The following is a 115,343-nucleotide window of genomic DNA, read 5'->3' on the forward strand; positions in this document are numbered from 1 at the left end:
CGCGCGGCCTTCGGTGCGAAACGCCAGGCGCGCCATGCCTGTGCCGCTGCGGCCAGCCACAGCAGCAGGCCCAGCACGCCGGTTTCAGCCAGGATTTCCAGCAGGATCTGGTGCGCGTGCAGCGCCGGACCGTCCCCCCATACTTCCTGCGCTTCCGGGCGCGGATTGCACTCCGGGTACGCGTCGCGGAAACCGCGGGCGCCTACGCCGTTGATGGGATGTTGTTCGATCATGCAGCCCGCCGCCGCCCAGATCTGTGCGCGTCCGGACAACGCCTGGTTGACGCCGTCGCTCTCGCCTTCCCACGCCATCGCGGTGCGCTCCAGGCGCTCACGCACCTGCGAGGAACCCACGCCCAGCCCGATCGCCACCACCAGCCCCATCGCCACACAGGCCAGCAGCGTGCGTGCGCCAAGCAGGCGCCAGCCAGAGAACACCAGCACCAGCGCATAGGTGAGCCACGCCGCGCGCGAACCCGCCAGTACCAGCACCACGCCCAGCGCCGCAGCGGACACCATCCAGCCCCAGCGCCCGAACCGCGCGGCAGCGGCAAACAACAGGAACGGCGACAGACTCGCCAGCACCTGGCCGAACTTAAGGTTGCACGGGCCCAGCACGCCACTCAACCGGTCCGCCGCCGCCATTTCCGCCGGCGGACACAGGCCATGCCCACTGATCGCCCATTTCAACTGGTCCATCGACCAGAACAGCGGGCTGGTGCCGAACGCCGCCTGCGCCAGGCCATCCAGCGTCCAGATGCCGGTGATGACCGCAATGCCTTTCAAGGTCAGCGCGCGCCGCTCCGGTGTGCCCACTGCAATCGCCACCAGCCACATGAAAGGCAGGTAACGCAGCCCGGCCGCGGTCTTGCGCCACGCCGTGCCGGGGTCGATCGCATCGAATGCGGAAAATGCCTGCGGCAGCCAGTAGCCCAGGAACAGGATGCTGGTCAGCGCCCACGCCGGGCTGCTGAGCATGCGCTGCTTGCCCTGCAGGCGCAGCTGCACCATGCGCGCTGCGGCATAGATCGCCCCCAGCCCCAGCACGGTTTCGGCAATGCCGGGCAGCGGCAGCATCGCCACGAAGGCGATCACCCACCACGGCGCCCAGCGGCCCGCGCGGAAGCCCGGTGAACCCGGCGCCTTCAGCGGCTCAGCCAGCGAGGGAGGTATAGAGCTGGAGCGTGTCACGTTGCATCGCCTGCAGGGTGAACGGAATACGCGAAGGCAGCGCCGGCGGCTGCGCCAGCAACTGCAGCGCGCGCGCCAGCAGAGCGTCGGCGTCGCCCAAGGGTACCGCGCCCGACGGCTGGAGGTGTTGCAGGAGCTCGCCCACGCCGCCGTGGTTCCAGCCCAGTACAGGTCGGCCCACCGACAGCGATTCGACCACGGTGCGGCCGAAGGCCTCCGGTTTGTCGGACAGCTGCAGCACCAGGTCGCTGGCTGCATACGCTTCTGCGATGCGCGAGGTGGGTGGCGTCATGAGCACCGCGTCTGCGACGCCCAGACTGCGCGCCTGCGCCTCAAGCTCGTCCACGTAGCGTTCGCGTCCCGGCTCACGGGTACCCGGCATCCACAGCTTCGCCGGCACCCCGGCAGCATGCAGCCCGGCCAGCAGCGTCAGCGCGTGGCCATGCCCCTTGAGCCGGGTGCCACGTCCGGGCAGCAACAGCAGCGGCGCATCACCGGCCAGGGCCGGATGCTGCGCGTCCACCGCCAGCCGTGGGCGCCGGTCCTGCCGGCCCACGCGCGGGAACTGGGCCACGTCCACGCCACGCGGAATCACCTGCAGGCGCTCGGCCGGCACGCTCGGGTAATGGGTGAGCACGAACTCGCGCACGGTATTGGATACGCAGATCACCCGCTCGCCACTGGTCATCACCGCGCTGTAGCGGCTGGGCGAATTCAGCCCATGCACGGTGGTGACCCAGTGCGGGCGCGTGGCGGCAGGCAGGTTGCGCACCGCATACAGGCCCAGCCAGGCCGGCAGCCGCGAGCGTGCATGCACGATGTCCGCGCCGGTCCCGGCCAGCAGGTTGCGCAGGGTGCGCACGTGGCGCAGCGTCCACAGCGACTTGCGGCCGATGTCCAAGGTGAGGTGCTCTGCGCCGCTGGCCAGCAGCGGTTCCACCAGCCGGCCACCGGCCGACACCACGATCGCGCGGTGCCCGGCCGCGACCAGCGCGGCGGCAATTTCCAGGGTGGAGCGCTCGACCCCGCCGGAGTGCAGCGCCGGCAGCAGCTGCACCACGGTCAATCGGCGCATGTTCAGTGGTGCCTGCTCAGTCGGCCAGCACGAACACCGAACCGCAGTACGGGCACGCGGCTTCGCCGTTGGCCTCGTCTTCGATCGGCAGGTACACGCGCGGGTGCGAGTTCCACAGCGCCATTTCCGGCGTCGGGCAGCTCAGCGGCAGGTCGCTGCGGTGCACGGTGTAACGCTTTTCAGCATTGGCGGGCGCGGTGGCGGTATGGCTCATGGCGTGGACACGAAAGGGATTGCGAGGGCCACGATTCTAGCACCCGGGGGCCACCGCGCGATGCCGCCGGTCCGGCGCCGCGCCGCCGCCCGGAAATCCCGACATGCGATTTTTCCGGGTTTAGATCGAACTAATTTCACTTGCGGAGCCGCGCCGGGTGTTGCAGGATCGGACGCGTTCCGATCAACCACCCGATCGCATGGCCCGTCCCCCGCCGGACCTGCATCGCTTCGACTGCCCTCCCCGGGCGGCCGGCGCGCTGCTGTCTGCCGAAGTCGCCGATGCGGGCTTGCCCTGCCGCCTGTCCCACCCGGGAGATCCCTGCATGACCCTGCCGCACCCCCGTCCTGCCCGCCGCGCCCTGCTTCCGCTCGCGCTTGCCCTGGCCTGCTCGCCCGCCTTCGCGTAGGGCCTGCAGACCTCGTTCGAGCCGGGCGAACCGGCCCCGCAGGCCAGCACCAACGGCGTGCAGGTGAAGATCGGCGCCGGCCCGAAGGCGCCGTACGCGGCCAAGCCGGGGGTGGGCTACAGCGGCCTGCATGCCCTGCACTACGCAAGCGCCGGCGGCACGGCCAGCACGAAGCTGTTCGCCACCGACGTGACCGTCGACGCCGACACCACCCTTTCGTGGCTGGTGCTGCCGGAGATCGTCGGCGACGACACCGTGGCCTCGACCTATGTCTCGCTGGACCTGGTGCTGGATGACGGCAGCCGCGTGTCGGCCACCGACGCGCGCGACCTGCACGGCATCGCGCTCGGCGCCAAGGCCCAGGGCGACTCCAAGACGCTGTACCCGCAGCAGTGGGCGCACAAGTCGGTGCGGCTGGGCGACGTGCCCGCGCTGCGCGGCCGCCGCGTGGTCGGCGTGGAGCTGGCCCTGGCCAGCGCCGCGAACGCCCCGGTGTCGGGCTGGATCGACGACGTGCGCCTGGACAGCCTGCCGCGCACCGCGCCGGCCCGCCCCTCCGACTGGGTGCTCACCACCCGCGGTACCCAGGCCAACGGTACCTTCTCGCGCGGCAACAACTTCCCCGCCACGGCGGTGCCGCACGGCTTCAACTTCTGGACCCCGGTCACCGACGCCGGCGCGCTGAACTGGCTGTACCGCTGGAACGAGCAGAACAACGCCGCCAACCGCCCGCAGCTGCAGGCGCTGGCCCTGAGCCACCAGCCCAGCCCGTGGATGGGCGACCGCCAGACCTTCCAGGTGATGCCCTCGGCCAGCCGTGGCGTGCCTGAAGCCGACCGCGCCAAGCGCGCCCTCGCCTTCGACCGCGACAACGAAAGCGCGCGCCCGTACCGCTATGCGGTGCGCTTCGACAACGGCATCGCCGCCGCCATCGCGCCGACCGACCATGCCGCGCTGTTCCAGTTCGACTTCCCGAAGGAGGGCGACGCCAACCTGCTGTTCGACAACGTGGACGCACGCGGCGGGCTGACCCTGGACGCGGCCACGCAGACCCTGTCCGGCTATACCGACGTGCGCAGCGGCCTCTCCAACGGCGCCACCCGCATGTACGTGGTGGCCAGCTTCGACAGGCCCTGGCGCAGCAGCGGCCGCATCGACACCGGCCGCCCGACGGGGTACATCAAGTTCGATGTCGGCAGCGACCGCCGCGTGAACATGCGCATCGCCACCTCGCTCATTTCGGTGGAACAGGCCCGCCACAACCTGGCCCTGGAGCTGTCCAGCGCCGACACCCTGGACAGCGTCGCCGCGCGTGCGCAGGACGCCTGGGACCAGCGCCTGGCCCGTTTCGACATCGGCCAGGCCAGCGACGACCAGAAGACCACGCTGTACTCCAGCCTGTACCGCCTGTACCTGTATCCCAACTCGGGCTTCGAGAACGCCGGCACCGCAGCAGCACCGGACTGGCGTTACGCCAGCCAGGCCAGCGCCGAGGACAACAACACCGACGGCAGCGCCACGCGCAGCTTCGCGCCGATCCGCGACGGCAAGGTGTACGTCAACAACGGCTTCTGGGACACCTTCCGCACCACCTGGCCGGCCTATGCGCTGTTCACCCCGGACGATGCCGGTGCGCTGGTGCAGGGCTTCCTGGAGCAGTACCGCGCCGGTGGCTGGGTAGCACGCTGGTCCTCGCCGGGCTACGCCGACCTGATGGTGGGCACCAGCTCCGACGTGGCTTTCGCCGATGCCTACCTCAAGGGCATCACGGGGTTCGACCCGGACGAGGCCTATAAGGCCGCATTGAAGAACGCCACGGTGGTGCCGCCGGACCGCCATGTCGGCCGCAAGGGCATGGACCGCTCCACCTTCCGTGGCTACGCCAGTGCGGATGTGCATGAAGGCATGTCGTGGACGATGGAAGGCGCGCTCAACGACTTCGGCATCGCCAACATGGCCGACGCGCTGGCCAAGCGTGCCGGCACTGCCGCCGCGCGTGAGCGTTACGCCACCGAAGCCGCGTACTTCCGCGCGCGCGCCGGCGTGTACAGCACGGTGTTCGACCCGGCCGCCGGCTTCTTCCAGGGCCGCAATGACGACGGCAGCTGGCGTGTGGATGCGAAGAAGTACGACCCGCGCGTATGGGGCCACGACTACACCGAATCCAACGGCTGGACGTTTGCCTTCACCGCCGCGCACGACGGCGAAGGCCTGGCCGGCCTGTACGGTGGCCGCGCCAAGCTGGCCGAGAAGCTGGACACGTTCTTCAGCACGCCGGAAACCGCAGACCCGGCCTTCTCCGGTTCCTACGGCGGCACCATCCATGAAATGACCGAAGCGCGCGACGTGCGCATGGGCATGTACGCGCACAGCAACCAGCCCTCGCACCACATTCCGTGGATGTACCTGTACGCGGGGCAGCCGTGGAAGACCCAGCAGCATGTGCGCGAGATCCTTTCGCGCCTGTATGTGGGCAGCGAGATCGGCCAGGGGTATCCGGGCGATGAAGACAATGGCGAGACCTCGGCCTGGTACGTGCTGGCCTCGCTGGGCCTGTACCCGCTGCGCATGGGGTCGCCGGAGTATGCGATCGGCTCGCCGGCGTTCAAGCACGCCAAGGTGGAGCTGCAGGGCGGCGCGGTGCTGACCGTGAATGCGCCGAACAACTCCGACCGCAACATCTACGTGCAGTCGTTGAAGATCGACGGCAAGCCGTGGACGAAGACGTGGGTGCCGCACGATGTGATCGCCAAGGGCGCGACGCTGGACTTTGAAATGGGCCCGGCGCCGTCCACCTGGGGTACCGGGGCGGATGACGCGCCGCGTTCGTTGACCGCGCGCGGTGAGCGCCCGGCGATCCTGCATGACCTGCTGGGCAAGGGCGCGCGGGCGACGGCGGAGAATGGGCGCGAGCTGGCGGCGTTGATCGACGATGACGCGGGCACGGTGGTGCCGTTCGGTGGCGCGGGCACCGTGGTATTCACCGGGGTGGCCGAGGGTGCGCCGACGATGTACACGCTGACCAGCGGCAATTCGCCGATTCGTGGGGCGAAGTGGACGCTGGAGGCACGCACGGCCGGTGGCAAATGGGTTGCGCTGGACCAGCGTACGGGTGAGACCTTCGAGTGGTCGCAGCAGACCCGGCCGTTCCGGATTGCCAAGCCGGGCCGGTACGCCGAGTACCGGTTGCGGGTGGAAGGGTCCGGGCGGGCGCAGTTGGCTGAAGTGGAGCTGTTGGCGCCGTGATGCGGTAACCGGGGGTCTTTCCAACGATGGATGGACCCCGGTAGAGCCACGCCCTGCGTGGCTTTGCCGGGGCCTGACCGAAATGCAGCCACGCAGGGCATGGCTCTACCGTGCGGGGAGGAAACCCTTCGTTACCGCGCGCCTACCAGGCCGGCGTACAACGCGAACAACTGCTTGAAGTACCGCTTTGCAGGACGAATGCGCATGGCGCCATTCCAGGGGGAGGAAGTGGTCGGGCCCGGGGTGGCAGGATCCTTGGACCACTGCCAAGCCGGGCCGCGTGGGCATATTGGGCCAGCGCGAGGTTGCATCCGGGTTACGGTGCGGCTGCGGAGACATGGCAGAACGTCAAATGCAAAAGGGATCGGTGCGTCGCACCGATCCCTTCTTCAAGGTCTACCGACCAGCGGTCGGTAGCCACCGCGTAAGCGTTTCGCTACGCGAAACAGGAACGTGCGCTGCACGTTCCACGCTGGAACCGAAAAAGGCCTTACGCCTTTTCCGCCTCCAGCGTCTTCCTGATCTGCGCATCCACCGCCGCAATGGCGGTCATGTTCAACACACGGCGCGAGGTCGCGCTGGTGGTGAGGATGTGCGCCGGCTTGGCTACGCCCATCAGGATCGGGCCGATCGCCACGCCGTCGGTGAACACGCGCACCAGGTTGTAGGCGATGTTGGCCGCTTCCAGGTTGGGCAGCACGAACAGGTTGGCGCGGCCCTTCAGCGTGCTGTCCGGCAGCAGCTTCTGGCGCAGCGCTTCGTCCCATGCGGTGTCGCCCTGCATCTCACCGTCCACGTTCAAACGCGGGTTGCGCTTGAGCAGCAGGGTGCGCACGGTACGCATCTTCAGCGCGTCCCTGGAATCGTGGCTGCCGAAGTTGGAGTGCGACAGCAGCGCCACCTTCGGTTCGATCCCGAACAGCTTCATGCGGTAGGCCGCCTGCAGCGTGGCTTCGCAGATCTGCTCGGCGGTGGGGTCTTCCTGCACGTGGGTGTCCACGAAGAAGAACACGCCCTGCTGGTTGATCACACCGGTCATCGCCGAGGTCGAGGTGACCTTCGATTCCAGCGGCAGCACGCTGCGCACATAGCCCAGCTTCTTGTGGAAGCGGCCGACCACGCCGGTCAGCATGGCGTCGGCTTCGCCGCGCGCCACCATCACCGCTGCGATCAGGGTCGGGCGCGAACGCATCAGGTTCTTAGCCGCCGCAACCGTCACGCCACGGCGGCCGGTGAGGTTGTGGTAGTACTGCCAGTACTCGTTGAAGCGCGGATCGTCGTTGATGTTGGTCACATCGAAGTCGGTGCCTGCCTTCATGCGCAGGCCCATGCGCTCGATGCGCGACTCGATCACGTCCGGGCGGCCGATCAGGATCGGGAAGGCCAGGCCTTCGTCGACCACGTTCTGCACCGCGCGCAGCACCACTTCCTCTTCGCCTTCGGCATACACCACGCGCTGCTTGTCGGCGCGCGCACGGTCGTACACCGGCTTCATCATCAGGCTGGTGCGGTACACGAACTGCGCCAGCTTCTCGCGGTACGCGCCCATGTCGGCCACCGGACGCGTCGCCACGCCCGAATCCATCGCGGCCTGGGCCACGGCGGCCGACAGCTCCACCAGCAGGCGGCGGTCGAACGGGCGCGGAATCAGGTAATCGCGGCCGAAGCTCGGGGTTTCATCGCCATAGGCCGAACCCAGGTCGCTGGCTTCGCGGCGTGCCATCGCGGCGATCGCGTGCACGCAGGCGATCTTCATTTCTTCGTTGATCGCGGTTGCGCCGACGTCCAGCGCACCGCGGAACAGGTACGGGAAGCACAGCACGTTGTTGATCTGGTTCGGGTAGTCCGAACGACCGGTGCCGATCAGCGCGTCCGGGCGCACGCTGCGCGCCACTTCCGGCATGATTTCCGGGGTCGGGTTGGCCAGCGCGAAGATCACCGGGTCCTTGGCCATGGTCTTGACCATGTCCGCGGTGAGGATGCCCGGGGCCGACAGGCCCAGGAAGATATCCGCGCCGTCGACGATCTCGGCCAGCGTGCGCTTGTCGGTGTCGCGCGCGTAACGCTTCTTTTCCGGGTCCAGGTCGGCACGGCCGGTGTGGATCACGCCCTCGCGGTCGAAGGCCAGGATGTTCTCCGGTTTCAGGCCCAGCGAGACCAGCATGTTCACGCACGACACGCCCGCCGCGCCCATGCCGGTGGTGGCCAGCTTCACTTCCTCGATCTTCTTGCCGGTGACCACCATGGCGTTCAGCACCGCTGCACCCACGATGATCGCGGTGCCGTGCTGGTCGTCATGGAACACCGGAATGTTCATGCGCTCGCGCAGCTTGCGCTCCACCACGAAGCACTCCGGCGCCTTGATGTCTTCCAGGTTGATGCCGCCGAAGGTCGGCTCCAGCGAGGCAATGATGTCGACCAGCTTGTCCGGGTCGTTTTCATTGATTTCGATGTCGAACACATCGATGCCGGCGAACTTCTGGAACAGCACGCCCTTGCCTTCCATCACCGGCTTGCCGGCCAGCGGGCCGATGTTGCCCAGGCCCAGCACGGCGGTACCGTTGGAGATCACCGCCACCAGGTTGCCGCGCGCGGTGAGCTCGCTGGCCTGCTGCGGGTCGGCCATGATCGCTTCACAGGCGTGTGCCACGCCCGGCGAATAGGCCAACGACAGGTCGCGCTGGGTCAGCATCGGCTTGGTCGCCGTGACCTTGATCTTGCCCGGCGGCGACATGCGGTGATAGTCGAGGGCGGCCTGTTTGAAATCTTCGTTGGACATCGCTTTCTGCAGATGAATGGGCGAGAGGAACAGGGGATCATACCCCCGTTGGCGTGGGCGGACCTGTCGCTACGCTGTCGCGATGGTGCTGCGACCGCACAAAACAGGCCGTTCGCTGGCGTATGTGCTGCCAGCCTGCCGGGTTCCGATGACAGACGACATCATCAGGATACTGCATTGAAAAAAGCCGGGCCCCGCCGCCCGGGAGGACAGCGGGGCCCGGCCACACACACTCAGGGGGAGGGCGTGTAAGGGGTCAACCTCAGCGGGCCGGGGCCGGCAGCGGCGACGGCAGGTCGTCGGTGGCCAGCGGCGGCAGCTCGGCTTCGCGGCCGTCCAGCGCCAGCGCCAGGCGGTCGCGGTCCAGCGCGCCTTCCCAGCGCGAGACCACCACGGTGGCCACCGCATTACCGATGAAGTTGGTCAGCGAGCGGCATTCGCTCATGAAGCGGTCCACGCCCAGGATCAGCGCCATGCCAGCCACCGGCACCTCCGGCACCACCGCCAGGGTGGCGGCCAGGGTGATGAAGCCCGCACCGGTCACGCCGGCGGCACCCTTGGAACTCAGCATCGCCACCAGCAGCAGCGCGATCTGGTGGCCCAGGGTCAGCTCGGTATTGGTGGCCTGGGCGATGAACAGCGCCGCCAGGGTCATGTAGATGTTGGTGCCGTCCAGGTTGAACGAGTAGCCGGTGGGAACCACCAGGCCCACCACCGACTTGCTGCAGCCGGCCTTTTCCATCTTCTCCATCAGCGACGGCAGCGCCGATTCGGAGGACGAGGTGCCCAGCACCAGCAGCAGCTCGGCCTTCAGGTAACGGGCCAGCTTGAACACCGAGAACCCGCACAGGCGGCAGACCACGCCCAGGATCACCGCCACGAACAGGAACGCGGTGAGGTAGAACGAACCCACCAGCCAGGCCAGGTTGATCAGCGACCCCACCCCGTACTTGCCGATGGTGAAGGCGATGGCACCGAACGCGCCGATCGGCGCGGCCTTCATCAGGATGTGCACCAGGCGGAACACCGGGGCGGTGAGGGCTTCCAGGAAGGTCAGCACCGGGCGGCCGCGCTCACCCACCAGGGCCAGCGAAATACCGAACAGCACAGCCACGAACAGCACCTGCAGGATGTTGCCATCCACGAACGCGCTGACCAGCGTGGCCGGAATGATGTCCATCACGAAGCCGGTGAGGGTCAGCTCGTGGGACTTCTCCACGTAGCTGTGCACCGCGGTCTGGTCCAGGTCGGCCGGGTTGATGTTCATGCCGGCGCCGGGCTGCACCACGTGCGCCACCACCATGCCCACGATCAGCGCCAGGGTGGAGAAGAACAGGAAGTACGCCATCGACTTGGCGAACACCCGGCCCACGGTACGCAGGTGGGTCATGCCGGCGATGCCGGTGACGATGGTCAGGAAGATCACCGGGGCGATGATCATCTTCACCAGTTTGATGAAGCCATCGCCCAGCGGCTTGAGCGATTCGGCGAAGGCCGGCTCGTAATGGCCGAGGATGGCGCCCAGCACGATCGCCACCACCACCTGGAAATACAGCTGGCGATAGAACGGCAACGGCTTGGCTGCAAGCGGGGCAGCGGTGGGAACGTGCATGGGAAACTCCGGCAGTGTCACGGGGATGCCGGCCGCAGGCGGCGGCATCGGGCGTGGTCTTTTTACGCCGGCTGCATCGCCACGCAGATAACCTATTGGTACTAGCCCCCCTGTTCAGCCAGCCCCAGTGCCTACACTGCAACGGCACCGCGCCCCCACGGCGGCGGGTGGCCGTGTCGTTCCGGGCCTTGTGGGCCCACAGTTTTCCCGCTCGCGGCCGTTCTTGTACTGCCCCACTTTTCAGAAGCCAGACCCACTCCATGCGCCTGACCCCCCTGTTTGTTGCACTGACCGCCCTTTCCGCCCCGCTCGCTGCGTCCGCCGCAGATTGGGACAACTGGCCCACCAAGGTCGCCTTCAACGACGGCACCGAACTGGCCGCCACCGGCAACATCGCCTACGACCTCAACGACTTCTCCGGCAACAACGCCTTTGAAGACGACGACGCCGTGCGCCGCAAGGAATTCGGCGCCACCCTGAAGAAGAAGGGCGTGTACGACGCCATGGTGTACTACGACTTCCAGTCCGACACCTGGCTGGACGTGTTCTTCCGCTTCGAGAGCAAGGCCCTGTTCGGCAAGGACATCGGCCGCTTCCGCTTCGGTTACATGAAGACCCCGGTCGGCCTGGACGCCAACACCTCCTCGCGCGCCGGCAGCTTCATGGAAACCGCCCTGCCCGTGCAGGCCTTCTACGCCGGCCGCCGCACCGGTGCCGAATGGGTGCTGGAGCGCCCGGCCTACCTGATGCAGGTCGGCGCTTACGGTGGCAAGGACCTGCAGGGTGACAACCCCGGCACCACCCAGGCCGTGCGCGGCGTGTGGACCCCGGTGAAGGCCCCCGGCGACGTGATCCACCTCGGCCTGGCCTATTCGCAGGAAAACCCGCGCGGTTACCGCGACGGCCGCGACGTCCACCATGAAGCCAGCGCCCGCCTGCGCGCCCGCCCGGAAGCCGGCCTGACCGACATCCGTCTGGTCGATTCCGGCGCGCTGGTCACCGCCGACCAGATCCGCCGCACCGGCCTGGAAGGCATCTGGATCCATGGCCCGCTTTCGGTGCAGGCCGAAGCGCTGCGCACCACTGTCACCCGTGACGGCAAGCCGGACTACACCGGCGACGGCCAGTACGCCATGGCCAGCTGGATCGTCACCGGCGAATCGCGCCCGTACAACGCCGGCGCCGTGGCCAACGTGAAGCCCGCCCACACCTACGGCGCGGTGGAACTGCTGGCCCGTTACAGCCGCATCGACCTGGACGACGCCGACGTGTTCGGTGGCCGCCAGCACGACTGGACCGTGGGTGCGAACTGGTACCTGACCAGCCACTTCAAGTTCCAGGCGAACTACGTGTGGGCTGATGCCAGCCGTCGTGGTGTGCGGACGAAGCCGGAGATCTTCGAGCTGCGCGCACAGGTTCACTTCTGATGTCCCACGGCGGGTGCACGCAACGTGCACCCGCCGGTACACCGTAAACTGACGCCATGTATCGCGTCTCCCGCTACCGCCCGCTGCTTCTGACCCTGCTGGTCATGGTGGGCGGTACGCTGCTGGCCGGCCTTGTTGCCGGCCGCTATGCACAACAGCGCGCCCTGGCGGCTGAAAGCACCCAGGTGCGCCGCCAGCTCGACCTCTACGCCCAGACCCTGCAGCAGCGCATCGACCGCTTCGGCACCCTGCCGCAGGTGATGGCGCTGGACCCGGACCTGCAGCAGGCCCTGCGTCTGCCGCTGGATGATGCCGAGCGCCACCGCCTCAACCTCAAACTTCAGCAGGCCAATAACGTAACCCGCGCCTCCACCCTCACCCTGATCGACCGACATGGCGTGGCCGTGGCCGCCAGCAATTGGGACCAGCCCACCACCAACGTGGGTGAGGACTACAGCTACCGCCCGTACTTTCAGCAGGCCATGGAAAAGGGCAGCGGGCGTTTCTACGGCATCGGCATGACCACGGCGGTCCCGGGCTACTTCCTCTCGCAGGCAATCCACGACACCGACGGCAGCGTGCTTGGCGTGATTGCGATCAAGATCGAACTGCGTGCGCTGGAACAGGAATGGCTGCAGAGCCCGGACATCGTGATGGCCAGCGACGCGCACGACGTGGTGTTCCTGTCCAACCACGATGACTGGCGCTACCGCCTGCTGCGCCCACTCGCCCCGGCCGAGCGCCGAGAAATGCTGGCGACCCGCCAGTACGCCGACCGCTCGCTGCAGCCGTTGCGTTCGCGCACGCTGAACCTGCTGGAGGACGGCGGCCGCATGGTGCGGCTGGAGCAACCTTCCCTGCCCCGCCCTGTGCTGTGGCAGACCTATGTACTGATCGACCCGCACTGGAAGCTGCACCTGCTGCACGACGCCGGCGCCAGCGCCGCCGTGGGCCGCAGCACCGCGCTGGCGGCGGGCGGCATCTGGCTGGCGTTGTGCTTCCTAACCCTGTTCGTGCAGCAGCGGCGCCGCCTGGCATCGCACCGCCAACGCAGCCGGCTGGAGCTGGAAGCGGTGCTTCAGCAGCACGCACAGGAACTGCGTACCGCGCAGGACGGCATCCTGCAGGCCGCGCAGCAGGCCGACAGCGGCCTGGCCCGCAGCCTCGCCCACCTGCCGCAGGGCGTGGTGGTGATCGACAGCGAACAGCGACTGGTAGCGTGGAATGCGCGTTACCTGGAACTGTTCCGCTTTCCGCCGGACCTGATCCAGGTGGGCCGCCCGATTGCCGATGCCTTCCGCTTCAACGCCCGGCGCGGCCTGCTTGGCCCCGGTCCGATTGAAGAGGCCATCGAGCGCCGCCTGAACCACCTGCGAAGCGGCCGCCCACACATGCGCGAGAGCGAGAAGGACGACGGCACCGTGCTGGAGATCCGCGGCAACCCTCTGCCGGATGGCGGCTTCGTCACCAGCTACGCAGACATTACCGCCTACAAGAACACCGCACGCGAATTGCGCTCGCTGGCCGACGCGCTGGAACACCGCGTGGCCGAACGCACCCGCGACCTGGACGAAGCGCGCCGCGAAGCCGAGCGGGCCAACCGCTACAAGAGCCGCTTCGTGGCCTCGGCCGTGCATGACCTGCTGCAGCCGTTGAATGCCGCGCGCATGTTCGTTTCGGTGCTGCGCGGCAAGTTGAGTGGCGATGCGCGCGAGCTGAGTGAGCATGTGGATGCCGCACTGGCGGCGCAGGATTCCATCCTCAACAGCCTGCTGGATATCTCGCGGCTTGAATCCGGCACGTTGCAGACGCACGTGCACGCGTTCGCGCTGTCACCGCTGCTGGAAACGCTGGCGCGCGAGTTCGGCATCGCCGCGCAGAGCCGTGGCCTGCAGCTGGACTGGGTGGATACCCGCGCCGTGGTGATCAGCGACGAAGCGCTGCTGCGCCGCATCCTGCAGAACTTCCTTTCCAACGCGCTGCGCTACACGCCTCGAGGGCGGGTGCTGATCGGCTGCCGGCGCGTGGGCGACCAGCTGCGCATTGAAGTTCATGACCAGGGCCCGGGCATTCCGGAAAGCCTGCAGGGCGAGATCTTCGAAGAGTTCCGCCGGCTGGACGATGGCGTGGACCAGGAGCGCGGCGCCGGGTTGGGGTTGGCAATCGTGGAGCGCATCGGCCGCCTGTTGGGCCACCGCATCAGCCTTCGTTCCACCTTAGGCCAAGGCAGCGTATTCGCGGTAACGGTGGCGCTGGGCGATGCGGCCGCGATTCCCGCGCCTGCGCCCGCACCCGTGGCACCCGTGGATGCGGGCGACGACAGCCCGCTGCGCCAGTGCCGGGTATGGAGCATTGACGACGACCCGCGCGTGTGCGCCGCCACCCGCGCCCTGCTGGAGCGCTGGGGCTGCGTGGTGGAGCTGGCAGATGGCCCGCAGGCCGCGCTGGAGATCGCCTCCACCTTCAACGTGCCACAGTTGTTGCTGCTGGACGTACGCATGGGCCAGTGGCATGGTCCGGACCTGTACGAGCATCTGTGCGAACTATGGCAGGCGCGCCCGCCGGTGATCCTGGTCACCGCCGAGCGCGACGACGCGCTGAAGGCGCATGCAGCAGAGAATGGCTGGGGCTTCCTCTCCAAGCCGGTCCGCCCGCCGGCGTTGCGGGCGTTGATGACGCAGTTGCTGGTGCGGCATAGGGCGTAATCCCGATCTGCCTGTCCTGCGTTTGGCGCGGCGGACGCTGCGCACACCTCGACGAATACGTGATCTGCACTGGTAGGGTCGCACCCCGGTCGACCGCACCTAACGGTGATACGTGCGACGAAGGCATGACTTCAAATCAAAAACGCGCGTCTCCGCCGCACGTCATGCCCTACCGCGTGATGCGCCGTCATCGGCGGTCGATTGGTATGCGACCCTACCGATCATGCCTGTCCTGCTTCATCTTTCGCCCGACGCTTCTTCTTCGGCACATGATCCCGATACCGGTATGGCACCGGAATCGGCGTTTCATCCAACGTCAACGTGATTCGCTTCGGCTCCACTTCCACGATCACCTTGCCGCCCACCGGCAGCTCAAACCGCTCCATCCACATGCCACGCAACATCAGGCACGGAATGCGCCCACCGTCCGGCATTGGCACACCGCCAGGGTGGTTAAGCGAGCCAATGCGCAGCTTATCCGGCGCATGCATTCCGACGCGGGTCTGGGGTTGCTCGGTTGAAGGTACATCAGTATTCGAACGACGCATTTGCCACCTCCGTGGAAGTCTCCCTCGCCAGAATGGCGAGGGAGTCGGGAGGCTGAAACCCGCTTGATGGCACACGGCGCGACGTATTCCCGCGAGGGTGTTGTATTCCGCCACCCTCCCGACATAGGACATCAACGATTGCTACCAACCAGGAGGTTTCAAGCTCCGAGGCAACACCATGCGCCACGCTGCACGCAAAGTGAAATTGCTTGTTTGGAATGATATTGGTGTTTCGATAGGCACGCACTACTGAACGTCGCGATCAACACTTCCCGAAGACGATGCATGTCGGCCACTGATTTGGGCCTGCTACTTGAGAGTGTAAATTTGACAGCTCATTGCTGCCACGACTGACCATACGAAACGCCCGGTCGGGCGTTGGCCTTCGACCGGGCATGCGTAAGTAGATAAAGCGCCCTATGGACCGGACATTAGACTGGAGCTACTCCTAGTCGCCGGCATGCGAAGAACGTAGCACGTTCGGTTCTTGGACAAAAATTCACTGGGCCAGCCATGAAGCGCGCAGTTTGTCGCAACCGTCTTGCTCTGCGGCGTACCCCCTTCCACGGCCGGCGCGCATCTCCGTAGTGCAGTCAAACACTTAGCGGCGCGGCCGAAGCGACCTGCGTGTTCCACTGGGCGTCAACAGGATACTGTTGATGAGCCGCCCTATGTATACGCCCTCTCCCAGCCACCCTTACTGGTGATGACACTAGGTACGTCCTGGCCCCGCTCGCGGGGCCAGTCTCTTTTCAAGGGACGCTCCTGCACCTACAACCTGCCCGTTGTCGTGGCCTTTTCGATCCAGTCGGTCAACGTGCGCGTCGTTTTCGACGCGGCGATGAGTTGCGAATTGTATCGGCCGGGTCTACATCATCTGCCGGCGATAGATCGAATGGCCTTTTGCCAAGGCGGATGATGTTGCGGATCACACCCAGCCAGGCATCTCCGAACAACAGTGACAGCGCTATGGCCGTATAGACCAGCAGAAAGAAGCCCGGGGCCACGATCATGCCGTCATCGGCGCCTTGGCATGTTGAGAGCTGGGTGCTCAGGTGTGCGATTACGACCAGCTCGGTTGACAGCAGGACGGCTGCTGCAACGCGAACCGCAATCACGTTTGCATTGAACAGCCCTGTTCTCATGAAGTCGAACTTCGAGTAGATCGCCAGGACCAGCAGGGAGAGCAGCCATGGCCAGAGGAAGGCGCCTGGGTATTGTTCCTGGTTGCAGGTCATGGTGAGCATGAGCTCACCCAGGGCGAACAGGATGTAGGCCGTTCCAGCCAGCAGGGCGGTCCGGAGGCATTTTACGAAGATCTGTTCGCCGGTTAGAGGCATGGGGCTCGTCCTTGAGGTCGTTGCGGGTGTTGCTTGATCGCAGGCAGAGAAGCCTGTCTTCGGTTTGGATCATGCCCTATCGCGGTGGGGTGCAGGGTCGGCGGTCGACTGGGGTGCGACCCTACCGGGGGTGTTTCGGCGCCAGGAAGGGCGGCGCGCATTCTGGCGTTACGTCAGGTCTGCACCTGCGTCGCCTTCCGGCTCCAGGGCTTTCACCAGCACAGCTGCCTGGGTACGGCTGTGGCATTCGAGCTTTTTCAGGATGGCGGTCACGTGCACCTTTACGGTGTTTTCGGCCAGGCCCAGTTCGTAGGCGATCTGCTTGTTGAGCAGGCCATCTGCGAGGGAGAGCAGTACGCGGAACTGCTGCGGGGTCAGCTGGGCGAGGCGGGCTGCGAGCAGGGCGTCGGATTCGGAGCGCTCTGCGGCCATGGCGGGGAACCAGAGGCTGCCGTCGAGGACGGCGGCGACGGCCTGGCCGATGGTTTCTGCCGGGGCGGATTTGGGGATGAAGCCGGCAGCGCCGAACTGCTGGGCGCGGCGGATGACGCGGGGGTGGTCGTTGGAGGAGACGATCACCACCGGGATGTCCGGGTGCGAGCCTCGTACGTGGAGCAGTGAGGAGAAGCCCCGGGCGCCGGGCATGGTGAGGTCGAGGAGGACGAGTTCGATTTCGGGGTGCTGGTTCAATGCCGCTTCGAGGGCCTGCGCGCTGGCGACCTCGATGACCTGGACGGCCGGGAGGGCCTGGCGCAGGGAGTGGACCACGGCGGCGCGGAGTAGCGGGTGGTCGTCGGCCACGAGGATGGTGATTTCGCTCATGGGGGCATTGTAGGGGGCGTTTTGGGTTGGCGCGAAAAGCATCCACGCAGGGCGTGGATCTACCGGGGTGTCACGCATGGAGTTTCAGCGGGGTTGCGTGCTCCCCTTCCAGGCATCCAGGAACTGGCGGCGTTTCAGGCCATCCAGGTAGACCAGCAACCCGGGCCCCAGCAGGATCGGGCGGTAGCTGCGCCCCGGCGTCGGGCTGCGCTGGTTGGGGAGGATCGACATGAGCCTGGCTTCACGGGATAGCACCTGTTGGCCTCGTGGTGACAGCAGGTAATCGAGGAAGCGCCGTGCTTCGGTGGCGTTGTGGGCCGTGCGCGGAATCACGGCGGTGCGCAGGACTACCAGCGTGTAGTCCTCCGGCTCCACTATTCCCAGTGGGGCACCTGCATCGATCCGCGCCTGCGCGTACGAACCCAGCACGTTGTAGACCAGTGAGAGTTGGCCGCTGCTTACCTTGTCCAGCAACACACCCGTGCGCTCTTCCAGCTGCACCTGGTTGTCGCCGAGCGCGCCCAGCAATGCACCCGCCATGCTGCCGCGCTGGCCGTCCTGGGTGGCAAGCAGATACCCCACGCTGCTTCGTTCCACGTCGTACGTGCCCACCTTGCCGGCCAGCGGGGCATCCGGGGCGCGCAGCAGTTCCAGCAGCTGGCTGCGGGTGCGGGGGACGCGGGCGGCTGGCAGGGTGCGGGTGTTGTAGACCATCGCTACCGGTTCGTAGCTGATGCCGAAGGCTTCATGCCGCCACTGCGCCCACGCGGGCAGTGCTTCGGTCTGCGGGGAGCGGTGCGAGAGGGCATAGCCATCGTTGACCAGCTTGGCCTGCAGGTCCATGCCGCTGCTGATCAGCATGTCCGGGCCGTCGGGACGGTTCCGGTCGCGCAGGTACTGGGCGTACATGTCCTGGGTGATGACATCTTCGTATACAACCTCCGTGCCCGGGTACAGGCGCTGGTAGTCGGCGATGACGGTGCTGAAGACTTCGATGTCTGTCGAACCGTGGATGCGCAGTTCCGACGTGGCTGTGCCGTTGGCCGGGAAGCGCTGGATATCTCCGGGTGCAGCCAGGGCATGGCCACTGATGAGCAGCAGGGCCATCACCAACAGACGCGTCGCGCGTGCCAGCGCTCCAGGAGTGGGTGCATTGCGCATCATGCGTGCAGCCTCGGCAAACGAATGGTGGCAACCAGCCCGCCGCCCGGGCGGTTGCTCAGGTCGATGTGGCCGCCGTGGCTATCCACTACGCGCTTGACGATGGCCAAGCCCAGCCCTGCCCCGCCCGCGGGGGCTTCTTCGCCGCGGGCGAAACGCTCGAAGACGCGCTCGGCGTCGCCGGGTGGAATGCCCGGGCCATGGTCGGCAATGGTGATGACGCAGTGCTGTGCTTCTTCGGTGAGCGCCACCTGCAGCGGGCCGTCGCCGCCGTATTTGATGGCGTTGTCGATCAGGTTCTTGATCGCTTCGCGCAGCAGCAGCGCGTCGCCCTGCACGCGGCTGGATGCCACACCTACGGCCAGCTGCACGCGCGGGGCCGGCAACGCCTGTGGCAGCGCTTCATGCAGCGCCTGGTGCACGGTTTCCACCATGTCCACGGGCGCGAAGCGCTGCAGGTTGGAACGGTGGATGACGCTGGCGTCGCTGAGCAGCTGGTTGAGCAGGCGGCTCATGTGGGTGGCGTTGCGGTCGATGGCGACCAGGCTGCGGTGCATGTCTTCGGGGTCTTCGTCGTCCAATGCGAGCTGGGCCTGGGCGCGCAGCGCGGCCAACGGGGTGCGCATCTGGTGGGCGGCTTCAGCCATGAAGGCGCGCAGGGTTTCATTGCTGGTGGACAGGCGCGCCATGAAGCGATTCAAAGCGGCCACCATCTGGTCCATTTCGCGGGGTACGCGCGCATCCAGCGGGCTCAGATCGGACGGCTCGCGCCGCGACAGTTCGCGTTCCACCTTCACCAGCGGGCGGAACGCGCGATGTACGCCGAACGCGACCAGTGCCAACGAGAGCAACGACAACACAACGATGGCAATCAACGCGCGGTTGACGATCTCCTGCGCCACCGCCTCACGCGCCAAGCGTGTCTGGCCAACCTGCACCCGCACTTCAGCCTGGGCCGAGGGCGATGAAACGCGACGCGACACCACTACGAACCGAACGGTTTCCCCGCTGTACTGCGCATCGAACAACTGCGGTTCGTCGGTGGGCGTGCGTGGCGGCGGCGGCAGGTCTGGGTACCCGGTAACGGTGCGGCTACGCGCGTCATACACGCGGTAGAACACCCGGTCGTCCGGCGCCATCGCCAGCAGGTCGAGCGAGGCATAGGGAAGATCCACCTGCCACTGCGCATCCACCAGCGCCACCGAGTCGATGATGGACAAGGCGGACGACACCAGCAGATGGTCGTAGGACCGGTTGGCGGCACGCTGGCCGTAGTCGCGCGCGGCGAACAGCAACGCCACCGCGAACACCGCCAGCAGCACGCCCAGGTACAGGGTGAGCGTGCGCCGCAGCGAGCTGGGGGCGCGGGTTTCAGCCTTGGGCATCGGGCGCGCCGTCGATGGCTTCGAGCAGGTAGCCACTGCCGCGCACGGTGACGATGCGCAGCGGTGCGTCGGCCAACTTCTTTCGCAGGCGGCCGACGTACAGCTCGATGGCATTCGGGCCGGCCTCGTCATCGAAGCCGAACAAACCATTGCCGATCTCGTCCTTGCCCACTACATGGCCCAGCCGGCCCATCAGGATTTCCAGCAGGCGGTACTCGCGGTTGGGCAGCTCTATGGGCTGCCCATCCAGGCTCACACGGTGCGAGGCGTTGTCGAACTGGAAGCCGCCAATCTGCACCACTTCGCTGGCCTGTCCGCGCGTGCGTCGCAGCAGCACGCGGCAGCGCGCCTCGAATTCGCGGAAGTCGAACGGCTTGCCAGGTAATCATCCGCACCCACGTCCAGCGCCTGCACGCGGTCTTCAATGCCATCGCGCGCGGTCAGCATGAGTACGGGTGTGGCGTCGCCACGCTCGCGCATGCCGGCCAGCACGCGCAGGCCGTCGAGCTTGGGCAGGCCGATGTCCAGCACCACCAGGTCGAAACTCTGGTAGCGCAGCACGCTGGCGGCGGCCAGGCCGTCGCTCTGCCAATCCACCGCGTGGCCGCTGCGGCGCATGCGGCGAACGATGGCGTCGGCCAGGTCCGGATTGTCTTCGACCAGCAGGATGCGCATGGGGCAGGAATGGGGAACGGTGCGGGAATCCTAGCGCGAGCGGCGTGTTTCGTGGGTTGCGCTGCGCTGCAACAGGCGCCGACAGGTGGATGACAGCTTCCCCGATCTAGGCTGCGCCATCGACAACCTGCGGGAATGCGCGGCCCTGTGCCCTGCCCTCCCACCGCCATGTACCTGGGAGGGTTCATGCACCACCAACTCCTGCGCTGCCGCGGGCTGGCCGCCTGCACCCTGCTGTTGGCCGCTGCCCCGCTCTGGGCCGCCGACGAAACCGACGAAGACCGGCCGGTCACGGCCACCCTTGGCGGCCGCTTGCACCTGGACTTCGCCGACTTCGACAACGACTCGCGCGGCACCCCAAACAAGGACGACACCGAGATCCGCCGCGCCTGGCTGGACGTCTCCGGCAAGTTCTTCGTGGTGGACTACAAGCTGGAAGCGGACTTCTCCGGCGACCAGGTGGAAGCCAAGGACGTGTATGTCAGCCGCGATTTCAGCGGCGGCAAGCTCAGCATCGGCCAGTTCAAGCAGTTCTTCTCGCTGGACGACCGCACCGGCTCCAACTACGGCAGCTTCCTGGAGCGCGGCAACGCCGGCACCACGCTGGCGCCGCTGTACCGGTTGGGCGCCTCCTGGCAGGCCGCCAAGGGCGACATGACCTGGGCCGCCAGCGCCTACAGCCTGGAAAGCATCGACGCATGGCAGGTGAAGGGCCGTGCGGCCGGCGGACGCGCCACCTGGGCGCCGGGCGCCACGGCGGGCGACGTGCTGCACCTGGGCCTTTCGCTGGCGCACGAACGCTATGACACGCCCGGCGCCAACGGCGTGCCGGCCCTGCGGATCCGCCCGCGTCCGGCCGGTCACCTTTCCGACAACAGCCGCCTGACCCTGATCGACTTCTCGTCCGGCCGCGACACTGACGTGAACAAGTGGTCGCTGGAATACGCACAGGTGCGCGGCCCGCTGAGCTGGCAGGGCGAGTTCAGTGGCGCCACCTTCGATGATGGCAGCCAGCGCGGCACCGTGCTGGCCGGCTACGGCATGCTCAGCTGGTTCGTGACCGGCGAGTCGCGCGGCTACGACCGCAAGACCGGCCGCTTCGCGCGCATCAAGGACATCCGGCACAAGGCCGGCGCGTTCGAACTGGCGCTGCGCTACGACCAGATGCGCGGCGAGCAGCACCTGTTCGGCCAACCGGACCTGATTGATGCGCGCACCGAAGCGTGGACGCTGGGCGGCAACTGGTACATGCGCCCGAACCTGCGCTTCATGCTGAACCTGATCGACAGCCGCAACCGCGATTACCTGGCGGCAGCCACCGTGGACCACACCCGCGCGGTCACCGGCCGCCTGCAGTTCGATTTCTAACCCCCTTTGCAAGGAAACCCGCAGATGATGCTGAGCATCCTCGGTTTTGGCATGGTCATTACGTTCATGTACTTGATCATGAGCAAACGACTGTCGCCGCTGGTCGCGCTGATCACCATTCCCATCCTGTTCGCGCTGGTAGGTGGCTTCGGTGCGGGTATCGACCAGATGATGCTGGACGGCATCAAGAAGATCGCGCCGACCGGCGTGATGCTGATGTTCGCCATCCTGTACTTCGGGGTGATGATCGACGCCGGCCTGTTCGACCCGCTGGTGCGGATCATCCTGCGCCTGGTCAAGGGCGACCCGATGAAAATCGTGCTGGGCACGGCGGCGCTGGCGATGCTGATTTCGCTGGATGGCGACGGCTCCACCACCTACATGATCACCGTCTCGGCGATGCTGCCGCTGTACCAGCGCCTGGGCATGAACGCCTTGAACATGACCTGCGTGACCATCCTGGCCGGCGGCGTGATGAACCTCACCCCGTGGGGCGGGCCGACCGCACGCGCGGCCACGGCGCTGCATGTGGACCCGGCCGACGTGTTCGTGCCGCTGATTCCAGCGATGGTGCTGGCCTGTGCTTCCGTATTGCTGCTGGCGTGGTACCTGGGCCTGAAGGAACGCCGCCGCCTGGGCGTGGTGAAGCTGCCGAGCGGTGGCAGCTGGATGGATTCCAGCGTGTCCGATGATGGCTCGCTGCCCACCGTGGAAGATGCCGAAGACACCAAGCGCCCGAAGCTGCTGTGGGTGAATCTGGCCCTGACCCTGGCCCTGATGACCGCGCTGGTGATGGGCGTGCTGCCGATGCCGGTGCTGTTCATGGTCGGCTTTGCGATCGCACTGGTGATCAACTACCCGAACCTGGCCGAGCAGCGCCGCCGCGTGGTGAACCATGCCGGCAATGTGCTTTCGGTGGTGTCGCTGATCTTCGCGGCGGGCATCTTCACCGGCATCCTCAACAACACCGGCATGGTGGAGGCGATGTCGCGCAGCTTCCTGGCGGTCATTCCCGATGCCTGGGGCCCGTACCTGGCAGTGATCACCGCGCTGGCCTCGATGCCGTTCACCTTCTTCATGTCCAACGACGCCTTCTACTTCGGCGTGCTGCCGATCCTGTCCGAGGCGGCCGGCAACTACGGCATCACACCGGTAGAGATGGCGCGCGCCTCGCTGGCGGGCCAGCCGGTGCATCTGCTCAGCCCGCTGGTCCCTTCCACCTACCTGCTGGTGGGCTTGGCAAAGGTGGAGTTTGCCGACCATCAGAAGTTCACCCTGAAATGGGCGGTGATGGTCTCACTGGTGCTGATGTTCGGCAGCCTGCTGTGCGCGCTGTATCCCTTCGCGGCCTGATCCTGGAGATATCGAGATGACCCTTCGCATTGCATACGTCACCAGCGGCATGGGCAGCGTGGGCACCGCCATCTGCCAGAAACTGGCCCGCAACGGCCATACGGTGGTGGCGGGCTGCGCACCGGATTCGCCACGCAAAGCCGCATGGCTGCGCGAACAGCGCGAGCTGGGCTTTGACTTCATCGCCTCCGAAGGCAACGCGGCCGACTGGCAGTCCACGGTGGCGGCCTTCACCAAGGTCAAGGCCGAGGTGGGCGAAATCGACGTACTGGTGAACAACGCCGGCGGCAGCCGCGACGTGCTGTTCCGGCAGATGAGCCAGGACGACTGGAACGCGGTGATGGGCTCGAACCTGCATGCGTTGTTCAACATCACCAAGCAGGTGATTGATGGCATGGCATCGCGCGGGTGGGGCCGGATCGTGAACATCGGCTCGGTGAGCGCGCACAAGGGCCAGATCGGCCAGGTGAACTTTGCTACGGCGAAGGCGGCGATGCATGGTTTCAGCCGGGCGCTGGCCAATGAAGTGGCCACGCGCGGGGTGACGGTGAACACCATCTCGCCCGGGTACATCGCCAGCCAGTCGATCAGCAGCTTCCCGCCGGATGTGCTGGATCGGTTGGCCGGATCGGTGCCGATCAGGCGGTTGGGCAAGCCGGAAGAAGTGGCCAGCCTGTGTGCGTGGCTGGCTTCGGATGATGCCGCGTACGTCACTGGGGCGGATTATGCGGTGAACGGTGGGTTGCATATGTTCTGAGCGGTCACGCCCCGAACGGCCGGCCGCACCCGACCCTCGTAGTGCCGGCCGCTGGCCGGCTCCAGGCGGTATGTCGAACGAGACGTAGACCACGTGGAGCCGGCCGGCGGCCGGCACTACGTCAGAATTCCGCGCCGAAGGTCAGGAACAGTTGGCGCGGCGCGCTTGCATGAATCGCATACCGAGTTCCATTCGGGTCAGTCGGCGCAAACGAGCTCAGCTGCCCGGCATACCGCTTGTTGGTCAGGTTCGTGGCATTCAGCGCCACCTTCACGTCCCGCAGCCCCAGCCCCGGCCCGAACGAATACCCCATGCCCGCATCAAACGTGGTCACGCCCGGTACCGACTGGTCGTTGGTATACGTGTAGTACCGCTTCCCGGTGTACTTCCCGCGCAGGCTGGCGAAGAAACCATCCCGGTTCCAGCTGATCTCGCTGGACACCATCTGCTGCGGCGTATCCACGGTGATCTTCCCGGCCACCGGCACCACCACGCCACCGGAGATGTAGTCATCCTCGTAGGTGGTCTTGTTCCACGACACCGCGTTGTACCACTGCAGCCCTTCCACCGGCTTGAGGATGAAGGTCAGCTCCGCACCCTGGCTCTTCACCGAACCCACGTTGATGAAGCGCGTGATGCACTCCGGGCGGGTACCCACCTCAATGCTGGTACACGGGTTGAGCGACAGCAGGCGGTTGTCGAACATCACGTGGTAAGCCGCGATGGAGGCCTGGTACTTCTCGCCAAACGTACGGAAGCCCGCTTCCAGCGTCCGCGACTTCTCCGGCTCCAGATCATCCACGCTGGCCGCAAACGACTCCGGCGAGACCTGCAGCGGGCCGCCACTGCCACCACCGACGAAGGCGGCGATGTTCTCGGCGTAGGAGGCGAACACTTCATTGCGCTCGCTGAGCTTGAAGCCGATACCTGCCTGCGGCAGCACCGACTCCTTCGCGGTGAGCGTGCCCGATGCATAGCTGGACTCGGTGCCAGGTTTTGAAACTGCCGTCATGCGGGTATTCGGGCTCTTGATGCCCACATCCACGGTCAGCCGGTCATCCAGGAAACGCATGCGGTCCTGCACGTAGAACTGGCGCGTGCGGATGTCGTAGTCCTGATCGAACAGGCGGCGGTTCGGGTAGTTCAGGTAACCATCGTCCAGGAACGGACCAGTGATGTAGTAGAAGTTGCGCTCCACGTTGTGGTCGTTGCGCTCGTACCACAGCCCCGCTTCCAGCTCGTGCAGGCCCCACTGCCAGCTCAGCGCGGCGGTGATGCCCTGCCGGTTGATGGTGTAGTTGGTGCTGCGGATGGAGATGGGCAGCGCCTGCGGCGTGCCCGGGTTGGACGGCTGGCCGGGTGCCCACCAGTGGCCCTGGCCGCGGTTCTCATGGTGGTACCCGAGCAGCTTCAGACGCGCGGTGTCGCCCAGTGCGAAGTCAGCATCGAGCGAGTACAGGTTGTCGTCGCGCAGGGCACGGCTCTGGTAGTACGCGTCGTCGATGCTGTTGACGCCGCCGCTGAAGGCGCAGCGCTGGGCATCATAGGTGGCCGGCGCGCAGTACGCGGCAGCCAGGGCGCGATCCCAGTCCGGTGCGTAGATGTTCCAGTCCCAGCCCAGGCCACGGGCGAGCATGCTCTTGGACAGGTACGCATAGTTGGCCTGGCTGACCCGCGAGGTGGCCGCGAAGGCCCCGAAGCGATGGTCGCCCACCTGCCACACCGCCTTGGCGTTGAACTGGCGGGTGGTCTGGTTCTGGTTCGGCTCGGCCCACATGTCCGCGTCCTGGTGAACGCCGGAGACATAGGCCGAGAAACCGTTGAGGTCGCCGGTGTCCACGCGCAGGTAGCCACGGCGCTGGTTGTCGTCGCCCACGGTGACGCTGGCACGGCCACCAAACTCGGTGGACGGGTCCTGCGAGAAGTACTGGATGGTGCCGCCCAGGTTGCTGGTGGACGCCACGCCCAGCGAGCCGATGCCCTGCGAGAGCTCGGCGCCGGCCAGGTTCTCGGCGATCAGCGCACGCGCAATGCTCAGGCCGTTGTAGTTGCCGTAGCTGTTGTCGCCCAGCGGCAGACCGTCGAGCGTGTAGCCCAAGCGGCTCTTGTCGAAGCCGCGCAGGCTGATGGTCTGGGATTCTTCGTTGGCGCCGAACGCGTCGTTGGACTGCACCGACACGCCGGGCAGCCGGTCGAGGATCTTCTGTGCGCTGGTACCGGGCGGCAACACCTGCTTGTCAGCAATGGTGAGGCGCTGCACCTGGCGGGTTTCGCCCTGGCCGATGACGGAGACGGCGTCCAGCGTGCGGGCGGTGGCAGCCGAGTCGGCGCTCAGCGCGGCATCTACGTCGGCGGCATTTGCATTGGCAGCGCACAGCGCGATCGCCACGGCGATCGTCAGGGGACGGTTGAGCATGAGGGTCCGTTGCAAGATGGAGATGGCCTGCGTGGAGCAGGTGCGTCGCCATGGTGCGAGCGGAAGGTTAAGGGATTCTTACGGCGTTGTCGCGCTGGCCGAAACTGCGACCCTCGTCATGGATTGGTCGTCCATACCCATAGCGACGCGCCCATCATGCCGGCGCCTGTGGAGATGAGCATTGAGGTGAGACCCCCGCCAGCGACGGGTAACGCAAAGAGCGCCGATAGCACCAGCGCCGCTGCGCTGCTCGCAAACACGGGGGCTGCCGGGCGTCGAGTGCGTGCCGTATGGCGACACGATGCGGCGACAACGCAGGCGCAGACGACTGCGGTAGACATCTCGACTGCGCTGACACCGTCGCCGACCAGGCCCATGGAAGGCACAGACGCGGGCACCGCAGAAATCGCCGCCCGCACCTTGGCACTCCAGGCGTACACCACGAGCAGCGCCAGGTAAGCCTGGATGACCATCGAACAGGTCATCCGAGCCATTGGAAATGTCCGTCGATCAGAGCTTGACACTCACACCCACCTGAAACCCACGACCAGGAAGTGGCGCTATGTACTTGAGGGGCGAATTGTGGGGGCGCGCCTCTTCATCGAGAAGATTCGATCCATTGATGAAGACTTCCACCGCTGAGACATAGCTGTTGCGGACCGCGAACTCGCGGCTCACTTGAAGATCAACCATGTTGAACGCATCCAGCGGGATCTCTTCGCTTACGTTCTTCCCCAGGTACTTCTGCTTGTCGTAATAGATGCTGGACAGCCGCGCCTTCCATCCGCGGTTCTGCCAGGCGATGTTGGCGCCGTAACGATTGGTGGGCATATTCGGCAGGTACTCGCCATCGTTGTGGGCACGCAGTGAGTCCGGGTTGTCCGCCTTGTTCTTCACTAGGTCCGAAAATGCCGAGAGGTCGAGTTTTCCGAACGCCCCCAGGTCCATCGATTGGGAGACATCGATCTCAACGCCTTCCACGGTGGTGTCGGTCTGCTTCCAATACTTCAGCGGCAATCGGTTGGCGGTCTGCAGCCCGGAGTAGCCCAGGTAGAGGTAGTTCTGGTACTTCATCTCATAGGCCGTGGCCGAGGCGGCGAAGCCGGAACTCTTGAACGCCAGCGTGGCTTCACTGGTTCGCGCCCGTTCCGGACTCAGCTTCTGGCTGCCCTCTTCCTGGGTCATGGTTGAGTAGTGCGCGTTGCTCGCGTAGAGCTCGTTGACCTCGGGCGCCCGCTCGGAGTCCGAGTAGCGCAGCTTTGCCGAGAAGCGGCTGCCAAGTTCGAAGTAGCCGCCGATGCTATGGCTGTTCAGCGAGTAAGCACGGTCCTCCAGGGTGGCGTTGGGCGAATTCCGGGATGTCTTGAACCTGCTCGGCTTGATCTGGTGGTCAATGCGCTCATGCCTGAACCCGCCGTCGAAGATCGCCCAACCCAGATCGAGGCTTTCCTTGACGAAGAACGCGGTCGCGTCGGTCTCCACATCAGGCAGGTATCGCTGCGCGCCGCTTCCGGTGATGTCCCTGGACCGGAGGCTGGCGCCGAGTGTGCCGCTGAGTGGGCCAAACGGCGTGTGGGTGAGCAGTAGTTCGGCTTGATTGGTCTTGAAATCGTACTCGTTCGCCTTCGTGGCGCCGAGGTACTCACCCGAGGTGTTGTCCAGCTTGGCCAGGTTCAGCTCGGCCAGCTCGAACAGCGGCAGCGGGTCGCGAAGGTTTGCTTCGATGGTGTACTTGTCCTGCTTGAGCTTTACGCCCACCGGGCGTCCTGCGCTGTAATCCGCGCCGAACGACAGGTTCTCCATCGAGAATCCAGGCACGCCGTACTCGCTGTCCTTGGAGTCCATGCTGGCTGCAATGTAGCCGCGCTCGAAGAAGTAGGTTGAACCCACGGCCAGGTGGGTGTTCTTGATATAGCTGTTGCCCAGGGTAACGCGGTAGTTCGGCGTGACGTCCCGGTTTATCTTGTTCTGCACATAGGAAGGGGTTCCTTCCACGTACTGCGGATTGGCAGGATTGGTGTAGGTTTTTCCCATCCAGACAGAGGTGGGCCGGTTGGTGAAGAAGGAGAAGTCCCCGTCTGCCCAGTCGGGATTCTCGGTCATGAACTGATCGATGAAAGGCTGCGATGCTTTGTTGTAGACACGCTGCACGCGTGCCTCCCTCTGACAACTGTCGGCCAGTGCGCTGTTGGCGCCGCCCGCAACCGGAAACATCTGGCTGTCGCACACGCTTGCCTTGCTGTTGCCCGGGATGTCGTAGTGTGAGATCCGCTGCACGGACATCTGCAGGTTGGTGGAGATGTTCCGCTGATTGTTGAAGTTCATGCGGAAGCCCTGCGCATCGGCATCGTTGAACCCCTTTCGGAGCATCAGTTCCATCTCCTGATCCTTGTCTTCCATTTCGCGGGAGATCAAACCAGAGTCCATATTGACGCTGCCGCCGATGGCGTTGCCGCCAAAGCGCACGGTGTCGGACGACTTGTTGACCGTGACGCTCTTCACAAAAAGCGGGTCAAACGGGACGTTGATGTCACCGCTGATGGCATTCATGCCGAGAATCGACTGACCGTCTTCAAGGACCTGCACGCGGTTTCCACTCAGGCTGCGAATCACCGGCGCGCCCGAGTTCGGGCCGAATGCGCCGCTCTGTACACCTGAGACGTGCTTGAGCATGTCGCCCAGCGTCCGGTCGGGCGCCTGGGTGTTTTCCACGTTCACTACGGTATCCACGCGGGAAACCTTTTCAGCCTGCACCATTACGGCGGGCAGGGTGACGTTGTCGGCTGCGTGCGCAGCTTGGACACAAAGAAATGTTGCAACAGCAAGAACGTGACGCCGCATACCGGACCCCCCAAGAAAGAGGCGCGATGTTATAACATTACTTTCGCGTCTTCAACGGTGGTCAAGGTCACGGGTTCGGACCCGCGGGTGTTTTCAGGATGATTGGTTATTGCGCCCGGGCTTCTGGCGGTCGGGCATCGTCGGTGGCGACTGCTCACTCGGCCGCCAGCTGATCCATGCGTATGCGGGTGGCAAACCGCGGGAACGCCAGCATACCGGCCAGCCCATTGGCGCGACTCACCCAGTGCGGCAACCAACGCGGCGGGCGCAGGATGCCCTCTTCGAACAGCGGCGCGAAATCAATCGCGTAGGTCAGCGACGCCCTGCGAGAGCTCGTCGCCGGCCAGGTTCTCGGCGATCAGCGCACGCGCGATGCTCAGGCCGTTGTAGTTGCCGTAGCTGTTGTCGCCCAGCGGCAGGCCGTCCAGCGTATAGCCGAGTCGGCTCTTGTCGAAGCCGCGCAGGCTGATGGTCTGGGACTCTTCATTGGCGCCGAAGGCATCATTCGACTGCACCGACACGCCAGGCAGTCGGTCGAGGATCTTCTGCGCGCTGGTGCCGGGCGGCAACACCTGCTTTTCGGCGATGGTGATGCGCTGCACCTGGCGGGTCTCGCCCTGGCCGATAACGGAGGCAGCGTCCAGCGTGCGGGCGGTGACTGCCGAATCGACGCTCAGCGCGGCATCCACGTCGGCGGCGTTTGCATTGGCAGCGCACAGCGCGATCGCCACGGCGATAGTCAGGGGTCGGTTGAGCATGGGGGTCCGTTGCAAGATGGAGATGGCCTGCGTGGAGCAGGTGCGTCGCCATGGTGCGAGGGAAAGATCAAGGAATTCTTACGGCATGCTTCGCGTTGCCTAAAATGCGAACTTCATCGTGGAACGGTGAAACACGGGTCAGCCGACACTTAGCGGCTGGCGTGCAGGCCACACCTCAATTCCGCCCCTGTAATGTCCGCTTCCGGCCAAGAGCGGCCGGTCTATCAGCCCTCGAAGTGCGCTGGGAACAGGCGTCTCGCCTCTGCCTCATCGATCACAGAGGCCGTCCGCTCACCAAACTCCCACCAAGCACCACAGCAATCGCAGTAATGAAGAGCCGCATGCTGTTCTAGACTAGTGAGAACGTGACGGGGAGGAAGGGTCTTGCCGCCGAATCGCGTCACTACTTCAGGTGACCACTCGCTCGAGAGCACTCCTTGCCTGCAAAGCTCACATCCCTGCTCTGACCAGTTGCTCATTGCATTCTTCCTATACGCTCAGATCGTCCGCTATGAGTCGGAAGCTAACCATTAGATCACCCCCAGACTACCGCGCCACTTGGGCTCTATCGAACCTTCGGGCTAGCGCAAAAGCGCGATGACGAAGGCTCTGCGGAAAATTTTCGTTAGCGGCCACCGCACTTACCAGGCTGGCTAGTTCGCTGTCCAAGCCTGCCCCCTCTTCAATCCACCGGACGGCTAACTCTGGCCAATAGGAAGTTGGCCAGCGGAGCCCAGCTTTGATGGCCCCACGCACAAACTCTGGCGACGTGACGTCCTTCTGCGGCGACTCGAGGAGCACAACAAGCTCACGGCTGTCCACTGGTCTTCCCTCTGGTTAGGATGCTGCCATGTCGAGCCCACGACTGCTTTCGGCCAGAAGCAGACATCCAAGACGTCGTCCGACCATCAACAGCCATCTTGGCGTTTACCTGCTGCGATCAATTAGTAAACTCCTGCTGTCGGGTCTATGATCAGTTGCGCCTTATTGGTTACGCACCACTGTGCAAGCTCACTTCTAAGCTCCGGCCAGAGGTCCTCGGCCCATGAAGGCGCCGCTCTTTTGAACGCATCTTCAGTTGGGAGGTAGGCAGTAAGAATCCCCATTGGTAACTCAAGCACGAAAGTGCCGCCTGGCCCCGTGCAGACCAATTCTTCCTTCCACCTTGCCCTGAACTCGAAGACGGACATTAGTACCTAGCCACTTAGCAGTTGAACGCGCGGACAGATTATCCGTTATTTTCCGGCATCCTCTGGGTCGATAGCCAACAGTAGCGCTGGACGATTTTCTCAGGTGGTCCTCATGTCAGCTTTCGGCCAGCAGCAGACCTAGAGGTCGGAAGTGGTCACCTACGAACGATCGCTTCCGGTCGGGTCACCGAGGCCTATCGCCTCACTCAAAAGTTGGTCAAGCAGGAGACAACCCTCGGTTTCCGAGAGACCGCTGCCGATCTCAGTGAAGATGCCTCGCTCCTTGTAGAGGACGACCCAAGCGGAGCCATCCCTCACGAGGGAGTAAGACTCGCTCTCCGAGGCAGGTAACGCAATGGAGTAGAGACCCGAATGGACTCCAGCGCGAACCAATTTGTCCCTCAGCTCTTCGATGTTCATTCGAGTGCACGTGCGTCCGCAATTGCTCGAGAGTAGACGTTAGCACCGCCGGGGTTGATCCGCACACCCAGTGTCCGCTTCCGGCCAAAGCGGACATCATTCTTTGGGTACGGAAGGCTAATCGTACGTGCGCAGCTAGCAGGTGCGAAAGTCGTAAACTGACTAATACGCGCCTCAAGCGAAAACGGGTGTTGGAGTGGCACCCAAGCTAAAACGCCACGCGCTGCCAGTTCCGTCAACAAGGGTTTCATGGTTGCGGTAACCAGCAGCCTTGGCTCAATACCTGGGAACTGCCGGATGGTCTTCGACAGCAGAAACTCAAGCTGATCGGCAGACGAAATGCCGGACACGCTGTCGATGGAGAGCGCTGACGATCCCGGCACGAACTGACCTGATGCCGAGATGCTGCCTCCATCGAACCACCACTCATCCCCGCGCTGCGACTTCCATCGATCGTGGTCCATCCCTCCCTATTCTCCTATCTATAGCGAATGCACAGCATTGCTCGTGGCAGCTACTCATTCCGCCGCCAGCTGATCCATCCGAATGCGATTGGCAAACAACGAAAACGCCAGCATCCCGGCCAACCCGTTCGCCCGACTCACCCAGTGCGGCAACCAGCGCGGTGGGCGCAGGATGCCTTCTTCAAACAGCGGCGCGAAATCAATCGCGTCGGTCAATGACATTTTCCCCGCGAACAGCCAGCGGCAATTCTGCAGGCGATCCTCGGCCAGCATGTGGCGGAAGAAGGTATGCACCGAGACCAGCCCGCGCAGGTAAACGGTGTCCTTAGTAAACGCCGCGCCACCCGTAGCCGGCACGCCACGGAACACGCGCTGCGCGGAAGCAAAGCTCTCTTCGTTGTTCTGGCCCGCGTCGCAGAAGTAGCGGAACACCTGGATGAAGTCCGCACCTTCCCGCGCCATGGCAATGGCCTCGGTACGCAGGCTGATGCGCTTGAGCCGCTCGATGTCGATGCTGCCGGTGATCTGCTCGGCGAACGTGGCCAACCCTTCCTGGGTGGCGGTCACGCGCGGCGAGGACAGCGCCAGGCTGGGCAGGTGCGGTTGTTCGCGACCATTGAGCGCGGTCAGCGAATGCACCAACGCTTCATGGTGGAACAGCTGCGCGCGGTCATAGGCGCTGAACCGCGCACTGGTGCGCAGGCGGATGCGGGTGGGACCGGCCGCAGCCTTGGAGATCAGTTCCGGGTCCAGCTGCACGCTGATGATGCGCGATTCGAAGAAGGCGTCCAGGTCGCTCTGCAATTGCAGCTGCAGCGCGGTCGCCGAAACCGGTACCTGCTCCTCCGGAGCCAGCAGCTCGTGATCCAGCTCCTGCGCGATCTGGATGAAATGCCGGGCCGCCTCGCGCGTGCTGGGGCCGTTGCCGGGCAACGGCTGCTCGGGTGATCCGAAGAGCTCTACCGAATAGCGGTCCACTTCAGCGGTACCCAGCGATTCCAGCAGGCCGGCGGCCAGGTCCCAGCTGTGGGCCGAACGCTGGATGTACAGCCCCAGCGGGTGGCTGAGGTCGCACTGGGCGCTGAGCGCGGCCAGTTCGCGGCGGGTGTCGGTGAAATCGAGCTTTGGATATTCCAGCACCGGCAGTACCGGTTGCCCACGCGCAACACTGGCGAGAAACGGGGCCTGGAGCGCGGCTGGCCAGCTGGTCAACGTCAGCAGGCGGATGCCGCCAACCGCCTCCACCAGCCGGGCGTCCAGCGCCGTGTGGTGGGTTACGTCACGGTCCATGGTCATGGGCGCGCTGTTCATACAGAGACAGTAGCAGGGTCGGCGCGGGGTGGGCAGGGTACGCGGGCGGCTCGTGCGTCCGGACGGGCGCACTCCGTGCGGGAAGCGTCAGCTCTGGGGCACCAGCTTCCGGTCAAGGTCCGGCCTTCAGGGCCTTGCTACGCGGGGCGCCGCTTGCCAAAGAGGGCTGGATCGAGCGCGATGGCGTGCCTTACCAGGTGGTCAGAGAGCCCATTGATGGGATATTCGACGGCACCGTCACTTTCCAGACCTTCGTGCACAGCCCCAAAGCCGACTCCATCAAGAAGATGCGCGAAGAGTCCCTGTGCGCAGGAACTAACGGGCAGTCCGCGCCCGGCGTGACGGAGCTCATCAACCGCGTTGAAGACATGCTGGCGGCCGAGCCAGACAGAGCTGAGGCCGGCACCTTCGATGTGGAGCAGTGGGTGGGCGACTGGATCCAGCGGCCGCAGCCGGCCCTGGGCGGTCGGGCCCCGGCCGAGGTAATGGACACCCCCGCCGGTCGCGACTCGGTCATGCGGCTATTGAGCGCCATCCAAAGCGGCGCCTACCAATGACGCCAGGCATTACCGCTTCTTGGTCGGGCGCCACTGCGCGCCCTTGCTCACGTGCTTGCGTTCGATCGCCTGCTGCGCCTGGCGCACCGCCAGCTTCGCAGCAGCCGCAGCCACTTCTTCCTTCAGCTTGAAGTAGTTCAGCAGCCGCTCTTCATCCAGTTCACCCGAGTCGATGGCCGCACGCACGGCGCAGCCGGGCTCGCGCTGGTGGGCGCAATCGCGGAAGCGGCACTGTTCGGCCAGCGCTTCGACGTCGGCAAAGCCCACTTCGCCCAGCGCTTCTTCACCGGTGGGCTTGAGCTCGCGCATGCCGGGGGTGTCGATCAGGCAGGCGCCGGACGGCATCGGAATCAGCGCGCGGTGGGTGGTGGTGTGGCGGCCCTTGGAGTCGTTGCCGCGTACTTCGGCGGTCTTCATCAGCTCGTAGCCGAGCAGCGTGTTGGTCAGGGTCGACTTGCCGGCGCCGGAGGAACCCACCAGCACCACGGTCTGGCCGGCGCCCAGCCACGGCAGCAGTGCGCTGGCGCTGGCCGGGTCGCGGCCATTGATGGCCAGCAGCGGGATGTCCTGGGCGGCCAGTTCTTCGAGCACGGCCAGCGCGTCTTCGCTGTATTCGGTCTGGTCGGCCTTGGTCAGCACCACCACCGGGCGCGCGCCACCGCCGCCGACCAGCATCAGGTAGCGCTCGATCCGGCGCGGGTTGAAGTCCGAATCCAGCCCGCAGACGATGAAGACGGTATCGATGTTGGCCGCGATCACCTGCTGGTGGTAGTGCTCGCCGGCCGCGCCGCGCTTGATCGCGGTGCGCCGGGGCAGCAGCGCCACGATCAGGTTGCCTTCCAGCAGCACCCAGTCGCCCACCGCGGCGCGTTCGTGGCTGGGGAAGCGCGGGCGCTGCCATTCGGCGGGCGATTCGGTCTTGATCGCCGCGCCGGGGGCGTCGGCCACCACGTAGCCGGTGCGGTGCTGTTCGACCACCCGGCCCGGGCGGCCCTGCGGGTGGGCATCGAACAGGGCCTGCCAGGCCGGCAGCTCGGGGGCGCCTGCCCAGGGCCAGCCCATGGTCTGCAGGGCGTGGAAGTCGATCGGTTCGCTCATGGGCCCATTCTAGGCGAAGGGCCGCAACCGCACCGCAGCATTTCCGCTACCATGCGATTTCCATGCCCGAAACCACGGCCCAGTCATGTCAACGCCCCCGCTGAAGCCGCTTGCTACCCGCGAGCGCCTGTCCGAAGTCCGCTACGAGATCCGGGGCGAACTGGCGCGGCGAGCGCGGGAGCTGGAGGCACAGGGGCGCAAGCTGATCAAGCTGAACATCGGCAACCCGGGCAACTTCGGGTTCCGCGCGCCGGAACACCTGCAGCGCGCCATTGCCGACGACATGGGCCGTACCGATCCCTACACCCACCAGCAGGGCCTGCCCGAGGCGCGTGAGGCGATTGCCGCCGCGTATGCCCGCCGTGGCGCCCCCGACGCGCACCCGGACCGGGTGTTCATCGGCAACGGGGTGAGCGAGCTGATCGACCTGTCGCTGCGCGCCCTGCTCAACCCCGGCGACGAAGTGCTGGTGCCCTCGCCCGACTACCCGCTGTGGTCGGCGGCGACCATCCTCAACGACGGCCGCCCGGTGTACTACCGCTGCGCGCCGGAGAACAACTTCCAGCCCGACCCGGTGGAGATCGAATCGCTGGTGTCTTCGCGCACCCGCGCGATCGTGCTGATCAACCCGAACAACCCCAGCGGCGCCAGCTACCCGCGCGAGCTGCTGGAGCGCATCGTGGCGGTGGCGGCCAAGCACAACCTGCTGCTGATGGTCGATGAGATCTACGACCAGATCCTGTATGACGGCGCGCAGTTCCAGCCGGTGGCCCCGCTGGCCGGCGACCACCCGTGCATCACCTTCAGCGGCCTGAGCAAGGTGCACCGCGCCTGCGGCTGGCGCGTGGGCTGGGCGATGCTGTCCGGCGCCGCCCAGCGCCTGGGCGAGTTCCGCGCGGCGATGGACCTGCTCAGCGCGCTGCGCCTGTGCGCCAACGTGCCGGGCCAGTACGCCATCGATGCGGCGGTGAACGGGCCGGACACGGTGTCGGCGCTGTGCGCCCCCGGTGGCCGCCTGTATGAAACCCGCCGTGCGGTGATCGAGGCCTGCAACGCCAGCGAACACCTTTCGCTGGTGGCGCCGGCCGGTGCGCTCTATGCGTTCCCGGCGGTGGTGGGCGATGCGGCACGCAGCTTCGACGACCACGATTTCGCACTCGACCTGATGAACCAGGAAGGCGTGCTGGTGGTGCCCGGCTCGAGCTTCAACGTGCCCTACCGCCACCACTTCCGCGTGACCCTGCTGCCGGAGGCCGAGGTGATGCGCGACGTGTTCGCGCGCATCGACCGGGCGCTGGCGCGCCGCGCTGAAGCCAATACCAAAGTAGTCCCGCTCAAGCCACGCAGCGCGGTGGCTTGAGGTGGCGGTGTCCTACCTGGCGCTGGGCGACTCGTACACCATCGGTGAAGGCGTGGCCCCGGCCGGGCGCTGGCCGGTGCAGCTGGCCACGGCGCTGCAGGAAGCCGGGCATGTCGTGGACGAACCGCAGATCATCGCCACCACCGGCTGGACTACAGACGAACTGGACGGCGGGATCGACGCCGCCGCGCCGCAGGGGCCGTTTGGCTTCGTCAGCCTGCTGATCGGGGTCAACGACCAGTACCGGGGGCGCAGCGTGGAGGAGTACCGTCCCGCCTTCACTGCCCTGTTGCAGCGCGCGATCGCGTTCGCCGACAAGCGTCCGGGGCGCGTGCTGGTGCTGTCGATTCCCGACTGGGGCGTGACCCCGTTCGCACGCGACAACAAGCGTGATCCCGCGCAGATCGCGCGCGAACTGGATGCGTACAACGCGGCCGCGAAGACGATCTGCACCGACCATGGCGTGGCCTTCGTGGACATCACGCCTGTCAGCCGCGAACGCGGTGCCGAACCGGCGATGCTGGTCGAAGACGGCCTGCATCCCTCCGCCGCGATGTATACCGAATGGACGCGCCTGGCCTTGCCGGTGGCGCGCACCCTCCTGGACGATGGGGCAGCACGCTGAGCACGGACGCATCACCACTGGCCAGGGAACAGGCCCACCGCATCGCCGAGGCGTACCGCCCGGCGCACCGCTTCGGCAACCGCCGCGATTACTACTACAGCCGCGGCAAGCTCGGCAGCGACCCGCTGTACCCGGGCGTGCTGGCGGCGCTGGCGCCGTGTTCGCGTCCGCTGCTGGACATCGGCTGCGGGCTGGGCTTGCTGGCGCATGTACTGAGGCAACATGACCGCAGCCAGCCGTACCTGGGCGTGGATATCGACGCCGACAAGATTGCCCGCGCGCAGCGCGCGGGTGCGCGTGCGGCGCTGGTCGAGGCGCGTTTCGACTGCGTGGACGCCAGTGCTGCCCTGCCCCACCACCACGGCAGCGTGGCCCTGCTGGATGTGCTGCAGTACCTGCCGGCCGAGGCCCAACCGGTGTTGCTGCGCGATGCAGCAGCGCGCGTTGCGCCCGGTGGCCGACTGGTGATCCGCACCACGCTGGCCGACAACAGCGGCCGCGACCGCACCACCCGCGTCACCGACATGCTGGCCCACCTGGTGGGTTGGATGGGCACGCGCCCGCGCCATTATCCGGATGCGGCGAGCGTTCGCGCCCCTTTGGAAGCCGCCGGCCTGCAGCTGCAGATGACCCCGCTGTACGGGAACACGCCGTTCAACAACTGGTTGGTGGTTGCCGTGCGCGGGGAGATCGCATGACCAGGACCGGGCCCCGCCATTCCGCGCTGGGTGTTGCCGCACTGGTGGTGAGCCTGGTGGCCCTGGTGCTGTTTGCGGTCACCGCGCACGTAGCGCACCTGCCGCGCTACGCGGACATGCAGGACGTGCCGGTCGCGGTGCTGGTGATGCTATTCGTCAGCCTGGGCGTGACCATCGTGGGCCTGCTGCTCGGCATCGGCAGCGCGCTGCAGCACCAGCGCCGCCGGGTCACCGGCGTACTGGCGCTGGGCCTGTCGATCACGCTGTTGTGGGCGCAGGCGTCGCTGGGGAGCTGGGTTCACCAGCAGTGGGAGCAGGCGCATCCGGCAGCACCGCCTGCAGACCGCGCTTCTGCATCGCCTGCAACACCGCTTCAATGATCGCGAGGTTGTGACCGTGCGCGGCGCCTTCGTGCAGCAGCACGATCGCGCCGGAACGCAGGTCGGCCACGACACGGTCGATGACCTGCTGCGGCTGGCAGTCCACACCGTCGAAGCCGCGCGCGCTCCAGCCGACCCGGGTCAGGTCCCAGCGCTTCAGCGCTGGGGCCACGAACGGGTTGGTCATGCCTACCACCGAGCGGTACCAGCGCGGCGGGCTGCCGGCGATGTCGGTCAGGATCTGCTGGCAGCGGGCGATTTCGTCGGCCATCGTCGCCGGGCCCAACCGCCAGAACCGGGTCTGCGGGTGGCTGTGGCTGTGGTTGCCCAGGTCGTGGCCACGCGCCAGCACCTGGCGCACCAGTGCCGGCTGGGCGGCGGCGCGCTCGCCGACCATGAAGAAGGTGGCCTTGGCCTGGTAGCGGTCGAGCAGGTCCAGCACCGCCGGGGTCTCGGCCGAAGGGCCGTCATCGAGGGTCAGCCATACGTGCGGCGCCGGCCCGGGCAGGCGGCTCAGTACCGGTGCATAGAAGCGGCTGTTGGGCAGGAACACCGGCACCATGAACAGCGCGTGCGAGGCCACCATCAGCGGCAGGCCGACGGCCCAGCCCCAGGCCCACCAAGCCAGCGCCACGGCCAGCTGGGACACCACCAGCCAGGGCAGCCAGCGCCACGGGCGGCGGGGAATGCGATGCAACGTTTCCGGGACAGTCATGCCCCATGATGCCATGCGGCGTAGAATGAGCGGTTCGAAACTCCGGACCCCGACCGCCATGTCCCTTGATCCCGCCCTGCGCTCGCGCATTGAATCCATCCTCACCGCCAACCGCGTCGTGCTGTTCATGAAGGGCCAGCCGACCATGCCGCAGTGCGGGTTCTCGGCCAAGGCCGTGGGCGCGCTGCAGGACCTGGGCGTGGAGTTCGCCCACGTCAACGTGCTGGCCGACGCCGAGATCCGCGAAGGCATCAAGGCCTACGGCGACTGGCCGACCATCCCGCAGCTCTACATCGAAGGCGAACTGGTCGGCGGCAGCGACATCATCCTGCAGATGGCCAGCAGCGGGGAGCTGAGCAGCGTGCTCGGCCTGGCCGCGCCGGACCGCACCCCGCCGCGCATCACCGTGACCCCGGCTGCGGTGGAAATGCTGCGCGGCGCGCTGGCCGACGCCCCGGGCGCGGCACTGCAGCTGGGCATCGACGCGCAGTTCCAGCCGAACTTCCAGCTGGCCCCGCACGACGACAACGCCATTGCCGCCGAATCCAACGGCCTGCGCGTGCAGTTCGACCTGGCCAGCGCGCGCCGCGCCGAAGGCATCACCATCGACTGGGTGGACGACATCCGCGGCAAGGGCCTGGCCATCGACAACCCGAACGCACCGAAGGCCGTGCAGGAGCTGTCCGTGCGCGACGCCGACGACCAGCGCCGCGCCGGCAGCGTGACCATCGTGGACGTGCGCCCGGCCGACGAGCGCGCCATCGCCGCCATCGACGGTGCGTTCGAAACCTTCGACGGCGACAACCGCGCCCGCCTGGAAGCCCTGCCCAAGGACACCCCGCTGGCCTTCCTGTGCCACCACGGTGGCCGCAGCGCGCAGGCCGCAGAGCAGTTCCGTGCGCTGGGCTTCAGCAAGGTCTACAACATCACCGGCGGTATCGACGCCTGGTCGGATACGGTGGACAACAGCGTGCCGAAGTACTGATCGCGAAATCGGAATAAGAAAAAACGCCGGCAATGCCGGCGTTTTTTTTGGGCGATCCGCCGCAGCGTAGTGACACGCCATGCGTGTCAACGCGCCAACGAATCAGCCGGCAAACCCACCCTCAGCCAGGAAATCCAGTTCCTCCGCCGTAGGCATCCGCCCAAGCACCGCATTCCGATGCGGAAACCGCCCGAAGCGCCGGATGATGTCGCGGTGCAGCTCGGCGTACTGCAGGTACTCCTTGTCGCCGAGCACATCGAACATCGCCACGGACCGCTCCTGGTCCTGCGGATCTTCCGAATGTTCGAACGGCAGGTAGATGAAAGCGCGCAGCTTCGGCACCAGTTCCAGGTCCAGCCCCTCTTCCACCGCGCGCATGGCGTAGTGGCGGGCCAGCCCGTCGGTGGCGTAGGAATGGGCGGTGTCGCGGAAGCAGTTGCGGGGGAACTGGTCGAGCAGGATCATCAGCGCCAGCGCGCCCTCGGACGTGGCCAGCCAATGCTCACGCGCACGCTTTGCCGCCGCGAAGTGCTCCTCCTGGAACATCTCGCGGAAACGCGCATCGAACGCGTCATCGCGCGCGAACCATTTCTCCGGTCCCGCGTCGCGCCAGAACTCCACGATGTTTGCCGCCACGTCCATTCACTGCCCCTGCGGGCGGCGCGCCATCCCGGCGTCCACCCCTGCCAATGCCATCACTCGTCAAAGCGCAGGTGTCGGACCGACTTGCCGTTGCGCCGTATAAGCTTAAGCGCCTCGATGCCGATCTGGATATGGTTTTCGACGAACTGCGAGCTGACCTTGGCGTCCGACGCCTCGGTCTTGACCCCGTCCGGGATCATCGGCTGGTCCGAGACCAGCAGCAGCGCCCCGATCGGGATGTGGTTGGCGAAACCGGCCGCGAACAGGGTGGCCGTTTCCATGTCGATGGCCATGCAGCGCATCAGCCGCAGCCGCTCCTTGAACGCTTCGTCGTGCTCCCAGACCCGCCGGTTGGTGGTGTAGACGGTGCCGGTCCAGTAGTCGTGGCCGAGGTCGCGGATGGTGGTGGACACCGCCCGCTGCAGCGCGAAGGCCGGCAGCGCCGGCACTTCCGGCGGCAGATAGTCGCTGGAGGTGCCCTCACCGCGGATCGCGGCGATCGGCAGGATCAGGTCGCCCAGCTGGTTCTTGCGCTTCAGCCCCCCGCACTTGCCCAGGAATAGCACCGCCTTGGGCATCACCGCTGAGAGCAGGTCCATCACGATGGCCGCGTTGGGGCTGCCCATGCCGAAGTTGATGAGCGTGATGCCGTCGTGGGTCACGCTCGCCATCGGCCGGTCCAGGCCCTGCACCGGCGCGCCGGTGAGGTGGGAAAACACGTGCAGGTAGCCACTGAAGTTGGTCAGCAGCACGTGCGGGCCGAACTGGTCCAAGGGCACGCCGGTGTAGCGCGGCAGCCAGTTTTCGACGATTTCCTGCTTGTTCTTCATTGCCCGGTTCCGTTCCGCCTCTGTATTCGTGGGCCAATTGTCATGGGCTTGAACGAATAAGCAAGCCGGAAACGGTCGCACCGTGCGCTTGGTCACTTGGCAACGCCTCGCCCAGCGGCTAGCGTCGCGGAACGATCTTTCACGCTGCATCGGGGACAACATGCGTACACGATTGACCGTCGGGCTGGGCCTGGCGTTGTTTGCACTGGCCGCGCCCTCGGCGCCGGCCGCATCGCGCTTCACCCAGGACCCCTACCCCAGCACCTACGCGCCGATTCCTTCGGCCCCGGTGCTGATCCGCAATGCCACCGTGCTCACCGGCACCGGGCAGCGCCTGGAACGCACCGACCTGCTGCTGCGCGACGGCCGCGTCGCCGCGCTGGGCACCGCGCTGGAAGCCCCGGCCGGCGCGGTGCAGGTGGACGCCAGCGGCAAGTGGGTCACCCCCGGCATCATCGACGTGCACTCGCACCTGGGCGTGTACCCCAGCCCCAGCGTGGGCGCGCATGCCGACGGCAATGAAATGACCGCACCGGTCACCGCCAACGTCTGGGCCGAACACTCGGTATGGCCGCAGGACCCCGGCTTTGCGGCCGCGCTGGCCGGCGGGGTGACCTCGCTGCAGATCCTGCCCGGCTCGGCCAATCTGGTCGGCGGGCGTGGGGTGACGTTGAAGAACGTGCCGGCCACCACCTACCAGGCGATGAAGTTCCCCGGCGCGCCGTGGGGCATGAAGATGGCCTGCGGCGAGAACCCAAAGCGCGTGTACGGCAGCGGCAAGGGCGTGGCACCGCAGACCCGCATGGGCAGCGTGGCCGGGTACCGCGCAGCCTTCATCGACGCCAGCGAATACCTCGCCAAGAACTCGCCGAAGACGGTCAAGAAGAAGCGCTGGTTCAGCGGCAGCGACAAGGGCGACAGCGCCGGCGACAGCGGCGGCAAGCGCGATCTCAAGCTGGACACGCTGGCCGGGGTGATCGACGGCGACATCCGCGTGCATATCCACTGCTACCGCGCCGATGAAATGGCCACCATGCTCGACCTGGCCAAGGAATTCGGCTTCAAGGTCGCCGCGTTCCACCACGCCACCGAGGCCTACAAGCTGTCCGACCGGCTGGCGGCTGAAGGCGTGTGCGGTGCGCTGTGGGCCGACTGGTGGGGCTTCAAGATGGAAGCCTTCGACGGCATCCAGGACAACATCGCGCTGGTCGACCGCCCGGCCAACAGCTGCGCGATCGTGCACTCCGATTCGCCCGAGGGCATCCAGCGCCTCAACCAGGAAGCGGCCAAGGTGATCGCCAACGCGCGTCGTGCGGGCATGCCGATCACGCCCGAACACGCCATCGCCTGGCTGACCATGAACCCGGCAAAATCGATGGGCATCGAGCAACAGACCGGTAGCCTGGAGGTGGGCAAGATGGGCGACGTGGTGATCTGGAACGGCAGTCCCTTCAGTTCCTACGCACTGGCCGAGAAGGTCTATATCGACGGCCACCAGGTGTACGACCGCCAGGACGCACCCCGGCAGCCGCTGTCGGACTTCATGCTCGGCCAGGAGGCCCGCCCATGAGCGCGCGTTCGAAGGCTTCACTGCTGGCGCTGGCGCTGCTGGCGGCGGCACCGGCCAGCTGGGCACAGGACCTGCTGGTCCGCAATGCCACGGTGCATACCGCCACCGCGCGTGGCAGCCTGGAGCACAGCGACGTGCTGGTCCAGGGCGGGGTGATCCGCGCGGTCGGCACCGGCTTGGCCGCGCCGGCCGGGGTGACCGTGGTGGAGGCCAACGGCCGCCCGCTGACCCCGGCGCTGTTCGGCGGCATCACCGACATCGGCATCGAAGAGGTGTCCGGCGAGTCGACCACGGTGGACAGCACGTTGAAGCTGGAAGACCAGCCGCTGCGTCCGGAGTTCGATGTGACCCTGGCCTACAACCCGTCCTCGGTGCTGATTCCGGTGGCGCGGCTGGACGGCATCGGCTTTACCGCGCTGGGTGCGAACAGCGGCGGCGGCTTCGTCGCCGGCCAGGGCGGGGTGATGCGGCTGGACGGCAGTGCCGACCCGATCGGGCCGCTGGCGCTGTACCTGCGGCTGGGCTCTTCGGCCGCCGAACTCACCGGCAACTCGCGCGCCGCGCAGTGGATGCTGCTGGAGCAGATGGTGAGCGAAGCGCGCGGCCGGGTCCCGGTCGATTCGCCGCATGCCCTGCTCACGCCGGCCGGGCGCGCCACGCTGGCCCGCTACCTGGCCGGCCAGGGACGCCTGGTGGTCGAAGTGGACCGCGCCGCCGACATCCGCCAGCTGCTGCGCTGGGCCGCGCGCGAGAAGGTGAAGATCGCCATCGCCGGCGGCGCTGAAGCCTGGCGGGTGGCCCCGCAGCTGGCGCAGGCCGGGGTGCCGGTGTTCGTCGATGCGCTGGGCAACCTTCCGGCCAGCTTCGACCAGCTCGGCGCCACGCTGGAAAACGCCGCGCGCCTGCACGCCGCCGGCGTGCCGGTCAGCTTCACCCAGCGCGACGACCCCTCGCACAACGCCCGCAAGATGCGCCAGCTGGCCGGCAACGCAGTGGCCAACGGCCTGCCCTGGCAGGACGGCCTGGCCGGGCTGACCCGGGTGCCGGCACAGGCGCTGGGGGTGGGCGACAAGGTGGGCAGCATCGAGCCGGGCAAGCTGGCCGACCTGGTGCTGTGGGAAGGCGACCCGCTGGACGTGGGCCACTATGCCGAGCAGGTCTGGCTGGGTGGCCGGGCCATGCCGATGCGCTCGCGCCAGACCGAGCTGCGCGACCGCTATGCGGCGCCGGCGGGGAGCGAACCGCGGGCATACTCGCGCTAAGGTGGGGTGGCGATGCCGGGCAGAATCCGGCATCGCCGAAGCTGACCCGCGCGGTCAGGTAAGCGGACGCGTTTTGAGATAGCTTTCACATTTTCGAACGGACACCCTGCCTGGAGGGGGCAAACAGGATGCGCATCGGAATCGTGGTCGACTCTGCCTGTGATCTACCGCAGGACTTCATCCAGCAACACAACATCGTGGTGCTGCCCATTACCGTCCGGATTGGCGAGGCCGTGCTGGCCGACCACCGCGACGAGCAGGCGACCTTGAGTTTCCTGCATGCCCACGTTGCCGAGAACGGCGCCGAGGCCGAAACCATTCCCTTCAGCGTCGCGCAGATCCGCGACCTGTTCCTGGGCAAGCTGGTGATCGATTACGACCATGTGTTCTGCATGACGATCACCAAGACCCGCAGCCCGATCTACGACAACGCGATGCAGGCCAGCTTCGCGATCCTCAACGACTACAAGCCGGTGCGCCAGGCGGCCGGCTACAACTCGCCGTTCGCGCTGCGCGTGCTGGACACCCAGAACCTGTTCGCCGCCCAGGGCATCACCGCGGTGGAAGCGGTGCGCCTGCGCGACAGCGGTGCCGGCGTGCAGCAGATCCGCGAGCGGCTGGAGCAGCTGTCGCAGAACGTGCACGGCTACATGGTCACCCGCGACCTGTACTACCTGCGCGCGCGTGCCCGCCACAAGGGCGACCGCAGCGTGGGCCTGATCAGCGCCGCGCTCGGCAGCGCGCTGGACATCAAGCCGGTGCTGCATGGCTTCCGTGGCGAAACCGGGCCGGTGGCCAAGATCAAGGGCTTCGACAACGCCGTGCAGAAGCTGTTCGAGTTCGTCGGCCAGCGGGTCCGCGCCGGGCTTCTCTCGCCGACCGTCTGCGTGAGCTATGGCGGTGAACTGGCCGACCTGCAGACCCTGACGGGCTACGCCGGCCTGCGCGAGACCTGCAAGGCGCACGGGGTGGAGCTGTACGAGACGGTGATGAGCCTGACCGGCATGGTCAACGTGGGCAAGGGCGCGGTGACGGTCGGGTTTGCCGACGAGCCGCATACCTTTACTGCCTGAGAAGGGCGGCCGGACCTTCCCTGCGAAGGTCCGCCACGCCGGCCGTTTCTGCACGCCGGATGCACCCGGCTTCTGCGACTCTTTCCCGCATTCAACGGAGGCCACCATGTCGCAGTACTACATCAGCCTGCCGGACCCGACCAAGGCCCGCGGCAACGATCCCGATCTTTCCTTCCATTCCCAGAGCGCCGGCGGCTTCGCCGAAGAGCTTCAGGATGCGTTGAGCAGCACCGCGTTGTTCGAGCGCTGGCGCGCCAAGCAGCCGGACCCGGATGCGGTGGAAGCGCAGTGGGGGGCAACCGACCCGGGGGCCACCGTAACCGGTGAGCAGAAGGACCTGCGCGTCAATCTGGTGGTCACCACCAACATCGACAGCGACGTGCTCAAGCAGCGCCTCCGCCTGCTCGCCGGCCATCATTGGGAACTGCGCGACGTTCGTTGAGGCGTCACCGCCTGACGGTCAGCTTGCCGTCAGGCATTTCACGGGACCTGCGCAGCGCGCTCCGGCATGGTGGGGACGAACCCATTCCGGATTATCCGATGCTGCTGCGACTGCCTGCTTCTGTTTCCCTGCTTGCCCTGGCCCTCGCTGCCGCTTCGCCGGTGATGGCGCAGGCCCCAGCCACGCTTCCCGCCCCCATTGCAGAAGACGCCCCGCTTGCCACCGGTGTCCGCTCGGACCTGCACGCGCAGGTCCTGCTGGATCGCGCGCAGTTCTCGCCCGGGCAGATCGATGGCGTGCTGGGCTCGAACCAGAAGCGCGCGGTGGCGGGATTCCAGGCCGCGAAGGGGCTGAAGGTCAGCGGTGAGCTGGACGATGCCACCTGGCAGGCGTTGCAGCCGGACACTGCGGGGCCGCTGGCGACCTACACGCTGACTGCGGAAGACGTGGCCGGGCCGTTCCTGCCGGTGCCGAAGAAGCCTGCCGACCAGGCGAAGATGACAGCGCTGGGCTATGCCTCGGTCGCCGAGTCGCTGGGCGAGCGGTTCCATGCCGATCCCAAGCTGCTGCAGACCCTCAACCCGGGCGTGGACCTGGGCAAGGCCGGCAGCCAGATCCAGGTGCCGAACATCGCCCCGACTGCGTTGCCCAAGGCGGCCAAGCTGGTGATCGACAAGTCTGATTCGACCCTGCGCCTGTACGACGCGCAGGGCAAGGTGTACGCGCAGGTGCCGGTGTCTTCGGGGAGCCAGCACGATCCCCTGCCGATCGGCGAGTGGAAGATCCTGGGCATCTCGCGCGATCCGCCGTTCCACTACAACCCGAAGCTGTTCTGGGATGCGAAGAAGGGCGATAAAAAGGCGACGATTCCGCCGGGTCCGAACAATCCCGTGGGTCCGGTGTGGATTGATATTTCCAAACCGCATTACGGCCTGCACGGTACGCCGGAGCCGGGCCACGTGGGCAAGACTGAATCGCACGGCTGCGTGCGCATGACCAACTGGGATGCCCTTCGGGTCGCCGACGCGGTGGACGCGTCGGTGCCCGTCATCATGCAGGAGTAAACGACGATGCTGACTCGACTGCTGGCGCTGGGCGTGGTGATCGGGGTGGCCGGGTGGTGGTTGCTGGCTTCGGACACCGGTACGTCGTCCGAGGTTGCAGGCGGCCGGGCAGAGCCCGGCGCTACCTCGGGGGTGCCCGTGGCGTCGGAACCCACCCCGCCGGTAGAGCCGGGCTCTGCCCGGCTTGCCGTAGCCCCGGACCCCCACCCGGTAGAGCCGGGCCCTGCCCGGCTGGCGGTGACCCCTGATGCGCCGAAAAGCAGCCAGGCAGGGCCTGGCTCTACCGGGGCCGGGACCACACCCGCGCCCGGGACCGCCGATGTGGCCGCAGCCCCCGCCAACGCCGTAGCGCCGTCGGCGCTGCTGCTTCCCGTGCAGGGCATCACCGCCGCGCAGCTGCAGGACACGTTCACCGATGCGCGCAGCGAAGGCCGGGTGCATGACGCCATCGATATCCTCGCTGCCGAGGGCACCCCGGTGCTGGCGGTGGCCGACGGCACGGTGGAAAAACTGTTCGACAGCGAGCGCGGCGGCCTGACCGTCTACCAGTTCGAGCCCAGCGGCAAGTACTGCTACTACTACGCCCATCTGCAGCGCTACGCCGACGGGTTGGCCGAGAAGAAAACGATCAAGCGCGGCGAGGTGATCGGCTACGTCGGCCACACCGGCAACGCCAGCCCCGACGCCCCGCACCTGCACTTCGAGATCCACCGCCTGGGTCCGGAAAAGCAGTGGTGGAAGGGCGAATCGCTCAACCCCTACCCGGTCCTGCGCGGCACCCAGGCCCTGCCCTGAACCCGCGCCCATGGGCCCTGGCTGAACCGGCCGGGCCCCGGCGATTGGCCCGGCCGCCGCGAAGGTGCGAGAATCGCCGCCCCTTTCCTTGCTGGCCGGCGTCCTGGCGCCGCCCCCTGACCGAGACTACGTGAAGACCCCCGAAAGCCTGCAGGCGCTGATCGAAGACGGCGTCATCGACGAGGTGCTGCGGCCGCTGAAGAGCGGCAAGGAAGCAGCCGTGTACGTGGTGCGCAGCGGCGACGATGTGCGCTGCGCGAAGGTCTACAAGGACATGGCGCAGCGCAGCTTCCAGCAGCGCACGCAGTACCAGGAAGGCCGCAAGGTGCGGGGCAGCCGCGAGGCGCGCGCCGTGGGCAAGGCCAGCAAGTACGGCCGCAAGCAGCAGGAAACGGCCTGGAAGAACACCGAAGTGGACGCGCTGTACCAGCTGCGCGATGCCGGGGTGCGCGTGCCGGTGCCGTACGGCTATTTCCACGGCGTACTGGTGATGGAACTGGTGACCGATGCCGAAGGGTTCTCCGCCGCGCGCTTGGGCGAAGTGGAGCTGGAGCCGGACCAGGCCCGTGAGTTCCACCAGATCCTGGTGCGGCAGGTGGTGCTGATGCTGTGCTGCGGCCTGATCCACGGCGACCTGTCGCCGTACAACGTGCTGGTGGGCCCGGACGGCCCGGTGGTGATCGATTTCCCGCAGGTGGTCAGCGCCGGTGGCAACAACGCCGCGCGCAGCATGCTGCTGCGCGATGTGAACAACCTGACCGCCTACCTGGGGCGTTCGGCGCCGGAGCTGCTGGACACCTGGTATGGCGAGGAAATGTGGGCGCTGTTCGAGGCCGGCGACCTGCGGCCGGACAGCGAACTGACCGGCACGTTCGTGCATGACGAATCGACCATCGACCTCGATAGTGTGCGCCATGCGATCAATGACGCGCGGGAAGAAGCGTTGATTCGCCAGCAGGGTCGTGAAGCCGCGGAAGAAATGGACGATTGATCAGCCGTACAACGCCTTGGCGTGATACGCGATGTGCTCACCAATGAAGCTGCTGATGAAGTAATAACTGTGGTCATACCCAGGCTGCAGTCGCAGCTGCAGCGGATGCCCCGCTGCCGTACACGCCGCCTGAAGCCACTGCGGCTGCAGCTGGCTGTCCAGGAACTCATCCCCACCGCCCTGGTCGACCAGCAGCGGCAACTTCTCCGCCGCCGCGGCCACCAGCTCACTCGCATCCCACTGCGCCCAGCCGGCGCGATCTTCGCCCAGGTACGCCGAGAACGCCTTCTGCCCCCACGGCACCCGGGTCGGGGCCACGATCGGGGAGAACGCCGAGACGCTGCGGTAGCGCCCCGGGTTGCGCAGCGCGATCAGCAGCGCGCCATGCCCGCCCATCGAGTGCCCGCTGATGCTGCGTGCATCGGTCGCCGGCAGGTGCGCTTCGATCAGCCCCGGCAGCTCATCCACGATGTAGTCATACATGCGGTAATGCGCCGCCCATGGCTGCTCGGTGGCATTGAGGTAGAACCCCGCCCCCTTGCCCAGGTCGTAGCCTTCCGCGTCGGCCACATCGTCACCGCGCGGGCTGGTATCCGGCGCGACCAGGATCACCCCGTGCTCGGCGGCATAGCGCTGCGCACCGGCCTTGGTGATGAAGTTCTGCTCGGTGCAGGTCAGCCCGCTCAGCCAGTACAGCACCGGCAGTTTCTGCGTGGTGGCCTGCGGCGGCAGGTATACCGCCACCTTCATCTCGCAGCCCAGCACCGCCGAGCGGTGCTGGTACACGTCCTGCCAGCCGCCGAAGGCGGCGCGGTGTTCAATGCGTTCCATGGAAGGCTCCGCCGGGATCAGTAGTGGACGACCGAACGGATCGACTTGCCTTCATGCATCACGTCGAAGGCGTCGTTGATCTGTTCCAGTTCCATGGTGTGGGTGACGAACGGTGCCAGCTCGATGTCGCCCTTCATCGCGTCTTCGACCATGCCCGGCAGCTGGCTGCGCCCCTTGACGCCACCGAACGCGGTGCCTTTCCACGACCGCCCGGTGACCAGCTGGAACGGCCGGGTGGAGATCTCCTGGCCCGAACCGGCCACGCCGATGATCACCGACTGGCCCCAGCCGCGGTGCGCGCATTCCAGCGCCGCACGCATCACGTTGACGTTGCCGATGCACTCGAAGGTGTGGTCCACGCCCCAGGTGGTCTGCTCGACGATGACCTGCTGGATCGGCTTGTCGAAGTCCTTCGGGTTGATGCAGTCGGTGGCGCCGAACTGTTTGGCCAGCTCGAACTTGGACGGGTTGGTGTCGATCGCGAAGATGCGGCCGGCCTTGGCCTGGCGCGCGCCCTGGATCACCGCCAGGCCGATGCCGCCGAGCCCGAACACGGCCACCGAATCGCCTTCCTGCACCTTGGCGGTGTTGTGCACCGCGCCGATGCCGGTGGTCACGCCGCAGCCCAGCAGGCACACGTGTTCCGGGTTGGCCTCCGGGTTGATCTTGGCCAGCGAGACTTCGGCGACCACGGTGTATTCGCTGAAGGTGGAGCAGCCCATGTAGTGGTAGATCGGCTGGCCGTTGTAGCTGAAGCGGGTGGTGCCATCGGGCATCACGCCCTTGCCCTGGGTGGCGCGCACCGCCACGCACAGGTTGGTCTTGCCCGAGGTACAGAACAGGCACTCGCCGCACTCGGCGGTGTACAGCGGAATCACGTGGTCGCCCGGCTTGACGCTGGTCACGCCCTCGCCCACTTCCACCACGATGCCGGCACCCTCATGGCCGAGCACGGCCGGGAACAGGCCTTCCGGATCGTCGCCGGACAGGGTGAAGGCGTCGGTATGGCAGACGCCGGTGTGGGTGATGCGCACCAGCACTTCGCCCTTCTGCGGCGGGGCAACGTCGATCTCGACGATCTTCAGCGGTTCGCCAGCGGCGAAGGCAACAGCGGCACGGGATTTCATCGGGAATACTCCAATACAGGGAACAGGATGCTTATTTCAGGTAGGAACGGATCAGCGCGCTCATGTCGCGCACGCGCTCGGCGCGCTGGTCGTCGGACTGGGCCGGCTGGCCGAATTCCTCGCGCAGGTGGGCTTCCATCACTTCGGACATCAGCCCGTTGACGGCCCCGCGGATCGCAGCGATCTGCTGCAGCACCGGGCCGCACGCGGCGCCGGCCTCCAGCGCGCGGTCGAGCGCGTCGCACTGGCCGCGGATGCGGCGCACGCGGGCCAGGACCTTCTTCTTTTCTTCCGGGGAATGCGGCACGGCAGCGCGACCAGAGAACTATACTGGGGGATAGTATACACGGCCGGCTCGCCGGTGCTGCACGAGGCCGTCACGGCGGACCGTGGATGCTCGTTCCACCCCACCACCTCGCGGACCGACGATGCCCGACGCCCCTACCTTCGTTGTCCGCGCCTTCGAGGCGAACTACACCGCCGCCGGCGCCGTCGAACGCATCCTGGCCCTCACCGTGGGCTGCGGCCAATGCGGCACCACTTCGTCCTGTGGCGGCAGCCAGCTGATCCATCTGCCGGGGGGCGCCCTGTTCCGCTGTGAGAGCTGCGGCTCGCACCAGGCGATCAGCCACGCGCGGCTGGACGCCAGTGCCCTGCCCGCTGCGCCGCGCGCCGAGCTCGCCCGGATGCACAGTCGTACCCCGGTGGTAACGCTCCGCTCCTGAGTCACATGGCCAAGCCATCCGGTTCGCGCCTGGTTGTATACGCCGCCCTTGTCGGCAACCTGTGCATCGCCATCGCCAAGTTCATTGCGGCCGGCATCTCCGGCAGCTCGGCGATGCTCAGCGAAGGCGTCCATTCGCTGGTAGACACGCTCAATGAAGTGCTGCTCCTGTACGGGCTGCACCGGGCCGACAAGAAACCGGACACCGTGCACCCGTTTGGTTACGGGCGCGAACTGTACTTCTGGAGCTTCATCGTCGCGCTGCTGGTGTTCGCGGCCGGCGCTGGCGTATCTGCGTATGAGGGCGTGCTGCATATCCGCAACCCCGAGCCGGCCACCAACCACGCACTGAGCTACACGGTGCTGGGCATCGCCTTCGTGTTCGAGGGCGTTTCATGGTGGGTGGCATTGCGCGAATTCCGCGCCACCAAGGGCACCATGGGCTACTTCGAGGCGTTCCGGCGCAGCAAGGATCCCGCCACCTTCACCGTGTTGCTGGAAGACAGCGCCGCCCTGCTCGGCCTGGCCTTCGCCGCAGCCGGCCTGGCCGCGGCACAATGGTTCGACATGCCCGAGTTGGATGGCGTGGCCTCGCTGTGCATTGCCGGCGTGCTGGCGGTCACCGCGTTCCTGTTGGCGCGCGAGACCAAGGGGCTGCTGGTCGGCGAACCCGCCCACCCCAGTGTCGCCCGGCGCATCCTGGCGGTGGCCAATACGGACCCCGACCTGCGCAACGCCAACGGCGTGACCACCATGCAGATGGGACCGGAGCAGGTGGTGGCCATGCTCAGCGCGGAGTTCGAGGACGACCGCACCACCCCGCAGATCGAGGCCTGCATTACCCGGATCGAGCAGGCGGTGAAGGCGGAGTACCCGGAGCTGGTGGCGCTGTTCGTGAAGCCGCAGACACCCGAAGTGTTCCGTGCCCGGCGTGCAGCACTGGGCGATCCGGGATGAAGCATTCAGCTGCCTGGCCGCGTCCCGTCAAGGCGTGTTCATGGCCGTCAGGCACCTTCGGATAATCTAGCGGGTCCTGCCCGCCCTTCGCCCGCGAGACCGCCTTGAACCTGACGGACCCACCCGACAAGCACAGCCGGCGCGACACCGAGCGCGTGAAAATGGCGATGGCGGCAGGCGCCATCGTAGGTACCTGGTTCTGGGACGTGGCCAACGACCGGGTCACGGTGGACGATGGTCTTGTGCAGGCCTTCGGCCTGGAAGCGGGCGCCACCCAGCACGAACTGCCGCTGCAGCAGATCCTGCGTTCGGTGCACCCGGAAGACCATGACGGGCTGGTGGAAGCGATCAACGACGCCATGGCACGCGGCGGGCGCTATTCGCACCAGTACCGCGCCCGCAATACCGAAGGTCAGTACCGCTGGCTGGAAGCGATCGGCCGCGTCGACCTGGCACCGGACGGGCGACCACTCGGGTTCCAGGGCGTGTTGATCGACATCGACGAGCGTCGCCAGATCGAGACCGAACGCGACCAGGCCCAGACACTGCTGCGCTCATTCGTCGAAGCCGCACCGGGCGTGGTGTATGCCAAGGACCGCCAGGGCCGTCTCCTGATCGGCAACCATGGCACGACTGAGCTGATCGGTGTGCCGCCGGAAAAATATGTCGGGCGCACCGACGCCGAACTGCTGAATGATCCGGTGCAGGCTGCTGCGGTGATGGCCGCCGACGAACGCATCATGTCCAGCGGCCGGTCCGAGCAGCTGGAGGAGACGGTGAGCTTCCCCGATGGCAGGCATGCGCACTGGCTGTCGACCAAGGCCCCATTGCGCGATGCCGACGGGAACGTGGTGGGCCTGATCGGCACCTCGCTGGACATCACCGAACGCAAGGCCGCGGAAGCCCGCCACCACGAAATCGAGGAACGCTACCGGCTGGCAGCGCGCGCCACCAACGACGCGATCTGGGACTGGCGCATGGCCGATGGCCAGGTGGTCTGGAACGAAGCGTTGGGGGCGCTGTTCGGCCACGTCCTGATGGAAACCGATGCGCAATGGTGGCTGGACCACATCCACCCGGATGACCGTGCCCGGATCGATGCCGATATCCACCAGGTGATCGACGGCGATGGCAGCGCCTGGTACGGCGAGTACCGTTTCCGCCGTGCCGACGGCAGCTACGCCTCCGTGCTGGACCGTGGCACGGTGCTGCGGGGCCCACGCGGCGAGCCGCTGCGCATGATCGGTGCGATGCTCGACCTGACCGCACGCAGGACCGCCGAGGCTGCACTGGCCGAAAGCGAAGAGCGCCTGCGCTTCGCCACCGATGCGGGCGACATGGGGTTCTGGGACGTGGACCTGGTACACAACGTGCTGATCTGGCCACCGCGCACCAAGGCCATGTTCGGTATCTCGGCCGGGGTCGAAGTTGCGATGGAAGATTTCTACAACGGGCTGCATCCGCTGGACCGGGAGGCCACCAGCGCTGCGTTCGCTGCCGCTGCCGACCCTGTGCTGCGTGCGGTGTACGACGTCGAGTACCGCACCATCGGCAAGGAAGACGGCGTGGTGCGGTGGGTTGCAGCCACCGGGCGGGGCCATTTCGAAGATGACCGCTGCGTGCGCGTGGTCGGGGTCGCGATCGAGGTCACGGCCCGCAAGCAGGCTGAAGCCCGCCTGCAGGAATTGAACGAGCACCTGGAAAGTCGCGTAGCCGAAGAGGTGGCCGAACGCACCCGGGTGGAAGAGGCATTGCGCCAGAGCCAGAAGATGGAGGCGGTGGGCCAGCTGACCGGCGGCATCGCGCACGACTTCAACAACATGCTGGCAGCCGTGATCGGTCCGCTCGACCTGCTCGCGATGCGCCTGGGAGAGACCGACCCGCTGGTTACCCGCTACATCGACATGGCCATCGATGGCGCCAACCGTGCCGCCCAGCTGACCCAACGACTGCTCGCGTTCTCCCGGCAGCAGCCGCTTCAGCCGGTGCCGGTGGATGCCAACCGGCTCGTCGCGGGCATGTCCGACCTGTTCGTGCATTCGCTTGGCAGCAACATCCGACTGGAAACCTCCCTGGCCTCCGACCTGTGGCTGACGTTCGCCGATGCCAACCAGCTGGAAAGCGTGATTCTCAACCTGGTGGTCAACGCCCGCGATGCGATGCCCTCCGGTGGCCATCTGGCAGTGCAGACGTCCAACTGCCCGGTTGACGTCGCCAGTACCGACCTCCACCCGGGCATCCCGCGCGGCGATTACATCCTCGTCACCGTGGCGGATGATGGCGTCGGCATGTCGCAGGACGTCATCGCCAAGGCGTTCGATCCCTTCTTCACCACCAAACAGGTCGGCCAGGGTACGGGACTGGGACTGTCGCAGGTGTACGGCTTCGTAAAGCAGTCCGCTGGACACGTGAAGCTTTGCTCGACCATTGGCGAAGGCACAACCGTAAAACTGTACCTGCCGCGTCTGGTTGCCGATGCGGCCGTGGTGGATGCCCCGGTGGCGGTCGAGTCGGCACTGCCCGATGAAGGGCGCGAGCTTGTGCTGGTGGTGGAGGACGAACCGGCCGTGCGCCAGTTCTCGGTGGATGCCCTCACCGCGTTGGGCTACGACGTGCTGTCGGCCGAAGGCGCGGCACCCGCCCTGGCGCTGCTGGACGGCCACCCCGACATCGCGCTGCTGTTCACCGACGTGGTGATGCCCGAGGTCAACGGCCGCGAGCTGGCCGATGAGGCGCTGCGTCGTCGACCCGATCTGAAAGTGCTGTTCACCACCGGCTACAGCCGCAATGCGCTGGAACGCGACGGGGTGATCGAACCGGGGGTGCAGGTGATCGGCAAGCCCTTCAGCGTGGAGACGCTGGCGACGCGGGTGCGGGCGGTGTTGGGGGTGGTGGAGGGTGGTTGAGGAACGGTGATGGGGGTGCGTGGTTGCCACGCAGGGCGTGGCACTACCGGGCGAGGGCTGCGGCCAGCTCTACGGACGGCAACAGGCCGAAGGTGCGGTGGTACATGCCGGCGAATCGGCCTTGGTCCCAGACGCCGAACTGGCTGCAGATGCTGGTGACGGTGTCGCCGGGCCGGGCTTCGCGCAGCGCCTTGCGGATCACATGCAGGCGCTCGAGCATGTAGTACTGCTGCGGACCCATGCCGAAGGCTTCGTCGAAGGCGCGGTTCAACGAGCGCTGCGAGGTGCCGGCACTGAGCACCAGGTCGCCGATCACCGCGTCGCCGCGGATGGCCTTGTGGATGTGGTCGAGGCTGCGCCGGATGATCTCGTTGCGCGGCACCGGCGGACGCCCGCGCGAACGCCGTACCGCCTCGGGATTGTCCAGCACCATGCAGCGCAGCAACGCGTGGATGACCTGTCCGCTGAAGGCCTTGCGTACGCTGGGCGCCTGGAACAGCGTTGGATCTTCCAGGTCGATCATCAGCGCACGCGTCACCAGCTTGACGATCTCGGCAACTTCCAAGCGCCCGATGCTGACGACGTGCGTACGCGCGACATGCTCATCGAACAACCCGGCCACCTCGCGTGCGCGCTGCACCACGGCGGCTGCGTCCATGCTCAGCCCCATGAAGCGCGATATCTTCCGCGTGTGCCCGTGGATCTCGGCACGCGGCGGAAACCAGACAAACATATCGTCGGAGGTGTCCTGGCCCTGCATGGCCGTATCGCTGCCGGGCAGCGCCATGTAGGCAAGGTAGCGGTCAACATGATTGAGACCGTGGTACACGCCGGTCCCACCGTCGCGGCCCAGCGAGGCGGTAACCTCGCCCGCGTCCAGCATATGCAGGATCCACTCGCCCTGGTTGGGCGACAGCGCGCGCAGGATCCCGTCCACCCCGGCGAAGGCGTCCGAATAGGCCTCGAAATCCTTGAACCTCAGCAGCGGCATGGGCGTCGCCGTGATCGGGAGGAAGGTCCTGCATGCGCCGGTTGCCAGGCCGCGGCGATCCCCCCGAGAAGGACGCTGCCTGTTGGAGCGGGCAAGCCCCGGGGCCGACTGTGCCACAACCCGCCCCCGGGGGATATTGGCCTTGGGTCACATATCAGGGCATCGGATCGGCCGGAACGCCTTCATGGGTGATCCTGACCGGGAGGACATGTCCCTGCGCGTCGAAGGACATGCGCTCGATGGCGGTGACCCGGTGGTCGCGCGCCTTGTCGCCCAACGGACGGCGGTGGTAGACGATGTACCAGTTGTCGCTGCCCGGGGCATGGATCACCGAATGGTGGCCGGCGCTGGTGGCGATGGCCGGGTCCTGCTGCAGGATGCGTCCGATGCGCTTGAATGGCCCGGTCGGCGCGTCGGCGATCGCGTATGCGACCGAGTAGTCCGGGCCGCCCCAGCCGCCTTCGGACCACATGAAGTAATAGCGGCCGTCGCGCTTGAACATCAGCGAGCCTTCCACATACTCCGGCGCGGGGGTGATCTCCTTGAACACGGTGCCGTCGGCGAACGGCAGCACGCCGGTGAAGTCATCTTTCAGCCGCACGATATTGGCGTGCTTCCAACCGCCATAGAGCATGTACCAGCTCCCATCGTCGTCCTTGAACACGAACTGGTCGATTGGCTGCGCGCCGTTGTGGAACGCGCCGACCAGCGGCTTGCCTAGCAGGTCTCTGTATGGGCCTTCGGGCTTGTCGGCCACGGCAACGCCGATGCCGCCGAGCTCCTGGTCGTTCTTGATGTCATTGGCGGAGAAGAAGAAGTAGTACTTGCCGTCCTTCTCGACCACCGAAGGCGCCCACATCGCCTCACGCACCCACGAGACCGCTTCCATCTTCAGCACGTCGGGGTGCTTTTTCCAGGTCACCAGGTCCGACGAGGAAAACGCGTCGAACGAGGTCTGGTCGGCGTACTCGCGCGAACTGGTGGGGAATATCCAGTACTGGTTGTTGAACACCGCCGCTTCCGGGTCGGCGTACCAGCCCGGCAGGATCGGATTGCCCGACATGGCCGGCGCGGCGGCCGGTACCGCGGGGGCCGCTGCGGCCCCGAATGAAACGGCTGCCACCACTGCCGCGGCGATCAGCGTGCTGCGAAACGTCATGCCCTGCCCTCCCGAACTGGTCGATGAGGGTTGAGTTTAGATCGATTTAACTGCCGGTGGGGCGAACCGGCCGATCAGAAGCGATAGACGAAGCCCAGTCGCAACCCGGCGTCGGTGAAGTTCACGTTGCCGGTGAAGCTGGTCTTGTCGGCGTCCGCTTCGATCCGGGTGTAGGTGTAGTCCAGGCTGAAGCCGGCGCGTTCCCACGGGAACCACTCCACGCCCGCACGCCCGAAGTAGATGTCGCCGTCGATATCGTCGACGCTGATGGTGAAGTAGCCGACATCGGCGGACAGGCGCCAGTCGTCCAGCGGGGTCCAGCGCCAGCCACCGCCGATCATCGGCGCAGGTACATCGGCCGACACGTTGCTCTTCGCGGACGCGCCGCCCTGGTTGCCACCCACGTCCACGTCCAGGTCGATGCCCAGTTCCATGCGGTACCAGATCAGGCCGACGCGGGGGCCCAGTGCCCATTGGTCCCTGTTGGCCGCCCACCAGGTGTAGGACGCCTCGTACGCGTCGACGTCAACGTCGGTGCGGATCCGGCTCGACGCTTCGTACAGCGTCCCGTCGAACTCGATGTCGCGCTCGATGGTGCGCGTGGCGTCGGCGCTCTGGGTGTAATAGGACACGGCGAACTCGTGGTTCTCCCACGGGCGCCAGGTAAACCCGACGTTGGCGATGAGGTTGTCGTCGCCCAGGCCCAGGTCGCGGTGCAGGTCGATGTCGGTGCCGCGCCGGCCTTCACCATCAGCGCGGATCTCGGTATCGAACGAAGTGATGTAACCGCTGATGTGCGCGCTGAAAGTATCCAGCGGTTCCACCGCATGGGCGTTCGGTGCGAACGCGAGCACGCCGGTGACGGAGGCGCAGAGAGCGATGGCGGTGCTGCGGAACGGCAGGGAGAGCGACATGGTGGATCTCCGGGTAAGCCGGTCTCGGACCGCAACCTCGGGGTCCGCCCGGTGACGCCATGGTTACTCCGTTGTCGTCGATTTGAAAGATGAATTCGTGCGGAAGGCGGCAGTAAATCTACGTAGCCCCAAAGGGTGGGGTATCGTGCGCGCATGGACTTCCTGGTCAACATCGACGTCGACGATCTCGATGCCGCGCTGTCGTTCTACACGCGCGCCTTCGAGCTGCGTGCCGGAAGGCGCTTCGGCGCCGATGGCGTGGAACTGCTCGGCGGCCCTGCCCCGATCTACCTGCTGGTGAAGCCCGCCGGCAGCGCGGCCACGCCGCAGGTGCGCGACCGCCGCGATTACCGCCGGCACTGGACGCCGGTGCACCTGGACTGGGTGGTGCACGACCTGGATGCCGCGCTGGCGCGCGCGGTCGCCGTGGGTGCACGCGTGGAGAAGGCACCGGCCACCCACGCCTGGGGCCGCATCGCCCTGCTCGCCGATCCGTTCGGCCACGGCTTCTGCCTGCTGCAGTTCCTGGGGCGCGGCTACGACGAGATCTGCGACGCGTAGCCGTCGCGCAGCATGTCAACGAACGCGCGCAGCGCCGAGGACATCTGGCGCTGGCGCGGGTAGTACAGCACCCAGCCGGCGAACGGCTCGCTCCAGTCCTGCAGCACCGCCACCAGGCGACCGTCTTCCAGGCAGGGCCGCGCCGCATCCTCCAGCACGTACGCCAGGCCCAGTCCATCCAGGACCGCCTGCAGGATGGTGTGCTGATCGCCCAGCGTCAGTCGCCCCGGCACGTCGATATCCAGCGCCTGCCCCTCGCGCTCGAACTGCCATTTGTACAGATGCCCGCTGGCGAAGCGGAAGCGCACGCATTCGTGGTCGACCAGCTCGCGCGGATGCTGCGGAACGCCGCGGTCGCGCAGGTACGCTGGCGAAGCCACGATCAGGCCGCGCAGCGGCGGCCCCAACGGCACCGCCACCATGTCTTCGGGCACGAACTCATGCAGGCGCACGCCGGCGTCATAGCCTTCGGCCACGATGTCCACCAGACCATCGTCCTGCGCCACTTCCAGCCGCACGTCCGGGTGCGCGCGCAGGAAACTGGCCAGGCGCGGGCCGAGCTGCGTGTGCACGGCGGCGCGGGTGGCATTGATGCGCAGCAGCCCGGCCGGCGCCGCGCGGAAGTGGTTCATCTCCTCCAGCGCGTCGTGCACCTGGCCCAGCGCCGGCTGCAGCCGGTCGAGCAGGCGCTGGCCGGCCTCGGTCAGGGCCACGCTGCGGGTGGTGCGGTGGAACAGCCCTACGCCGAGGCGCTCTTCCAGCGCGCGGATCGCATAGCTCACCGCCGAGGTGGAAAGCGCCAGCTCGGCGCCGGCGCGGCGGAAACTGCGGTGGCGCGCCACGGCGGCAAAGGCAGCCAGGTGGGTGAGGTTGTCAGTGGCCACGATTGTGCAGTCTGCCTTGATGAATCATGCCGATATCCGGACTGTATACCCCTCCGATCGGGGCGTATTGTAAAGCGCCTTTCCATAAATCCCAGGATACCCCCATGTCCCTTGCCCATGGCTATGCGGTGCACGACCAGACCGCGCCGCTGGTGCCGTTCTCCTTCGAACGCCGCCCGGTGGGTGCCGGCGATGTCCGCATCCAGATCCTCTACAGCGGCATCTGCCATTCCGACCTGCACCAAGCCCGTGACGATTGGGGCGGTTCGAAGTTCCCGATGGTGCCGGGCCATGAAATCATCGGCCGCGTCACCGAAGTCGGTGCCGGCGTGACCGGGCTGAAGGTCGGCGACTTCGCCGGTGTCGGCTGCATGGTCGACTCCTGCCGCCACTGCGAAGCCTGCGACCAGGACCTGGAGCAGTACTGCCACAACGGTGCCACGTTCACCTACAACAGCACCGAGCGCGACAGCGGCCAGCCGACTTTCGGCGGCTATTCGGACCACATCGTGGTCGAGCAGCGCTTCGTGGTGAAGGTCTCTGAAAAGCTGGACCTCAAGGCCGCCGCACCGCTGCTGTGCGCCGGCATCACCACCTATTCGCCGCTGCGCCACTGGAAGGTCGGCCCCGGCCAGAAGGTCGGCGTGATCGGCCTGGGTGGCCTCGGCCACATGGGCGTGAAGTTCGCAAAGGCGATGGGCGCCACCGTGGTAATGATCACCACCACCCCGGAAAAGGGCGCGGATGCCAAGCGCCTGGGCGCTGACGAGGTGCTGGTCTCGCGCGACCCGGCGCAGATGAAGGCCCACGCCGGCAGCTTCGACTTCCTGCTCAACACCATTCCGGTCAGCCACGACACCAACCCGTACATGTCGCTGCTCAAGCGTGACGCCACCATGTGCCTGGTGGGCGTGCTGACCGAACTGGATCCGCCGCTGATGGGCGCCAGCGTGATGTTCGGCCGCAAGCACATCACCGGTTCGGCGATCGGCGGCATGGCCGAAACACAGGAAATGATGGACTTCTGCGCCGAGCACAACATCGTCAGCGACGTGGAAGTGATCGACATCAAAACCGTCAACGAAGCCTGGGAGCGCATGGCGAAGAACGACGTGCGCTATCGCTTCGTCATCGACATGGCGACGCTGGCCGCGTAAGAAGCGAGATAGAAAAAACCCCGGCAATGCCGGGGTTTTTTTCAATACGCAAACTGCTTGAACACCGGGTCCACGCTCTGCCCCCACTCGCCGTGGTACAGCGCCAGCTTTCGCTCGGCCGGGGTCAGGCCCGAGTCCACGATCTCCTGCAGCACGTCCAGGAAGTGGCTTTCATCCTGGCCGTCGGCATTGCGCGCCGCACGGCGCTGCAGGCCGGCCACCGCGATCTTCAGCGCCTCGCGCGCCAGGTCGCGCACGGTGCCGTTGCGGAACGGCAGGTTCAATGCCTGCTTCGGCACGCCGTCACGCAGTGCGTGGCGTTCGACCAGGCTGAAGTCACGCACCAGGTCCCACGCCGCATCCAGCGCCGCGTCGTCATACAGCAGGCCCACCCAGAACGCCGGCAGCGCGCACAGGCGGCTCCACGGACCGGCGTCGGCGCCGCGCATTTCCAGGTACTTCTTCAGGCGTACTTCCGGGAACGCGGTGGTCATGTGGTCCGACCAGTCGCGCAGGGTCGGCAGCTGGCCCGGCAGCACCGGCAGCTTGCCCACCATGAAATCGCGGAAGCTCTGCCCGCTGGCGTCGTGGTACACGCCGTCGCGGTAGGAGAAGTACATCGGCACGTCGAGCAGGTAATCCACGTAACGCTCATAGCCGAAGCCGTCTTCGAACACGAAGTCGAGCATGCCGGTGCGGTCGGCGTCGGTGTCGGTCCAGATGTGCGAGCGATAGCTCAGGTAGCCGTTCGGCTTGCCTTCGGTGAACGGCGAGTCGGCAAACAGCGCGGTGGCGATCGGCTGCAGCGCCAGCGACACGCGGAACTTCTTCACCATGTCCGCCTCGGAGGCGTAGTCCAGGTTGACCTGCACCGTGCAGGTGCGGGTCATCATGTCCAGCCCCAACGAGCCGACCTTGGGCATGTACTCGCGCATGATCCGGTAGCGGCCCTTCGGCATCCACGGCATCTCGTCGCGCGTCCACTTCGGCTGGAAGCCCATGCCCAGGAAGCCCAGCTGCAGCTCCGCAGCCACCTGGGCCACTTCATTGAGATGCGTGCCGGTTTCCACGCAGGTCTGGTGGATGCTCTCCAGTGCCGCACCGGACAGCTCCAGCTGCCCGGCCGGTTCCAGCGTGACCGAAGCGTTGTCGCGCAGCAGCGCGATGGTGCGGCCGTTCTCCTGCACCGGCGCCCAGCCGAAGCGGGTCAGCCCGGTCAGCAGCGCTTCGATGCCGCGCTCGCCATCGAAGGTGGGCGGGCGCAGGTCGTCCAGGCGGAAGCCGAACTTCTCGTGCTCGGTGCCGATGCGCCACTGCGCCTTGGGCTTTTCGCCGGAGGCCAACGTGGCGACCAGTTCGTTGCGGTCGGTGATCGGCGTCTCGGCGACGTGGCTGGGGCTCGACAAGGGGGGGCTCGCAGGGATTCTGGTCAGGACGGGGATGTGGGGCTCGGTGCCCCGCATCGCAAGGCCGCACTATATCGTGGCCGTTCCAGCCGTCGCGTCACCGTGACGGTTTTCTGCATCCTATCGGGAACCCCTTGACGCGCCTGGATCAGGCGACGGGCGCGTCCGGTGCTTCAGGTGCGGGCGTGTTGAGGCCGAGCCAGCCACCGATGATGGCGCGCGCTTCGTCCACGCCCTGGCGGGCCGGACCGGAGAAGGTCTGCACGCTCACCGTGTCGCCAAAGGCGGACTGCAGTTCCTTGCGTACCTTCTGCAGGGCGATGCCCTGCTGGCCCCGGCCGAGCTTGTCGGCCTTGGTCAGCAGCGCATGCGCCGGCAGCCCGCGCCGGACCGCATAGGCCAGCATCTGGCGGTCGTAGTCCTTGAGCGGGTGGCGGATGTCCATCACCACCACCAGGCCACGCAGCGCCTCGCGGGTGCGGAAGTACTGGTCGATGAAGGCCTGCCAGTGGGCCTGCAGGTCCAGCGGCACCTTGGCGTAGCCGTACCCGGGCAGGTCGACCAGCTTGGCCTCCGGGGTGACTTCGAAGAACACCAGCTGCTGGGTGCGACCGGGGGTCTTGGAGACCCGGGCCAGGCTGTTCTGGCGGGTCAGGGCGTTGAGGGCACTGGATTTGCCGGCGTTGGAGCGGCCGGCAAAGGCCACTTCGGCCCCCACGTCGTCCGGAAGTTGCCGGATATTGTGGGCCGAGAGCAGGTAATGGGCGCGTTCGAGGAGCAATGACATGCGCATAGGATCGCACGCCACCGGTTTTGCCGCACTGCCGCGTTGACCCTGGCGTGAAAGCGCATGGATAATCGGGCGATCCCCGCGTGTGCATCCTGCACATGCCAGGCCGGTCCACACGGAGCTTCCGCATGCGCCATGCTCGCGTTCTTGCCGTTTCCGCTGTTGCTGTATCGCTGTTGGCCGCTGTTGCGGTCGCCCAGACCGCCGTGACCCCGCTGCCGGACAATGCACCGGTGCGCACGGCGTCGCTCGAAGTCGATTTCAGCAAGACCACCTGGGGCGACCCCAAGGCGGGCCAGGCCAAGGCGGCCGCCTGCGCGGCCTGCCACTCGGCCGACGGCAACGCCACGGTGGAGATGTACCCCAGCATCGCCGGACAGAGCGAACGCTACGTGGCCCAGCAGATCGCCCTGATCGCCAACGGGCAGCGCACCTCCGGGGCCTCGGCGGCGATGGTGCCGTTCGTACAGGACCTCACCCCGCAGGACATGCGCGACATCGGTGCGTATTTCGCAACGCAGAAGGCCAGCGCCGGGCTTGCCGACGACAGCGCGGTCGGCGATGGTCCCTACAAGGGCATGAAGTTCTTCGAGATCGGGCAGCAGCTCTATCGCGGCGGCGATGCCCAGCGCGGCATTCCGGCGTGCATGGCCTGCCATGGACCGACCGGTGCCGGTAATCCGGGCCCGGCCTACCCGCACATCGGCGGCCAGCATGCGTCGTACGTGGCGCGGCGGCTGCAGGAGTACCAGGCCGGGGTGACCCAGGAAACCGACAAGGCGCACTTCCAGATCATGGCCAGCATTGCCAAGTCGCTGACCGAACAGGAAATCCAGGCGCTGGGCAGCTACCTGCAGGGCCTGCACAACCGCGCCGACGACGTCGCTGCGGCCTCCCCGCGGGCTGGCGCGACGCAGTAAGCCTGGACCTGCACCGGGACCGATGACAGATGCACCCCGCCCCGGTGGCGGGTTATGTTCACCACCACGCCGGCACTGGGCCGGCGTTGTTTTTTCCGATGAAGAGGGATGTAGATGTCGCTGATGCCCCGTTTGATGCTGTTGCTGCTGGCCCTGAGCCCCCTGTCGGCGCTGGCCGCGCCCGCCCCCGCCACGCTGGTGGAAGGCAAGGACTACGACGTCATTGAGGCGCCCGGCCCGTTCGCGCCGCTGGCCGGCAAGATCGAAGTGGTGGAGATGTTCGGCTACACCTGCCCGCACTGCGCGCACTTCGAGCCGCAGCTGGAAGCCTGGGCGAAGAAGCTGCCCAAGGACGTGCGCTTCACCCCGGTGCCGGCCGCCTTCGGCGGTGTCTGGGACTCGTTCGCCCGCGCCTACTACGCCGCCGACCAGCTGGGCGTGGCCAAGCGCAGTCATGCGGCCATGTTCACGGCCCTGCATGAAGCAGGCTCGCTGCCGATGCAGAACGTGTCGCCGGACGAACTGGCGGGCTTCTACGCTGCCTACGGCGTCAAGGCCGATGCCTACACCGCCGCGCTGAAGAGCGACGCGGTGGAGCAGAAGATCAAGTACGCCCGCGCCTTCGCCCAGCGCACCAAGGTGCCGGGCACCCCGGCACTGCTGGTCAACGGCAAGTACCTGGTCAAGGGCGACTCGTTCGAAGCGCTGCTGCGCAATACCGACGCGCTGATCGCCCGCGAGCGCCTCGCCAAGGCTCGCTGAACCGTCACACCCCCTGCACGCGGCGCCCCGGCGACCGCGTGGCATCATGCCCCCTTGGCTGGCGCCCGACGCGCCGGCCCCACCATGCCCCTGCTGGAGTCGCTTCGATGAAGACCCGTTTCGCCCTCATGCTGATGGCCCTGCTGCCGATACTTGCCGCCTGCAAGGCCCAGGACGGCACCGCCAACACCGCCGCCCCGACCGAACCGGCCACCCCGGCCACCGCCCCGGCCACCGAAACCGCGCCCAGCCAGACCGAAGCGACCCCGACTGAAGTCGCCCCGGCCGCCAGCGGTGAAACCGCCGCCGCCGAGACCGCCGCCGCCGAAGCCACCACCCCGGCCCCGGCCCCCGCCTCGTCGCAGCCGGTGGGTCCGGCCCCGGTCGAGGGCACCGACTACGTGGTGATCGCCAACGGCAAGCCGTTCGAGCCGGCCACCGGCAAGATCGAAGTGGCCGAAGTGTTCGGCTTCGTCTGCCCAGCCTGCGCCGCGTTCCAGCCGCTGATCGGACCGTGGAAGGCCGGCCTGCCGAGCGACGTGAACTTCGTCTACGTGCCGGCCATGTTCGGCGGTACCTGGGACAACTACGCCAAGGCGTTCTACGCCGCGCAGGCGCTGGGCCTGGAAGACAAGACCCATGAAGCGCTGTACAAGGCGATCCATGCGGACCAGAGCCTGAAGGGCGAGCGCGGCCGCGATACCCCGGAAGAAATCGCGGCGTTCTACGCCAAGCACGGCGCCGACCCGAAGCAGTTCCTGGCCGAAATGAATGGCTTCAACGTCAGCAACAAGACCAACAAGGCCAAGAAGTTCGCCCAGGACAGCCAGATCTCCGGCACCCCGTCGGTGATCGTCAACGGCAAGTACATGGTCAAGGGCAAGAGCTTCCCCGACATGCTGCGCATCGCCGATCACCTGATCGCCCGCGAACGCGCCGCCAAGGGCAACTGAGTTTCCAGGAACCTGCAACCGTCGTGACTTCCCCCAACACGCGGACCCTGCGCCTGCTCACGGCCAACATCCAGGCCGGTTCGAGCACCCGCCGCTACAGCGACTATGTGACCCGCAGCTGGTCGCATGCGCTGCCGGCGGGGCGCAAGCGGACCAGCCTGGACGCGATCGCCCAGCTGGCCCGTGGCCATGACATCGTCGGCCTGCAGGAGGCCGACCCCGGCAGCCTGCGCTCGGGCTTCACCAACCAGACCCACTACCTGGCCGAGCGCGCCGGCTTCAATTACTGGAGCCACCAGCCCAACCGCCGGATGGGCGGAGTGGCCTCCAGCGCCAACGGCCTGCTGAGCCGGCTGGAACCGGTGGAAGTGCAGGACCACGCCCTGCCCGGCCGCATCGGCGGGCGCGGCGTACTGCTGGCCAAGTTCGGCGAAGGCGCCGAAGGGCTGGCGGTGGCGGTGGCGCATCTGTCGCTGGGGACCAATTCGCGCATGTCGCAATTGGCCTTCATTGCCGACCTGCTGTCCGACCACCCCAACGCGGTGCTGATGGGCGATTTCAACTGCCTGGCCGAACGCCCGGAAATGCAGGTGCTGTACCAGAAGACCACCCTGCAGCCCCCCGGCTGCGCGGTGCCGACCTTCCCCAGCTGGCGCCCGGACCGGGCCATCGACCACATCCTGCTCAGTGACGGCCTGCAGCAGCGCAGCGCCGAAGCGGTGCCGGCGGCGTTCTCCGACCACCTGGCCCTGGCCATGGCCATCGACGTCCCCAGCCAGGCCCTGCGCTGACCACGTGAACGCCCTGTCCACAGGGCGTATGCGCTAATTCACCGGTCTGCCGGCAACGGCACCGGGGCCCCATCATGAACACCGTGGAGACACCTCCCAGCGAGGTGCGCACGCTGCGGCCGGTTTTCCTGCTCGCCGCCACCCTCGTGGCGGCCTTCGCGATCCTGGTCACCGCGTTTCCGTCCCAGTCCGGCGTCCTGCTGCTGCAGGCGCAGACCTGGGCGTCGCGCAATGTCGGCTGGTACTACCTGCTGGCGATGACCCTGTACCTCGTGTTCGTGGTCGGGGTCGCGCTGTCCGGCTACGGCAACGTGAAGCTGGGCGCGGACCACGACGAGCCGGAGTTCAGCTACCTCTCCTGGGCCGGCATGCTGTTCGCCGCAGGCATCAGCATCACCCTGTTCTTCTTCTGCGTGTCCGAACCGCTCACCCACTACCTGCAACCGCCGCAGGGCGGTGTCGGCAGCGGCGAGGCCAGCGCGCGCCAGGCCATGCAGCTGCTGTTCCTGCATTGGGGCCTGCATGGCTGGGGCGTGTTCGCGCTGGCGGCGATGGCGCTGGCCTACTTCGCCTACCGCCACAACCCGCCGCTGGCACTGCGCTCGGCGCTGTACCCGTTGATCGGCAAACGCATCAACGGCCCGATCGGCTACACCGTGGATGCGCTCGGCATCGTCGCCACCGTGTTCGGGATCGGCGCGGACATGGGCTTTGGCGTGCTGCACCTCAATGCCGGGCTCAACACGCTGCTGCCGGTACCGCATGCGCCGTGGGTGCAGGTCGCGCTGATCGTGCTGATGATGGGCGCGGCGATCACCGTTGCCGTGTCCGGGGTGGAGAAAGGCGTGCGGCTGATGTCGGACATCAACATGCTGCTGGCGATCGCGCTGCTGCTGTTCATGCTGTTCGCCGGGCCCACCCAGTACCTGCTCAGCACCTTGATGCAGAACCTGGGCGACTACCTGGGCAACGTGGTCGGCAAGAGTTTCGACGTATACGCCTATGGCGGTCGCACCGACTGGCTGGGCGACTGGACGGTGTTCTACTGGGCCTGGTGGATCGGCTGGGCGCCCTTCGTCGGGTTGTTCATCGCGCGCATCTCACGCGGCCGCACGCTACGCGAGTTCGTGTTCGGGGTGCTGCTGATCCCGCTCGGTTTCACCCTGGCGTGGCTGTCGATCTTCGGCAACAGCGCGCTGGACCAGGTGCTGCACCACGGCCAGGAACACCTGGCGCAGCTGGCCGTGGACGACCCGCCGACGGTGCTCTACGCACTGCTGGAAAGCTACCCCTGGAGCCGCGCGGTGATCGGCGTGGTGGTATTCGTCAGCTTCATCTTCTTCGTCACCTCGGCCGATTCGGGCACCGTGGTGCTGTCCACGCTGTCCTCGCATGGCGGCGTGCCCGAAGAAGACGGCCCGCGCTGGTTGCGCGTGTTCTGGGGCGTGATGATCGCGCTGGTCACCACCGGGCTGCTGCTGGCCGGCAGCATGGACGCGCTGAAGTCGGCGGTGGTGCTGGCCTCGCTCCCATTCTCGGTGGTGCTGCTGTTGATGCTGTGGGGGCTGACCCGCGCACTGGGCGAAGAATCGCAGCGCAGGAAGGCCTCGCAGTACTCGCCCGTGCCGTTGATCGGCCAGTCGCGGCACCAGCGCGGCTGGCGCCAGCGGATCACCCAGGCCGTGCATTTCCCCGTGCGCGACGAGGTCTACCGTTTCATGGACAGCGAGGTGCGCCCGGCGATGGAAGCGGTCGCCGCGCAGCTGCGCGAACAGGGGCTGGATGTCAGCACCGACTTCGAGCCCGGCCAGATGACGCTGGAAGTCGACCACGGCGAGCAGCAGGTGTTCCGCTACCAGGTGGTGTTGCAGGGCTACCTGACCCCTTCATTCGCTGCGCAGCGCTTCCGCAACCAGCGCTATTACCGCGCCGAAGTGCACCTCTACGAAGGTGGACAGGACTACGAGCTGGTCGGCTACAGCCGCCAGCAGATCATCAACGACATCATCGACCAGTACGAGCGCCACCTGCAGTTCCTGCACCTGACCCGCTGAACCCGCTGGCCGCCCCACGCACAGGAGTCATCGCCATGCCCACCTTCCCCGACCAGCTGCTCTACATCGGCGGCCGCTACGTGCCCTCGCAGGGCAACCGCACCTTCGAGGTGGTCAACCCCGCCAACGGCGAGGTGTTGGCCAACGTGCACAACGCCAACAGCGACGACCTGGACGCTGCAGTGGAAAGCGCGCGGGCCGGGCAGAAGGCATGGGCGGCACTGACCACGGTGGAACGTTCGCGCGTCCTGTTGCGCGCGGTGGCGCTGCTGCGCGCGCGCAACGACGACCTGGCCGAACTGGAAAGCCTCAACACCGGCAAGCCGCTGAGCGAAACCCTCAGCGTGGACATCGTCACCGGCGCGGACGTGCTGGAGTACTACGCGGGCGTGATGCACGGACTGGAAGGCAGCCAGGTACCGCTGCGCGAAGGCAGCTTCTTCTACACGCGGCAGGAACCGCTGGGCGTGGTCGGGGCGATCGGCGCCTGGAACTACCCGATCCAGATCGCACTGTGGAAGGCCGCGCCGGCGCTGGCCGCCGGCAACGCGATGATCTTCAAACCCAGCGAAGTGACGCCGCTGACCGCACTGAAGCTGGCCGAAATCTTCACCGAGGCCGGCCTGCCGGACGGGGTGTTCAATGTGCTGCCCGGCGACGGTGCCGGGGTCGGTTCGGCGCTGACGGAGCATCCGGGCATCGAGAAGATCTCCTTCACCGGCGGCACCGCGACCGGGCGCAAGGTGATGGCCAGCGCGTCGAGCTCCACGTTGAAGGAGGTGACGATGGAGCTGGGCGGCAAGTCGCCCCTCATCATCTGCGCCGACGCCGACCTTGGGCTCGCTGCCGACATCGCGATGATGGCCAACTTCTACAGTTCGGGCCAAATCTGCACCAACGGCACCCGCGTGTTCGTGCCGCAGGCGCGGCTGGCCGAGATGGAACAGGCACTGCTGGCGCGCGTGGCGCGGATCCGGATCGGCGACCCGATGGCGGTGGACACCACGTTCGGCCCGCTGGTCAGTGCCGCGCACATGCGCAGCGTGATGGCGCATATCGAGCGCGGCAAGGCCGAGGGTGCGCGCCTGCTCTGCGGTGGCGGACGCCTCACCGACGGCGCACTGGGCAAAGGCTGCTACGTGGCCCCGACCATCTTCAGCGACTGCCGCGACGACATGGCGATCGTACGCGAAGAAATCTTCGGGCCCGTGCTCAGCCTGCTGGCCTACGCGGACGAAGACGAAGCGGTGCGGCGTGCCAACGCCACCGAGTACGGACTGGCGGCGGGCGTGGTGACGCCCAACCTCAGCCGCGCGCACCGCCTGATCCACCAGCTGGAAGCGGGCATCTGCTGGGTGAACTGCTGGGGCGAATCGCCGGCGACGATGCCGGTGGGCGGTTACAAGCAGTCCGGGGTGGGACGCGAGAACGGGCTGGCCACGCTGCGCGCGTATACCCGTACCAAGTCCGTGCAGATCGAGCTGGACCGCTACGTGTCGGTGTTCTGAACCGGCCTGACCAGGAGATTCCGCGATGAAGCGCGAGTACGACTACATCATCATCGGGGCCGGCTCGGCGGGCAACACGCTGGCCGCGCGCCTGACCGAAGACGCCGGGATCAGCGTGCTGCTGCTGGAGGCCGGCGGCCCGGATTACCGGCTCGACTTCCGTACCCAGATGCCAGCCGCGCTGGCCTACCCGCTGCAGGGCCGGCGCTACAACTGGGCGTATGAAACCGAGCCGGAACCGCACATGGACAACCGGCGCATGGAATGCGGGCGCGGCAAGGGCCTGGGCGGTTCCTCGCTGATCAACGGCATGTGCTACATCCGTGGCAACGCACTGGACTTCGACCAGTGGGCCGGTTTCGATGGCCTGGAAGACTGGAGCTACCGCGACGTGCTGCCGTACTTCCGCAAGGCCGAAAGCCGCGACATCGGTCCGAACGATTACCACGGCGGCACCGGCCCGGTCAGCGTGGCCACGCCGAAGAACGACAACAACGTGCTGTTCCACGCCATGGTCGAGGCCGGCGTGCAGGCCGGGTACCCGCGTACCGACGACCTCAACGGCTACCAGCAGGAAGGCTTCGGCCCGATGGACCGCACCGTGACCCCGCAGGGGCGCCGGTCCAGCACCGCGCGTGGTTACCTGGACATGGCCAAGGGCCGGCCCGGGCTGCACATCGTGACCCGCGCCACCACCGACCGCATCCTGTTCGACGGCAAGCGCGCGGTGGGCGTGCGCTACCTGGTCGGCGGCAGCGCCGACCCCACCGACGCCCACGCACGCCGCGAAGTGCTGCTGTGCGCCGGGGCCATCGCATCACCGCAGATCCTGCAGCGCTCCGGCGTGGGCGCGCCGGCGTTGCTGGCCGCGCTGGGCGTGCCGCTGGTGCATGACCTGCCGGGCGTGGGCGAAAACCTGCAGGACCATCTTGAGGTCTACATGCAGTACGCGTGCACCAAGCCGGTGTCGCTGTACCCGGCGCTGCAGTGGTGGAACCAGCCCGCCATCGGCGCGGAGTGGCTGTTCAACGGCACCGGCATCGGCGCCAGCAACCAGTTCGAGGCCGGCGGCTTCATCCGCACCCGCGACGATTTCGCGTGGCCCAACATCCAGTACCACTTCCTGCCGGTGGCGATCAATTACAACGGCACCAACGCGGTGAAGGAGCATGGCTTCCAGGCGCACGTAGGCTCGATGCGCACGCCGAGCCGCGGCCACGTGCATGCGCGTTCGCGCGACCCGCACCAGCATCCGTCGATCCTGTTCAACTACCAGTCCACCGACCAGGACTGGCAGGAGTTCCGCGACGCGATCCGGATCACCCGCGAGATCATCGCGCAACCGGCGCTGGACCCGTATCGCGGTCGCGAGATCAGCCCCGGCGCCGACTGCCGCACCGACGCCGAACTGGATGCGTTCGTACGGGCGCGGGCGGAGACGGCGTACCACCCGTCGTGTTCGTGCGCGATGGGCACCGACGCGATGAGCGTGGTGGACGGCCAGGGCCGCGTGCACGGCATGCAGGGCCTGCGCGTGGTGGACGCGTCGATCATGCCGCGGATCATCACCGGCAACCTCAATGCCACCACCATCATGATCGCCGAGAAGATCGCCGACCGGATCCGCGGCCGCACGCCATTGCCGCGCAGCACGGCGGCGTACTACGTGGCGGGTAACGCACCGGTAAGGCGATGAAACGACATTACGCGGGGGCGCCCGGCACCGGTACCGGTGCCCGCTTCGCGGTAATCGTGCTGCCAATCGACGCCACCACCGTGCAACCAATTGCGGCCCACTGCAGCGGGGTCAGGTGCTCGGCCAGCAGGCCCATCGCCAGCAGCGCGGCCACCGCCGGCTCCATGCTGATCAGGATGCCGAAGGTCTCCTTGGGCAGCCGCTTCAACGCGGCCATTTCCAGCCACATCGGAATCGAGCTGGACACCACCGCCACACCGAGCCCGAACAGCAGGATCTTCGGGTCCAGCAGCGCCATGCCCGCATGCGCCACGCCCACCGGCACCACCACCAGCGCGGCGGCGCACAGGCCCAGCGACACCGTGTGCCCGGCCGGCAGGTGGCCGGCGCGCTTGCCGAAGATGATGTAGAGCGCCCAGCACACCGCCGCGCCCAGCGCATACAGCACGCCAACCAGGTCCAGCGGCTCGCCATGGCCCAGCGGCAGCAGCATCAGCAGGCCGGCCGCCGCACAGCCCACCCAGACGAAGTCGATGGGCCGACGCGAGGACCACATCGCCACCGCCAGTGGCCCGCAGAACTCGATGGCCACCGCGATGCCGAACGGAATCGTGCGCAGCGCCATGTAGAACAGCAGGTTCATCGCCCCCAGGGTGATGCCGTAACGCAGGATTGCGCCGGCGTCAGCGCGCGAGGTGGCCCGACGCCACGGCCGGAACACCGCCAGCAGCACCAGCGCGGAGAAGCCCACGCGCAACGCGCTGGTGCCCTGCGCCCCGATCAACGGGAACAGCTGCTTGGCGAACGAGGTGCCGACAGCGAGGGACGTGACCGAGCCGAGCACGGCCAGGACGGGAAGCAGCGATGAGAGGCGCGTGGTAGACATCGCGCGAGCATACGCGCGTCACCCGTTCCGCATAAGAGCCATTCGCGTAGCGACACGCCATGCGTGTCCTGCGTGCGGCCGGGCACCTCGTGGGACACGCATGGCGTGTCGCTACCCTTTCACCGCGGCTTCTATCTTTGCTACGTCTATCTTTTTCATGGTCATCATCGCTTCGAAGGCGCGCTTGGCCACTGCGGGGTCGCTGCTGTTGAATGCTTCGGTCAACACGCGCGGGGTGATCTGCCAGGACAGGCCCCATTTGTCCTTGCACCAGCCGCAGTCGCTTTCCTGCCCGCCATTGCCGACGATGGCGTTCCACAGGCGGTCGGTTTCGGCCTGGTCGTCGGTGGCGATCTGGAACGAGAACGCTTCGCTGTGCTTGAACGCGGGTCCGCCGTTCAAGCCGATGCAGGGAATGCCGACCACGGTGAACTCCACGGTCAGCACGTCGCCCTTCTTGCCGGACGGGAAGTCCGAAGGCGCGCGATGCACGGCGGTAACCGCGCTGTCCGGAAAGGTTGCAGCGTAAAAGGCCGCCGCTTCTTCGGCGGTGCCGTCATACCAGAGGCACAGGGTGTTCTTGGCGATCATCGGGGCATTCCTGGAATCGGGCCGAACCCGGGTGCCGCCAAGGTAGGCCGCACTGTGTTAACCCCCGGTGGGCCAGCGTCTACCCCCGGTAGACATTGCGGATGGGACTGATTCGCATTACCATAACTGAATGCCGTTTGCGCCAGGGAGGCGCTTCGGCACTCAGTTGCCACCGCCCGTGCCGCTGCATCGCACCCGCCAGACGCTGACTGCCCCCACTTTTCGCAGCGCCCGGCATCCGAGGATCGCCGCCTGGTGCGCGCCGCTGCTCCAGGAACCGCTCTGATGACCCGTACCTCCGCTGTGCTGTCCCGCTCCTTGCCGCAAGGCCGCCTGCCGCAGGCGCTGCTGATTGCGCTGGCCACCCTGGCCGCCGCGCCCGCCTTCGCCGAAGACGCCGCTGCCGACCCGACCACGCTGGACAAGATCGTGGTCAAGGGTGAGCGCGCCGAAGGCTACTCGGTGCGTCGCACCTCGGCCGGTACCCGCTTCGACCTGGCCCCGCGCGAGATCCCGCAGTCGGTCAGCATCATCAGCCACCAGCGCATCGAGGACCAGAACCTCGACGACATCATCGACGTGCTGGCCAACACCACCGGCGTGAGCAGCACCCAGTCCGACACCGAGCGCACCGAGTTCTACTCGCGCGGCTTCTATATCGACAGCTACCAGTACGACAACCTGCCCACCCAGATGGTGCAGAACTGGAGCTACGGCGATTCCGGCCTGGACCTGGCCCTCTACGACCGCGTGGAAGTGGTGCGCGGCGCCACCGGCCTGCTCACCGGCGCGGGCAACCCGTCGGCCTCGGTCAACCTGATCCGCAAGCACGCCGACAGCGCTGAACTCACCGGCAGCGTCTCGGTCAACGTGGGCAGCTGGGGCCGCACCCGCAGCACCGTGGACGTGACCACCCCGCTCAACGCCAGCGGCTCGGTGCGCGCCCGCGTGATCGGCAGCTACCTCGACACCGAATCGCAGATGGATCGCTACGACCAGCACAAGACGCTGGGCTACGCGGTCATCGACGCCGACCTGACCCCGGACACCCAGCTCAGCGTGGGCTACGACTACCAGCAGAAGCGCGCCAACGGCGCTACCTGGGGTGGTTTCCCGATGTTCTTCTCGGACGGGACGCGCACCCCGTTCGACGAATCGTTCGCTGCCAATCCCGGCTGGACCTATTGGGACACCACCAGCAAGCGCCTGTTTGCCACGCTGGAGCACGGTTTCGCCAATGACTGGAAAGTGCGTCTTGGCGCGACGCACGACAAAACCAACGCAGATGACAAGCTGTTCTACCCGTTCTACGCGGCGTTCGACAAAAACGACGGCTCCGGCATCACGCCCATGGCCGGGCTGTACGAGACCCAGCGCGAGGTCAACGCTTTGGACGGTTACGTGGAAGGTCCATTCCAGCTGTTCGGTCGCCAGCATGAAGTCATGGCCGGCGTGAGCTACAACAAGCGCGAGTATGCCAACTACGGTGATTTCCAAAGTGGTTGGGCGCCCTTGGATAACTATCTCGCCTGGACCGGGGATTTTCCGGAACCCAACTGGAACGCACTGACGCTTGCCAGCGAAGGCACCATCACGCAGAAGGCAGGCTATGCAGCCACCCGCCTGTCGTTGGCTGACCCGCTGAAGCTGATCCTGGGTGCACGCTACAGTGACTGGGAGCTCGACGGGACCGAAGGCACTGTAGTCAGCAGGTTTGGCCACAAGGTCACTACCCCGTATGCAGGCCTGGTGTTCGACATCAATGACACGTGGTCGACCTATGCCGCCTATACCGAGATCTTCCAGCCGCAGACGCTCAAGCAGCGAGATGGAAGCTACCTTGATCCGGTGGACGGCAAGAGCTACGAAGTCGGCGTGAAGGCCGCTTGGTTCGACAACCGCTTGAATGCATCGGCGGCCGTATTCCGAATTGAACAGGATAACGTTGGTCAAGCCACCACCGAGCTTGTGGAAGGCAGTGAGAACGAGTTCGCCTATATCGCCGCACGGGGCACGGTCAGCCGGGGTTTCGAGCTTGAAGTCAACGGTGAGCTGACCCAGGGCTGGAATGCTACTTTCGGTGCATCGCGCTACGTGGCGAAGGATATCGACGGTGCGGACATCAATACCAACCTGCCGCAGACGTCGATCAAGCTGTTCACCAGCTACACGCCGCAAACGCTGCAGGACCTCACCGTGGGCGGCGGCGTCAACTGGCAGAACCGCATCTATTATCCGATCCCGGGGCTGGGCCGTTTCGAGCAGGAGGGCTACGCCTTGGTGAGCGCATTCGTGCGCTACCGCCTGGCCCCGCAGTTCAGCGTGCAGGCCAACCTCAACAACCTGCTGGACAAGAAGTACCTGTCGCAGATCAACGGCTACGGTGCGTTCGGCGACGGTCGCAACGGGTCAATCAGCTTCACCTGGTCGTTCTAAGGCGTCAGCCGGGCAGAGGCTGGCTCTACGTCACCTGCGGTAGTGCCGGGCCCTGCCCGGCAAAACAGGGGCGCCAGCGGCGCCCCTGTGCTTTTGTGCCTTAGAACCGCAGATCCGCGCGCACGTACCAGTAGCGGCCACGCGGGATGTCATACGTCGACGCGTCATACCCGTTCAACGAGCACGACAGGCAGATCGGCGGATCCTTGTCGAACGCATTGTTCAAGCCGGCGCTGAGCTGCAGGCCCTTCATCCAGTCGAACTTGTAACCCACCTGGAAATCATTGTAGGTGGTGGCCGCCAGCTCGTTGGTGCCGGCAACCTGGTCGCTGCACACCGGGAACGCCGCCGCATCGCCGCACTCTTCGGTGAGCTTGGAGATGTGCCGCACCGTCCACGACGCGTTCCAGTTGCCCAGGTTCCAGCTCAGCGAGGCGTTGCTGGTCCACTCCGGAATCGAGCTGTCGGTGACTTCCACGCCCGGTTCCTGCGGCTGGCGCTGGCCCGCCGCACCCACGGCCTCGTAGCGGCCGACGAAGGTGTTCTGCCAGCCCAGCTTGAACTGGCCGATGTCGCTCTGCGGGAAGGTCCAGAACAGGTCCACGTCCCAGCCGTCGGTCTTGATCGAGCCCAGGTTGGTCAGGCGGTTGTTGAAGCCACTGACCGCACCGGTGGAGGCGCGGGTGATGCCGCCGCAGTACAGCGGGTCCAGCGTGTCCACGCACAGGTCAAGCTGGGTCTGGGCATTGATCGCCTGGATCGCGCCTTCGATGTTGTGGCGGTAGAAGGTCACTTCCACGTCGAAGCGTTCCGACCACGAGGCGTTGTTGCCGAACCACGGGCTCCACACGAAGCCGGCACTGAAGCTGCGCGAGGTTTCCGGATCGAGCTGGTCGTTGCCGCCGGTGGTGACCGAGATCTGCGAGTTGGCCTGCTGGAAGCCGGCCGGCACGCCCAGCGCCGCGCAGTTGGCCGCACTGCCGCGCGGCGGGGTGCCGCCCAGGCCGACCGAGCACGGATCGAACAGCTGCAGGTCGGCGCGCGCGGCCGAACCGTACAGTTCACCGATGGACGGAGCACGGAAGCCTTCGGCATAGCTGGTCCGCAGCACGAAGTCGTTGGTCACCTGCCAGCGCAGGCCGTACTTCGGCGTGAACTCGCCACCGAAGGTGGAGTAGTCCGAATAGCGCCCGGCCAGGCTCAGGTCCAGTTTGTCGCCGAGCGGACTGTTGGCGAAGATCGGCACCGCCAGTTCCAGGTACATTTCATTGACGTCGTACGAACCGGAAGTCGGCAGCGACGGCACGCCGTTGTAGTGCCCGGCCACGGTGATCGGGTCCGGTTGGTACTCACCCTCGTACTTGCGGTACTCGTAACCGGTCGCGAACGACACCGGGCCGGCCGGCAGGGTGAACAGGTCGCTGCTCAGGTTGGCGGTGAACAGGCTCAGCTCGTTCTGGCTGCGGTCGCGCACCACCGGCTGGATCCAGTCCAGCATCTGCCGCGTGATGGTGCCGGGGCCGCCGAAGATGTTCAGCGGCACGCAGCCGGGCGTGGCCGCGCACACGGCCGGGTCACCCAGCGCGATGTTCGCGTTGTAGATGTTGTAGCTGCCGAAGTTGGTCTGTTCGGCCTTGTTCTTGCTGTACATGCCGTTGACGTCCCACGACCAGCTGCGGTCTGCGGCCTGGAACAGGCCGGTCAACCCGGTGGCGAAGTACGTGGTGTTCACTTCCTGCTCGAAGATGCGCGGCCCGCCTTCCACCGGTCGGCGCCCGATCATGCTCAGGTTGCTGCCCGAATCCAGGTCGAAGCCGAATGGGTTGTACGGGTTGAGCGCGGAGATGACGATGTTGTCGGCCAGCGGATTGCCGGTAGCGCCGTCAGGCCCGAAGAACAGCGGTTCCGGACCGGCCTGGTTGGTCGACTCGCGGCGGTTGGCCAGCGCCTTGATGTACCACTGCACGTTGTCGGTGATGTCGAAGCGGAACTGGCCGAAGATGCCCTTGCGCTCGGACGGAGTGAGCAGCAGGTTGTACTCGGCGAAGTTGAAGCGGTCCGCGGTGGTGAAGCAGTGGTAGTCGTCGGTGCGGTCGCAGCCGCCCACGCCGTTGAAGGTCGGGTTGGTCGCGCCGTTGTTCGGGGTGATGTTGTAGGCGATGCCGGTATTCGGGTCGGTGAACATGAAGCGCCCGGTCGGCGTGGCCGAGCTGCCGAACGACAGGCCGGTGCCGGGGATCGGGTAGCGCGACTGTTCACGGCTGCTGGCCTTTACGTCGTCCTGCTTGGTCCAGCTCGCGCCGAGGAACAGGGTGTAACGGTCGCCGCTGGTGCCCCAGGCCAGGTCCACGCCCTTCTGGGTACCGTCGCCCTTGGTGTACTCGCCGTAGTTCAGGGTGACCTGGCCGCCGTCGAACTCGCGGCGGGTGATGATGTTGACCACGCCGGCGATGGCATCCGACCCGTACAGCGAGGACGCGCCGTCTTCGAGCACTTCGATGCGTTCGACGATCGCCAGCGGAATGGTGTTGAGGTCGGTGGCCGCGCCCACGCCCGAGGCGGAGGATTCGTTGACCCAGCGGATGCCGTCGACCAGCACCAGCACCCGCTTGGCACCGAGATGGCGCAGGTCGACCTGGGCCGAACCGGCACCGACGCCGCTGCCGTCAGGCGGGAAACCGAAGTTGCCGGACGAGTTGAACTTGGCGTTGAGCGCCGAACCGGAGCCGGTCAGCTGCTGCAGGACTTCGCCGATGGAGTTGAGACCGGTGCGTTCGATCTCGCTGCGGGTCAGGGTCTGGATCGGCACCTGGCCTTCGACCTCGGCGCGCTTGATGCGGGTACCGGTGACTTCCACCCGGTCCAGGTCGGTGGGGGTGCGGGACGCATCCTGCGCGGTGGCAAGGGTGGGGACGGACAGCAGGCACAGCGCTACAGCAGCCGCCAACGGGCGGTAATGCAGGGTGTTCATTCGCTCTCTCTCCAAAGGAATGGGTAGCTGGTACCGCCCCGCCCCCCCTTGAAGCGCGGCAGCGTCTCCTTTGTAAACATTCTGTAAAGATGAAGGTGTGATGAAACCTTCACTTTCGCAGGGAGCGTACGAGAGCGTCATCGAACGGCGCGTTCGGAACGACGGGCCGGGATGGCTCCCGGCCCGGACGCATGTCTTACGGCCGCACGAACGCGATCTTTTCCATGTGCGCGTTGTTGGCGGCGGCCAGCACCTTGGCCATCACGTCGTATTCGGCGTTCGGGTCGGTGGCGATCCGCAGCTCCGGCAGGTTGCCGGTAGTGGCCTGGGCGGCGTCCTGCATGCGCTGCTGCAGGGAAGACACGGCTACCACCTGCCCGTTCCAGCTGACCTGGTTGCTGGCGTCCACGCGCAGTTCGATCGGCGGTGGCGGCGCGACCGGCGGCACGATCGTGGTCGGTTGCGGCAGGTTGACCGGGATGGGCATCGAGACCATCGGGGCGGTCACGATGAAGATGATCAGCAACACCAGCATTACATCGACCAGCGGAGTGACGTTGATCTCGGCCAGGGGGCCGGACTTGCCTGCTGCGGTGAAGGCCATGGGGTGCTCCTTGTCGGGTGGTGATGCGTGGAGCCGGCCAGCGGCCGGCACTACCGGTTCCCTGCGTGTGGTGCGTCTCCGACATTACGCGCGTTCGCGCCGCCCATTCATGGCGCGGCCCGGTGCCGTTCATCATGGAGTTGGCTTGCCCACACCGACGTTCACTGGCGCCCGCTATCCTTTCGGCATGAACCGACTCCCCGTGCATATCCTCAGCGCCGTCCCCCTTCTCGCCTGCCTGGGGCTGAGCGCGGCGGCCGGCGCCCAGAGCCTGGACGCGCAGCGCGCGCAGATGAAGGCGGCCATCGACAACGCCGAGCGCGGCCAGTTCGATCCGGCCCAGGCCGCAGCGCTGGTCAAGCACCCGCTGTACCCGTGGCTGGAGTACGCCAACCTGCGCCGCAACATCGACACGGTGACCACCGCGCAGGCCCAGGATTTCCTGAAGCGCTACAACGGCCAGGCCGTGGCCAGCAGTTTCCGCAGCGTGTGGCTGCCGGCGGTGGCCCGCCGCGAAGACTGGCCCACCCTGCTCGCCAACTGGGCGCCGACCGACAACGTCGGCCTGCGCTGCGCGCAGCTCAACGCGCGCCAGGCGACCGGCAAGGCCGATGCCCAGTGGGTCAGCGACGCCCAGGCCATCTGGCGCAGCACCGGCAAGTCGCTGCCCGACGCCTGCGACCCGGTGTTCGCGGTGCTGGATGCGAAGGGCGGGCTGAGTGCGGACCTGCGCTGGGCGCGGATCGACGCCGCCGCCGACGCGCAGCAGCCGGCGGTGATGCGCAGCGCCGCGCGCGGCCTGCCCGCGGCCGACCTGGCCTTGGCCAACACCTACGCCGCGTTCGTGGACAACCCCAACGCCAGCGCCCTGAACTGGCCGCGCAACGAACGCAGCCGGCGCATCGCCACCGACGGCCTGGCCAAGCTGGCCAAGGCCGACCCGGATGCCACCGAACGGCAGCTGCCGCAGTACGCCGATGCACTTCAGCTCAGCGCCGCCCAGCAGGCCGACGTGAAGTACCAGATCGCGCTGTGGACGGTGGCCTCGTACGGGCCGGACTCGGCGCGCCGGCTCAACGCCGTGCCCGATTCGGCCTATGACGAACGCCTGCACGAGTGGCGCGCGCGCGAGGCGATGTCGCGGGGCGACTGGCCGGCCACGCTGGCCGCGATCCGCAAGATGGGCCCGAAGCAGCGCAGCGACTCGCGCTGGCGCTACTTCGAGGCGCGCATGCTGGACAAGACCGGCAAGCGCAACGAGGCGCTGCCGCTGTTCCGCGAAGCCGCGCGCTCGGCCACCTTCCATGGCTTCCTGGCCGCCGACCAGCTGGGCCAGAACGCGTACACGCTGTGCCCGCTGGAACCGAATGACAGCGCGCAGGCGCAGGCCGCAGTCGCCCGCGATCCTGCGATCGTGCGCGCGATGGAACTGTTCAAGATCGAACGCTCCGGCTGGGCCGTGGCCGAGTGGAACGACGCGCTGACCCGCTTCGACACCACCCAGCGCCGTATCGCGGTGGAAGTGGCGCGCGACAACGGCTGGTTCGACCGCGCGGTGTTCTCGCTGGGCAAGACCCCGGACGAGCAGCGCCTGTACAGCCTGCGCTTCCCCCTGCACCACGACGATGCGATCCGCCGCGAATCGGCGCGCAACGCGATCGACCCGGCCTGGGTGGCGGCGGAGATCCGCGCCGAGAGCATCTTCAATCCGAAGGCGCGTTCGCCGGCCAACGCGATGGGCCTGATGCAGGTGCTGCCGGCCACCGGTGCCAGCGTGGCGAAAAACATCGGGCTGTCCGGCTACGGCGGCGCCGCCAGCCTGTATGACCCCGACACCAACATCGCGCTGGGCACCGCCTACCTGCGCCAGCTGATGAACAAGTACGACGGCCTGCCGTACGTGACCATCGCCGCGTACAACGCCGGCCCGACCCCGACCGCACGCTGGCAGGCGCAGCGCCCGGGCTTCGACCCGGACATCTGGATCGAGACCATCAGCTACAAGGAAACCCGCGAATACGTCGCGCGCATCCTGGCCTTCAGCGTGATCTACGACTGGCGCTTGAACGGCGACGCACTGCCGGTGACCGACCGCATGAACGGGCGGCTGCAGGCCAAGCGCAAGGCGCTCACCTGCCCTGCCGACGCCGAGAAGGGCGGCGAGTAGTGCCGGCCGCCGGCCGGCTCCTCGCATGGCCGGCACCGCGCGGAGCCGGCCAGCGGCCGGCACTACGGCATGCCGCGCTGCACGGCGTGGCATCATTCAAACCATGAAGATCTATCTCGTTGGCGGCGCCGTGCGCGACCGCCTGCTGCAGCGACCGCCCGGCGACCGCGACTGGGTGGTGGTCGGTGCCACCCAGGCCGAAATGGAAGCGCAGGGCTACAAGGCGGTCGGCAAGGACTTCCCGGTGTTCCTGCACCCGGACAGTGGTGAGGAATACGCGCTGGCGCGTACCGAGCGCAAGTCCGGCCGCGGCTATCGCGGCTTCGTGGTCGACGCCGACCCGTCGGTGACGCTGGAAGACGACCTGCAGCGCCGCGATTTCACCATCAATGCAATTGCCTGCGACGAGGCCACCGGCACGCTGGTGGACCCCTATGGCGGCGTGCGCGACATCGAACAGCGCGTGCTGCGCCATGTCGGCCCGGCCTTCATTGAGGACCCGCTGCGCGTGCTGCGTGCGGCACGCTTCATGGCGCGCTTCGCACCGCTGGGCTTCACTGTCGCACCGGAGACACTGCAGCTGATGCGGCAGATCGCCGAAAGCGGCGAACTGGATGCGCTGGTGCCCGAACGCGTGTGGCAGGAACTGCGCCGCGTGCTCGGCTCGGCGCAGCCGTCGGCGTTCCTGCGCACCCTGCACGACGCCGGTGCGCTCGGCGCGGTGCTGCCGGAACTGGAAGCACTGTACGGCGTGCCGCAGCGGGCCGAGTACCACCCGGAAGTGGACACCGGCGTGCACCAGGAAATGGTCAGCGACAAGGCCGCGCAGCTGGCCCCGGGCGATGACCAGGTGGGATTCGCCGCGCTTACCCACGACCTCGGCAAGGCGCTGACGCCGCAGGCGGAGTGGCCGCGCCACGTGATGCACGAACAGCGCGGCCTGGCCCCGCTGCGGGCGCTGTGCGAGCGCTTGAAAGTGCCGCTGGACCATCGCCAGCTCGCGGAAGCGGTGTGCCGCGACCATCTCAACGTGCACCGCATCGACGAACTGCGCGATGCCACCGTGCTGGAGCTGCTGGGCCGCTTCGACGGCTTCCGCCGCCCCGAGCGCATTGCGCGCATCGCGGTGTGCTGCGAAGCCGACGCCCGTGGCCGGCTCGGATTCGAAGATCGTGCTTACCCGCAGGGCGAGACGTTGAAGCGCCTGCACCAGGCGGCGCTGTCCGTGCAGGCGCGCGACCTGGACGTGACCCACCTGAAAGGCCCCGCCATCGGCGAAGCCCTGGCCCGGGCACGGATCAAGGCTATCGCCGCAGCGCGCTGACCACGAACAGGCCGCCTGCGCCCGGTGAACGGGCCAGGTCGGCGTCGGACAGGCGCGCGCGGGCGGTGGTGATGAACAACCTTCCGTCTGGCGCGAACGCCAGGCTGCCCACATGCGCCGCCGGCACCGGAATCGAGCGCAGCACAGCGCCGTTCGGGGCCAGCTCCACGACCGCATGGCCACCCCACATCGCCACCCACAGGTGACCGTCGGCGGACATCGCCATGCCATCGGGTTTGCCGGGTACGCCGAGGAAATCGGTGACCACGCGCGGTTCGTCCAGCGTGCCCGCCTCGATGTCGACCGGATACGCCAGCAGCGTGCGCGCCAACGTATCGATCACGAACAGGGTGCGCTCATCGGCGGAGAACGCCATGCCGTTGGCGACCCCCAGCCCGTCGGCCACGCGCTGCGCCGGTGCATCTACGTGCGTTGCATGGAACAGCGCGCCGCGACCGCCCAGCAGTCCGCGGTGCATCGTCCCTCCCCACAGGCCACCACGACTGTCCACGACCAGGTCGTTGAGCCGGCAGCCCGCGCCGACCTCGATCTCCGGGCCGGCCTGGATGCTGCCGTCCAGCGACAGCCGCAGGAAATGCGTTTCGCCGTTGCCGACCAGCGCGGCGCCATCGCGACCCAGCGACCACACCGGCTCACCCAGGGGTACGCGCGTGCACTGCGTGTCGTCCCAGCGCAGAAGGCACGGCGCGGTGGGGTCGACCCAGTACAGGGCACCGTCGGCGGCAACCACGGGCGACTCACCGACCATGGTCTGCGCAGCGTGTGCCAGCGTGGCCACCGGTGCCGGTGGGGCCTGCAGCGCCTGCATCCACGCACGGGCGCGGCGGCCCACTTCGTCGGCCCCGCGACCGGGCCGGTACAGATCGGTACCGACGCCGAACGCCTGCACGCCGGCCTCGCGATACGCCCCGATGTCCGTCGGTCCTACGCCACCCACCGCGATCAACGTGGTGTCTTTCGGCAGCACCGCCGACAACGCCGACAGCCGTGGCCGCGCGCCATGCGCCGGGAAAGCCTTGAGGTGTCGTGCCCCGGCGGCGAGCGCCGCAAAGGCTTCCGTAGCGGTGGCGAAGCCAGGCAGCGGCACCATGCCGTGCGACCGCGCGGCGGCGATCACGGCCGGATCGCTGTTGGGTGCCACGCAGAACGCGCAGCCGGTGGCGGCCAACTGCTCGACCGCTGCAACGGTCACCACCGTACCCGCACCAATGAGCATGCGCCCCTGGAAGTGCGCGGCCAGCGCCGCGATGGTGGTGAACGGGTCAGGCGAGTTGAGCGGCACTTCGGCCAGCCGCACGCCTGCGTCGTACAGCGCCTCCACCACGTCTACCGATTCGGCGCCGGTCAAGCCGCGCAGGATCGCGATCAGGCCGGTTTCATCCAGTGCGCGGTCGAATGCCATGGCATGCGTGCTCATGCCAGCGCTCCTGCCGCGCGGTGCAACGCGAGGAACCCGCGCGTGGACGCCTGCTGCGAGGCGATGGCCACGCCGGAGCTCCCCAGCTCCTGCAGCGCGCGCGCATACAGCGCACACACCGGCGCAGCCCCTACCAGCGGAATGGCGTCCAATGTCCCTCCCCAGTACCGCTGCACATCGGCCAGCTCGGCGCCGATCAGCAGCCCGCGCAGGTACGCCGCTCCATCCGTGCGCGGCAGGTCGCCGCGGATCACCCGCGCACGCGCACCGAACAGCAGCGTGCCCAGGCCGGTCCCGTGCTGCGCCGCCTGTACGCCGGCCACGAATGCCGCGCCATCGTGCGCCGGACCGTCCACCACTGAAGCCAGCAGGCCAACCGCAGTGAGACGGTCGAAGATCTCCCCTGACATCGCGGTCATGAATTCAACCACCACACCCTGCTCCAGGCGCACCCATTTGCTGTGCGTGCCCGGCAGCGCGACCAACCCGGTGGCCGGGATCGCGCCGCTGGCCACCATGCCCAGCAACTCGGTTTCCTCGCCCCGCATGATGTCCGGCGCGCCGTCGCTGCGTCGGCAGGCCAGCCCCGGCACGATCGCCACGGGATGCGCGCCGATGCGGACCTCGTGCAGCTGGCCGGCGATCGCGTCCGGCGAGGCCGGGCAGTCCACGTAGCCGGCGTCGCTCCAGCCGATGTTGGACCCGATCATGCCGCTGGCATAGATGCGCGTGGCCTGTGGCCACGTGGCCACCACCTCTTCCAGCAGCGCCTGCATCTGCGCGCGCTCCAACCCGGCGATGCCGCGCGGCTGTTCGAGGGTGCCGGTGACCGCGCCATCGGCGCCGATCCGATAGGCACGGAAATTGGTGCTGCCCCAGTTGATGCCGATGATGTAGCTGTCGTGCGCTGCGCTCATCGCCGGGTCACTCCTGCACCGCCGTCCAGCGCGAACACCGACCCGGTGATCCAGCCGCTGCGCGACGAGGCCAGGAACAGCGCCAGCTCGGCCGCGTCCTGCGGCGTGCCGAGCCGGCCCAGCGGATGCCGCTGTTCATTGCTGCGGCGCGCGGCTGCCGGGTCGGCGGCACGCGCGAACGACGCCTGCAGCATCGGCGTGTCGACCGAGGCCGGCGCGATGGTGTTGACCCGGATGTTGTCGGGAGCCAGCTCCAGCGCAGCGGTCCGGGCCATTTCCTCCAGCGCCGCCTTCGAAGCTGCATAGGCGGCCAGTCCGGGCGTGGCGAAGCGCGCGTTGATCGACGACACCAGCACGATGCTGCCGCCACGCCCGCGCATGTCCGGCACCACCTCGCGGATCACCCGCAGCGCGCCCAGCACGTTCACCGAATACACGTCCAGCCACTGCGCATCATCGCTGTCGAGCGTGCTGCCCGGCGGGCAGATCCCGGCGCAATGCACCAGCGCGTCGAACGGTCCCATCGCGCCGCGCAGGTCGTCGATGGCAGCGGTGACCGCTGCCGCCGAACGCAGGTCGGCCACCGCGCTGGCGTCGGCGCCCGGTGCTTCGCCGAGATCCAGCGCGGCCACCCTGGCGCCGTCGGCGCGCAGCCGTGCCACCACCGCCGCGCCGATCCCACTGGCCGCGCCGGTGACCAGCACCGCGCGCCCCTGCATTCCCGCCTCGCTCATGCCCTGCCCTTCCTTTCCAGAGAACCCATGCTCAGAACCGGTAGGTCAGGCTGGCCTTGTAGGACCGGCCGAACACCACGTTGGTACGCAGGCCTTCGGGATACCCGTCGAAGGTGCGCTGTTCGCTGTCGAGCAGGTTGTTGCCTTCCAGCTTCAGCGACAGGCGCTCGCTGAAATCGTAGCTCATCGACGCAGACAGGTCCTTGTAGGTGTCGTTGTAGATGCCGGTGGACGCGGCCGACAGCCCGACCAGGTACTCATCGCGCCAGTTGTAGGCCAGGCGGATGCCGAACGGGCCGTTCTCGTAGTAGCCGATCAGGTTGGCATTGTTCTTCGACAGGCCCGGGAAGGTCATCGCGTTGCCGTTGATGTCGGTGATCGGGGTCTCCGAGTCGATCCAGGTGTAGGTCGCGACCACGCCGAAGCCGTCGAACATGCCGCTGAAGGGCACCTGCGCCAGCAGCTCCGCGCCCTTCACCTTGGCCTGGTCGCCATTGATCTTGCGCAGCACCAGGTAGTTGACGTTGCTGTAGGTCTCCGCGCTCTGCCGCTGCACGATGAAGGTGGAGATGTCCTTGTAGAACAGGCCGGCCGAAAGCAGCCCCTGGCCACCGTAGTACCACTCCAGCGACAGGTCGTACTGGGTCGCCTTGAACGGGTCCAGGTCGGGCGCGCCGCCGCTGCCGGTACCCGGCGAGGTCTGCACGCCGTTGGCGTCGAACACCGCGTTGTTGTTGAGGGTCACGCCGTTGTTGAGGTCTTCGGTGTTCGGGAAGGCCACCACCTTGGCGGCGCCGCCACGCAGCACCAGGCTGTCGCTGATCTGCAGCTTGGCCACGGCCGAGGGCAGCACTTCACGATCGTCCCGGTCGAAACTGGAGGGGGTCAGCACGCCGGTGCCGCTGATCAGGTTGCCGCGCGAGGTCATGTCGCGCCCGACGAAGCGCACGCCGACGTTGCCGCCCAGCGCCATGCCCGAGACTTCGGTATCCCAGTTGAGCTTGGCGTAGGCCTCGAGGAAATCCTCGTCGACGCTGAAGGTGGCCGAGTACGCCAGGGCGGTGCTGCCCGGGTCCAGGCACTGCGCGTTCTGCGAGATCTGCGGCAGCGTGGTGAAGCTATCGCAGCCGCCGAAGGTGCTGCGGAACGCGCCCAGGTAGTCGCGCGGCAGTCCGTTAAATTCGCCCGGCAGGAAGTCGTTGTTGCTGTAGACGCGGATATACGGGCCCATCTGCGAGACCGGGATGCCACCGGCCGGACGGATGTCGGCGCGACGTGGGTCCTGCAGGCTTTCCAGGCGGCTGAAGCGGGCGCCGAAGTCCAGCGAGCGCAGCGCGCCGTCGCCGAAGGCCAGGCTCCAGTCGGTGCGCAGCGCGCGCGAGTCGGTCTGGGCGCGCCAGTCGTTGTCGAACATGATCGTCATGCGCCACTGCGAAGGATCGACCACGTTGACCCCGCTGACGTTGAAGCTGCCGAAGCTGCCGCTGCGCAGGTCGAAGTCGGTGACCGAGGTCAGCGCTGCCATCGGCGCCAGGCGCATGTAGCGCTGGTTGTAGCTGGCGGTGGATCGGCCCCAGTCGAGCTCGGCCGAGCCGTCCAGGCGATCGCCGACCCGGAAGCTGGCGCGCAGTGCGCTGGACAGCACGTCCGAGTCGATGTCGGCCACTTCGGTGTTGAGCAGCACGGTGCCGGTGGAACGCCCGGCCAGCAGGATGTCGTGGTCGGAGTAGACCGCGTTGGTCAGGCCCGCAGACGGATTGAACGCGATCCAGTAACGGTCGCGCTCGGCCTCCTGCCGCGAGTAGAACGTATCCCAGGACAGCTCCACGCCGTCGGCCGGGCGCCACTGCAGCACTGCGCTGACACCCACCTTGGTGCGGTCGTCGTCGATGTTCTGCGCGCGCATGTCGGTACTGCCGAAACGCTGGGTGGTGCGGTCGACCGGGTCGGTGAAGCGCGCATAGCCGGAGAACGTGTCCAGGCCCTGCTGCACCACGTTGCGGCGGCCGTAGGTAGCCGACAGCAGCGCGCCGAAGGTGCGGTCCTCGTTGCGCCGCGAGAGCAGGCCGAAGGCGTTGTGGCCCCAGGAATCGGCCATCTCGTCGTAGGTGCCGGCCAGGCTCACGACGTTCTGCTCGCTGTCGCCGGACAGCGGCTGCCGGGTGTGGATGTCGACGATGCCGCCCAGGCCGCCGGACAGCTGGTCGGCGCCGGCCAGCTTGGTCACTTCCAGCCGCGAGATCAGCTCGGAAGGCACCAGCGACAGCAGGCCGTAAGTGGAGGTGGCCAGCTGGTCCAGGCCGTTGCCGCCACGCCCGGTGGCGTCGACGATCTGGCGGCCGTTGTACAGCAGCACGTTTTCGCGCAGGCCGCGTACCAGGATGTCGCTGCCCTCGCCCATCCCGCGCTCGAGCTGCACGCCGGCCACGCGGGCCAGCGACTCGGCCACGTTGGTGTCCGGCAGCTTGCCGATGTCATCGGCGACGATCGCGTCGACGATCTGCGCCGAGTCGCGTTTGAGGTCGCGCGAGGCTTCCAGGCTGCCGCGGATGCCTACGACGCTGACCGCGTCGAGGGTCTGCGCCTGCTGCTCCCCGGCAGCGGTGGTGGCGGGCGGCGACGCCGGGTCCTGTGCGGCGGCCAGCATCGGCGCGAGCAGGCAGGTGCCCAGAGCGGTGAACAGGGTGGAACGTCGAAAACGAAGCATGGATCGGCCCTCTCCCAAGGTAGGGATCCAGCACCAGGTCCCCGACCTGTCTGCTGGATCCAGCTTTTTCGTCGTTACTGCTGCGCTGCGGCTTGGCAGCGTGTAGCTAATATAGCAATATGATTTGGCCGCGCACGCTGCAATGCAGCGAAGAATCAATCACTCCTGTGGCGTCTGCGGCCACTTCCCTTTCATAGTGTTGCTATCCATGGCACACGCAATCCAACAAGGACCCGGCGCAATGGCCGTTCTGCAAGGTGTCTTCCCGATCCTTCCCACCATCTTCGACGCCCAGGGCGGCATCGATGAAGCCGGGACCGAAGCGGTGTTCGAGTACATCCTGGCCGCAGGTGCGGCCGGGGTGGTGTTCCCGGGACTGGCCAGCGAGTACGACATGCTCGCGCTGGACGAGCGTCTGCACCTCACCGCCTGCATCGGGCGCTGGAACCGCGGCCGCGTGCCCTTCATCGTCGGCGCCAGCGCGCGCACCCTGGAAGACGCGGTGCAGCTGGCCCGCGCCGGTGGCGACGCCGGCGCCAGCGCCGCGATGGTGCTGACCCCGCACGCACTGGCCGGCGACGCCGAGGGCATGGCCGGGTTCTTCTCCCGGCTGGCCAGCGAATCGGGCGTGCCGGTGATGCTGCAGAACGCACCGGCGCCGATGGGGGTCGGGCTGGGCGTGGACGCGGTGGTCGCGTTGACCGCGCAGGTCCCCGCGATCGAATACGTGAAGGAAGAAACGATGCCGTCCGGGCATCGCATCACCGCGCTGTCCGAACGCGCTGGCAGCAGCGTGCGCGCGGTGTTCGGTGGCGCCGGTGCGCGTTATGTCCTGGACGAACTGGCGCGTGGTGCGGTCGGCACCATGCCCGCCTGCGAGATCACCGAAGTGCACGTGGCGATGCTGGCGGCATGGGCAGCGGGCGACCATGCGCGCGCACGCACCCTGTTCGAACGCACCCTGCCGCTGCTGAGCATGCAGGCGGTGTTCCGCTGGCGCCTGACCAAGGCGATCCTGCTGCGCCGCGGCCTGATCGGCAGCGACCACGTGCGCGCACCGGGCCCGGCGCTGGACCGCTTCGATGCCCGCGAACTGGATATCCTGCTGGATCGCATCAGCGACCTGCTGCCGTTGGACGCCGTCCCCGGGCAGGTCCGGAGAACCCCCGCGTGAGCCATGTCACCCAGGTTGAAACCTTCATCCTTACCGTGCCGCGCAGCACGCCCTACCTGGGGCCACTGGGCGCCGGCGAACGGATCAACGCGCGCGGTTACCTGGTGCGCCGTGGCAACGGCACGCTCTACCCCACCGTGGACCGTTCGGTCCTGGTGCGCGTGACCACCGCCGACGGCGCGGTGGGCTGGGGCGAGACGTATGGCATCTGCGCACCGCGCGCGACCTGCGAAATCATCAACGACCTGCTCGCGCCCGAACTGGTGGGGCGCGAACCGGAAGACGTCGAACAGATCTGGGATAACCTGTATGGACTGATGCGGGTGCGAGGCTGCGGAAGTGGCTTCCATACCGATGCGCTGGCCGCGCTGGACATCGCGTTGTGGGACCTGCGCGCCCGCGCGGCCGGGAAGCCGCTGTGGGCGCTGCTGGGCGAGCGTCGGCGCGACACCATTCCCGGCTACGTGTCGGGTCTTCCTGCATCGACGGTGGAAGAGAAAGTGGCGATGGCGCGCACCTTCGTCGCGCAGGGCCATGACGCGTTCAAGGTACATGCTGTGGTCAGCCACGACGGCATCGTAGAGGAGATGCTGGCACTGCGTAGCGCGCTGGGCGATGACGTACAGCTGATGGTGGACCTGCACTGGAAGTTCGATCACGCGCACGCGCTGGCGTTGGCAACGCAGCTGCTGCCGGCACGATTGACCTTCATCGAAGCGCCGCTGAAGCCCGAAGACGTGGCGGGGTTGATCGCACTGGGCGGGGACAGCCCGATTCCGGTGGCGGCAGGTGAAGAGTGGGCGACCGACTACATCGCCCAGCTGCGCCTGGCCGGTGGGACCCTCGCCTACGTGCAGCCAGAGATGGGCCACACCGGCATCACCCAGTTCCTGCGCATCGCGCGCATGGCGGCCGAACACGGTGTGCCGGTGGCGCCGCACGCCACCATCGGCGGCGGCATTTTCATGGCCGCCAGCCTGCATGCATCGGCGGTGATCGACGACCTGTGGCGGCACGAGTGGCAGCACTCGATCTTCTCGCGTTCGGTGGAGATGCTCGACACCGACATGGCGTATGCACGCGAGGGGTATACGTTGCCGAGTGGGCACGGCCTGGGCGCGCAGCCCAACGCGACGTTCTGGGACCACGCCGAGTTCGTGGCCTGAGCGTGCGACGGGCCGGGCAATGCCCGGCCCAACATCCATCCCGACTCAACCGGCCGCTACCGCCTCGGCATCCGGACCGATCAACGTCATCTTCGAACGGCGCGCCATCTTCAGCGCGGTCCATGCGAGCGTGACCGCGATGGGGTGCAGGAAGGCCATCAACACGAAGGCACGGTCGAAATTGCCGTCGGCCACCAGGTGGCCCACCACCTGCGCCGAGACCATGCCGCCCAGCGCGCTGCCGCAACCGACCAGCCCGGCCACCGAGGCGATGTAGCGCGACGGGAACAGGTCCACCGTCATCGCGGTGAGGTTGATCTGGTAGGTCAGGTGCGCGAACGTGACCAGGCAGGCCAGGCCGAGCAGCAGCGGGATCGGCGGATGGAAGGCCACCAGCAGGCCCACGGGCGCCAGGCACGCGGCGCCGACCATGGTGGTCAATCGCGCGCGTACCGGGTTCATGCCGCGCTTGACCAGGCGGCCGGAGATCATCCCGCCGCCCACGCTGCCGATGTCGGCGGCGATGTACACGATCCACGCCAGCGACGCGATCGCGGCCAGGCCCATGCCACGCGCGTCGCCCAGGTATTTCGGGAACCAGAACAGGTAGAAGTACCAGACCGGGTCGGCCACCGCCCGCGAGGCGACCAGCGCCCACACGGTACGGTCGCGTGCCAGTCGACCCCACACGCCTTTCATCGAGGAGGCCGGCGCTGCGGCTACCGGTGTTTCAATCGCAGGCGTGGCGACCGCCTCCACAGTGGTCGCGGCCGTCGTGGCGGGCGCAGGCGCAACGGCGCCCTGCCGCCCCGGACGCGGGTAGAACCACCACCACGCAATCATCCACAGCAACCCGGCCACGCCGGTGATCCAGAACGCGCTGCGCCAGCCGTAGTGCAGCGCGATGCCGCCGATCAACGGCGGTGCCAGGGTCGCGCCGATCATCGCGCCGGCGGTATACAGGCCCAGTGCCAGTCCGCGCTGCTTTGCCGGAAACTGCTCGGACACCACCTTGGTGCCCACCGTGTAATTGCCTGGCTCACCCAGCCCGAGCGCGAAGCGTGCTGCCCCCAGCTCCACCGCGCTGCGCACGAAGCCGGTGGCGATATTGGCCAGCGACCACCAGCCGACGAACAGCAGCAGCGCCACCCGTGCGCCCAGCCAGTCGGTAACCCTGCCGGCCATCACGTACGCGGCTGCATACGCGAACAGGAACACCTGTACCACGCGTGCGTACTCGAGGTCGGTCATGCCCAGGTCGGCCTGGATCGTGGTGGCCAGGATCGACAGCGCCTGCCGGTCCAGGTAATTGATCACCGTGGACACGAACAGCAGCGACAACAGCACCCACTTGGTGTTCCCCGACCTGCTCACGCCGCTGCACGCTTGGACATCGCCGATGCCTCCCCTTCGGAAGGCTGCAACGTATTGCTATTGTAGCAACATGTCAAACCGCACTGCGGCAAAGATCTCAGCCGATCTCCGCAGCGGCCGCGCGCAGTGCGGCGACCAGTTCGGCGGTGGCCGATTCGGGGATCCAGCCGGACATGGCGATGCCGGCATGCACCGGGTCGCCCATCGCGATCGCCACGATGTGGTGGTCGCGTTCGTCGGCCACGTGCACCCGGGCATGGCCCTGCGCGCGGGTCTGGGCCAGGGTCGCCAGCAGCTGTTCGATGCCGTCCGGGAACATCGGGATCGGGCGGTCTTCATACAGCTCGCGCACTTCCTCGTCGGACAGCTGCGCCAGCAGCACGATGCCGATTCCGCTGGTGGTGGCGGGCAGCAGGCCGATGCGGCCCAGCCCGCGCGCCGCCTCGATCCCGGGCGGCGCATGGAACAGGTAACTGACGCTGTCGTTCCACAGCACCCCCAGTGCCACGGTGTGGCCGAACCGGCGCAGGTGTTCCAGCACCGGCAGCGCGCGCCGGATCAACCCGGAGGCGAACAGGCTCTGCGCGGCCAGCACATGCATGCCCGGCCCGGCGGTGTATTTGCGGTCGGCGGTCTGCCGCGCGATGCCGAGGTAAGCCAGGGTCTTGAGCAGCCGGTTGACCCGGGTCGGGTTGGCATCCAGCTGCCGGGCCAGCTCCCGGCAGCCCACCGGTTCGGGCGATGAGGCCAGCGCCTGCAGGGTGGCGATTCCGTCGATCAGGCTCTGGTTGGGCTGGGCATTGGGCTTGGTTCGCATCCGGAAAGCGTACACCAATAGCAACACCCAGCCCTGCCAGCGGCGGGGGTCAGAAGTCGACGCGCAGTCCGATGTTGCCTTCGATCACCTTCCGTTCCTTCAACCGGTGGCTGTCCAGGTCGCGGGTGTAATCGGCCACCGCGAACGCGCTGATGTTGGCGTTGTAGCGCGCGACCACGCCGACCCCGACTTCCAGCGCGCGATAGCTCTGCTCGCTCAGCAGCGGATCGCCGCCGATGTCGATCCGGTCCTCGCCACTGAAGGCACGCCAGTAGTTGAGCTTGAAGTAGGGTTGCCAGCCGTTGTCGACCAGCATGTAGTCGCCGGCCAGGCGCAGTCCGATCCGCGCGGTCCAGGCATCGTCGTTGTCCACCCGCAGCACCGACAGCGCATCGCGGGTGTCGTCGATCCGGGTCTTCTGCCAGATCACCTGGGCCTGCGGTTCGAGCCACCAAGCCGAACTGCCGAAGTGCAGCAGCGGCTTGCCCACTTCCAGCGAGGCGGTGGTGCCGTCGCCCTTCATGTCCACGCCGATGCCGCGGCTGGACACGCTGTCGCCGTCGTAGCGGCTGCGCATCAGCACCGCATCGAGGTAGCCGTTGGCGCTGCCGACCCGCGTGTAGGACAGGCCCACGTGCTTGTCGTCCAGCCGCGAGCGGCCGACATCGACATTCTCCCAGCCCAGCGCGAAGCCGGTGACATTGCCCTTGGCGCGGGTCTGCCCGACGAAGAGCCCGACCTGGTTGCGCACGTCGCCGTCGCTCGCAAACAGGTCGCCGCCGGCCTGCACGCCGACGAAGTGGCCATTGAAACCGGGCTGCGCATCGCCGGCCCAGTTCTGCTCGTGGCTCTGCCCGATCATGCGACCCCATACCGAACGGAAGATGCCGTCGCCGCGCAGCAGCCGCTGTTCGCCCTGGCGCTCGTGGAAGGTACCCAGGCTGGCCATGCTGGCCTCGCGCAGCAGTGGCGGGATCACCGCATAGGTCGGCGTTTCCACGCGGTAGATCGGTACCACCGCCATCTGCGGCGGACGCGCCTGCGGCGTGGGCGGCACCTGCAGCGGGCTCGGCACCGGCACCGGAATCGGCGGCGGCGGGGGCTCCGGCGGCACGCCCACCACCGGCGGTGGCGGCGGGGGCGGATCGGGAACGACCACCACCGGTGCCGGCACCGGGCCGGGCACGATGGTGGAGCGCAGGTACCAGTTGTCGCTGGTGCCTGCGCTCACGCCGCCCTTGAACAGGAAGTACTCAAACGCACCTGCCGACAGGCTGCCGGCCAGCGAGAACGCGCCTGCAGCAGTACTCCCGCCGTTGGTGGCCTGCACGACCATGATCCCGTCGGCCACGGTGCTGGCACCGCCGCCACCGACATTGGTGACACGCATGATCGTATTGCCGGTGGCACTGCCGCCGGCGATCACCAGCTTGTCCGAAGCGGAGGCATCGTTGCCCAGCACGGTCTGCAGTGCCAACGTTCCGCCATTGCCCACGTAGTTGCCGGCAATGGTGAAGGTGTCGCCCGGCGCGCTGCTGCCGTTGCCCAGGTCGATGCGACCGGCATTGCCCACATTGGCCAGCTGGCCGGCAGTGAACGCCGCTACGCGACCGCCGCCGCCACCGGCCAGCAGCGCACTGGCGCTGTCGATCACCAGTGCGCCGGTGCCGCTGGCGCTGTCGCCCAGCGCCAACGTACCGTCCATGGTCAGCTCGGTACCGCGCGTGGCATTGACCTGCTCCCAGTTGGCGAAACGTGCCACGCCGCCGGTCTTGACGTTGAGCATGTCCAGTTTGTCGGTACCCGACCCGGCGTCGAACAGCGGCAGCGCACTCATCTGGGTCGGGGTGAGGTTGGTCAGGGTGGCGGTGTCGTTGCCCTCGCCGAAGTCCACCGGCCCGCGCAGCACGCCGCCCCCGGTCCATTCGAAACGGTCGTTGCCGACGCTGAGCAGGATGCTGCCGCCCACCGAGCCGCCGCTGATCCTGACGATGTCGTCGCCGCCGCTGACGCTGATGTTGCCGCCGATGTCGCCACCGGAGAGTTCGACCCGGTCCTTGCCCAGGCCGGTGACCAGGTTGGCGTCGATGCTGCCACCGGACATCAGGAAGATGTTGTCGTCCAGCTTCATGTTGACCCGGCCGATGCGGCCGCCGGTCATCTCGGCCGAATCGCCGTCGTCGAAACCGCCGATGATGTGCCCGGCTGTCATGCGGAATTGGTCGAAGCCATCGCCCTGTACCAGCGCGCCGACGGTGCCGCCGGTCATCACGAAGGTATCCGGGTCGCGGCTTTGATCTATGGTGCCGGTCACCGTGCCTGCGCTGATTTCAAGGCTGTCCTCGCCTTCGCCCTGGTCGATGCGGTCGAGGGTGCCGTCGCTGATCACCACGCTGTCGGTGCCCGCGCCCTGCAGCACGCCGCCGGTGATGCTGCCCGCGAGCATTTCGAGCCGGTCGGCACCGAGGCCGAAGATGATGCCGCTGGTGCCGCCACTGATGACGCCACGGTTGACGACCGTGGTGGCGGTATTGCTGAGGATGGCGGCACCGGCGGTGCCGGTGATCGTGCCGCGGTTGTCGATGCGGTGCCCGCCGCCGCCATCCAGCGCGATCGCCGCGCCGGTGGGCACCACCAACTGCCCGTTGGCCTGCACGTTGATGGTGATTCCGGCCGAGCCGGAGACGCTGGCGACCGCCGTGGTCTGTGGATTGGGCGCGGCCGTGGAACAGGTCACGGTCTGGCCGGCGGTGGGCGTGGTGGTGTCGCAGGCCGCCCACGCCGGGGCGGACGCGGTCAACAACACAGCGGCGAGGCAGCACGAAACAGCAGAGGCCAGCCCGTTGCGGGCAGGCAGGGAGGCATGGGGTTGCATACACCCTTCCTTTCAACGAATGAAATGGGGTATTGCAACGGACCTATGGTTCCCCCCGCAGGGCCGGCTGACGCTACTGTCTGTCCACTCGCGTGATGGCCACGTCAAAAAACAGGCGGGTCAGATCTTGAAATACACGCGGCGTCGATCAAGCAGCCACACCACGCACCACCAGAACGCGACGAATCCCAGCGCGCACGACAGCGACGCGAGCTTCGGCGCCGCGGGCATCAGCGAGAGCAGTCCGGCGAAGCATGCCGCCCAGGCACCGCTGGCGATCAGCACCAGCGCCATGACCGACGAACCGAGATACGCGGCGATCGCGTTGACGCCGAAACGGCGCCCGATCGCCGGCCAGTGCCAGTGGTCGATGAGCTGATGCGCCAACAGCAGCGCCAGGATCGACAGCCCGCCGGTCCACAGCACGTAGCTGGGCGTCCACAGGTTCTTGTTGAACGGCAGTACCGCCGCCAGCAGCAGTCCAGCGCCCAGTCCAACCAGCGCCAGGCCGGCGAGCGCGCCGCGCCGCCCTGCACGCAGCCAGCTGCCGGCGATCAGTCCCAGCAGCGTGGTCGCGATCGCGCCGGCACTGCTGAGCAGGCCTTCGGGGTCATGGCCAAGTCTGGTGATCGCGTCGTACTTGTACAGGAACGGCGCGAACAGCGCGGTGTCCACGCGGCTCACCGGGTTGTGCCACGGCGCCAGCGTGTCGGCACCGAGCAGCAACGCGGTGTAGCCCAGCAGCAGCGCACCCAGCACCAGCCAGTGCGTGCGTGCACGCGCATGGATGGCCAGCAGGCCCACCGCCGCCACGCACAGCGCGATCCGCTGCAGCACGCCCCACACCCGGTACGCCGGCAGGTCGAACAGCCACCACGCCAGCACGTGCAGCAGCGCACCGGCGAGCAGGATGCGCAGCGCACGCTGCAGCAGCGTGCGTCCCAGCGCCGGGCGCAGCAGCGGGTCCACCGCACGCGGCACCAGGCTCCAGGCCATCGAAACGCCGGCAATGAACAGGAACAGCGGGAAGATCAGGTCGGTGGGGGTGAACCCGTGCCAGTCCGCATGCAGCAGTGGCGCATACACGTGGCCCCAGTCGCCCGGGTTGTTGACCAGCAGCATCGCAGCCACGGTCAGTCCGCGCAGGGCATCGATGGAGCCCATGCGCACCGATGCGGTTGTGTTCATGCGTCCTCGCGCTGGCCGGCGATCCAGGTCGCACGGACCTGCAACGCGTCGTCGAGCAGCACCAGGTCGGCCTGGTAGCCTTCGGCGATCTCGCCCAGGCGGTCGTCCACGTTGAGGAACTGGGCCGGGTAGCGCGAGGCCATGCGCGCAGCTTCGTCCAGCGGCAGGCCGAGCAGGTTCACCGCGTTGCGCACGGCGGTGACCATGTCCAGCGCCGACCCGGCGAGCGCCCCGGCCGCGTTGCGGACCACGCCATCCACCACGGTGATCACTTCGCCATACAGCTCGAAACTGGGGCTGTCGGCGCCCACCGGCGACATCGCGTCGGTGACCAGCATGACCTTGCCCGCGGGCTTGGCCGCCAGCGCCACGCGCAGGCTGCCGGGATGCACGTGCACGCCGTCGGCGATGATGCCGATCCAGCTGTCGCGGTCTTCCAGCGCCGCGCCGACCGCGCCGGGTTCGCGCCCGGTCAGCGGCGACATCGCGTTGTACAGGTGGGTGAAGCCGCGGATGCCGGCGTCCAGCCCGGCGCGCGCCTCTTCATACGTTGCCGCGGTATGCCCGGCGGCGACGATCACGCCGCGCTCGACCAGCGCGCGGATGCTGTCCAGCGGCACCCGTTCGGGCGCCAGGGTCAGCAGGGTCACGCCGTTGTCGAGCGAGGCCGCCATCGCGATCTCGTCGGCATCGGGCACGCGGAACTTGCTGGCGTCGTGGGTACCCTTGCGCCCCGGCGCAATGTACGGTCCTTCCAGGTGGATGCCGATCACACCGGGTACGCCCTGTTCGATCGCGGTGCGGGTGGCGTCGATCGCGGTGCGCATCACCTGCACGTCGTCGCTGATCAGGGTCGGCAGCAGCGCGGTGGTGCCGAAGCGGCGGTGCGCCGCCGCGAGCGTGCGCAGGCTGTCCACGTCCGGCGTATTGTTGAACAGCACGCCGCCGCCGCCGTTGACCTGCGCATCGATGAAGCCCGGCAGCAGCCAGCCGCCGCCGAGGTCCACCTGTTCGGCCGCACTGCCCAGCTGCGGGGCGGCATCGGACACCAGCGCGCTGATCTTTCCCGCTTCGATCACCACCGCGAGATCGTCGCGGAAGCCGTCAGCGGTCAGGATCCGCGCATTGCGCAGGACAGTCTTCATCAGACGGTCTCCGTAACCTTGTTCAGATGCGGCGGCAGGTCCGGGTTGTGGCCGCGACGCAGCGCCAGCGCGTTGATCGCGCGGTAGAACGCCTGCACGGTCAGCAGCGGCGCGCAGGCCGGGTGCGGTGCCTGCGGCAGCGGCAGGTCGCCGTCCGGCGCGGCCAGCCACACCTGTGCGGCGCGCGCGGCGAACTCGGCGGCCACCGCGCGGGTGCCGGCGCCGGTTTCGTCCGGCTGCGCGAAGGCCAGTACCGGGAAGCCCGGCCCGACCAGCGCCATCGGGCCGTGCTTGACCTCGGCCGAGCTGTAGGCCTCGGCGTGCAGGCCGCAGGTTTCCTTGAACTTCAATGCGGCTTCCTGCGCGGCGCCCAAGCCCAGGCCGCGGCCGACCACGAACAGGTTGTGCGCCGGCACCAGGCCGTCGGTCAGGGCCGACCAGTCGCTGTTCCACGCCTGGCGCAGTGCGTCGGGCAGGGTCTTCAGCGAGGCGACCAGGCCGGCGTCCTGGCTCCAGTACGCCACCAGCTGCAGGATCGCCGACAGCGAGGCCAAGTAGCTCTTGGTCGCCGCCACGCTGCGTTCGGCGCCCGCGCCGAGCGGAATCACCGTTTCAGCCAGCTGCGCCAGCGGCGAATCTTCCACGTTGACCAGTGCCACCACGCGCGCACCGGCCGCACGCGCGGCTTCGGCATTGCGCAGCAGGTCCGGGCTCTTGCCGGACTGCGAGATGACGATGTACAGCGCCCCGCGCAGCTGCAGCGGCGCTTCGTACACCGAGCCTACCGACGGCGAGGCCGACGCGGTCACCAGGCCAAGCTTCGTCTCCAGCAGGTACTTGGCGTAGGTTGCAGCGTGGTCCGAGCTGCCGCGCGCGCAGGTCACCACGAACGGCGGCGGCGCCGCGCGCAGGGTCGCGGCCAGCGTCTGCACCGTCGCTTCGTTGCGCGTGAACTGCGCAGCGATCACGTCGGCCGCTTCGGCGGCTTCGCGGAACATCAGGGTGTCGTGCGGGGCTGGCAGGGACATGCGGGACTCAGGTGGTTTCGGGGGTGGGGGGACGCGCGGCCAGCGGCCGCATCGGAGCGGTGGAACCGCGCACGATCAGCTGCGGCACGAAGCCCTGGTTCTGCAGCTGCAGCGGCGCGTCGTCGTAGGCGTCGCTGCGCAGCTGCGCGATCAGCAGGCGCGCGGCATGCCGGGCGATGTCTTCGGTGGCCTGCTTGGCAGTGGTCAGCGGCGGCCAGGACTGGCGCGAGAACGGGCTGTCCTCGAAGCCGGCGATGGAGAGGTCATAGGGCACGTTCATGCCGGCCGACTTCGCCGCGGCCAGCACGCCGGCCGCGATTTCGTCGTTGGAGCCGAAGATGGCGGTGGGCGGTTCGCGCAGCGCCAGCAGGCGTCGCGCGCCGCGGAAGCCGTCGTCGAAGGTGTAGTCGCCCTGCACCACCAGGTGCTTGTCGTGCGGAATGCCGTAGTCGCGCAGCGCCGCTTCGTAGCCGGCGTGGCGCTCGCCGCTGGAACGGTGCGAGGAACCGCCCCACAGGAAGCCGATACGCTGGTGGCCGAGCTGGATCAGGTGTTCGGTGATCTCGTACGCAGCCTCGCGGTCGTCCACGAACACACAGGCGCCGTCCTGCGGATCGGCGGTGGCGGCGATGATCCTTACCAGCTTGATCCCGCGTGCGGTGAGCGCGGCGACCAGGTCGCGGCGCTCGGACATCGGTGCGGTCAGCACCAGCCCGGCCAGGCGCGAACGCTGCACCCAGTCAGCCAGTTCTTCGGCGAGCATCGGCGAGCTGGAATCGCAGGGATGGATCTGCAGCCCGAAGCCGGTTTCGCGGCACGCGGCGAGCACGCCGTTCTGCACGCCGATGATGTGGTACGGGTTCGGGTTGTCGTAGACCAGCCCGATCACCAGGGTGGTCCCGGTACGCAGGTTGCGTGCAGCGGGGTCGGGCTCGTAGTCCAGCTCGGCGATGGCGCGCAGTACGCGCGCGCGCGTAGCCTGCATCACCGACGGTTCGTTGTTGATGACCCGCGAAACGGTCTTCAACGACACCTTGGCCCGCTCGGCGACATCCTTGATGGTCGCTCTACGCATGCTCTTTTCCTGGCTCACCGGTTGGGCGTCCATCATCGCCGATCACTGCCCGTCGCGGGGCAGGCCGATCCGGTAGCCGCGCAGCGAGTAGAACAGGATGTACAGGTAGCACGGCACCATCAGTGCGGCGAACACGAACTGGAAGTCGAAATGCTGCTTCAGCACCGCGAACGCCTGCGGGATGATCGCGCCACCGGCGATGGCCATCACCAGCAACGCCGAACCGGTTTCGGTGAAGCGGCCCAGGCCGCGGATGGCCAGCGGGAAGATCGCCGGCCACATCATCGCATTGGCGAAGCCCAGCGCGGCCACGAAGCCCACCGACACATAGCCATGGGTGAACAGCGCGCCGATGCAGAACAGCACACCCAGGCTGGCCGAGATGCTCAGGTAGCGCGACTGCGAGACCACGTGCGGGATCAGCGCCAGGCCGGCCAGGTAGCCGACCAGCATGGCGAACAGGGTGATCGAGGTGAACAGCTTGGTCTGGTCCAGCGGCAGGCCGAAGCCGTGGCCGTAGGTCCCGATTGCGTCACCGGCCATCACTTCCACGCCCACGTATACGAACAGGCACAGCACGCCCAGCCACAGGTGCGGGAACTGGAAGATGCTGGTGCGTTCGGCCACGCCGGGCGCGCGCGCCGGGGTGGCGTTGGCTTCGGCGGTCTTGATTTCCGGCAGCGGCGAGAACAGCACGCCCACCGCGAGCACCACCAGCAGCCCGGCCATGGCCATGTACGGCATCTGGATCTTGGCCGCGAAGGTGTCCAGCAGTGCGTTGCGGGTCACCGGGTCGGCGGCGGCCACCTGGTCGGACAGGTCGCCGATGCCATGCAGCACCAGGGTGCCGATCAGGAACGGGGCGATCATGCCGGCGATCTTGTTGCAGATGCCCATCAGCGCGATGCGGCGGGCAGCGGTTTCGATCGGGCCGAGGATGCTGATGTACGGGTTCACCGCCGTCTGCAGCAGGGCCAGGCCGCTGCCGATGATGAACAGGCCGCTGAGCGCGCCCGGGTACCAGCGCTGCTGCGCGAAGTGGGCGAACACCACCGCACCCGCGGCCATCACCAGCAGGCTCAGGCTCAGGCCCTTCTTCATGCCGGTGCGCTTGAGGATCCACGAGGCCGGCAGCGCCAGGAAGAAGTACGACAGGTAGAACACCATCAGCACCAGGAAGGCGCCGACCTCGTCCAGCTCGAAGGCCAGTTTGACGAAGGTGATCAGCGGGCCGTTGAGCCAGGTGAAGAAGCCGATCAGGAAGAACAGCACCCCGATGATCAGGATCGAGGTGGCCACGCTCGAACGCGCGGAAGCAGCAGGCACTGCAGACATCGGGAAGGCTCCTGCATCGACGGCACGCAGGCGGCGTCGGAAGAGTGGCTGGGAACAACGTTGTCACATTTATTCGATGGGCCACCGGTCTTTGTCAACAACTGGTTTCGGCGGCAGCGCTCGAAAACCCCATGCTGCACCTGCGCAAATACCCGGCAACCGCCCGCCCCGCCTTTACGGCGCCTTTGGTTGCAGCCGCTTTGCGAAATCTTTACGACATTGGCATGAAAACGTTTTCTTGTGACGCAGGTCGCTGCGGCGCAGCATCGAAAGTGTGAGGTTATCGTTGACATCGTTGTCAGAACGATTACAGACTCCGCTCAATCGCCGGGTGCCAGACCCGGCCGTACGCATCCCAGGGGAGTCCGAGTGACCGCAGCCGCCCACGCCTTACCGGCCCATGCCAGCCCCGCGATGCCGCCGTTCCTGGCTGCCGACGTGGGTGGCACGCACGTCCGCGTGGCCCGCGTGCAGGCCAGCGCCGACCCGGCCCACCCGGTGGAGCTGCTGGAGTACCGCAAGTTCCGCAATGCCGACTACCCCGGCCTGAGCGCGATCCTGTCGGCCTTCATCGCCGACGGCGAGCGCCCCGCGCACTGCGTGGTGGCCACGGCCGGCTACGCCCGCGAAGACGGCACCGTGATCACCGCCAACGTGCCGTGGCCGCTGTCGGCCCGGCAGATCGAGCGCGACCTGGGCCTGGAAGCGGTGTACATCGTCAACGACTTCGAAGCGGTGGCCTACGCCGCCGCCCAGGTCGACGCCAGCGGCGTACTGCAGCTGACCGGTCCGGCCACGGCGCCGCGCGGCCCGACCCTGGTGGTCGGCCCCGGCACCGGGCTCGGCGCCGCCCTGTGGATTCCCACCGCGCACGGTGCGGTGGTGCTGGCCACCGAAGCGGGCCAGCCGACCCTGGCGGTCAGCACCGAACTGGAAATGGCCATCGTCCGCCAGATGCAGCGCGAGCACGCGCACGTCTCGGTCGAGCACGCGCTGTCCGGCCCTGGCCTGATGAATCTGTACCGCGCGCTCTGCGCGATCGAAGGGCAGCCGGCGGTGCTGGCCACCCCCGATGCGATCACCGCTGCCGCCGTCAGCAACCAGGACGTGCTGGCGCGCCAGAGCCTGGAAGTTTTCTGCGGCCTGCTCGGCAGCACCATCGGCGACATGGCCCTGCAGTACGGCGCCCACGGCGGCGTGTACCTGGCCGGCGGGATCCTGCCGCAGATCCGCGAATTCCTGTTGAACAGCACCTTCGTCACCCGGTACCTCAACAAGGGGCCGATGCGCGAGGCGCTGGAACGTATTCCCGTGAAGGTGGTCGAGCACGGGCAACTGGGCGTCATCGGCGCCGCCAGCTGGTACCTCGGCCGCACGGACGCTTGAATCAGTTCCAGAAGTAAGTCGCGCACCGGCAACGGTCGCTGGGCAAGGTTGTACGCATCTCTAACCGAACGCCGTCGCTGGCGCACACACGATTGATGAGGAGAGACATCATGAACCACCGTATCAGCCTGCTTTCGGCAGCCATTTTCAGCTGTATCGCGTTCGGCGCCCACGCGCAGGAAGCCCAGCCCACCGCCACCGACCTGGACACCGTGACCGTCACCGGTATCCGCGGCTCGATGGAGAAGTCGCTCGACACCAAGCGTGAAGCCAATGCGCGCCTGGAAGTGGTCACCGCCGAAGACGTCGGCAAGCTGCCGGCGCACAACGTGGCCGACACCCTGCAGCGCCTGCCGGGCGTGAACATCAGCTCCGCCAGCGCCGACGAAGGCGGCTTCGACGAAGCCGACCGCGTCAGCCTGCGCGGCACCTCGCCGAGCCTGACCCAGACGCTGATCGACGGTCACACCGTCGGTTCGGCCGACTGGTTCGTGCTCAGCCAGGGCAACAACGTGGGCCGCAGCGTCAGCTACTCGCTGCTGCCGTCCGAGCTGGTCAGTTCGGTGGAAGTGAACAAGTCTTCGCAGGCCAAGCTGCAGGACGGCGGCACCACCGGTACCGTCAACATCATCACCCGCACCCCGCTGCAGTTCTCCAAGCAGTTCAGCGCGGAAGCCTCGGTAGGCGCGGTGCGCTCGGACCAGGCCGACTCCACCGATCCGCAGTACTCGGCGCTGTTCAACTACAAGAATGACGCCAACAACTTCGGCGTGTTGCTGCAGGCCTTCTACCAGAAGCGTGAGCTGCGCCGTGAAGCGCAGGAAATTCCGGGCGGCTTCTTCAAGATCGGCGCCAACGATCCGGTCGCCGCGACCAACCCGGACCTGATCGGCGTGAGCGTGCCGGGCCTGCTGGGTTCCACCCTGTTCGAACAGACCCGCACCCGCAAGGGCGGCCTGCTGACCATCGAGTTCAAGCCGATGGACAGCCTCAGCCTGCAGCTGAGCGGCTTCAGCTCCGAGCTCGAAGCGAACAACTACAACCGCAACTACATGATGTGGGGCAGCAGCTTCGCCAAGCTGCAGGCGCCGAATCCGGGCTACACCGTCAACGACGGTGTGCTGACCAATGCGACCTACGCCGGTGTCGCCGGCCGGCCGTATGCGGTCTACGACATGATCTACCGCGAAGCCACCGCGAAGACCAACTACGTCACCTTTGACGCGGATTGGCAGATCAACGACAACCTCAACGCGAAATTCCAGGCCGGCACCACCAAGGGTGAAGGCTCCACCCCGCGCCAGTTCATTGCCGAACTGAACTCGGCCATCGGTGGCGGCGCCAGCTGGACCACCCACGGTGCAGGTTCGCCGGTGGACTGGAACGTGGGCGGCGACCTCAGCCCGGCCGGCGCAACCTGGGGCGGCACCTGGGGCAACCAGGAAGTGACCGCCGAAGACAAGGAAGACTGGGCCACGCTGGACTTCAGCCAGTACTTCTCGGCCGGCGCGCTGAGCTCGGTGGACTTCGGCCTGCGCTTTGCCGACCACGAGCGTGAAGCGCTGTCGCCGGAAGGCGCTTCGCCCGGCGACATCTGGTCGGCGCTGCAGGGCAGTGCCACCGGCCAGTACCCGAGCAACTTCGCCAGTGGCATTGGCGGCAACTTCCCGCGCGACCTGTGGTACTACACCCCGGACGCACTGCAGACCGCGATCACCAACAACTCCACCTGGCTGTACAACAACGACGGTCCGGATGGTCGCCACAACTACGGCGCCGAGTGGAAGGTGAAGGAGAAAAACTTCGCCGGCTACGTGCAGGCCAACTTCACCGGTGACTGGTGGAGCGGCAACGTCGGCCTGCGTTACGTCGACATCAAGCAGGACATCGACACCTTCCTGGCGGTGAGCGACCCGGCCCGCGCCGACGTCAGCAGCCTGTTCGGCATGTGGCAGCGCCAGGCGTTCCAGAACAAGCACAGCCGCGTGCTGCCGAGCGCCAACATCAAGTTCGACCTGGACGACAGCCTGGTGCTGCGCGTCGCCGCGTCGCAGACCCAGACCCTGCCGGACTACTCGGCACTGGGCGCCTCGGCGTGGGGCTCGGACCTGAACCGCACCGGTGGCGGCGGCAACCCGAACCTGAAGCCGACCCTGTCGACCAACCTGGACGCCAACCTGGAGTGGTACTTCATGCCGCGTGGCCTGCTGTCGGTCGGCGCTTACCACATGGACATGAAGGACTACATTGCCTTCGACGTGGTCAACAAGCAGCTCTTCAGCGAGTTGACCAACCAGCTTGAAACCTACGCGGTGTCCACCCCGATCAATGCCGACGGCAAGGTCACCGGCGTGGAAGTGGCGTACGAGCAGCCGATCGGCGAGAACTTCGGCATCAACGCCAACTACACCTACGCCAACGGAAGCTCGGCGCACACCTGGGCCGACGGCAGCCACAACCTGCTGGGCACCTCGAAGAACACCTACAACGTGGGCGCCTTCTTCGAGAACGACACCTTCGGTGCGCGCGTCAGCTACACCCGCCGCTCCTCGTTCCTGATCAGCCTGTCCGGTGCCAACCCGTACTACCAGGATGATTTCGGCACGCTGTCGGCCTCGCTGAGCTACTCGCCGACCAAGTGGATGAGCATCACCCTGGACGGCCTGAACCTCAACAACCCGACCTACAAGTACTACCAGAGCGCGTCGATCCCGACCTCGTTCTACTCCAACGGTCGTCAGTACTACTTGAACTTCCGCTTCAAGTATTAATGTACCCGTAGAGCCGGGCTCTGCCCGGCTGCACCGCGCCACACCCGAACGGGCCCGGACATCCGGGCCCGTTTTTTTCACACCGCACCAAAGGAATGACCCGATGCAGACCCGCACCCGTCGTACCTCGCTGTCGCTGCTTTCGTTCGCACTGGCACTCTCCCTGGCGCCGCTGGCCCAGGCCACCGACGCCCAGGCCCCGGACGGTCCGCGTGCCCTGCCCGGCTCGCTGCCCCTGATTCCCGCCCCCGCCCAGCTGCAACGCCTCGAAGGCGCGGGCTATACCGTTACCTCCACCACCGCGCTGCGTGCGCAGGGTGCGGCCGCGCAGCGCGTGGCCGGCCTGTTCGCGACCCAGCTGCAGCACAGCGGCGGCCCGGCTCTGGCCGTGGCCAGCGCGCGCGGCACCGATGGCATCCGCTTCGTGCTGGATGCCACCCTCAAGACCGGTGCGGAGGGTTACCAGCTGCGCAGCGATGCGCGCGGCGTGACCGTGCAGGCCGCGACCGAAGCTGGCCTGTTCTACGGCGCGGCCACCCTTTCGCAGCTGCTTACCGGCGGCAGCAACGGCGTGGTGCCGGCGCTGAAGATCGACGACGCGCCGCGCTTCAGCTGGCGCGGCCTGATGCTGGACTCGGCCCGCCACTTCCAGAGCCTGGACGAGATCAAGCGCGTGCTCGACGCGATGGCCGAACAGAAGCTCAACACCTTCCACTGGCATCTCACCGACGACCAGGGCTGGCGCATGGAGATCAAGCGCTACCCGAAGCTGACCGGCGTCGGCAGCTGCCGCATTCCGGCCGGCGATGGCGGCCGCGACCCGGTCACCGGCGCACCGCGCCCCTACTGCGGGTTCTATACCCAGGACCAGATCCGTGAAGTGATCGCCTATGCGGCCGCGCGCCACATCCAGGTGATTCCGGAAATCGACGTTCCGGGCCACGCAACCGCCGCGATTGCCGCCTACCCCGAACTCGGCACCATCGACACGCCGCTGCAGCCGCTGAGCGAATGGGGCGTGTTCCCGAACCTGTTCAACACCGAGGAAAGCACCTTCGAGTTCCTGGAAAACGTGCTCGAAGAGGTCATCGAACTGTTCCCGGCCAAGTACGTGCATGTCGGCGGCGACGAGGCAGTGAAGGATCAGTGGGAAGCCAACGCGCGCGTGCAGGAACGCATGCGCGAGGTCGGCGCGGGCACCGAGAATGAAATGCAGGCGCACCTGATCAAGCGCCTGGAGAAGTTCCTGGAGCAGCACGACCGCCGCCTGATCGGCTGGGACGAAATCCTTGAAGGCGGCCTGCCGCCGGAGGCCACGGTGATGTCCTGGCGCGGCACCGAAGGCGGCCTGAAGGCCGCCAGCGAAGGCCACGACGTGGTGATGTCGCCGGTGACCGACATGTACATGGACTACCTGCAGACCAACTCGGAGAACGAGCCGCCGGGCCGCCCGCTGACCACCCCGCTGGGCCGCGTGTACGGCTTCGAACCGGTGCCCGACGCGCTGGCCAGGGACAAGGAACAGCACATCCTGGGCCTGCAGGCCAACATGTTCACCGAGCACACCCGCAGCGTCGCGCGGCTGCACCACAACGTGTTCCCGCGCCTTGCCGCCGTAGCTGAAACCGGCTGGACGCCGCGCGACCGCCGCGACTTCGCCGACTTCCTGGCCCGGCTGCCGTCGCAGCTGCAGCGCTGGCAGGCGATGGGGATCGCGTACGCGCAGACGCCGTTCGAAGTGGAAGCCGACGTCAGCGATGACCGCAAGGCCGGCACCGCCACGCTGGCGCTGCGCAATCCGCTCAACTACGAGATCCGCTACAGCGTGGACGGCAGTGCAGTGACCGCGCAGTCGCCGCGCTACACCGCGCCGCTGACCCAGCCGCTGCCGGTGGGCGTGCAGGCGGCGACCTTCTTCAACGGCCAGGCGCTGGCGAAGGCGGCGAGCCGTTTCGACATCACCGCACGGTCGCTGCTGACCCGCAACGACGAGCACCTGGCGATGTGCCCGGGCGAAGGCAAGTTGCTGCTGCGGCTGGAAGACGACGGCCCGCTGGAAGGCGAGCGTGCGATCTTCAACGTCAACATCTTCAACCCGTGCTGGCTGTGGGAGAAGGCAGACGTGGACGGCATCGCCAGCGTGCGCGTGCGCGCCGGGCAGATTCCGTACTACTTCCAGCTGGCCCACGACGAGCCGCAGCGTCGCTTCGTGAAGGCACGCAGCGCGCATGGCGAGATGGACATCCTCAACGCGCAGTGCGACGGCAAGCCGCTGGCCAGCGTGCCGCTGCCGGCCAAGCCGGGTGCGGATGGCTTCATCACGCTGGAAGCGAAGTTGCCGCGTTCGCTGAAGGGCCGCCAGGACCTGTGCGTACGTTTCACCGGCGACACGCGCCCGACGATGTGGGTGCTGGACGAATTGACCCTGGTCCCGCGCTGATCCGTAGTGCCGGCCGCTGGCCGGCGCCTCGGGGTAGCAGGTTTCACCTGGAGCCGGCCGGCGGCCGGCACTACCCCTTCAGGCGGATCAACAGATCCCGCAGCGGGGTGAAAACCACCGCCATGCCAGCGATCACGCCGGTCGTGTTGGCCAGCGCATCCATCGGGTCGGCCATGCGATTGGTGGTCAGCGCGCCCTGCAGGAATTCAATGCCGACGCCCAGCAGCACCAACCCGGCGCCGGCGCACAGCAGCGCCGTGCGCGTGCGGTAGATCTGTACCGCCGCCGAGGCCAACAGGAAATACGCGAGGAAATGCTCGACCTTGTCGCTGTTGGGCGGCAACGCCAGCGGCGGCGGCGGGATCAGGCAGACCACGATCGTGGTCACGATCACCAGCCACCACAGCCCCAGCCACAGGCGCGGAAAGCGCAGCGGCTTCAACATCCCGGTGGCCGGCATCTCAGAGGCGCCAGGTCAGGTCGCCCAGCGCGAATGCCGGTTCGAAATCCACATCGCGCTGGAATCCCATCACCTGGAAGCGCTCGCCCATTTCGCTGGGCAGGGTGAGCTTCTTGACCTGGTCTCGCAGGCGCAGCTTGCCGACCTCGTCGGCACGGCCTTCGGCCAGCGACAACAGCGCGTCCAGGCCGTTGCCGAGCAGGAAGCTGGACTGCGTGCAGTACCCGGCCAGCTCGAACCCCGCATGGGTGCCGGCTTCGGCCAGCGCGGTGAAGTCCACAGAGGCGGTCAGGTCCTGCAGGCCCGGCCACAGGAACACGTCGTTGTGCACGTGGTGGCGGTAGAACGCGCGCACGGTGCCGTCGTCGCGATCGTCGTTGTAGAACTCGTTGCGCGGGTAGCCGTAGTCGACGAACAGCATCGCACCACGCTTGAGCCCGCCGGCCACGGCCTGGATCCAGTACGGCAGGTGCGGCAGCAGTTCGGAACGGTAGCCGTCGGCAAAGGGCTTTTCGCGGTAACGCTCCAGGTGCCGTACCGCCGCGGTCAGCATCGCGTCGGCCGGCTGCGCGCCGCGCATGAACGCGCCGTCGGCATCCAGCTCCACGGTTTCCTCATACACCATGCCGTCGCGCGCCAGGAAGCGTGGCGTGGGCAGGGCGTCGATCACTTCGTTGGCGAACACCACCCCGTCCCAGTCGTCGTCGAACGGGCCGTCCAGCCATTCCACCAGGGCAAACAGGGGCGGTACCAGCGTCCGTTCCAGGCGCTCGCGCTGGCGTTCGCGCAGGTCCGCACTCGGTTCCAGGATCGCGTAACGCTCGGGCAGCGCGTCCAGTTCCAGCATGCGCTTGAGCAGGATCTCGGCGAATGCGCCGCTGCCGCCGCCCAGCTCCAGGAATCGCGCTTCCGGCCCGAGCTGCTGCATGACCGGGGCGATCGCGTTGGCCAAGGTCGCGGTGAACAGCGGGCCCATTTCCGGCGCGGTGGTGAAGTCGCCGGCCTCGCCGAACTTGCTGGACCCGGCGCTGTAATAGCCGTAGCCGGGCGCATACAGGCTCAGCTCCATGAACCGGGCAAACGGCATCGCACCGCCGTTGGCGAGGATCTCCGCGCGCAGGGCGGCGGCCAGTTCGTCGCTGTGGGCCAGGGCGTCGGTATCGGGCGTGGGCAGGGAAGAATGCATGGTGCAGGCGATTGCGGTGACAATGCACAGCATAGCCGAGCTGCAAGGAGCCCCGATGACCGCCACCACACCCGTCGTGCTGATCACCGGCAGCGCGCGCCGGATCGGCGCCGCGATTGCCCGCCAGTTCCATTCCTGTGGCTGGTCGGTGGTGCTGCACGCCAACACCTCCACCGCCGAGCTGCAGCAGATGGCCTTCGACCTGGATATGCTGCGCCCGGGCAGCGTGCTGGCCCTGCAGGCCGACCTGCGCGACGCCGAGGCCCTGCCCGACCTGGTCGAACAGACCGTGGCCCAGTTCGGCCGGCTGGACGCGCTGATCAACAATGCCTCCAACTTCTACCCCACCCTGCTCGGCCAGATCACCGCCGAGCAGTGGGACGACCTGTTCGCGGTCAACGCCCGCGCCCCGCTGCTGCTGGCCCAGGCGGCGGCCCCGCAGCTGCGCCGCCACCAGGGCTGCATCGTCAACCTCACCGACCTGCACGGCACCCAGCCGATGCGCGACCACCCCGTCTATGCCGCCGCCAAGGCCGCACTGGAAATGGTCACCCGCTCGCTGGCGCTGGAGCTTGCGCCCAAGGTACGGGTCAATGCAGTGGCGCCGGGAGCGATCCTGTGGCCCGAACAGGGCAAGGACGACTACGCGCAGCAGGCGCTGCTGGCACGCACCCCGCTGGGGCGTACCGGGACGGTGGAGGAAATCGCCGAGGCGGTGTATTGGCTGGTCAACGACGCCCCGTTTGTGACCGGGCACACGTTGCGGGTGGATGGGGGACGGATGTTGTCGTGATGGCGGGCATCGCCTGGAGCCGGCCGGCGGCCGGCACTACAGTTCTACGACTTCGAAGAGATCGCCGAATTGCTTGTGCGCCTTCCACAACGCGGCCAGGGTCAGCCCGCTGACCGGGTCCACGAAGTCCGGCGCGATGTCCGCCAGCGGCTTGAGCACGAAGGCGTGCTTCAGCTCGGGACGCGGAATGCGCAGGTGGCCGGGGCCTTCCACGATCAGGTCGCCGTAGAACACCACGTCGATGTCCAGGGTCCGGTCGCTGAAACGCGGCCCGCTGCGGTCGCGCCCGTGCGCGTCTTCCACCGCATGCAGCCAGGTGTCCAGCGCCTCCAGCGGCATGTCGGTTTCCAGCGCCACCGCATTGTTGAGGAAGGCCGGGCCGTCGAACCCCACCGCCGCGGTGCGGTAGGCCGGGGACACCCGGATATCGCCGAAACGCTGGCGCAGCACGGCCACCGCGGCGTGAAGATGCTGTTGCGGCTGCAGGTTGCTGCCCAGGCTCAGGAGCACAGTGGTCATGGTATTCAGCGTACGTGGGGCGAATCCACACGGGACCAACAGGGTCACCGCATAGAATCGGGGTGCACATCATAGGACACCGACATGACCTATTGCGTCGGCATTGCGGTGGATGAAGGCCTGGTCTTCGCCGCCGATACCCGTACCAACGCGTCGCTGGACGACGTTCGCGTGCACCGCAAGCTGCACGAATTCGAGTTCCCGGGCCAGGCCAGCTTCGTCATCATGGCCGCCGGCAACCTCGCCACCACCCAATTGCTGATCTCGCGGCTGCACCGCGACGTGGAGGAACAGCGGCCGGAAAACCTGCGCGCCTACCGGCACCTGTTCGAGGTCGCCGAGTACGTGGGCCGCGTGCTGGTCGACAGCCAGGTCAAATGCAGCAACCCCGAGCACGGCCACGACGGGGTCAACACCCAGGCCACGCTGATCCTGGGCGGCCAGGTCGGCGGCGAGCATCCGGGGCTGTACATGATCTACCCGCTGGGCAACGCGATCGCGGCCTCGCCGGAAACGCCGTTCCTGCAGATCGGCGAGTCCAAGTACGGCAAGCCGATCCTGGACCGCATCATCCGCCCGCAGACCCACCTGGACGACGCCGCACGCACCGCGATCGTGTCGCTGGACTCCACCATCCGCTCCAACCTGTCGGTCGGCCTGCCGGTGGACCTGGTGCTGCTGCGCGCCGGCGACCTGCGCATCAGCCACCGCATGCGGCTGGCCGGCGACAGCCCCTTGTATGCGGAGATCCACGGGAACTGGTCGCGGCGGTTGGAGCAGGCGGTGGCGTCGCTGCCAAGGTTTCCCTGGGAGGGGTGAAGCCGGCATTGCGTGGAGCCGGCCGGCGGCCGGCACTACCGACGCTTGACCCACCCGTGTAGTGCCGGCCGCTGGCCGGCTCCACGCGGTGCCTGCAATCACCCCAGGGCGTCGGCCACCGAGCGGAACACCTGCTGCATTTCCAGCGGCTTGCGCAGCACGTGGACATCCACGCCGGTCGGGAACCCCTGCAGCGGAACCGGTTCGTCCACGTCTTCCAGCACCAGCGCGGGGCCGTGGTAGCCCAGTGCGGCCATTTCATCCAGCAGGTGGCTGGCCGAGAGCAGTTTGTCACCGGCGTCGGCAATGACCAGCGCCGGCATCGCTTCCTGCTGCATCCAGCGCAGCGCCGCGCCGCCGTCGGAGGCCAGCTGCAGGTGGTAGCCCTGGCTGGACAGCGCATTGCCCAGCAGCGACAGCCGGGTCGCCTCGCCGTCCACCACCAGGATCGACTGCCCGGTGCCGGCGGCCACCGGCTGCGCTGGCTGCGCCTGCTCGACGACCTCGGCACGGATCGGCAGCAGCAGCACGAAGCAGCTGCCGACGCCCGGGGTGCTGGCGACCTGGATGCTGCCCTTCGCACCTTCGATGATGCGCTTGCACGAAATCAGGCCCAGGCCGGTTCCGTTGGGCTTGGTAGTGAAGAACGGATTGAACAGGCGCCCCATCACCTCCGGCCCCATGCCCACGCCTTCGTCGTTCACCGACAGGCGCAGCCGCTCCACGCCACGCGGATCTGCATCGGCTTCGGCGCGCAGGGTCAGGCGTCCGCCGTCGGGCATGGCCTGGATCGCATTGAGCGCCAGGTTCAAAAGCACCTGCTGCAGCTCGGTGTAGTTGGCGTCCACTGCCAGCGCCGGGTCGGCCACCTCCAGGTGCAGGCTGACCTGCGCCGGCAGCGTACTGCGCAGCAGCAGCCCGATCGCCTCGAACAGGTGCGCGACCTGGATGCGTTCGCGGGTGTTGCGCGACCCGCGCACGAACGACAGCATCGACTCGGCCATTTCGTGCCCGCGCCGACCGCATTCGGCGATCACGTCGGCCAGGTGGTGCAGCTGCGGGTCCGGGGTCCGCGCCTTGAGCAGCTCCGGCATGATCAGCAGCGGCTGCAGGATGTTGCGCAGGTCGTGGCTGAGTCCGGCGGCCAGCAGCGACAGGCTTTCCAGCCGCTGCGCGCGCATCAGTTCGGCTTCCACCCGCTGCCGGTCGATGGAACCGCGCGCATCGCGCACCGCGCGTGCCACCGCCGAAGGCAACCGCGCCGGCTGGTGCTTGATGATGTAGTCGTTGGCGCCCTGGTGCAGGGCCGCCACCGCGTTCTCTTCGCCCAGGGTACCGGAGACGAAGATGAAGGGCAGGTCCGCGTGCCAGCCGCGCACGATCTCCAGCGCCTGGTTGCCGGCGAAGCCGGGCATGCCCAGTTCGGACAGGACGATATCCGGGGCGAAGCGCAGCAGCGCCTCGCGCAGTTCAGCCGCGGTCTCCACCCGCTCGAAGCTGGCCTGCAGGCCGGCGTCGAGCATCTGCCGGCTCATCAGCGCGGCGTCATCAGGCGAATCTTCCACCAGCAGGATGCGCAGGTGTCCCAACGAAGACCCGATCGGTGGCATGGCGTACTCGGCCTCCCCGGCCGGGTTCATGTATGGCGTGAATATACTCCACACCAACGTGAATACGGGCCAGGACCGGACAGTCCCGAGACATCAAAAAAGGGCGCGCCCTGCGGCGCGCCCCTCTGAATGCATTGCGGTGTCGATCAGCGCTTGGCAGCGGCGCCGGCGACCATCAGCGCCTTCGAATCGACGCTCTTGACGCCCTTGATGTTCTTGGCGGTCATCACGGCCTTGTCGTGCTCGGCCTTGGTGGCGACGGTGCCGGACAGCGATACGACGCCGTTGACCGTTTCCACCTTGACGTCGGTGCCGGACACATTGCTGCTGGCCAGCAGGTCGCTCTTGACCTTGGTGGTGATCCAGGTATCGGTCACCGGCTCGGCCGAGTCATGCTTGTCGGCATGGGTCATGGCGCTGTGGTCGGTGGTCTTCGGCGGATCCTTGGCCATCGCTGCGGAGGTGCCCAGCAGCATGCCGAGGGCGAGCGAAGCAGCAAGCAGATTACGCGTAGTGTTGGTCATGTGCGGTGTCTCCCTGGTGTGTGCCGCCAGTGTCGGCGGCGATGCGTACACGAGACGTCGCCGCCACATCAAATCGCCGTGAACCAGTCAGCTTGATCCCCAACGGTTCACGTTTCCGCACTGCATCAATTGCAATTATTCTTACTCCCCGCATACAGCAAAGGCGATTTCATGAGCGCGATCCTGCAGGTGGGACTGATCGGTTACGGCCTGGCCGGCAGCGTGTTCCATGCACCGCTGATCCAGCACACGCCCGGGCTGGCCTTGCACGCCATCGTCAGTTCGCAGCGCGACCGCCTGCTGCGCACGTTCACCGACGTGCATGTGCACGCGCAGGTGGACGACCTGCTGGCCGACCCGGCCATCGACGCAGTGGTGATCGCCACGCCGAACGAGCAGCATGCGCCGCTGGCACTGGCGGCGCTGCAGGCCGGCAAGCATGTGCTGGTGGATAAACCCTTTGCGTTGAGCACGGCCGAAGCGCGCAGCGTAGTCGACGCCGCACGCAGCGCCGAGCGCGTAGTCAGCGTGTTCCAGAACCGGCGTTTCGATGCCGACTACCTCAGCCTGCGTGGCGTGCTGGAGTCCGGCGCATTGGGACGGATCGCCGAATGCCATTCGCACTTCGACCGCTTCCGCCCGCAGGTGCGCGACCGCTGGCGCGAGAGCGACGCACCGGGCAGTGGCTTGTGGATGGATCTCGGCCCGCACCTGCTCGACCAGATGCTGCAGCTGTTTGGCTGGCCCGAAGCGATCAGTGCCGACATCGACGCGCAACGCGACGGCGCACGCAGCGATGACTATTTCCATGCGGTGCTGCACTACCCCGGCCTGCGCGCGATCGTGCATGCGGGCTCGCTGGTGGCGGCCTCCGCAACGCGCTTCGCGGTGCATGGCAGCCACGGCAGTTACCTGAAGGACGGTCGCGACGTGCAGGAAGACCAGTTGCGCCAGGGCATCGCGCCAGGCGCACCGGGCTGGGGGCTGGACCCGGTGCATGGGCAGCAGGTACAGGTGGATGGAGATGGCAAGGTGCACCGGCACAGCGTGGACAACGTGCTGGGCGACTACCGGCGCTTCTATGCCGCATTCCGCGACGCGATGCTCGGCGAAGGCGAACCGCCGGTGACTGCCGAGCAGGCCCTCCAACTGATGCGCCTGTTGGAAGCCGGCCGCGAAAGCGCCGACACCGGTCGGCGCGTGGACCTGCGCTGATCGGACCGCGTTACTCCTTCATCA

General features: G+C 67.1%; 91 protein-coding genes and 4 pseudogenes (2 of these 95 running past the window's edge). 42 read left to right on the forward strand and 53 right to left on the reverse strand.

Features of this window, described 5'->3' with window-relative positions:
- The 3 genes in view from PDM28_RS15645 to PDM28_RS15655 are tightly spaced (at most 16 nt apart) and all read right to left on the reverse strand, a layout consistent with a single transcriptional unit that may run on beyond the window.
- Window positions 1-1,172, reverse strand: partial view of an O-antigen ligase family protein gene (locus tag PDM28_RS15645; RefSeq protein WP_425507673.1) — the 5' portion only. The gene continues 193 nt to the left of window position 1, outside the view; the window shows 1,172 of its 1,365 coding nt (coding positions 1-1,172); its start codon is at window positions 1,170-1,172; its stop codon lies beyond the left edge, outside the window.
- On the reverse strand, window positions 1,153-2,265 hold the full coding sequence (locus tag PDM28_RS15650; protein WP_311182760.1) for a glycosyltransferase: 1,113 nt from the start codon (window positions 2,263-2,265) through the stop codon (window positions 1,153-1,155). The genes PDM28_RS15645 and PDM28_RS15650 overlap by 20 nt, the downstream gene beginning before the upstream one ends.
- Before the next feature lie 16 nt (window positions 2,266-2,281).
- Window positions 2,282-2,479, reverse strand: coding sequence for a zinc-finger domain-containing protein (locus tag PDM28_RS15655; protein WP_070209583.1), 198 nt, complete (start codon window positions 2,477-2,479; stop codon window positions 2,282-2,284).
- A 325-nt stretch (window positions 2,480-2,804) separates the two neighbouring features.
- Between PDM28_RS15655 and PDM28_RS15660 the strand changes: the two are divergent.
- Window positions 2,805-6,134 (forward strand): annotated as a pseudogene (locus PDM28_RS15660) (GH92 family glycosyl hydrolase).
- A 490-nt stretch (window positions 6,135-6,624) separates the two neighbouring features.
- Here the strand turns inward: PDM28_RS15660 and PDM28_RS15665 are convergent.
- Both PDM28_RS15665 and PDM28_RS15670 read right to left on the reverse strand, forming a co-directional pair.
- Complete coding sequence (locus PDM28_RS15665; protein ID WP_102945109.1) at window positions 6,625-8,913, reverse strand: NADP-dependent malic enzyme; 2,289 nt, start codon at window positions 8,911-8,913, stop codon at window positions 6,625-6,627.
- 262 nt (window positions 8,914-9,175) lie between these two features.
- On the reverse strand, window positions 9,176-10,525 hold the full coding sequence (locus PDM28_RS15670; protein WP_102945442.1) for a dicarboxylate/amino acid:cation symporter: 1,350 nt from the start codon (window positions 10,523-10,525) through the stop codon (window positions 9,176-9,178).
- A 260-nt stretch (window positions 10,526-10,785) separates the two neighbouring features.
- Between PDM28_RS15670 and PDM28_RS15675 the strand changes: the two genes are divergently transcribed.
- Both PDM28_RS15675 and PDM28_RS15680 read left to right on the forward strand, forming a co-directional pair.
- Window positions 10,786-11,952: an OprO/OprP family phosphate-selective porin gene (locus tag PDM28_RS15675; RefSeq protein WP_311182762.1), complete on the forward strand. Its 1,167-nt coding sequence runs from the start codon at window positions 10,786-10,788 to the stop codon at window positions 11,950-11,952.
- Window positions 11,953-12,008: 56 nt separating this feature from the next.
- Window positions 12,009-14,657: a hybrid sensor histidine kinase/response regulator gene (locus tag PDM28_RS15680; RefSeq protein WP_311182763.1), complete on the forward strand. Its 2,649-nt coding sequence runs from the start codon at window positions 12,009-12,011 to the stop codon at window positions 14,655-14,657.
- A gap of 221 nt (window positions 14,658-14,878) precedes the next feature.
- Here the strand turns inward: PDM28_RS15680 and PDM28_RS15685 are convergent, their stop codons facing one another.
- The 6 genes and pseudogenes from PDM28_RS15685 to PDM28_RS15710 form a co-directional block, all read right to left on the reverse strand.
- Complete coding sequence (locus tag PDM28_RS15685) at window positions 14,879-15,205, reverse strand: SymE family type I addiction module toxin (protein ID WP_311182764.1); 327 nt, start codon at window positions 15,203-15,205, stop codon at window positions 14,879-14,881.
- 812 nt (window positions 15,206-16,017) lie between these two features.
- Window positions 16,018-16,545 carry a hypothetical protein gene (locus PDM28_RS15690; RefSeq protein ID WP_311182765.1) on the reverse strand — a complete coding sequence of 176 codons (528 nt, stop codon included), beginning with the start codon at window positions 16,543-16,545 and terminating at the stop codon, window positions 16,018-16,020.
- A 168-nt stretch (window positions 16,546-16,713) separates the two neighbouring features.
- Window positions 16,714-17,367: a LuxR C-terminal-related transcriptional regulator gene (locus PDM28_RS15695; protein ID WP_311182766.1), complete on the reverse strand. Its 654-nt coding sequence runs from the start codon at window positions 17,365-17,367 to the stop codon at window positions 16,714-16,716.
- An 84-nt stretch (window positions 17,368-17,451) separates the two neighbouring features.
- On the reverse strand, window positions 17,452-18,474 hold the full coding sequence (locus tag PDM28_RS15700; protein WP_425507674.1) for an ABC transporter substrate-binding protein: 1,023 nt from the start codon (window positions 18,472-18,474) through the stop codon (window positions 17,452-17,454).
- 53 nt (window positions 18,475-18,527) lie between these two features.
- Window positions 18,528-19,913 carry a sensor histidine kinase N-terminal domain-containing protein gene (locus tag PDM28_RS15705; protein ID WP_311182767.1) on the reverse strand — a complete coding sequence of 462 codons (1,386 nt, stop codon included), beginning with the start codon at window positions 19,911-19,913 and terminating at the stop codon, window positions 18,528-18,530.
- Window positions 19,900-20,588 (reverse strand): annotated as a pseudogene (locus PDM28_RS15710) (response regulator). The gene PDM28_RS15705 and the pseudogene PDM28_RS15710 overlap by 14 nt, the downstream one beginning before the upstream one ends.
- Before the next feature lie 186 nt (window positions 20,589-20,774).
- Between PDM28_RS15710 and PDM28_RS15715 the strand changes: the two are divergent.
- Genes PDM28_RS15715 through phbB form a run of 3 tightly spaced genes read left to right on the forward strand, consistent with a single transcriptional unit; the run spans window position 20,775 to window position 24,066 of the window.
- Complete coding sequence (locus PDM28_RS15715; protein ID WP_311182768.1) at window positions 20,775-21,956, forward strand: OprO/OprP family phosphate-selective porin; 1,182 nt, start codon at window positions 20,775-20,777, stop codon at window positions 21,954-21,956.
- Window positions 21,957-21,983: 27 nt separating this feature from the next.
- Entirely contained in the window at window positions 21,984-23,309 is a 1,326-nt protein-coding gene (locus PDM28_RS15720) for a CitMHS family transporter (RefSeq protein ID WP_311184712.1), read from the forward strand.
- A gap of 16 nt (window positions 23,310-23,325) precedes the next feature.
- A complete protein-coding gene (gene phbB / locus PDM28_RS15725) occupies window positions 23,326-24,066 on the forward strand; it encodes an acetoacetyl-CoA reductase (protein WP_070209654.1) in 741 nt (246 codons plus the stop codon).
- Between the two features lie 121 nt (window positions 24,067-24,187).
- Here phbB and PDM28_RS15730 read toward each other — a convergent pair whose 3' ends face one another.
- The 7 genes and pseudogenes from PDM28_RS15730 to PDM28_RS15760 all read right to left on the reverse strand — a co-directional run bounded on the left by PDM28_RS15730 (window position 24,188) and on the right by PDM28_RS15760 (window position 33,451).
- Window positions 24,188-26,482 (reverse strand): TonB-dependent receptor, encoded by a 2,295-nt coding sequence (locus PDM28_RS15730; RefSeq protein WP_311182769.1) that lies wholly within the window; start codon window positions 26,480-26,482, stop codon window positions 24,188-24,190.
- 116 nt (window positions 26,483-26,598) lie between these two features.
- Window positions 26,599-26,976 carry a hypothetical protein gene (locus PDM28_RS15735; RefSeq protein ID WP_311182770.1) on the reverse strand — a complete coding sequence of 126 codons (378 nt, stop codon included), beginning with the start codon at window positions 26,974-26,976 and terminating at the stop codon, window positions 26,599-26,601.
- A 16-nt stretch (window positions 26,977-26,992) separates the two neighbouring features.
- Window positions 26,993-29,323 carry a TonB-dependent receptor domain-containing protein gene (locus tag PDM28_RS15740; RefSeq protein ID WP_311182771.1) on the reverse strand — a complete coding sequence of 777 codons (2,331 nt, stop codon included), beginning with the start codon at window positions 29,321-29,323 and terminating at the stop codon, window positions 26,993-26,995.
- Window positions 29,324-29,477: 154 nt separating this feature from the next.
- Window positions 29,478-29,621: pseudogene (locus PDM28_RS15745) on the reverse strand (flavohemoglobin expression-modulating QEGLA motif protein); the annotation flags it as partial.
- Window positions 29,622-29,631: 10 nt separating this feature from the next.
- Window positions 29,632-30,081: pseudogene (locus PDM28_RS15750) on the reverse strand (TonB-dependent receptor plug domain-containing protein); the annotation flags it as partial.
- Between the two features lie 1,606 nt (window positions 30,082-31,687).
- Window positions 31,688-32,155: a hypothetical protein gene (locus tag PDM28_RS15755; RefSeq protein ID WP_311182772.1), complete on the reverse strand. Its 468-nt coding sequence runs from the start codon at window positions 32,153-32,155 to the stop codon at window positions 31,688-31,690.
- Between the two features lie 54 nt (window positions 32,156-32,209).
- On the reverse strand, window positions 32,210-33,451 hold the full coding sequence (locus PDM28_RS15760) for a flavohemoglobin expression-modulating QEGLA motif protein (protein ID WP_311182773.1): 1,242 nt from the start codon (window positions 33,449-33,451) through the stop codon (window positions 32,210-32,212).
- 200 nt (window positions 33,452-33,651) lie between these two features.
- Between PDM28_RS15760 and PDM28_RS15765 the strand changes: the two genes are divergently transcribed.
- Entirely contained in the window at window positions 33,652-34,023 is a 372-nt protein-coding gene (locus tag PDM28_RS15765; protein WP_311182774.1) for an MbcA/ParS/Xre antitoxin family protein, read from the forward strand.
- 9 nt (window positions 34,024-34,032) lie between these two features.
- On the opposite strand, the gene rsgA is transcribed toward PDM28_RS15765, so the two are convergent.
- Entirely contained in the window at window positions 34,033-35,121 is a 1,089-nt protein-coding gene (gene rsgA, locus PDM28_RS15770) for a ribosome small subunit-dependent GTPase A (protein ID WP_311182775.1), read from the reverse strand.
- Between the two features lie 85 nt (window positions 35,122-35,206).
- On the opposite strand from rsgA, the gene PDM28_RS15775 reads away from it, so the two are divergent.
- The 3 genes from PDM28_RS15775 to PDM28_RS15785 are packed head-to-tail and all read left to right on the forward strand — an operon-like array spanning window position 35,207 to window position 37,804.
- Window positions 35,207-36,481: a pyridoxal phosphate-dependent aminotransferase gene (locus tag PDM28_RS15775; RefSeq protein ID WP_311182776.1), complete on the forward strand. Its 1,275-nt coding sequence runs from the start codon at window positions 35,207-35,209 to the stop codon at window positions 36,479-36,481.
- Window position 36,482: 1 nt separating this feature from the next.
- Complete coding sequence (locus PDM28_RS15780) at window positions 36,483-37,106, forward strand: SGNH/GDSL hydrolase family protein (RefSeq protein ID WP_311182777.1); 624 nt, start codon at window positions 36,483-36,485, stop codon at window positions 37,104-37,106.
- The gene (locus PDM28_RS15785; protein WP_311182778.1) at window positions 37,046-37,804 is read left to right on the forward strand and encodes a methyltransferase domain-containing protein; all 759 of its coding nucleotides are present in this window, start codon (window positions 37,046-37,048) and stop codon (window positions 37,802-37,804) included. Before PDM28_RS15780 ends, PDM28_RS15785 begins: the two co-directional genes overlap by 61 nt.
- Before the next feature lie 258 nt (window positions 37,805-38,062).
- Here the strand turns inward: PDM28_RS15785 and PDM28_RS15790 are convergent, their stop codons facing one another.
- Window positions 38,063-38,899, reverse strand: coding sequence for a polysaccharide deacetylase family protein (locus PDM28_RS15790; protein ID WP_311182779.1), 837 nt, complete (start codon window positions 38,897-38,899; stop codon window positions 38,063-38,065).
- A 58-nt stretch (window positions 38,900-38,957) separates the two neighbouring features.
- Between PDM28_RS15790 and grxD the strand changes: the two genes are divergently transcribed.
- Window positions 38,958-39,884, forward strand: a complete 927-nt coding sequence (gene grxD / locus PDM28_RS15795; protein WP_311182780.1) for a Grx4 family monothiol glutaredoxin — start codon at window positions 38,958-38,960, stop codon at window positions 39,882-39,884.
- Between the two features lie 102 nt (window positions 39,885-39,986).
- Here grxD and PDM28_RS15800 read toward each other — a convergent pair whose 3' ends face one another.
- Both PDM28_RS15800 and PDM28_RS15805 read right to left on the reverse strand, forming a co-directional pair.
- On the reverse strand, window positions 39,987-40,526 hold the full coding sequence (locus PDM28_RS15800; RefSeq protein WP_102945090.1) for a DUF924 family protein: 540 nt from the start codon (window positions 40,524-40,526) through the stop codon (window positions 39,987-39,989).
- A 53-nt stretch (window positions 40,527-40,579) separates the two neighbouring features.
- Window positions 40,580-41,356: an AMP nucleosidase gene (locus PDM28_RS15805; protein WP_102945089.1), complete on the reverse strand. Its 777-nt coding sequence runs from the start codon at window positions 41,354-41,356 to the stop codon at window positions 40,580-40,582.
- A gap of 160 nt (window positions 41,357-41,516) precedes the next feature.
- On the opposite strand from PDM28_RS15805, the gene PDM28_RS15810 reads away from it, so the two are divergent.
- From PDM28_RS15810 to PDM28_RS15840, 7 genes are all read left to right on the forward strand, one after another.
- Window positions 41,517-42,926: an amidohydrolase gene (locus tag PDM28_RS15810; RefSeq protein ID WP_311182781.1), complete on the forward strand. Its 1,410-nt coding sequence runs from the start codon at window positions 41,517-41,519 to the stop codon at window positions 42,924-42,926.
- Window positions 42,923-44,188, forward strand: a complete 1,266-nt coding sequence (locus PDM28_RS15815) for an amidohydrolase family protein (protein WP_311182782.1) — start codon at window positions 42,923-42,925, stop codon at window positions 44,186-44,188. Before PDM28_RS15810 ends, PDM28_RS15815 begins: the two co-directional genes overlap by 4 nt.
- Window positions 44,189-44,316: 128 nt before the next feature.
- Entirely contained in the window at window positions 44,317-45,261 is a 945-nt protein-coding gene (locus tag PDM28_RS15820; RefSeq protein ID WP_311182783.1) for a DegV family protein, read from the forward strand.
- A 106-nt stretch (window positions 45,262-45,367) separates the two neighbouring features.
- A complete protein-coding gene (locus tag PDM28_RS15825) occupies window positions 45,368-45,703 on the forward strand; it encodes a hypothetical protein (protein WP_311182784.1) in 336 nt (111 codons plus the stop codon).
- Between the two features lie 98 nt (window positions 45,704-45,801).
- Window positions 45,802-46,767 (forward strand): L,D-transpeptidase family protein, encoded by a 966-nt coding sequence (locus PDM28_RS15830; protein ID WP_311182785.1) that lies wholly within the window; start codon window positions 45,802-45,804, stop codon window positions 46,765-46,767.
- Window positions 46,768-46,773: 6 nt separating this feature from the next.
- The gene (locus PDM28_RS15835) at window positions 46,774-47,562 is read left to right on the forward strand and encodes a M23 family metallopeptidase (protein ID WP_311182786.1); all 789 of its coding nucleotides are present in this window, start codon (window positions 46,774-46,776) and stop codon (window positions 47,560-47,562) included.
- 130 nt (window positions 47,563-47,692) lie between these two features.
- A complete protein-coding gene (locus PDM28_RS15840; protein ID WP_311182787.1) occupies window positions 47,693-48,553 on the forward strand; it encodes a PA4780 family RIO1-like protein kinase in 861 nt (286 codons plus the stop codon).
- On the opposite strand, the gene fghA is transcribed toward PDM28_RS15840, so the two are convergent.
- From fghA to PDM28_RS15855, 3 genes are read right to left on the reverse strand one after another with little or no spacing between them, the layout of a single operon-like run.
- Window positions 48,554-49,384, reverse strand: coding sequence for an S-formylglutathione hydrolase (gene fghA / locus PDM28_RS15845; RefSeq protein WP_311182788.1), 831 nt, complete (start codon window positions 49,382-49,384; stop codon window positions 48,554-48,556).
- Between the two features lie 17 nt (window positions 49,385-49,401).
- Window positions 49,402-50,511 (reverse strand): S-(hydroxymethyl)glutathione dehydrogenase/class III alcohol dehydrogenase, encoded by a 1,110-nt coding sequence (locus tag PDM28_RS15850; protein ID WP_311182789.1) that lies wholly within the window; start codon window positions 50,509-50,511, stop codon window positions 49,402-49,404.
- A 31-nt stretch (window positions 50,512-50,542) separates the two neighbouring features.
- Window positions 50,543-50,818: a metal/formaldehyde-sensitive transcriptional repressor gene (locus tag PDM28_RS15855; RefSeq protein WP_102945080.1), complete on the reverse strand. Its 276-nt coding sequence runs from the start codon at window positions 50,816-50,818 to the stop codon at window positions 50,543-50,545.
- A gap of 121 nt (window positions 50,819-50,939) precedes the next feature.
- Between PDM28_RS15855 and PDM28_RS15860 the strand changes: the two genes are divergently transcribed.
- The 3 genes from PDM28_RS15860 (at window position 50,940) to PDM28_RS15870 (ending at window position 55,098) form a co-directional block, all read left to right on the forward strand.
- Entirely contained in the window at window positions 50,940-51,236 is a 297-nt protein-coding gene (locus tag PDM28_RS15860; RefSeq protein ID WP_253256678.1) for a hypothetical protein, read from the forward strand.
- A 5-nt stretch (window positions 51,237-51,241) separates the two neighbouring features.
- Window positions 51,242-52,192, forward strand: coding sequence for a cation diffusion facilitator family transporter (locus PDM28_RS15865; RefSeq protein WP_311182790.1), 951 nt, complete (start codon window positions 51,242-51,244; stop codon window positions 52,190-52,192).
- Window positions 52,193-52,296: 104 nt separating this feature from the next.
- Entirely contained in the window at window positions 52,297-55,098 is a 2,802-nt protein-coding gene (locus PDM28_RS15870) for a PAS domain-containing protein (RefSeq protein ID WP_311182791.1), read from the forward strand.
- Between the two features lie 43 nt (window positions 55,099-55,141).
- On the opposite strand, the gene PDM28_RS15875 is transcribed toward PDM28_RS15870, so the two are convergent.
- From PDM28_RS15875 to PDM28_RS15885, 3 genes are all read right to left on the reverse strand, one after another.
- The gene (locus PDM28_RS15875) at window positions 55,142-56,089 is read right to left on the reverse strand and encodes an AraC family transcriptional regulator (protein WP_311182792.1); all 948 of its coding nucleotides are present in this window, start codon (window positions 56,087-56,089) and stop codon (window positions 55,142-55,144) included.
- Between the two features lie 154 nt (window positions 56,090-56,243).
- Window positions 56,244-57,248, reverse strand: a complete 1,005-nt coding sequence (locus PDM28_RS15880; protein ID WP_311182793.1) for a glycoside hydrolase family 43 protein — start codon at window positions 57,246-57,248, stop codon at window positions 56,244-56,246.
- Between the two features lie 74 nt (window positions 57,249-57,322).
- Window positions 57,323-58,162 carry a hypothetical protein gene (locus PDM28_RS15885; protein ID WP_311182794.1) on the reverse strand — a complete coding sequence of 280 codons (840 nt, stop codon included), beginning with the start codon at window positions 58,160-58,162 and terminating at the stop codon, window positions 57,323-57,325.
- A gap of 153 nt (window positions 58,163-58,315) precedes the next feature.
- Between PDM28_RS15885 and PDM28_RS15890 the strand changes: the two genes are divergently transcribed.
- Window positions 58,316-58,723 (forward strand): VOC family protein, encoded by a 408-nt coding sequence (locus tag PDM28_RS15890; RefSeq protein WP_311182795.1) that lies wholly within the window; start codon window positions 58,316-58,318, stop codon window positions 58,721-58,723.
- Here PDM28_RS15890 and PDM28_RS15895 read toward each other — a convergent pair.
- Window positions 58,699-59,607, reverse strand: coding sequence for a LysR family transcriptional regulator (locus tag PDM28_RS15895; protein ID WP_311182796.1), 909 nt, complete (start codon window positions 59,605-59,607; stop codon window positions 58,699-58,701). The two genes, PDM28_RS15890 and PDM28_RS15895, sit on opposite strands and share 25 nt — an antisense overlap.
- A gap of 104 nt (window positions 59,608-59,711) precedes the next feature.
- Here PDM28_RS15895 and PDM28_RS15900 point away from each other — a divergent pair, with 104 nt between their 5' ends.
- The gene (locus PDM28_RS15900; RefSeq protein WP_102945073.1) at window positions 59,712-60,764 is read left to right on the forward strand and encodes an NAD(P)-dependent alcohol dehydrogenase; all 1,053 of its coding nucleotides are present in this window, start codon (window positions 59,712-59,714) and stop codon (window positions 60,762-60,764) included.
- A gap of 41 nt (window positions 60,765-60,805) precedes the next feature.
- Here PDM28_RS15900 and PDM28_RS15905 read toward each other — a convergent pair whose 3' ends face one another.
- Window positions 60,806-62,170: a glutamate--cysteine ligase gene (locus PDM28_RS15905; RefSeq protein WP_311182797.1), complete on the reverse strand. Its 1,365-nt coding sequence runs from the start codon at window positions 62,168-62,170 to the stop codon at window positions 60,806-60,808.
- Between the two features lie 148 nt (window positions 62,171-62,318).
- Complete coding sequence (gene yihA / locus PDM28_RS15910; RefSeq protein WP_102945436.1) at window positions 62,319-62,957, reverse strand: ribosome biogenesis GTP-binding protein YihA/YsxC; 639 nt, start codon at window positions 62,955-62,957, stop codon at window positions 62,319-62,321.
- A gap of 131 nt (window positions 62,958-63,088) precedes the next feature.
- Here yihA and PDM28_RS15915 point away from each other — a divergent pair, with 131 nt between their 5' ends.
- The 7 genes from PDM28_RS15915 (at window position 63,089) to betA (ending at window position 71,644) form a co-directional block, all read left to right on the forward strand.
- A complete protein-coding gene (locus PDM28_RS15915; RefSeq protein WP_311182798.1) occupies window positions 63,089-63,880 on the forward strand; it encodes a c-type cytochrome in 792 nt (263 codons plus the stop codon).
- 114 nt (window positions 63,881-63,994) lie between these two features.
- Window positions 63,995-64,642, forward strand: coding sequence for a thiol:disulfide interchange protein DsbA/DsbL (locus PDM28_RS15920; protein WP_311182799.1), 648 nt, complete (start codon window positions 63,995-63,997; stop codon window positions 64,640-64,642).
- Between the two features lie 107 nt (window positions 64,643-64,749).
- The gene (locus PDM28_RS15925; RefSeq protein WP_311182800.1) at window positions 64,750-65,595 is read left to right on the forward strand and encodes a thiol:disulfide interchange protein DsbA/DsbL; all 846 of its coding nucleotides are present in this window, start codon (window positions 64,750-64,752) and stop codon (window positions 65,593-65,595) included.
- Window positions 65,596-65,648: 53 nt separating this feature from the next.
- Window positions 65,649-66,386, forward strand: coding sequence for an endonuclease/exonuclease/phosphatase family protein (locus tag PDM28_RS15930; RefSeq protein WP_311184713.1), 738 nt, complete (start codon window positions 65,649-65,651; stop codon window positions 66,384-66,386).
- Between the two features lie 74 nt (window positions 66,387-66,460).
- On the forward strand, window positions 66,461-68,440 hold the full coding sequence (gene betT / locus PDM28_RS15935) for a choline BCCT transporter BetT (protein ID WP_311182801.1): 1,980 nt from the start codon (window positions 66,461-66,463) through the stop codon (window positions 68,438-68,440).
- 35 nt (window positions 68,441-68,475) lie between these two features.
- Complete coding sequence (gene betB, locus PDM28_RS15940) at window positions 68,476-69,948, forward strand: betaine-aldehyde dehydrogenase (protein WP_311182802.1); 1,473 nt, start codon at window positions 68,476-68,478, stop codon at window positions 69,946-69,948.
- A 25-nt stretch (window positions 69,949-69,973) separates the two neighbouring features.
- Window positions 69,974-71,644, forward strand: coding sequence for a choline dehydrogenase (gene betA / locus PDM28_RS15945; protein ID WP_311182803.1), 1,671 nt, complete (start codon window positions 69,974-69,976; stop codon window positions 71,642-71,644).
- Window positions 71,645-71,651: 7 nt separating this feature from the next.
- Here betA and PDM28_RS15950 read toward each other — a convergent pair whose 3' ends face one another.
- Together PDM28_RS15950 and PDM28_RS15955 are read right to left on the reverse strand one after the other, a co-directional pair.
- Entirely contained in the window at window positions 71,652-72,530 is an 879-nt protein-coding gene (locus tag PDM28_RS15950) for an EamA family transporter (protein ID WP_311182804.1), read from the reverse strand.
- Window positions 72,531-72,641: 111 nt separating this feature from the next.
- Window positions 72,642-73,121, reverse strand: a complete 480-nt coding sequence (locus tag PDM28_RS15955; protein WP_311182805.1) for a VOC family protein — start codon at window positions 73,119-73,121, stop codon at window positions 72,642-72,644.
- Between the two features lie 285 nt (window positions 73,122-73,406).
- Here PDM28_RS15955 and fhuE point away from each other — a divergent pair, with 285 nt between their 5' ends.
- On the forward strand, window positions 73,407-75,557 hold the full coding sequence (fhuE, locus tag PDM28_RS15960; RefSeq protein ID WP_311182806.1) for a ferric-rhodotorulic acid/ferric-coprogen receptor FhuE: 2,151 nt from the start codon (window positions 73,407-73,409) through the stop codon (window positions 75,555-75,557).
- Window positions 75,558-75,657: 100 nt separating this feature from the next.
- On the opposite strand, the gene PDM28_RS15965 is transcribed toward fhuE, so the two are convergent.
- Together PDM28_RS15965 and PDM28_RS15970 are read right to left on the reverse strand one after the other, a co-directional pair.
- Window positions 75,658-78,528: a TonB-dependent receptor gene (locus PDM28_RS15965; RefSeq protein ID WP_311182807.1), complete on the reverse strand. Its 2,871-nt coding sequence runs from the start codon at window positions 78,526-78,528 to the stop codon at window positions 75,658-75,660.
- 196 nt (window positions 78,529-78,724) lie between these two features.
- A complete protein-coding gene (locus PDM28_RS15970; protein WP_311182808.1) occupies window positions 78,725-79,132 on the reverse strand; it encodes an ExbD/TolR family protein in 408 nt (135 codons plus the stop codon).
- Window positions 79,133-79,319: 187 nt separating this feature from the next.
- On the opposite strand from PDM28_RS15970, the gene PDM28_RS15975 reads away from it, so the two are divergent.
- On the forward strand, window positions 79,320-81,299 hold the full coding sequence (locus PDM28_RS15975; protein WP_311182809.1) for a transglycosylase SLT domain-containing protein: 1,980 nt from the start codon (window positions 79,320-79,322) through the stop codon (window positions 81,297-81,299).
- A 103-nt stretch (window positions 81,300-81,402) separates the two neighbouring features.
- Window positions 81,403-82,623: a multifunctional CCA addition/repair protein gene (locus tag PDM28_RS15980; RefSeq protein ID WP_311182810.1), complete on the forward strand. Its 1,221-nt coding sequence runs from the start codon at window positions 81,403-81,405 to the stop codon at window positions 82,621-82,623.
- Here PDM28_RS15980 and PDM28_RS15985 read toward each other — a convergent pair.
- The 4 genes from PDM28_RS15985 to PDM28_RS16000 are packed head-to-tail and all read right to left on the reverse strand — an operon-like array spanning window position 82,604 to window position 88,419.
- The gene (locus tag PDM28_RS15985) at window positions 82,604-84,061 is read right to left on the reverse strand and encodes a 2-dehydro-3-deoxy-6-phosphogalactonate aldolase (RefSeq protein WP_311182811.1); all 1,458 of its coding nucleotides are present in this window, start codon (window positions 84,059-84,061) and stop codon (window positions 82,604-82,606) included. The two genes, PDM28_RS15980 and PDM28_RS15985, sit on opposite strands and share 20 nt — an antisense overlap.
- Window positions 84,058-84,978, reverse strand: a complete 921-nt coding sequence (locus PDM28_RS15990) for a 2-dehydro-3-deoxygalactonokinase (protein ID WP_311182812.1) — start codon at window positions 84,976-84,978, stop codon at window positions 84,058-84,060. Before PDM28_RS15990 ends, PDM28_RS15985 begins: the two co-directional genes overlap by 4 nt.
- Window positions 84,975-85,712, reverse strand: coding sequence for an SDR family NAD(P)-dependent oxidoreductase (locus PDM28_RS15995; protein ID WP_311182813.1), 738 nt, complete (start codon window positions 85,710-85,712; stop codon window positions 84,975-84,977). The genes PDM28_RS15990 and PDM28_RS15995 overlap by 4 nt, the downstream gene beginning before the upstream one ends.
- Window positions 85,713-85,743: 31 nt before the next feature.
- The gene (locus PDM28_RS16000) at window positions 85,744-88,419 is read right to left on the reverse strand and encodes a TonB-dependent receptor (RefSeq protein ID WP_311182814.1); all 2,676 of its coding nucleotides are present in this window, start codon (window positions 88,417-88,419) and stop codon (window positions 85,744-85,746) included.
- A 241-nt stretch (window positions 88,420-88,660) separates the two neighbouring features.
- Here PDM28_RS16000 and PDM28_RS16005 point away from each other — a divergent pair, with 241 nt between their 5' ends.
- Complete coding sequence (locus PDM28_RS16005) at window positions 88,661-89,593, forward strand: dihydrodipicolinate synthase family protein (protein WP_311182815.1); 933 nt, start codon at window positions 88,661-88,663, stop codon at window positions 89,591-89,593.
- A complete protein-coding gene (locus tag PDM28_RS16010) occupies window positions 89,590-90,759 on the forward strand; it encodes a mandelate racemase/muconate lactonizing enzyme family protein (protein WP_311182816.1) in 1,170 nt (389 codons plus the stop codon). The genes PDM28_RS16005 and PDM28_RS16010 overlap by 4 nt, the downstream gene beginning before the upstream one ends.
- A 45-nt stretch (window positions 90,760-90,804) precedes the next feature.
- Here PDM28_RS16010 and PDM28_RS16015 read toward each other — a convergent pair whose 3' ends face one another.
- The 8 genes from PDM28_RS16015 to PDM28_RS16050 form a co-directional block, all read right to left on the reverse strand.
- A complete protein-coding gene (locus tag PDM28_RS16015) occupies window positions 90,805-92,133 on the reverse strand; it encodes an MFS transporter (protein ID WP_311182817.1) in 1,329 nt (442 codons plus the stop codon).
- 97 nt (window positions 92,134-92,230) lie between these two features.
- The gene (locus tag PDM28_RS16020) at window positions 92,231-92,950 is read right to left on the reverse strand and encodes an IclR family transcriptional regulator (protein WP_102945053.1); all 720 of its coding nucleotides are present in this window, start codon (window positions 92,948-92,950) and stop codon (window positions 92,231-92,233) included.
- Window positions 92,951-92,999: 49 nt separating this feature from the next.
- Window positions 93,000-95,825 carry an autotransporter family protein gene (locus PDM28_RS16025; protein ID WP_311182818.1) on the reverse strand — a complete coding sequence of 942 codons (2,826 nt, stop codon included), beginning with the start codon at window positions 95,823-95,825 and terminating at the stop codon, window positions 93,000-93,002.
- Window positions 95,826-95,945: 120 nt separating this feature from the next.
- Window positions 95,946-97,013 (reverse strand): acyltransferase family protein, encoded by a 1,068-nt coding sequence (locus PDM28_RS16030; protein ID WP_311182819.1) that lies wholly within the window; start codon window positions 97,011-97,013, stop codon window positions 95,946-95,948.
- Window positions 97,010-98,158, reverse strand: a complete 1,149-nt coding sequence (gene nagA, locus PDM28_RS16035) for an N-acetylglucosamine-6-phosphate deacetylase (protein ID WP_311182820.1) — start codon at window positions 98,156-98,158, stop codon at window positions 97,010-97,012. The genes PDM28_RS16030 and nagA overlap by 4 nt, the downstream gene beginning before the upstream one ends.
- Window positions 98,158-99,186, reverse strand: coding sequence for an SIS domain-containing protein (locus PDM28_RS16040; RefSeq protein ID WP_311182821.1), 1,029 nt, complete (start codon window positions 99,184-99,186; stop codon window positions 98,158-98,160). The genes nagA and PDM28_RS16040 overlap by 1 nt, the downstream gene beginning before the upstream one ends.
- A 7-nt stretch (window positions 99,187-99,193) precedes the next feature.
- Entirely contained in the window at window positions 99,194-100,261 is a 1,068-nt protein-coding gene (locus tag PDM28_RS16045) for a LacI family DNA-binding transcriptional regulator (RefSeq protein WP_102945433.1), read from the reverse strand.
- Between the two features lie 42 nt (window positions 100,262-100,303).
- Window positions 100,304-101,596, reverse strand: a complete 1,293-nt coding sequence (locus tag PDM28_RS16050) for a sugar MFS transporter (RefSeq protein ID WP_102945048.1) — start codon at window positions 101,594-101,596, stop codon at window positions 100,304-100,306.
- A gap of 131 nt (window positions 101,597-101,727) precedes the next feature.
- Here PDM28_RS16050 and PDM28_RS16055 point away from each other — a divergent pair, with 131 nt between their 5' ends.
- From PDM28_RS16055 to PDM28_RS16070, 4 genes are all read left to right on the forward strand, one after another.
- Entirely contained in the window at window positions 101,728-101,874 is a 147-nt protein-coding gene (locus PDM28_RS16055) for a hypothetical protein (RefSeq protein WP_311182822.1), read from the forward strand.
- A 136-nt stretch (window positions 101,875-102,010) separates the two neighbouring features.
- On the forward strand, window positions 102,011-102,982 hold the full coding sequence (locus PDM28_RS16060) for a glucokinase family protein (protein ID WP_311184714.1): 972 nt from the start codon (window positions 102,011-102,013) through the stop codon (window positions 102,980-102,982).
- A gap of 110 nt (window positions 102,983-103,092) precedes the next feature.
- On the forward strand, window positions 103,093-105,753 hold the full coding sequence (locus tag PDM28_RS16065) for a TonB-dependent receptor (RefSeq protein WP_311182823.1): 2,661 nt from the start codon (window positions 103,093-103,095) through the stop codon (window positions 105,751-105,753).
- 103 nt (window positions 105,754-105,856) lie between these two features.
- Window positions 105,857-108,193: a beta-N-acetylhexosaminidase gene (locus tag PDM28_RS16070; RefSeq protein WP_311182824.1), complete on the forward strand. Its 2,337-nt coding sequence runs from the start codon at window positions 105,857-105,859 to the stop codon at window positions 108,191-108,193.
- A gap of 70 nt (window positions 108,194-108,263) precedes the next feature.
- Here PDM28_RS16070 and PDM28_RS16075 read toward each other — a convergent pair whose 3' ends face one another.
- Both PDM28_RS16075 and PDM28_RS16080 read right to left on the reverse strand, forming a co-directional pair.
- Window positions 108,264-108,638, reverse strand: a complete 375-nt coding sequence (locus PDM28_RS16075) for a VanZ family protein (protein ID WP_311182825.1) — start codon at window positions 108,636-108,638, stop codon at window positions 108,264-108,266.
- Between the two features lie 16 nt (window positions 108,639-108,654).
- Window positions 108,655-109,839 (reverse strand): class I SAM-dependent methyltransferase, encoded by a 1,185-nt coding sequence (locus tag PDM28_RS16080; protein WP_311182826.1) that lies wholly within the window; start codon window positions 109,837-109,839, stop codon window positions 108,655-108,657.
- A 55-nt stretch (window positions 109,840-109,894) separates the two neighbouring features.
- On the opposite strand from PDM28_RS16080, the gene PDM28_RS16085 reads away from it, so the two are divergent.
- Window positions 109,895-110,632: a pteridine reductase gene (locus PDM28_RS16085; protein WP_311182827.1), complete on the forward strand. Its 738-nt coding sequence runs from the start codon at window positions 109,895-109,897 to the stop codon at window positions 110,630-110,632.
- A 36-nt stretch (window positions 110,633-110,668) separates the two neighbouring features.
- Here the strand turns inward: PDM28_RS16085 and folK are convergent, their stop codons facing one another.
- Window positions 110,669-111,151 (reverse strand): 2-amino-4-hydroxy-6-hydroxymethyldihydropteridine diphosphokinase, encoded by a 483-nt coding sequence (folK, locus tag PDM28_RS16090; RefSeq protein ID WP_311182828.1) that lies wholly within the window; start codon window positions 111,149-111,151, stop codon window positions 110,669-110,671.
- A gap of 84 nt (window positions 111,152-111,235) precedes the next feature.
- On the opposite strand from folK, the gene PDM28_RS16095 reads away from it, so the two are divergent.
- Complete coding sequence (locus PDM28_RS16095; RefSeq protein WP_102945041.1) at window positions 111,236-111,970, forward strand: proteasome-type protease; 735 nt, start codon at window positions 111,236-111,238, stop codon at window positions 111,968-111,970.
- A gap of 98 nt (window positions 111,971-112,068) precedes the next feature.
- Here the strand turns inward: PDM28_RS16095 and PDM28_RS16100 are convergent, their stop codons facing one another.
- Window positions 112,069-113,580: an ATP-binding protein gene (locus PDM28_RS16100; protein WP_311184715.1), complete on the reverse strand. Its 1,512-nt coding sequence runs from the start codon at window positions 113,578-113,580 to the stop codon at window positions 112,069-112,071.
- 146 nt (window positions 113,581-113,726) lie between these two features.
- Window positions 113,727-114,104 carry a BON domain-containing protein gene (locus PDM28_RS16105; RefSeq protein ID WP_311182829.1) on the reverse strand — a complete coding sequence of 126 codons (378 nt, stop codon included), beginning with the start codon at window positions 114,102-114,104 and terminating at the stop codon, window positions 113,727-113,729.
- 171 nt (window positions 114,105-114,275) lie between these two features.
- On the opposite strand from PDM28_RS16105, the gene PDM28_RS16110 reads away from it, so the two are divergent.
- Complete coding sequence (locus PDM28_RS16110) at window positions 114,276-115,319, forward strand: oxidoreductase (protein ID WP_311182830.1); 1,044 nt, start codon at window positions 114,276-114,278, stop codon at window positions 115,317-115,319.
- Between the two features lie 10 nt (window positions 115,320-115,329).
- Here the strand turns inward: PDM28_RS16110 and gnd are convergent, their stop codons facing one another.
- On the reverse strand, window positions 115,330-115,343 hold the end of the coding sequence (gene gnd, locus PDM28_RS16115; protein ID WP_311182831.1) for a phosphogluconate dehydrogenase (NAD(+)-dependent, decarboxylating). It continues 892 nt past the right edge of the window; only the last 14 of its 906 coding nucleotides appear in the window; the start codon falls outside the window, past its right edge — the gene reads right to left on this strand; it ends in the stop codon at window positions 115,330-115,332.

Origin of the sequence: Stenotrophomonas aracearum (assembly GCF_031834615.1) — a bacterium.
GTDB classification, from domain to species: domain Bacteria; phylum Pseudomonadota; class Gammaproteobacteria; order Xanthomonadales; family Xanthomonadaceae; genus Stenotrophomonas; species Stenotrophomonas aracearum.

Bases quoted from the DNA above. Each gene is read 5' to 3' on its own strand.
- PDM28_RS16040 (WP_311182821.1), bottom strand. From the start codon at position 99,186: ATGTCCCTGCCAGCCCCGCACGACACCCTGATGTTCCGCGAAGCCGCC.
- PDM28_RS15800 (WP_102945090.1), bottom strand. From the start codon at position 40,526: ATGGACGTGGCGGCAAACATCGTGGAGTTCTGGCGCGACGCGGGACCG.
- PDM28_RS15730 (WP_311182769.1), bottom strand. From the start codon at position 26,482: ATGCTCAACCGTCCCCTGACGATCGCCGTGGCGATCGCGCTGTGCGCT.
- PDM28_RS16030 (WP_311182819.1), bottom strand. From the start codon at position 97,013: ATGAACACAACCGCATCGGTGCGCATGGGCTCCATCGATGCCCTGCGC.
- PDM28_RS15680 (WP_311182763.1), top strand. From the start codon at position 12,009: ATGTATCGCGTCTCCCGCTACCGCCCGCTGCTTCTGACCCTGCTGGTC.
- PDM28_RS15810 (WP_311182781.1), top strand. From the start codon at position 41,517: ATGCGTACACGATTGACCGTCGGGCTGGGCCTGGCGTTGTTTGCACTG.
- grxD (WP_311182780.1), top strand. From the start codon at position 38,958: ATGTCCCTTGATCCCGCCCTGCGCTCGCGCATTGAATCCATCCTCACC.
- PDM28_RS16060 (WP_311184714.1), top strand. From the start codon at position 102,011: ATGCCGCCGTTCCTGGCTGCCGACGTGGGTGGCACGCACGTCCGCGTG.
- PDM28_RS15995 (WP_311182813.1), bottom strand. From the start codon at position 85,712: ATGAGCGAGGCGGGAATGCAGGGGCGCGCGGTGCTGGTCACCGGCGCG.
- PDM28_RS15685 (WP_311182764.1), bottom strand. From the start codon at position 15,205: ATGCGTCGTTCGAATACTGATGTACCTTCAACCGAGCAACCCCAGACC.
- PDM28_RS15985 (WP_311182811.1), bottom strand. From the start codon at position 84,061: ATGAGCACGCATGCCATGGCATTCGACCGCGCACTGGATGAAACCGGC.
- betB (WP_311182802.1), top strand. From the start codon at position 68,476: ATGCCCACCTTCCCCGACCAGCTGCTCTACATCGGCGGCCGCTACGTG.
- betA (WP_311182803.1), top strand. From the start codon at position 69,974: ATGAAGCGCGAGTACGACTACATCATCATCGGGGCCGGCTCGGCGGGC.
- PDM28_RS15915 (WP_311182798.1), top strand. From the start codon at position 63,089: ATGCGCCATGCTCGCGTTCTTGCCGTTTCCGCTGTTGCTGTATCGCTG.
- PDM28_RS15715 (WP_311182768.1), top strand. From the start codon at position 20,775: ATGCACCACCAACTCCTGCGCTGCCGCGGGCTGGCCGCCTGCACCCTG.
- phbB (WP_070209654.1), top strand. From the start codon at position 23,326: ATGACCCTTCGCATTGCATACGTCACCAGCGGCATGGGCAGCGTGGGC.
- PDM28_RS16110 (WP_311182830.1), top strand. From the start codon at position 114,276: ATGAGCGCGATCCTGCAGGTGGGACTGATCGGTTACGGCCTGGCCGGC.
- fghA (WP_311182788.1), bottom strand. From the start codon at position 49,384: ATGGAACGCATTGAACACCGCGCCGCCTTCGGCGGCTGGCAGGACGTG.
- PDM28_RS15815 (WP_311182782.1), top strand. From the start codon at position 42,923: ATGAGCGCGCGTTCGAAGGCTTCACTGCTGGCGCTGGCGCTGCTGGCG.
- PDM28_RS15690 (WP_311182765.1), bottom strand. From the start codon at position 16,545: ATGCCTCTAACCGGCGAACAGATCTTCGTAAAATGCCTCCGGACCGCC.
- PDM28_RS15650 (WP_311182760.1), bottom strand. From the start codon at position 2,265: ATGCGCCGATTGACCGTGGTGCAGCTGCTGCCGGCGCTGCACTCCGGC.
- PDM28_RS16020 (WP_102945053.1), bottom strand. From the start codon at position 92,950: ATGCGAACCAAGCCCAATGCCCAGCCCAACCAGAGCCTGATCGACGGA.
- PDM28_RS15955 (WP_311182805.1), bottom strand. From the start codon at position 73,121: ATGATCGCCAAGAACACCCTGTGCCTCTGGTATGACGGCACCGCCGAA.
- PDM28_RS15900 (WP_102945073.1), top strand. From the start codon at position 59,712: ATGTCCCTTGCCCATGGCTATGCGGTGCACGACCAGACCGCGCCGCTG.
- PDM28_RS15825 (WP_311182784.1), top strand. From the start codon at position 45,368: ATGTCGCAGTACTACATCAGCCTGCCGGACCCGACCAAGGCCCGCGGC.
- PDM28_RS15920 (WP_311182799.1), top strand. From the start codon at position 63,995: ATGTCGCTGATGCCCCGTTTGATGCTGTTGCTGCTGGCCCTGAGCCCC.
- PDM28_RS16095 (WP_102945041.1), top strand. From the start codon at position 111,236: ATGACCTATTGCGTCGGCATTGCGGTGGATGAAGGCCTGGTCTTCGCC.
- PDM28_RS15975 (WP_311182809.1), top strand. From the start codon at position 79,320: ATGAACCGACTCCCCGTGCATATCCTCAGCGCCGTCCCCCTTCTCGCC.
- PDM28_RS15740 (WP_311182771.1), bottom strand. From the start codon at position 29,323: ATGCGGCGTCACGTTCTTGCTGTTGCAACATTTCTTTGTGTCCAAGCT.
- fhuE (WP_311182806.1), top strand. From the start codon at position 73,407: ATGACCCGTACCTCCGCTGTGCTGTCCCGCTCCTTGCCGCAAGGCCGC.
- PDM28_RS15835 (WP_311182786.1), top strand. From the start codon at position 46,774: ATGCTGACTCGACTGCTGGCGCTGGGCGTGGTGATCGGGGTGGCCGGG.
- PDM28_RS15785 (WP_311182778.1), top strand. From the start codon at position 37,046: ATGGACGCGCCTGGCCTTGCCGGTGGCGCGCACCCTCCTGGACGATGG.
- PDM28_RS15850 (WP_311182789.1), bottom strand. From the start codon at position 50,511: ATGAAATCCCGTGCCGCTGTTGCCTTCGCCGCTGGCGAACCGCTGAAG.
- PDM28_RS15720 (WP_311184712.1), top strand. From the start codon at position 21,984: ATGCTGAGCATCCTCGGTTTTGGCATGGTCATTACGTTCATGTACTTG.
- PDM28_RS16000 (WP_311182814.1), bottom strand. From the start codon at position 88,419: ATGCTTCGTTTTCGACGTTCCACCCTGTTCACCGCTCTGGGCACCTGC.
- PDM28_RS15990 (WP_311182812.1), bottom strand. From the start codon at position 84,978: ATGAGCGCAGCGCACGACAGCTACATCATCGGCATCAACTGGGGCAGC.
- PDM28_RS15925 (WP_311182800.1), top strand. From the start codon at position 64,750: ATGAAGACCCGTTTCGCCCTCATGCTGATGGCCCTGCTGCCGATACTT.
- PDM28_RS15980 (WP_311182810.1), top strand. From the start codon at position 81,403: ATGAAGATCTATCTCGTTGGCGGCGCCGTGCGCGACCGCCTGCTGCAG.
- PDM28_RS15790 (WP_311182779.1), bottom strand. From the start codon at position 38,899: ATGACTGTCCCGGAAACGTTGCATCGCATTCCCCGCCGCCCGTGGCGC.
- nagA (WP_311182820.1), bottom strand. From the start codon at position 98,158: ATGAAGACTGTCCTGCGCAATGCGCGGATCCTGACCGCTGACGGCTTC.
- PDM28_RS15890 (WP_311182795.1), top strand. From the start codon at position 58,316: ATGGACTTCCTGGTCAACATCGACGTCGACGATCTCGATGCCGCGCTG.
- PDM28_RS15860 (WP_253256678.1), top strand. From the start codon at position 50,940: ATGCCCGACGCCCCTACCTTCGTTGTCCGCGCCTTCGAGGCGAACTAC.
- PDM28_RS15655 (WP_070209583.1), bottom strand. From the start codon at position 2,479: ATGAGCCATACCGCCACCGCGCCCGCCAATGCTGAAAAGCGTTACACC.
- PDM28_RS15950 (WP_311182804.1), bottom strand. From the start codon at position 72,530: ATGTCTACCACGCGCCTCTCATCGCTGCTTCCCGTCCTGGCCGTGCTC.
- PDM28_RS15775 (WP_311182776.1), top strand. From the start codon at position 35,207: ATGTCAACGCCCCCGCTGAAGCCGCTTGCTACCCGCGAGCGCCTGTCC.
- PDM28_RS15700 (WP_425507674.1), bottom strand. From the start codon at position 18,474: ATGGCCCTGCTGCTCATCAGTGGCCATGCCCTGGCTGCACCCGGAGAT.
- PDM28_RS16075 (WP_311182825.1), bottom strand. From the start codon at position 108,638: ATGTTGAAGCCGCTGCGCTTTCCGCGCCTGTGGCTGGGGCTGTGGTGG.
- PDM28_RS15885 (WP_311182794.1), bottom strand. From the start codon at position 58,162: ATGTCGCTCTCCCTGCCGTTCCGCAGCACCGCCATCGCTCTCTGCGCC.
- rsgA (WP_311182775.1), bottom strand. From the start codon at position 35,121: ATGAGCGAACCGATCGACTTCCACGCCCTGCAGACCATGGGCTGGCCC.
- PDM28_RS15705 (WP_311182767.1), bottom strand. From the start codon at position 19,913: ATGCCCAAGGCTGAAACCCGCGCCCCCAGCTCGCTGCGGCGCACGCTC.
- PDM28_RS15830 (WP_311182785.1), top strand. From the start codon at position 45,802: ATGCTGCTGCGACTGCCTGCTTCTGTTTCCCTGCTTGCCCTGGCCCTC.
- PDM28_RS15875 (WP_311182792.1), bottom strand. From the start codon at position 56,089: ATGCCGCTGCTGAGGTTCAAGGATTTCGAGGCCTATTCGGACGCCTTC.
- PDM28_RS15760 (WP_311182773.1), bottom strand. From the start codon at position 33,451: ATGACCATGGACCGTGACGTAACCCACCACACGGCGCTGGACGCCCGG.
- PDM28_RS16050 (WP_102945048.1), bottom strand. From the start codon at position 101,596: ATGTCTGCAGTGCCTGCTGCTTCCGCGCGTTCGAGCGTGGCCACCTCG.
- PDM28_RS16045 (WP_102945433.1), bottom strand. From the start codon at position 100,261: ATGCGTAGAGCGACCATCAAGGATGTCGCCGAGCGGGCCAAGGTGTCG.
- PDM28_RS15820 (WP_311182783.1), top strand. From the start codon at position 44,317: ATGCGCATCGGAATCGTGGTCGACTCTGCCTGTGATCTACCGCAGGAC.
- PDM28_RS15665 (WP_102945109.1), bottom strand. From the start codon at position 8,913: ATGTCCAACGAAGATTTCAAACAGGCCGCCCTCGACTATCACCGCATG.
- PDM28_RS16055 (WP_311182822.1), top strand. From the start codon at position 101,728: ATGCTGCACCTGCGCAAATACCCGGCAACCGCCCGCCCCGCCTTTACG.
- PDM28_RS15805 (WP_102945089.1), bottom strand. From the start codon at position 41,356: ATGAAGAACAAGCAGGAAATCGTCGAAAACTGGCTGCCGCGCTACACC.
- PDM28_RS16105 (WP_311182829.1), bottom strand. From the start codon at position 114,104: ATGACCAACACTACGCGTAATCTGCTTGCTGCTTCGCTCGCCCTCGGC.
- PDM28_RS15735 (WP_311182770.1), bottom strand. From the start codon at position 26,976: ATGGCTCGGATGACCTGTTCGATGGTCATCCAGGCTTACCTGGCGCTG.
- PDM28_RS15695 (WP_311182766.1), bottom strand. From the start codon at position 17,367: ATGAGCGAAATCACCATCCTCGTGGCCGACGACCACCCGCTACTCCGC.
- PDM28_RS15970 (WP_311182808.1), bottom strand. From the start codon at position 79,132: ATGGCCTTCACCGCAGCAGGCAAGTCCGGCCCCCTGGCCGAGATCAAC.
- PDM28_RS16085 (WP_311182827.1), top strand. From the start codon at position 109,895: ATGACCGCCACCACACCCGTCGTGCTGATCACCGGCAGCGCGCGCCGG.
- folK (WP_311182828.1), bottom strand. From the start codon at position 111,151: ATGACCACTGTGCTCCTGAGCCTGGGCAGCAACCTGCAGCCGCAACAG.
- betT (WP_311182801.1), top strand. From the start codon at position 66,461: ATGAACACCGTGGAGACACCTCCCAGCGAGGTGCGCACGCTGCGGCCG.
- PDM28_RS15880 (WP_311182793.1), bottom strand. From the start codon at position 57,248: ATGACGTTTCGCAGCACGCTGATCGCCGCGGCAGTGGTGGCAGCCGTT.
- PDM28_RS16005 (WP_311182815.1), top strand. From the start codon at position 88,661: ATGGCCGTTCTGCAAGGTGTCTTCCCGATCCTTCCCACCATCTTCGAC.
- PDM28_RS16025 (WP_311182818.1), bottom strand. From the start codon at position 95,825: ATGCAACCCCATGCCTCCCTGCCTGCCCGCAACGGGCTGGCCTCTGCT.
- PDM28_RS16065 (WP_311182823.1), top strand. From the start codon at position 103,093: ATGAACCACCGTATCAGCCTGCTTTCGGCAGCCATTTTCAGCTGTATC.
- PDM28_RS15670 (WP_102945442.1), bottom strand. From the start codon at position 10,525: ATGCACGTTCCCACCGCTGCCCCGCTTGCAGCCAAGCCGTTGCCGTTC.
- PDM28_RS15865 (WP_311182790.1), top strand. From the start codon at position 51,242: ATGGCCAAGCCATCCGGTTCGCGCCTGGTTGTATACGCCGCCCTTGTC.
- yihA (WP_102945436.1), bottom strand. From the start codon at position 62,957: ATGTCATTGCTCCTCGAACGCGCCCATTACCTGCTCTCGGCCCACAAT.
- PDM28_RS15675 (WP_311182762.1), top strand. From the start codon at position 10,786: ATGCGCCTGACCCCCCTGTTTGTTGCACTGACCGCCCTTTCCGCCCCG.
- PDM28_RS16100 (WP_311184715.1), bottom strand. From the start codon at position 113,580: ATGCCACCGATCGGGTCTTCGTTGGGACACCTGCGCATCCTGCTGGTG.
- PDM28_RS16080 (WP_311182826.1), bottom strand. From the start codon at position 109,839: ATGCATTCTTCCCTGCCCACGCCCGATACCGACGCCCTGGCCCACAGC.
- PDM28_RS15755 (WP_311182772.1), bottom strand. From the start codon at position 32,155: ATGGACCACGATCGATGGAAGTCGCAGCGCGGGGATGAGTGGTGGTTC.
- PDM28_RS16070 (WP_311182824.1), top strand. From the start codon at position 105,857: ATGCAGACCCGCACCCGTCGTACCTCGCTGTCGCTGCTTTCGTTCGCA.
- PDM28_RS15965 (WP_311182807.1), bottom strand. From the start codon at position 78,528: ATGAACACCCTGCATTACCGCCCGTTGGCGGCTGCTGTAGCGCTGTGC.